This is a genomic window from Virgibacillus sp. LDC1, assembly GCF_025792345.1.
In the GTDB taxonomy this organism is placed as follows: Bacteria; Bacillota; Bacilli; order Paenibacillales; family Paenibacillaceae; genus Paenibacillus_AQ; species Paenibacillus_AQ lautus.
This window is the reverse complement of the sequence record NZ_JAOXLZ010000001.1, coordinates 807,402-922,744: the sequence shown is the minus strand read 5'-3', so window position 1 is coordinate 922,744 and position 115,343 is coordinate 807,402. Positions and strand designations below refer to the sequence as shown.

109 protein-coding genes and 1 pseudogene (2 of these 110 cut by a window edge) are annotated in these 115,343 nt (G+C 49.1%); 28 read left to right on the top strand and 82 right to left on the bottom strand.

What is annotated here, in order from left to right:
- Nucleotides 1–3,339 carry the 3' portion of a discoidin domain-containing protein gene (locus OHJ21_RS04370; protein WP_486019361.1) on the top strand. 12 nt of this gene lie to the left of the window's left edge, so the window shows 3,339 of its 3,351 coding nt (coding positions 13–3,351); its start codon lies beyond the left edge, outside the window; the stop codon is at nt 3,337–3,339.
- A gap of 90 nt (nt 3,340–3,429) precedes the next feature.
- On the opposite strand, the gene OHJ21_RS04365 is transcribed toward OHJ21_RS04370, so the two are convergent.
- The 22 genes and pseudogenes from OHJ21_RS04365 to metH form a co-directional block, all read right to left on the bottom strand.
- Entirely contained in the window at nt 3,430–4,503 is a 1,074-nt protein-coding gene (locus OHJ21_RS04365) for a ThiF family adenylyltransferase (protein ID WP_279300463.1), read from the bottom strand.
- 181 nt (nt 4,504–4,684) lie between these two features.
- Nucleotides 4,685–5,494, bottom strand: a complete 810-nt coding sequence (locus OHJ21_RS04360; protein ID WP_486019360.1) for an aminoglycoside phosphotransferase family protein — start codon at nt 5,492–5,494, stop codon at nt 4,685–4,687.
- Nucleotides 5,495–5,800: 306 nt separating this feature from the next.
- A complete protein-coding gene (locus OHJ21_RS04355; protein ID WP_100536479.1) occupies nt 5,801–7,354 on the bottom strand; it encodes an ABC-F family ATP-binding cassette domain-containing protein in 1,554 nt (517 codons plus the stop codon).
- A gap of 122 nt (nt 7,355–7,476) precedes the next feature.
- Nucleotides 7,477–8,472 carry a hypothetical protein gene (locus OHJ21_RS04350; protein WP_486019359.1) on the bottom strand — a complete coding sequence of 332 codons (996 nt, stop codon included), beginning with the start codon at nt 8,470–8,472 and terminating at the stop codon, nt 7,477–7,479.
- A pseudogene (locus OHJ21_RS04345) lies at nt 8,459–9,012 on the bottom strand (hypothetical protein). The gene OHJ21_RS04350 and the pseudogene OHJ21_RS04345 overlap by 14 nt, the downstream one beginning before the upstream one ends.
- Before the next feature lie 5 nt (nt 9,013–9,017).
- Nucleotides 9,018–9,413 carry a hypothetical protein gene (locus tag OHJ21_RS04340; protein ID WP_486019358.1) on the bottom strand — a complete coding sequence of 132 codons (396 nt, stop codon included), beginning with the start codon at nt 9,411–9,413 and terminating at the stop codon, nt 9,018–9,020.
- A gap of 24 nt (nt 9,414–9,437) precedes the next feature.
- Nucleotides 9,438–9,896, bottom strand: coding sequence for an ABC transporter permease (locus tag OHJ21_RS04335; protein ID WP_100536476.1), 459 nt, complete (start codon nt 9,894–9,896; stop codon nt 9,438–9,440).
- A gap of 73 nt (nt 9,897–9,969) precedes the next feature.
- Complete coding sequence (locus OHJ21_RS04330) at nt 9,970–12,042, bottom strand: hypothetical protein (RefSeq protein WP_486019357.1); 2,073 nt, start codon at nt 12,040–12,042, stop codon at nt 9,970–9,972.
- Nucleotides 12,032–13,942, bottom strand: a complete 1,911-nt coding sequence (locus tag OHJ21_RS04325) for a pilus assembly protein CpaF (protein ID WP_486020993.1) — start codon at nt 13,940–13,942, stop codon at nt 12,032–12,034. The genes OHJ21_RS04330 and OHJ21_RS04325 overlap by 11 nt, the downstream gene beginning before the upstream one ends.
- A complete protein-coding gene (locus tag OHJ21_RS04320; RefSeq protein WP_100536473.1) occupies nt 13,929–14,798 on the bottom strand; it encodes a CpaE/TadZ family protein in 870 nt (289 codons plus the stop codon). The genes OHJ21_RS04325 and OHJ21_RS04320 overlap by 14 nt, the downstream gene beginning before the upstream one ends.
- Nucleotides 14,795–15,502, bottom strand: coding sequence for a hypothetical protein (locus tag OHJ21_RS04315; protein WP_100536472.1), 708 nt, complete (start codon nt 15,500–15,502; stop codon nt 14,795–14,797). Before OHJ21_RS04315 ends, OHJ21_RS04320 begins: the two co-directional genes overlap by 4 nt.
- A gap of 54 nt (nt 15,503–15,556) precedes the next feature.
- On the bottom strand, nt 15,557–16,681 hold the full coding sequence (locus OHJ21_RS04310) for an SAF domain-containing protein (protein ID WP_486019356.1): 1,125 nt from the start codon (nt 16,679–16,681) through the stop codon (nt 15,557–15,559).
- A gap of 28 nt (nt 16,682–16,709) precedes the next feature.
- Nucleotides 16,710–18,176 (bottom strand): serine/threonine protein kinase, encoded by a 1,467-nt coding sequence (locus OHJ21_RS04305; RefSeq protein ID WP_100536470.1) that lies wholly within the window; start codon nt 18,174–18,176, stop codon nt 16,710–16,712.
- A gap of 159 nt (nt 18,177–18,335) precedes the next feature.
- Nucleotides 18,336–19,412, bottom strand: coding sequence for an SAM-dependent methyltransferase (locus OHJ21_RS04300; RefSeq protein ID WP_486019355.1), 1,077 nt, complete (start codon nt 19,410–19,412; stop codon nt 18,336–18,338).
- 5 nt (nt 19,413–19,417) lie between these two features.
- Nucleotides 19,418–20,191, bottom strand: coding sequence for an ABC transporter ATP-binding protein (locus tag OHJ21_RS04295; protein ID WP_486019354.1), 774 nt, complete (start codon nt 20,189–20,191; stop codon nt 19,418–19,420).
- On the bottom strand, nt 20,188–20,535 hold the full coding sequence (locus OHJ21_RS04290; RefSeq protein ID WP_486019353.1) for a thioredoxin family protein: 348 nt from the start codon (nt 20,533–20,535) through the stop codon (nt 20,188–20,190). Before OHJ21_RS04290 ends, OHJ21_RS04295 begins: the two co-directional genes overlap by 4 nt.
- Nucleotides 20,532–20,870, bottom strand: a complete 339-nt coding sequence (locus OHJ21_RS04285; protein ID WP_100536466.1) for a cyclic-phosphate processing receiver domain-containing protein — start codon at nt 20,868–20,870, stop codon at nt 20,532–20,534. The genes OHJ21_RS04290 and OHJ21_RS04285 overlap by 4 nt, the downstream gene beginning before the upstream one ends.
- Nucleotides 20,871–20,887: 17 nt before the next feature.
- Nucleotides 20,888–21,736: a deoxyribonuclease IV gene (locus OHJ21_RS04280; protein WP_100536465.1), complete on the bottom strand. Its 849-nt coding sequence runs from the start codon at nt 21,734–21,736 to the stop codon at nt 20,888–20,890.
- On the bottom strand, nt 21,726–22,544 hold the full coding sequence (gene mutM, locus OHJ21_RS04275) for a DNA-formamidopyrimidine glycosylase (protein WP_486019352.1): 819 nt from the start codon (nt 22,542–22,544) through the stop codon (nt 21,726–21,728). The genes OHJ21_RS04280 and mutM overlap by 11 nt, the downstream gene beginning before the upstream one ends.
- 51 nt (nt 22,545–22,595) lie before the next feature.
- Entirely contained in the window at nt 22,596–23,390 is a 795-nt protein-coding gene (locus OHJ21_RS04270; RefSeq protein ID WP_394056696.1) for a TIGR01457 family HAD-type hydrolase, read from the bottom strand.
- 369 nt (nt 23,391–23,759) lie between these two features.
- Nucleotides 23,760–24,689: a ribonuclease Z gene (rnz, locus tag OHJ21_RS04265; protein ID WP_326112820.1), complete on the bottom strand. Its 930-nt coding sequence runs from the start codon at nt 24,687–24,689 to the stop codon at nt 23,760–23,762.
- 86 nt (nt 24,690–24,775) lie between these two features.
- Complete coding sequence (gene metH / locus OHJ21_RS04260; RefSeq protein WP_486019351.1) at nt 24,776–28,216, bottom strand: methionine synthase; 3,441 nt, start codon at nt 28,214–28,216, stop codon at nt 24,776–24,778.
- A 169-nt stretch (nt 28,217–28,385) separates the two neighbouring features.
- Between metH and OHJ21_RS04255 the strand changes: the two genes are divergently transcribed.
- Entirely contained in the window at nt 28,386–28,922 is a 537-nt protein-coding gene (locus OHJ21_RS04255) for a cupin domain-containing protein (RefSeq protein ID WP_071218227.1), read from the top strand.
- Between the two features lie 89 nt (nt 28,923–29,011).
- Here the strand turns inward: OHJ21_RS04255 and OHJ21_RS04250 are convergent, their stop codons facing one another.
- The 5 genes from OHJ21_RS04250 to OHJ21_RS04230 all read right to left on the bottom strand — a co-directional run bounded on the left by OHJ21_RS04250 (nt 29,012) and on the right by OHJ21_RS04230 (nt 32,060).
- Nucleotides 29,012–29,416: a FixH family protein gene (locus OHJ21_RS04250; RefSeq protein ID WP_127590891.1), complete on the bottom strand. Its 405-nt coding sequence runs from the start codon at nt 29,414–29,416 to the stop codon at nt 29,012–29,014.
- Between the two features lie 281 nt (nt 29,417–29,697).
- Nucleotides 29,698–30,489, bottom strand: coding sequence for an HAD family hydrolase (locus tag OHJ21_RS04245; RefSeq protein WP_326112823.1), 792 nt, complete (start codon nt 30,487–30,489; stop codon nt 29,698–29,700).
- 42 nt (nt 30,490–30,531) lie between these two features.
- On the bottom strand, nt 30,532–31,056 hold the full coding sequence (locus OHJ21_RS04240) for a hypothetical protein (RefSeq protein ID WP_071218230.1): 525 nt from the start codon (nt 31,054–31,056) through the stop codon (nt 30,532–30,534).
- Between the two features lie 161 nt (nt 31,057–31,217).
- Nucleotides 31,218–31,424, bottom strand: coding sequence for a DUF896 domain-containing protein (locus tag OHJ21_RS04235; protein WP_100536458.1), 207 nt, complete (start codon nt 31,422–31,424; stop codon nt 31,218–31,220).
- 264 nt (nt 31,425–31,688) lie between these two features.
- Nucleotides 31,689–32,060, bottom strand: coding sequence for a LysM peptidoglycan-binding domain-containing protein (locus OHJ21_RS04230; protein WP_100539319.1), 372 nt, complete (start codon nt 32,058–32,060; stop codon nt 31,689–31,691).
- Between the two features lie 175 nt (nt 32,061–32,235).
- Here OHJ21_RS04230 and lexA point away from each other — a divergent pair, with 175 nt between their 5' ends.
- On the top strand, nt 32,236–32,862 hold the full coding sequence (gene lexA / locus OHJ21_RS04225) for a transcriptional repressor LexA (RefSeq protein ID WP_006209658.1): 627 nt from the start codon (nt 32,236–32,238) through the stop codon (nt 32,860–32,862).
- Nucleotides 32,863–32,930: 68 nt separating this feature from the next.
- On the opposite strand, the gene OHJ21_RS04220 is transcribed toward lexA, so the two are convergent.
- From OHJ21_RS04220 to OHJ21_RS04110, 23 genes are all read right to left on the bottom strand, one after another.
- Nucleotides 32,931–33,746 carry a hypothetical protein gene (locus tag OHJ21_RS04220; RefSeq protein WP_486019350.1) on the bottom strand — a complete coding sequence of 272 codons (816 nt, stop codon included), beginning with the start codon at nt 33,744–33,746 and terminating at the stop codon, nt 32,931–32,933.
- A complete protein-coding gene (locus OHJ21_RS04215; protein ID WP_486019349.1) occupies nt 33,739–34,284 on the bottom strand; it encodes an RNA polymerase sigma factor in 546 nt (181 codons plus the stop codon). The genes OHJ21_RS04220 and OHJ21_RS04215 overlap by 8 nt, the downstream gene beginning before the upstream one ends.
- 149 nt (nt 34,285–34,433) lie before the next feature.
- A complete protein-coding gene (locus OHJ21_RS04210) occupies nt 34,434–34,847 on the bottom strand; it encodes a hypothetical protein (protein ID WP_486019348.1) in 414 nt (137 codons plus the stop codon).
- Between the two features lie 151 nt (nt 34,848–34,998).
- Nucleotides 34,999–36,327: a type I glutamate--ammonia ligase gene (gene glnA / locus OHJ21_RS04205; protein WP_100536454.1), complete on the bottom strand. Its 1,329-nt coding sequence runs from the start codon at nt 36,325–36,327 to the stop codon at nt 34,999–35,001.
- 60 nt (nt 36,328–36,387) lie between these two features.
- Nucleotides 36,388–36,798 (bottom strand): MerR family transcriptional regulator, encoded by a 411-nt coding sequence (locus OHJ21_RS04200; protein WP_006209652.1) that lies wholly within the window; start codon nt 36,796–36,798, stop codon nt 36,388–36,390.
- Between the two features lie 82 nt (nt 36,799–36,880).
- Nucleotides 36,881–38,134, bottom strand: a complete 1,254-nt coding sequence (locus OHJ21_RS04195) for a methionine gamma-lyase family protein (protein ID WP_486019347.1) — start codon at nt 38,132–38,134, stop codon at nt 36,881–36,883.
- A gap of 144 nt (nt 38,135–38,278) precedes the next feature.
- Nucleotides 38,279–39,571 (bottom strand): GTPase HflX, encoded by a 1,293-nt coding sequence (hflX, locus tag OHJ21_RS04190; protein ID WP_100536452.1) that lies wholly within the window; start codon nt 39,569–39,571, stop codon nt 38,279–38,281.
- A gap of 121 nt (nt 39,572–39,692) precedes the next feature.
- Entirely contained in the window at nt 39,693–40,676 is a 984-nt protein-coding gene (locus tag OHJ21_RS04185; RefSeq protein ID WP_100536451.1) for an AAA family ATPase, read from the bottom strand.
- A gap of 82 nt (nt 40,677–40,758) precedes the next feature.
- On the bottom strand, nt 40,759–41,412 hold the full coding sequence (locus OHJ21_RS04180) for a YdcF family protein (RefSeq protein ID WP_100536450.1): 654 nt from the start codon (nt 41,410–41,412) through the stop codon (nt 40,759–40,761).
- Nucleotides 41,412–41,969, bottom strand: coding sequence for a ribonuclease FAU-1 family protein (locus tag OHJ21_RS04175; RefSeq protein WP_071218240.1), 558 nt, complete (start codon nt 41,967–41,969; stop codon nt 41,412–41,414). The genes OHJ21_RS04180 and OHJ21_RS04175 overlap by 1 nt, the downstream gene beginning before the upstream one ends.
- 99 nt (nt 41,970–42,068) lie before the next feature.
- Nucleotides 42,069–44,747, bottom strand: a complete 2,679-nt coding sequence (locus tag OHJ21_RS04170) for a transglycosylase domain-containing protein (protein WP_486019346.1) — start codon at nt 44,745–44,747, stop codon at nt 42,069–42,071.
- Nucleotides 44,748–44,932: 185 nt separating this feature from the next.
- Nucleotides 44,933–45,172, bottom strand: coding sequence for an RNA chaperone Hfq (gene hfq / locus OHJ21_RS04165; RefSeq protein ID WP_100536448.1), 240 nt, complete (start codon nt 45,170–45,172; stop codon nt 44,933–44,935).
- 52 nt (nt 45,173–45,224) lie between these two features.
- The gene (gene miaA, locus OHJ21_RS04160; protein ID WP_127590910.1) at nt 45,225–46,172 is read right to left on the bottom strand and encodes a tRNA (adenosine(37)-N6)-dimethylallyltransferase MiaA; all 948 of its coding nucleotides are present in this window, start codon (nt 46,170–46,172) and stop codon (nt 45,225–45,227) included.
- Nucleotides 46,162–46,941 carry a class I SAM-dependent methyltransferase gene (locus tag OHJ21_RS04155; protein ID WP_326112834.1) on the bottom strand — a complete coding sequence of 260 codons (780 nt, stop codon included), beginning with the start codon at nt 46,939–46,941 and terminating at the stop codon, nt 46,162–46,164. Before OHJ21_RS04155 ends, miaA begins: the two co-directional genes overlap by 11 nt.
- A 17-nt stretch (nt 46,942–46,958) precedes the next feature.
- On the bottom strand, nt 46,959–48,947 hold the full coding sequence (gene mutL / locus OHJ21_RS04150) for a DNA mismatch repair endonuclease MutL (protein ID WP_486019345.1): 1,989 nt from the start codon (nt 48,945–48,947) through the stop codon (nt 46,959–46,961).
- A 38-nt stretch (nt 48,948–48,985) separates the two neighbouring features.
- Nucleotides 48,986–51,754: a DNA mismatch repair protein MutS gene (gene mutS / locus OHJ21_RS04145; protein WP_486019344.1), complete on the bottom strand. Its 2,769-nt coding sequence runs from the start codon at nt 51,752–51,754 to the stop codon at nt 48,986–48,988.
- A 60-nt stretch (nt 51,755–51,814) separates the two neighbouring features.
- On the bottom strand, nt 51,815–53,071 hold the full coding sequence (locus tag OHJ21_RS04140) for a putative amidoligase domain-containing protein (RefSeq protein WP_486019343.1): 1,257 nt from the start codon (nt 53,069–53,071) through the stop codon (nt 51,815–51,817).
- A gap of 106 nt (nt 53,072–53,177) precedes the next feature.
- Nucleotides 53,178–53,744, bottom strand: a complete 567-nt coding sequence (locus OHJ21_RS04135; protein ID WP_486019342.1) for an outer spore coat protein CotE — start codon at nt 53,742–53,744, stop codon at nt 53,178–53,180.
- A 128-nt stretch (nt 53,745–53,872) separates the two neighbouring features.
- Complete coding sequence (locus OHJ21_RS04130; RefSeq protein ID WP_100536442.1) at nt 53,873–54,853, bottom strand: aromatic acid exporter family protein; 981 nt, start codon at nt 54,851–54,853, stop codon at nt 53,873–53,875.
- A 136-nt stretch (nt 54,854–54,989) separates the two neighbouring features.
- Entirely contained in the window at nt 54,990–55,754 is a 765-nt protein-coding gene (locus tag OHJ21_RS04125) for an ABC transporter permease (protein ID WP_411830399.1), read from the bottom strand.
- 74 nt (nt 55,755–55,828) lie between these two features.
- On the bottom strand, nt 55,829–56,602 hold the full coding sequence (locus OHJ21_RS04120) for an ABC transporter ATP-binding protein (protein ID WP_100536440.1): 774 nt from the start codon (nt 56,600–56,602) through the stop codon (nt 55,829–55,831).
- 41 nt (nt 56,603–56,643) lie between these two features.
- Nucleotides 56,644–57,648 (bottom strand): ABC transporter substrate-binding protein, encoded by a 1,005-nt coding sequence (locus OHJ21_RS04115; protein WP_100536439.1) that lies wholly within the window; start codon nt 57,646–57,648, stop codon nt 56,644–56,646.
- Between the two features lie 211 nt (nt 57,649–57,859).
- Nucleotides 57,860–59,377: a carboxypeptidase M32 gene (locus OHJ21_RS04110; protein WP_100536438.1), complete on the bottom strand. Its 1,518-nt coding sequence runs from the start codon at nt 59,375–59,377 to the stop codon at nt 57,860–57,862.
- Between the two features lie 129 nt (nt 59,378–59,506).
- Here OHJ21_RS04110 and OHJ21_RS04105 point away from each other — a divergent pair, with 129 nt between their 5' ends.
- The 5 genes from OHJ21_RS04105 to OHJ21_RS04085 all read left to right on the top strand — a co-directional run bounded on the left by OHJ21_RS04105 (nt 59,507) and on the right by OHJ21_RS04085 (nt 62,011).
- Complete coding sequence (locus OHJ21_RS04105; protein ID WP_100536437.1) at nt 59,507–59,836, top strand: iron-sulfur cluster biosynthesis family protein; 330 nt, start codon at nt 59,507–59,509, stop codon at nt 59,834–59,836.
- Between the two features lie 40 nt (nt 59,837–59,876).
- Complete coding sequence (locus tag OHJ21_RS04100; protein WP_090911712.1) at nt 59,877–60,446, top strand: beta-class carbonic anhydrase; 570 nt, start codon at nt 59,877–59,879, stop codon at nt 60,444–60,446.
- A gap of 204 nt (nt 60,447–60,650) precedes the next feature.
- Nucleotides 60,651–61,229, top strand: coding sequence for a PadR family transcriptional regulator (locus tag OHJ21_RS04095; protein ID WP_100536436.1), 579 nt, complete (start codon nt 60,651–60,653; stop codon nt 61,227–61,229).
- 56 nt (nt 61,230–61,285) lie between these two features.
- The gene (locus tag OHJ21_RS04090) at nt 61,286–61,729 is read left to right on the top strand and encodes a hypothetical protein (protein ID WP_100536435.1); all 444 of its coding nucleotides are present in this window, start codon (nt 61,286–61,288) and stop codon (nt 61,727–61,729) included.
- Nucleotides 61,730–61,732: 3 nt separating this feature from the next.
- Nucleotides 61,733–62,011 (top strand): YxcD family protein, encoded by a 279-nt coding sequence (locus OHJ21_RS04085; protein WP_036637522.1) that lies wholly within the window; start codon nt 61,733–61,735, stop codon nt 62,009–62,011.
- 247 nt (nt 62,012–62,258) lie between these two features.
- Here the strand turns inward: OHJ21_RS04085 and OHJ21_RS04080 are convergent, their stop codons facing one another.
- Nucleotides 62,259–62,861 (bottom strand): TetR/AcrR family transcriptional regulator, encoded by a 603-nt coding sequence (locus OHJ21_RS04080; RefSeq protein WP_100536434.1) that lies wholly within the window; start codon nt 62,859–62,861, stop codon nt 62,259–62,261.
- A gap of 169 nt (nt 62,862–63,030) precedes the next feature.
- Between OHJ21_RS04080 and OHJ21_RS04075 the strand changes: the two genes are divergently transcribed.
- The 4 genes from OHJ21_RS04075 to OHJ21_RS04060 all read left to right on the top strand — a co-directional run bounded on the left by OHJ21_RS04075 (nt 63,031) and on the right by OHJ21_RS04060 (nt 66,347).
- Complete coding sequence (locus OHJ21_RS04075; RefSeq protein ID WP_100536433.1) at nt 63,031–63,588, top strand: hypothetical protein; 558 nt, start codon at nt 63,031–63,033, stop codon at nt 63,586–63,588.
- Between the two features lie 59 nt (nt 63,589–63,647).
- Complete coding sequence (locus OHJ21_RS04070; protein ID WP_486019341.1) at nt 63,648–64,217, top strand: GNAT family N-acetyltransferase; 570 nt, start codon at nt 63,648–63,650, stop codon at nt 64,215–64,217.
- Between the two features lie 41 nt (nt 64,218–64,258).
- Nucleotides 64,259–64,441, top strand: a complete 183-nt coding sequence (locus tag OHJ21_RS04065) for a hypothetical protein (RefSeq protein ID WP_165789589.1) — start codon at nt 64,259–64,261, stop codon at nt 64,439–64,441.
- Nucleotides 64,442–64,508: 67 nt separating this feature from the next.
- Nucleotides 64,509–66,347: a UbiD family decarboxylase gene (locus tag OHJ21_RS04060; protein WP_486019340.1), complete on the top strand. Its 1,839-nt coding sequence runs from the start codon at nt 64,509–64,511 to the stop codon at nt 66,345–66,347.
- 172 nt (nt 66,348–66,519) lie between these two features.
- Here the strand turns inward: OHJ21_RS04060 and OHJ21_RS04055 are convergent, their stop codons facing one another.
- Together OHJ21_RS04055 and OHJ21_RS04050 are read right to left on the bottom strand one after the other, a co-directional pair.
- On the bottom strand, nt 66,520–68,139 hold the full coding sequence (locus OHJ21_RS04055) for a helix-turn-helix domain-containing protein (protein WP_486019339.1): 1,620 nt from the start codon (nt 68,137–68,139) through the stop codon (nt 66,520–66,522).
- A 106-nt stretch (nt 68,140–68,245) separates the two neighbouring features.
- On the bottom strand, nt 68,246–69,220 hold the full coding sequence (locus tag OHJ21_RS04050) for an ABC transporter substrate-binding protein (RefSeq protein ID WP_394056744.1): 975 nt from the start codon (nt 69,218–69,220) through the stop codon (nt 68,246–68,248).
- Between the two features lie 276 nt (nt 69,221–69,496).
- On the opposite strand from OHJ21_RS04050, the gene OHJ21_RS04045 reads away from it, so the two are divergent.
- Nucleotides 69,497–70,036, top strand: coding sequence for a GNAT family N-acetyltransferase (locus tag OHJ21_RS04045; protein WP_394056746.1), 540 nt, complete (start codon nt 69,497–69,499; stop codon nt 70,034–70,036).
- A 26-nt stretch (nt 70,037–70,062) separates the two neighbouring features.
- Here the strand turns inward: OHJ21_RS04045 and OHJ21_RS04040 are convergent, their stop codons facing one another.
- The gene (locus tag OHJ21_RS04040) at nt 70,063–70,860 is read right to left on the bottom strand and encodes a formate/nitrite transporter family protein (protein WP_100536427.1); all 798 of its coding nucleotides are present in this window, start codon (nt 70,858–70,860) and stop codon (nt 70,063–70,065) included.
- A 270-nt stretch (nt 70,861–71,130) separates the two neighbouring features.
- On the opposite strand from OHJ21_RS04040, the gene OHJ21_RS04035 reads away from it, so the two are divergent.
- Nucleotides 71,131–71,727, top strand: coding sequence for a YjgB family protein (locus tag OHJ21_RS04035; RefSeq protein WP_486019338.1), 597 nt, complete (start codon nt 71,131–71,133; stop codon nt 71,725–71,727).
- A gap of 111 nt (nt 71,728–71,838) precedes the next feature.
- Here the strand turns inward: OHJ21_RS04035 and OHJ21_RS04030 are convergent, their stop codons facing one another.
- The 4 genes from OHJ21_RS04030 to OHJ21_RS04015 form a co-directional block, all read right to left on the bottom strand.
- Nucleotides 71,839–72,840, bottom strand: coding sequence for a phosphotransferase enzyme family protein (locus OHJ21_RS04030; RefSeq protein WP_486019337.1), 1,002 nt, complete (start codon nt 72,838–72,840; stop codon nt 71,839–71,841).
- 50 nt (nt 72,841–72,890) lie between these two features.
- Complete coding sequence (locus OHJ21_RS04025; RefSeq protein ID WP_326118163.1) at nt 72,891–73,673, bottom strand: DeoR/GlpR family DNA-binding transcription regulator; 783 nt, start codon at nt 73,671–73,673, stop codon at nt 72,891–72,893.
- Between the two features lie 162 nt (nt 73,674–73,835).
- Complete coding sequence (locus tag OHJ21_RS04020; RefSeq protein WP_486019336.1) at nt 73,836–74,840, bottom strand: formylglycine-generating enzyme family protein; 1,005 nt, start codon at nt 74,838–74,840, stop codon at nt 73,836–73,838.
- An 84-nt stretch (nt 74,841–74,924) separates the two neighbouring features.
- Complete coding sequence (locus OHJ21_RS04015) at nt 74,925–76,385, bottom strand: sulfatase family protein (protein ID WP_486019335.1); 1,461 nt, start codon at nt 76,383–76,385, stop codon at nt 74,925–74,927.
- Between the two features lie 248 nt (nt 76,386–76,633).
- On the opposite strand from OHJ21_RS04015, the gene OHJ21_RS04010 reads away from it, so the two are divergent.
- Nucleotides 76,634–77,437: a helix-turn-helix domain-containing protein gene (locus OHJ21_RS04010; protein WP_486019334.1), complete on the top strand. Its 804-nt coding sequence runs from the start codon at nt 76,634–76,636 to the stop codon at nt 77,435–77,437.
- A gap of 13 nt (nt 77,438–77,450) precedes the next feature.
- On the opposite strand, the gene OHJ21_RS04005 is transcribed toward OHJ21_RS04010, so the two are convergent.
- From OHJ21_RS04005 to OHJ21_RS03965, 9 genes are all read right to left on the bottom strand, one after another.
- On the bottom strand, nt 77,451–78,059 hold the full coding sequence (locus OHJ21_RS04005; RefSeq protein ID WP_326118063.1) for a class I SAM-dependent methyltransferase: 609 nt from the start codon (nt 78,057–78,059) through the stop codon (nt 77,451–77,453).
- Between the two features lie 141 nt (nt 78,060–78,200).
- Nucleotides 78,201–78,983 (bottom strand): sulfite exporter TauE/SafE family protein, encoded by a 783-nt coding sequence (locus tag OHJ21_RS04000; protein WP_486019333.1) that lies wholly within the window; start codon nt 78,981–78,983, stop codon nt 78,201–78,203.
- Nucleotides 78,984–79,153: 170 nt separating this feature from the next.
- A complete protein-coding gene (locus tag OHJ21_RS03995; protein WP_486019332.1) occupies nt 79,154–80,281 on the bottom strand; it encodes an MBL fold metallo-hydrolase in 1,128 nt (375 codons plus the stop codon).
- A gap of 121 nt (nt 80,282–80,402) precedes the next feature.
- Nucleotides 80,403–80,978 carry a sulfurtransferase TusA family protein gene (locus OHJ21_RS03990; protein ID WP_486019331.1) on the bottom strand — a complete coding sequence of 192 codons (576 nt, stop codon included), beginning with the start codon at nt 80,976–80,978 and terminating at the stop codon, nt 80,403–80,405.
- Nucleotides 80,979–81,090: 112 nt separating this feature from the next.
- A complete protein-coding gene (locus tag OHJ21_RS03985) occupies nt 81,091–81,387 on the bottom strand; it encodes a rhodanese-like domain-containing protein (RefSeq protein ID WP_486019330.1) in 297 nt (98 codons plus the stop codon).
- Nucleotides 81,388–81,417: 30 nt separating this feature from the next.
- A complete protein-coding gene (locus tag OHJ21_RS03980) occupies nt 81,418–81,783 on the bottom strand; it encodes a rhodanese-like domain-containing protein (protein WP_486019329.1) in 366 nt (121 codons plus the stop codon).
- A 45-nt stretch (nt 81,784–81,828) separates the two neighbouring features.
- Nucleotides 81,829–82,314, bottom strand: coding sequence for a DsrE/DsrF/DrsH-like family protein (locus tag OHJ21_RS03975; protein ID WP_486019328.1), 486 nt, complete (start codon nt 82,312–82,314; stop codon nt 81,829–81,831).
- A 93-nt stretch (nt 82,315–82,407) separates the two neighbouring features.
- Nucleotides 82,408–82,635 (bottom strand): sulfurtransferase TusA family protein, encoded by a 228-nt coding sequence (locus OHJ21_RS03970; RefSeq protein WP_100536413.1) that lies wholly within the window; start codon nt 82,633–82,635, stop codon nt 82,408–82,410.
- Nucleotides 82,636–82,768: 133 nt separating this feature from the next.
- On the bottom strand, nt 82,769–83,029 hold the full coding sequence (locus OHJ21_RS03965; RefSeq protein ID WP_486019327.1) for a metal-sensitive transcriptional regulator: 261 nt from the start codon (nt 83,027–83,029) through the stop codon (nt 82,769–82,771).
- A 136-nt stretch (nt 83,030–83,165) separates the two neighbouring features.
- On the opposite strand from OHJ21_RS03965, the gene OHJ21_RS03960 reads away from it, so the two are divergent.
- Complete coding sequence (locus OHJ21_RS03960; protein WP_486019326.1) at nt 83,166–84,818, top strand: CoA-disulfide reductase; 1,653 nt, start codon at nt 83,166–83,168, stop codon at nt 84,816–84,818.
- 118 nt (nt 84,819–84,936) lie between these two features.
- Here OHJ21_RS03960 and OHJ21_RS03955 read toward each other — a convergent pair whose 3' ends face one another.
- The gene (locus OHJ21_RS03955) at nt 84,937–86,322 is read right to left on the bottom strand and encodes an MATE family efflux transporter (RefSeq protein ID WP_100536410.1); all 1,386 of its coding nucleotides are present in this window, start codon (nt 86,320–86,322) and stop codon (nt 84,937–84,939) included.
- Between the two features lie 79 nt (nt 86,323–86,401).
- Here OHJ21_RS03955 and OHJ21_RS03950 point away from each other — a divergent pair, with 79 nt between their 5' ends.
- On the top strand, nt 86,402–86,554 hold the full coding sequence (locus tag OHJ21_RS03950; protein WP_165789606.1) for a hypothetical protein: 153 nt from the start codon (nt 86,402–86,404) through the stop codon (nt 86,552–86,554).
- 195 nt (nt 86,555–86,749) lie between these two features.
- On the opposite strand, the gene OHJ21_RS03945 is transcribed toward OHJ21_RS03950, so the two are convergent.
- Nucleotides 86,750–87,142: a DUF302 domain-containing protein gene (locus tag OHJ21_RS03945; RefSeq protein ID WP_486019325.1), complete on the bottom strand. Its 393-nt coding sequence runs from the start codon at nt 87,140–87,142 to the stop codon at nt 86,750–86,752.
- A gap of 234 nt (nt 87,143–87,376) precedes the next feature.
- Here OHJ21_RS03945 and OHJ21_RS03940 point away from each other — a divergent pair, with 234 nt between their 5' ends.
- Nucleotides 87,377–87,586: a hypothetical protein gene (locus OHJ21_RS03940; RefSeq protein WP_486019324.1), complete on the top strand. Its 210-nt coding sequence runs from the start codon at nt 87,377–87,379 to the stop codon at nt 87,584–87,586.
- On the opposite strand, the gene OHJ21_RS03935 is transcribed toward OHJ21_RS03940, so the two are convergent.
- The 6 genes from OHJ21_RS03935 to OHJ21_RS03910 form a co-directional block, all read right to left on the bottom strand.
- Nucleotides 87,559–89,157, bottom strand: a complete 1,599-nt coding sequence (locus OHJ21_RS03935; RefSeq protein WP_100536408.1) for an extracellular solute-binding protein — start codon at nt 89,155–89,157, stop codon at nt 87,559–87,561. The two genes, OHJ21_RS03940 and OHJ21_RS03935, sit on opposite strands and share 28 nt — an antisense overlap.
- 62 nt (nt 89,158–89,219) lie before the next feature.
- The gene (locus OHJ21_RS03930) at nt 89,220–90,113 is read right to left on the bottom strand and encodes a carbohydrate ABC transporter permease (protein ID WP_100536407.1); all 894 of its coding nucleotides are present in this window, start codon (nt 90,111–90,113) and stop codon (nt 89,220–89,222) included.
- 19 nt (nt 90,114–90,132) lie between these two features.
- Nucleotides 90,133–91,086: an ABC transporter permease gene (locus tag OHJ21_RS03925; protein WP_100536406.1), complete on the bottom strand. Its 954-nt coding sequence runs from the start codon at nt 91,084–91,086 to the stop codon at nt 90,133–90,135.
- 335 nt (nt 91,087–91,421) lie between these two features.
- Nucleotides 91,422–93,680 carry a helix-turn-helix domain-containing protein gene (locus OHJ21_RS03920; protein WP_486019323.1) on the bottom strand — a complete coding sequence of 753 codons (2,259 nt, stop codon included), beginning with the start codon at nt 93,678–93,680 and terminating at the stop codon, nt 91,422–91,424.
- A 233-nt stretch (nt 93,681–93,913) separates the two neighbouring features.
- Nucleotides 93,914–95,269, bottom strand: coding sequence for an MFS transporter (locus OHJ21_RS03915; protein ID WP_486020992.1), 1,356 nt, complete (start codon nt 95,267–95,269; stop codon nt 93,914–93,916).
- Between the two features lie 213 nt (nt 95,270–95,482).
- A complete protein-coding gene (locus tag OHJ21_RS03910; protein WP_486019322.1) occupies nt 95,483–96,571 on the bottom strand; it encodes a saccharopine dehydrogenase family protein in 1,089 nt (362 codons plus the stop codon).
- 234 nt (nt 96,572–96,805) lie between these two features.
- Here OHJ21_RS03910 and OHJ21_RS03905 point away from each other — a divergent pair, with 234 nt between their 5' ends.
- From OHJ21_RS03905 to OHJ21_RS03895, 3 genes are all read left to right on the top strand, one after another.
- On the top strand, nt 96,806–97,894 hold the full coding sequence (locus OHJ21_RS03905) for a LuxR C-terminal-related transcriptional regulator (protein ID WP_326112884.1): 1,089 nt from the start codon (nt 96,806–96,808) through the stop codon (nt 97,892–97,894).
- 253 nt (nt 97,895–98,147) lie between these two features.
- Complete coding sequence (locus OHJ21_RS03900) at nt 98,148–98,768, top strand: DUF1796 family putative cysteine peptidase (protein ID WP_326112885.1); 621 nt, start codon at nt 98,148–98,150, stop codon at nt 98,766–98,768.
- Between the two features lie 188 nt (nt 98,769–98,956).
- Nucleotides 98,957–99,769, top strand: a complete 813-nt coding sequence (locus OHJ21_RS03895; protein WP_100536401.1) for a hypothetical protein — start codon at nt 98,957–98,959, stop codon at nt 99,767–99,769.
- A 77-nt stretch (nt 99,770–99,846) separates the two neighbouring features.
- Here the strand turns inward: OHJ21_RS03895 and OHJ21_RS03890 are convergent, their stop codons facing one another.
- Together OHJ21_RS03890 and OHJ21_RS03885 are read right to left on the bottom strand one after the other, a co-directional pair.
- Nucleotides 99,847–100,437 (bottom strand): hypothetical protein, encoded by a 591-nt coding sequence (locus OHJ21_RS03890; RefSeq protein ID WP_100536400.1) that lies wholly within the window; start codon nt 100,435–100,437, stop codon nt 99,847–99,849.
- A gap of 173 nt (nt 100,438–100,610) precedes the next feature.
- Nucleotides 100,611–101,447, bottom strand: a complete 837-nt coding sequence (locus OHJ21_RS03885; protein WP_100536399.1) for a helix-turn-helix transcriptional regulator — start codon at nt 101,445–101,447, stop codon at nt 100,611–100,613.
- A 122-nt stretch (nt 101,448–101,569) separates the two neighbouring features.
- On the opposite strand from OHJ21_RS03885, the gene OHJ21_RS03880 reads away from it, so the two are divergent.
- On the top strand, nt 101,570–102,565 hold the full coding sequence (locus tag OHJ21_RS03880) for a Gfo/Idh/MocA family protein (protein WP_486019321.1): 996 nt from the start codon (nt 101,570–101,572) through the stop codon (nt 102,563–102,565).
- A 23-nt stretch (nt 102,566–102,588) separates the two neighbouring features.
- Complete coding sequence (locus tag OHJ21_RS03875; RefSeq protein WP_100536397.1) at nt 102,589–103,536, top strand: aldo/keto reductase; 948 nt, start codon at nt 102,589–102,591, stop codon at nt 103,534–103,536.
- 136 nt (nt 103,537–103,672) lie between these two features.
- Here OHJ21_RS03875 and OHJ21_RS03870 read toward each other — a convergent pair whose 3' ends face one another.
- From OHJ21_RS03870 to OHJ21_RS03855, 4 genes are all read right to left on the bottom strand, one after another.
- Nucleotides 103,673–104,242 carry a DUF6022 family protein gene (locus tag OHJ21_RS03870; protein ID WP_486019320.1) on the bottom strand — a complete coding sequence of 190 codons (570 nt, stop codon included), beginning with the start codon at nt 104,240–104,242 and terminating at the stop codon, nt 103,673–103,675.
- Nucleotides 104,243–104,362: 120 nt separating this feature from the next.
- Nucleotides 104,363–104,953: a TetR/AcrR family transcriptional regulator gene (locus tag OHJ21_RS03865; RefSeq protein ID WP_326118018.1), complete on the bottom strand. Its 591-nt coding sequence runs from the start codon at nt 104,951–104,953 to the stop codon at nt 104,363–104,365.
- Between the two features lie 25 nt (nt 104,954–104,978).
- A complete protein-coding gene (locus OHJ21_RS03860; protein ID WP_100536394.1) occupies nt 104,979–105,434 on the bottom strand; it encodes a VOC family protein in 456 nt (151 codons plus the stop codon).
- Nucleotides 105,435–105,563: 129 nt separating this feature from the next.
- On the bottom strand, nt 105,564–105,884 hold the full coding sequence (locus OHJ21_RS03855; RefSeq protein ID WP_100536393.1) for a hypothetical protein: 321 nt from the start codon (nt 105,882–105,884) through the stop codon (nt 105,564–105,566).
- A gap of 133 nt (nt 105,885–106,017) precedes the next feature.
- On the opposite strand from OHJ21_RS03855, the gene OHJ21_RS03850 reads away from it, so the two are divergent.
- Complete coding sequence (locus OHJ21_RS03850) at nt 106,018–106,299, top strand: GNAT family N-acetyltransferase (RefSeq protein ID WP_100536392.1); 282 nt, start codon at nt 106,018–106,020, stop codon at nt 106,297–106,299.
- 212 nt (nt 106,300–106,511) lie between these two features.
- Nucleotides 106,512–109,526: a PAS domain S-box protein gene (locus tag OHJ21_RS03845; RefSeq protein WP_486019319.1), complete on the top strand. Its 3,015-nt coding sequence runs from the start codon at nt 106,512–106,514 to the stop codon at nt 109,524–109,526.
- A gap of 92 nt (nt 109,527–109,618) precedes the next feature.
- Here OHJ21_RS03845 and pepF read toward each other — a convergent pair whose 3' ends face one another.
- Nucleotides 109,619–111,421: an oligoendopeptidase F gene (gene pepF / locus OHJ21_RS03840; RefSeq protein ID WP_486019318.1), complete on the bottom strand. Its 1,803-nt coding sequence runs from the start codon at nt 111,419–111,421 to the stop codon at nt 109,619–109,621.
- Between the two features lie 558 nt (nt 111,422–111,979).
- Here pepF and OHJ21_RS03835 point away from each other — a divergent pair.
- The 3 genes from OHJ21_RS03835 to OHJ21_RS03825 form a co-directional block, all read left to right on the top strand.
- Nucleotides 111,980–113,947, top strand: a complete 1,968-nt coding sequence (locus OHJ21_RS03835; RefSeq protein ID WP_486019317.1) for an endonuclease MutS2 — start codon at nt 111,980–111,982, stop codon at nt 113,945–113,947.
- A gap of 71 nt (nt 113,948–114,018) precedes the next feature.
- Nucleotides 114,019–114,537: a GNAT family N-acetyltransferase gene (locus OHJ21_RS03830; protein ID WP_326118013.1), complete on the top strand. Its 519-nt coding sequence runs from the start codon at nt 114,019–114,021 to the stop codon at nt 114,535–114,537.
- A gap of 127 nt (nt 114,538–114,664) precedes the next feature.
- Nucleotides 114,665–115,343: the 5' portion of a class I SAM-dependent methyltransferase gene (locus tag OHJ21_RS03825; RefSeq protein ID WP_100536387.1), read on the top strand. Its footprint extends 185 nt past the window's final position; only the first 679 of its 864 coding nucleotides appear in the window; it begins with the start codon at nt 114,665–114,667; its stop codon lies off the right edge, out of view.

Below are 115,343 nucleotides of genomic sequence, written 5' to 3'. Positions count from 1 at the left end.
CTCGTGGTATGGCCTCTTGTCATGGCTATGCTGATTTCTATCGTATGCACGGCTGCAGGGCCGCCCGAACCGGTTTCAGCCGCAGGCGAAACCAACCTCTCGCTTGGCAAAGCTGTAACAGCAAGTGGTCAATCCCAAACCTATGGGCCGGCTAACGTTAACGATGGCAATCAGGGCTCATACTGGGAAAGCACGAATCATGCATTCCCGCAGTGGATTCAAGTCGATCTCGGTGCTGACACCAGCATCAACCGGATCGTCCTTAAACTTCCTGCCACCTGGGAGTCACGGACACAAACGCTAACCGTGCAGGGCAGCTCGAACGGTTCCACATTCTCAAATATGGTGGACTCGGCCGACTATGAATTCAACCCGTCTACAGCAGGAAACTCGGTGACTATCCATTTTGACGAAGCAAGCACGCGATATGTTCGCCTGACCGTAACCAACAATACGACTTGGCCGGCAGCACAGCTGTCGGAGTTTGAAATTTATGGACCATCGGTCTCCCCGCCAACACCTCCGACGGGTAACAACATCGCGAGCGGCAAACCGATTACAGCCTCCTCAAGCACCTTCACGTATGCAGCAACCCATGCTAACGACAACGACATCCAAACCTACTGGGAAGGCGGAAGCAATCCAAGCACCCTGACGCTCGACTTGGGAACCGATCACGATATCACCACCATCGTACTGAAGCTCAATCCGTCTCAGGCGTGGAGTTCGCGCACCCAAACCATACAAGTGCTCGGGCATGACCAGAGCACAACGAATTTCAGTAATTTGGTATCGCCACAGTCATATGCGTTCAATCCCGCGTCCGGCAACTTTGTGACGATTCCCGTAACGGCAACCGTTAAACGCCTACAATTGAACATAACGTCCAATTCCGGCGCACCGGCCGGGCAGATTGCGGAATTCGAAGTGTACGGCACAGCCGGCGAGAATCCGGACCTGACCATTACGGATATGTCCTGGACTCCTTCTTCTCCGATTGAAAACGATGACATTACACTGAGTACTACAGTTAAAAACATTGGGAACGTGGAAGCTGGGGCTACGACGGTCAATTTTTACCTGAATGGCGCTAAAGCAGGCTCCTCCCCGGTAGGTCCGCTTGCGGCAGGAGCATCCACCACGGTAACATTACAAGCCGGAACCAAAGCGGCTGGATCCTATTCCGTCAGTGCGAAGGTCGATGAGGATAATGAAATCATGGAACAGAATAACGAAAACAACAGCTATTCGCATACAACCCCTCTGGTTATTGGTAGCGTTGAAAGCTCTGATTTGATAGGAACCGTGCAATGGTCACCCGCCACTCCTGTCGCAGGGAATGCAGTAGCCTTTACCGTTAATCTTAAGAACCAGGGCAACAAAGCCACGGCAAGCGGATCCCACGCGATTTCCGTCGCTCTGAAAAATCCCGCCGGTTCAACGATTCAAACCTTCACCGGTGGTTATGATGGCGCGCTTGCTGCAGGTTCCTCCGCCGCTGTCCATATTCCGGGCACATGGACAGCGGAAAATGGCAGCTACACGTTAACAACCACCGTGGCACCCGATGCAAACGAAGTACCCGTCAAACGGGAGAACAACGTCAGCCAGGCCAATCTCACGGTATATTCCTCCCGTGGCGCCAGCATGCCATATACCCGATACGATACGGATGATGCATTACGCAGCGGCGGGGCTCTGCTGAAGACGGCACCGACTTTCGATCAAGCGCTCACAGCATCGGAAGCATCCGGCCAACGTTATGTAGCACTTCCTTCCAACGGGTCCAATCTGGAATGGACGGTTCGGCCAGGTGAAGGCGGGGCCGGCGTAACCATGCGTTATACGATGCCGGACTCACCCGACGGCATGGGATTGACTGGCTCACTCGACGTGTATGTAAATGGCACAAAGAAAAAAACCGTTCCATTGACTTCCTACTACAGCTGGCAGTATTTCTCCAGCGATCATCCTGCAGATGAGCCTGGGGGAGGACGCCCTCTCTTCCGGTTCGATGAAGTACACTGGAAGATGGATACGCCGCTCCAGCCGGGAGACAAAATTCGGATTCAAAAGTCCAATGCCGATAACCTGGAATATGGCGTTGATTTTATCGAAATCGAGCCGGTACCGACGGCTATCGCCCGCCCGGCCAACTCGGTATCCGTAACGGATTTCGGTGCAGCGCCAAACGATGGCCAAGATGACCTACCGGCGTTTGAAGCTGCTGTGCAGGCTGCCGCTTCAACCGGCAAAACCTTATACATTCCTGAAGGGACATTCCATCTGGGCAACATGTGGAAGATCGGTTCGGTTGGGAATATGATGGATGACATCAAGATTATGGGCGCAGGCATCTGGCATACAAACATTCAATTTACCAACCCGAACGCCGCTTCTGGCGGGATTTCACTTCGGATCACGGGCCAGCTTGACTTCAGCCATATCTACCTCAACTCAAATCTGCGGTCACGTTATAATCAAAATGCAATCTACAAGGGATTTATGGATAATTTCGGCACCAACTCCAAAATACACAATGTGTGGGTCGAGCATTTTGAGTGCGGCTTCTGGGTAGGCGATTATGCGCATACCCCAGCCATTATCGCGGAGGGTCTAATCATTGAAAACAGCCGGATCCGCAATAATCTGGCGGATGGGGTCAATTTTGCCCAAGGAACCAGCCATTCAACTGTTCGTAACAGCAGCATTCGAAATAACGGAGACGATGGTCTCGCCGTATGGACGAGTAACGTCAATGGCGCACCTGCGGGCGTTAACAACACCTTCTCGTATAATACCATCGAAAATAATTGGCGTGCGGCAGCCATTGCATTCTTTGGGGGAAGTGGTCATAAGGCTACTCACAACCTGATTGTTGACACCGTAGGCGGATCTGGTATTCGAATGAATACCGTGTTCCCGGGGTATCATTTCCAAAACAATACCGGCATTCTGTTCTCCGATACAACGATCATGGGGAGTGGAACCAGTAAAGACCTGTACGATGGCGAGCGCGGCGCGATCGATCTGGAAGCATCGAATGATGCGATTCGCAATGTCACGTTTACCAACATCGATATCTTGAACACCCAGCGCAGTGCCGTTCAGCTTGGTTATGGTGGCGGCTTTCAGAACATCGTATTTAACAACATCCATATTGACGGTACAGGGCTTGACGGGATTACATCCTCAAGATTCTCGAATCCTCATCCTGGTGCGGCGATTTACACCTATACGGGCAATGGGTCGGCAACATTTAACAATCTGACAACGCAAAATATCGCTCATCCGGATCGGTTTTTCATTCAGAACGGTTTTCAATTGATCGTGCAATAATCCGGCTTATACATCAAAAGGAGGAGTCTTTTGCGACTCCTCCTTTTGTAACTGACGGATATATAGATTAGTAACGCAAGTTGTCGCAGATTAACCACCAACGTATTGATTATACAGCGACCTGGCCTTAGCGATATCCGATGTGCCATGTACCAGGGTTCTCCCGTCCCGGAATATAACCAAACGATGCGGAGTCACCTGATAGATGATCATATACGGCGTTACGGTTGCTTTTCCTTGATGAAGCCTGTTCAATCGATCGGCCATTTCATCCAGCTGAAGCTGCATGGGGCTGGCAGGCCTGATCTGTACCGTATCCCTACCGCACAACACTTCGCTTTTATCAGCAAGTTCAGCCGTCAAATAAGGATATTTCGGATGCTCACCGCATGTGGGGCAGTCTGATTGCTTCGCTCGGTCTACGCCAAACTCCACCCGTTCATTACGCCATAAGTCGAATGACAGCATCTTTTTTCTAAGAACATGTCGGTGTCCCGATAAAAGCTTCATCGCTTCCATCGTTTGATGAGCAGCGACCATCTGTACCGCTTGAGGAAGAATTCCGTTAATGTCGCAGGTGTCACCGCCCAAGGGAATCGTTCCTAGCAAACAGTTCAAGCATGGCGTCTCTCCCGGCAAGAATGTGTAACTCATTCCTGAGCTTCCGACGCAGCCTCCGTATATCCACGGGATTCCATGCTTATATCCGATATCGTTCAGGATCAGCCGGGTTCCGAAATTATCGGTAGCGTCCATCATTAAATCAACGCCTTGACAGAGTACCGCCAGTTCCTGCGCACGTACATCCATAACGATACCATCCACGATACCGTCTGAATTAATTTCGGATAACCGCTTGGCCGCTGCTACGGCCTTCGGCAATCGATCGATCGCGTCCTGTTCGGTAAACAGCTGCTGACGCTGCAGATTGCTCCATTCCACGTAATCCCGATCCACGATAGTTACATGCCCGACACCTGCGCGAACCAAAGTTTCCGCTACGGCGCTTCCCAGCGCACCAGCTCCAAGAACAAGCACGTGACTGTCCCGGAGGCGAAGCTGGCCTTCTTTTCCAAATGGCGTAAACCGCTCTTGCCTAGAATACCGATCCTCTCGTTCCATATGAACTGTTACACCACGGTCCGTGGACTCCGAGGCGGCCATGAAGAGAGGCAACGTACGATTTACTTCCTCCCTGTTATCGCTTAAACCAGACATGAATTTTCCTCCGATCAATATCTGCAAATCTTCTAAATAAAAGAAGACTTCATGAAGTTTTTAGACGATGACCCATGATTAAAAAAAACCATCCCACGAAGAGGATGGGCTGTTTAACTATTTCAACCTAATACAACCTAGTATTCAACGCCTTCTCCAGTATAGCGCGATGACGCAGAATCCAGGCCGCACTCCGCGCCCTCCAGGCCAATCCCCACAGAACGCCTTCCGTTTCCGGCGTGACCTGCAGCTCAATCGCTTCCTCTGCCGTTTCCCGAACGACCACCTCCACGATCAAATCAAAGAGGGCAGCCCTACTAGCTGGATCGACGCCATATGCGTCAACCAATAGACGGAGCTGCCTTGCACGAACCTCTGCGTTTGGCAAACCAACCCGTTCAGCTACATCATCATCATGCAGCTGAGGAAAGAGCCAACATACGCGGGCTAGTTCAACAAGTGGATGTACAGGTCCGGCGTATTCCCAGTCAATTAGTGCAATCGGCATCCCATCACGGGTAACCATGTTCCAAGGAGCCATATCACCATGGCTGTATACCACCCGGGTATCACCCAGTTCTCGCAGGAACCACGGTTTCCAGACCATCCCGGGTTGCGGATTAAATGTAGCCGAAGCGTCATGAAGCCGACGCAACAATTGTCCTACCTCGATGATACCTTCGTCGCTCCATGGTCCGGGATGAACAAATTCGCCTTCGATATAACTTAACATCTCTTGGTCTTTCTCATTACATCCTGAGCCTATAATTTCCGGTATCGAGGTAAACCCTGATTGCCTCAGGTGTCTCAACAAAGAGTGTACAGCCGGAGTCCAGGCTCCGGATGGTCGGTACACAATCTGGCCCCGCCGTACAACCGACTTCTCGCGAGAGAGTATGACGTCTTCTCCCTGATTTGAGTTGTTTTCCGAATTCATTTAATACGACTCCCTTCAGAAGGGAATTACACAGGTCATGGGGCTAAGGATGCGAATCCCCTTCATATAATAATGCCCCGATGGATAAGTCCATGTCTTCCATCCGCATCTCCTCCGTTCGTTTCAGGTTATTTCTAGCATATCACAAATGCGCTTCCTCCATAAACCATTTCCGTACGCCCCATTTGCCGGATATACCAAAGGAGGACAGGCAGCAATTTGCCCATCCCCCTTATGAAACTAATAAACTCATTCTTATTAAGATTTGATATATCCTGGCAGAGAGCAGGATTATGATTCTGATAATCAGGAATTCTGATTGGACCAATCTTCGACGTTCCAGATCTTGGTCACCCAATCCTCGTAAAACTCAGGTTCGTGGGAAACCAGCAGGATCGTGCCTTTATATTCTTTCAAAGCACGTCTTAGTTCCTCCTTAGCCACAACATCAAGGTGATTGGTCGGTTCGTCAAACAGAATCCAGTTGCTTTCGCGCATCAGAAGTTTACACAGACGGACCTTGGCTTGCTCCCCGCCACTCAGTGCCTTCATTGGACGGGTAATATGCTCGTTTTTGAGTCCGCAGCGTGCAAGCGCTGCACGAACCTCGTGCTGGTTCAAATGTGAAAATTCGTTCCACACATCATCAATCGGCGTAATATTCCCTGGACGTACTTCCTGCTCAAAATAAGCAGGCACTAGGAAATCCCCTTGATACGTCTTCCCGGAGAGCGCCGGGATTTTGCCTAATATGGTCTTCAGCAGCGTTGATTTACCTACGCCATTACAGCCTACAATGGCAATTTTCTCTCCTCGCTCGATGAGGATATTCATTTTGGGGAGCAATGGTCGATCGTATCCGATCTCAAAGTCTATTCCCTCGAATACCGTTTTACCGCTGGCACGGGATTCCTTGAAGTTAAACACAGGTTTAGCCGCTTCCTCCGGGCGGTCAATCCGCTCCATACGATCGAGCTGCTTCTCCCGGCTCTTCGCTCGGCCAGAGGTGGAATAACGGGCCTTGTTCCGCTGAATGAAGTCTTCCTGTTTCTTGATGAACTCCTGCTGCTTCTCGTAAGCATCGATATGCTGGTTCTTATTGATATCGGCCATTTCCAGGAACTTCTCGTAGTTTGCTGTATAGCGAGTTAACTTCGCAAATTCCAAATGATAGATCACATCCACCACCTGGTTCATAAATTCCGTATCATGGGATATCAAAATGAAAGCATATGGGTATTGCTTCAAATATTGAGTGAGCCATTCAATATGCTCAACATCCAGATAGTTGGTGGGCTCGTCCAATAACAGTACGTTCGGCTTCTCCAGAAGAAGCTTCGCAAGCAATACTTTGGTACGCTGTCCCCCGCTTAACGTCGCAACATCGCGATCCAGGCCAATGACGGATAACCCAAGACCATTCGCCATCTCTTCAACCTTTACGTCCAACATGTAGAAATCCCCAATATCCAGCTGCTCCTGAATTTCACCCATTTGCTCGAGCAGCAGCTCCAACTCTTCAGGAGAAGCATCACTCATCTTATTGGTGATCTCCAACATTTCCTTTTCCAGCTCCAGCAGGGGCAGGAAGGCATCCTTCAGTACATCGCGAACCGTTTTGCCGGGTGTCAGCTTGGTATGCTGATCCAGGTATCCGTACCGGATTTTCGGTGTCCACTCCACCTTGCCGCTGTCTTTCAACAGCTGCCCGGTCAAAATATTCATTAGTGTTGATTTGCCTACGCCGTTTGCTCCAACCAAACCAACGTGTTCGCCTGCCAACAAACGAAAGGATACATTCTTAAATAGAGTACGTTCCCCGAAATTATGCGATACGTTCTCTACAGTCAATAAACTCATGGCTATAGTAACTCCTGTCTGTATAAAATGAACTTATTTCATGTTAATTTAGCGAAATATACACAGTCAAGAGTTTATTGTATCACATCATGGAGTCCGGCAGAAACCATAACTTTCAGGGATTAGGGGACACCGGGATTGGAACAGCTTTTCTCCTGATAACCGGCGGCCGCTGCCTCCTTGGCCCTCGGAAACACTTCTTCCACGCGATAGTTGTATTGGCAGACATCACGATAATAATATTTGAGTCCCCTGCTATCCACCCCTCCGAAATAGACCGGGGCTTTAACGAGTCTGCCGCCTCCAAGTGCATAATTATTATGATACTGATCGCCCATGGGAATGCCTTGAATAAACGCCATCATACCGATATCATCAATCGTATTCACCCACTCTTCCTGGGATATCAACGGAAGCGCGAACGTATAGGATATTCCGTTCCGGAGCGCCATTTGGTTGTGCCGCTGTATGTAATATGCAAGATGATCTTGAACGGCATTCACAATCGTGATTCGCCTGACTTGTTCGAACATATCCTTATCTTCCAGCAAAGCTACACCCGTCCTGCCGGCCAGATCCTCTCGAAAGCCAGAGTGCCAGAGGGAGGAACCTCCACCTGATTCATGTACCTGTACGAAGGAATCCAATGTAAACTGGAGGCTGTTGCCCCTGCCATCATTCCAGGCATAAGGAATTTTGGGTGTCCATCTGTGTTCTATGAGCTCCTCCCCATACGCGTTGGTGAAGGTTTGCGAAACATACATATAATACCCGTCATAATCCAGAACCACGATGGCAGGTATGTACCACCACAGGGCATTCTGCGCAGCCGGATCATCCGCGATCCCCATATTGATGTACAACGTCCGGGAAAAGGACTCCAGCGCCCGCTCTTTGTCCGCACGCATAAACTTTAAAGAATCATATGCCGACTCTTTGTCCTGGGTCTCATTCTCGTTCAGCATCATCCCGCCGTCTTGGACGGCAGTGCGCAGAGCAGCCGAGTATTTCATCTCTACGTACCGAACATCCTCCAGACTCTCAGCACGCATGCCCAGGATGAGAAACATGGGGAAAAACACGGCGGTAAATACGATGGCAAGATCAGTAATCTTCATTCAGAACCAAGCCTCCGTAAGGGAATGCGATTGCTGCTTTTCCACCTGAATTTGATCCCGTCAGCGCATCGAACATGATCAGTCCGGGCGTTCGATTCAACGTACTGACATTTACCTGGAAGTGATCACCGGCCGTTAGACGGTATCGGCGACTGTCATCGTTTTTATCAACATTCGACTCCGGGAATAGATAGTCCATAACATCTTCCTGATAATAAGCATCATATACGACGGAGTAGCGATTCAGGAATGTTCCAGGATCTGAAGGATCGGCATATTCGGGGTGGTACTTCTTGTGATGATGCTCCATCTCCACATTGTAAATGTTCCCGGTAGCTGCCAGCTCTTGCAGGAAGTCATGTACATGATCGGGGTAATATACCCCTTCGTACGAACACTGTCCACGAATTTGGTGACGGATTGATAAACAACGAGCCGTGACAGATCATCCTGTCTTCTGGCCATCTCCCCTGCGGGAACCAAATACAGCAAAAGAAGCGCCAGAAAGGCAGCAAACCATTTCGAAACCGAGTTTGACATTGTTGTTACCTCACTTTAACAAACTGGATGCTCTCCACGAATCCATCGATTCTCCGAACGTACTCCGCATCATAACGGGCGTTCGTATCAATGACCGAAAGATCCAGCTCCTCCGGATTACTTCCGGATCGGAATCTTACACCATCCACATACATATCGAAGCCGCCAGCTTGAACCTCTCGCAGCGTGAATAATACTTCGCTTCCCTTATAAGTCAGCTTCCTGATCTCGTTTGTCATCTCTACGGTGATCACACCAGCATGCTGCTCCTGAGTCATTCTGCCAGCGGCTGATATACCGCCATCCACCATCGTCTGAATATGGAATGCATACAGGACAGCGCCAAGAAATAATGCCACCCCTGCTGCCAATTCAAGTGCGCTTATGGTTTGTTCACGCAAGGCAAGTCACCTTTCTGTTCAGAACTATTGATCGAATTTGATGCCTCTGATCACGTTGGAATCATCCTTAACGATGGTGGCCTTAAATTTTCCGCTTGGATTGACGTATTCTGGGCTTTTCTCATCCATAACGAAATCGATATTCCCTTGTCTTGAATCCGGATTGAGAATCGAACCGTCCTTCTCCAATACATTGCCGTACCATTGCCCTGCTTTATTTTTCCCTGTTGCTATGAAAACGCCGAATTGATCCTTGTCCTTGTATTTGCGCAGTGCGTTCGTCACCTGAGAACCGCTGATTGTTGTTCCGTCATACACGGTAAATGCTGCCTGGGACAGCTCTGTCTGAATATCCGAAAAATTGTTCTGAGCAGTTTTGGTTGCCTCCTGCGCCGAAATGAACAAAATAACCACAATGGTAATCAAAGCAATGGTCAGAAATATACCTGCCGCAACCTTTAAAGCGGATGATGCATTATTCATTGAAATCCCCCTCATTCTCTCATTTATTATTTGAACCTATGGATATAATTCCGCGTTGACAATCCTTGTATCGTTATAACCGTTGAATGTGCTCATAGTACGTTTCCATTTGGGAGAAACTCATGCCGATTAGCGGGATGACAAGATACATAAAGATCAGCGCATACATCGGAGTAAAACCGATCATTCGCCCCCATGCGGCCTTCGTGTCGATCATCGCTTCATACTCCTGCTTGCGCTGCTCGAAACTGAATACCATTTCTCCATCGAGGTCATCAAAAACATCCTTGATCGGTACTTTATCTACCGCAAGCAGCAGCTTGTCCACCAGCCGCTGAAATTCAGGAAACCAGACGTCTTCCTTCAGCTCCAGCAATGCCAACTGTGCGCCATGTTCGTAATGAAGCAAGCTTTTTTGAATGGGAATCTTAAAAATAACTGCAAACCGATTTAACCATTCTAAGATGGCCTCAACCGAGATACGCTCCATTCCGCGCAGTATGGATATGACTGTCTGAAACTGATAAATTTCATGCCGCATTTCCATATTGCGTACTTTCCGGTGAAAATGCAGCAGCCATAATGGCGCCGCATATGCAGTCACACCTGCCAGAAAGGATAGGAGCAACTCCCACCATTTCAAATACTCGCTATCATAGCGCTGCAGTTTGGTCATAATTCGATCAGTTGTGATCTCAACTTGTTCCTTGGTCAATGGAGTAGGTTCTGTCTCATTAATCATCTGCTTGACCTGATCATCGGTTACATCCGGCGACATATGCAATTGTTCCATAAGCAGCCGATCGCGCTCAACCGTTTCCTCTGCCTGCTGACGCTCGATCTTATTCATCTGGCCGAACAGAGAAGGGTTCAAGGAAACGGGGGCATACAGCAGATGATGTTTAACCTGCACATGCAGGCCTATTGCCAGCGATAACGACAGGAACAAAGCCAGGAAAAAGAACGTCATTCTTCTGATATAGAGCCATTCGAACTTGATTCGCGCGTTGCTTTCCTTTAGTAACCGCACCTGCCTGTCATATTTCACCGTACCAGGTGTTGGAGCCATCACCTTCACAAGCCAGCGTATCATAGGAATCCGGTACATCCTTTCTTCCAAGTTCATCTTCTGAACCTCTGCGCGGTAGTCCGTTTCCCGATTTTGCTGAAGCTTCTGAAGCAGGATGTAAGAAATGAGAATAATAACATAAATCGATATCTTGGTCATAAAACCGAGCTTGCTCATATAAAACTCGTCCATCGACGGAAAACTGCTTCTGGCCCAGCGTTCAATCGGTTTGGTGAAAAAGACCGGAGCCAACGCAATCACATTCAAGCCCTTCATTAAATAATCCAGCTTGTCTCTGCGCAATATTTCCAATTGGATCTCCTTGGTCAATCCGCTTAGTCCATGCAGATAGATGGAGCCCTGTTTTCTCGCATGATCGCCAAACTCCATGACAAGATGTGAAATGCCCGCAAACGCTTTAAGATATCGGTTCGGCGCTACCTCATAATACCTCTCCAGCTCGTCATCAGGATCGTTTGATACCAAGGCATTGTAGATCCGATGAGCATGCATAGAGATTTCATGTCCTGAAGTCTCAGCCCCTTCGTACAAAGCTTCCTCTACCATTCCATGCTGCTGATAGTGATGGCGGACCGAGGAGAACAATTCTACCGATTGGATAAGGATTCTTCGTTCCAGTCGGTTAATGAACATCTCAACGAGCATATTGTTAATAACCACTGCTGCGAGAATAACAATGACAATAAACCCCGGGTCCGGATGACTCCATATAAGGAGCATGGCGGTAAAACCGATCGTGCCGGTAATCGCGAAGGCTAATCTCACTGTTTCAAACCGGAGTGATATTTCGTCGTAGGGATGCAAGATCGTGATTCGCTGTCTGATCCGTTTAAGATAGGCTTGGATTATCGGGAGCTTCATCCCATACATATAGGCCAATTGAAACCATTGCCGGTACATCCCGCGCAGTGATCTTACCTCGCCCGCGCCCACCTTTACGGCCGTTTCCTCACGATACCCTCGTCTTCTGCTCATGCACGACACGATACCGAACGTGATGGAAAACAGCGCCAGGGATATGATTAAAATCAGTATCAACACATCTTTAGAGGTCACTTTGATTCCCCCACCCTGAAGCCAGAAACATTCTGAATTCTTCGGCATCTTCCGGATGCATCTGCTCCGTCATTTCGCGAACACTGCATTCGGATAACTTGGCGGCAGCGATATAGGTCCCGTCCCGATATTCAATCACATTACGGGATTCGAAATAACTTACCTCGTTCAATCTCCGCATATGTTCTGCACTTAACTGAAAATACTGCTCCACGCTGCTCTTCCAGCTGTTTTCTGAAGTTCCCTCGAATGGTGGCAGGGATCCCTTCTCAACCGGGATGCACTCCGTAATACGCTCTATGTAACGGTTACCGTAAGCGTCTCTTCTTAGATGTATATCAAAGTTGATCACGCTGACCACCTGCTGCTCAGCAATATGCTCTTGCCTGAAAACGCCGCTCTTGAGCAGGGAGTTGCGCAAGGATTGTACAAGGTCTTTGAATGTCTTGGCATGATGGGTAAACACGGTAAACAAACTTGCCACTTGAGACATCTGTATCATCCATGACGCTACCTCGTCGCTGGCAACCTCACCAAGAATATTAACTGTACCGTCCGTCTTCTTCTGCAGATCCAGACCGGCCTGCCCACTAATATGCTCGGTTTCCCTGAAGCTGAGAATGTTCCTGCGGCTATAGATTTTCCTTAAATGCAGCTCAAAGGCCATCTCCTGAACCCGAAGGGTATAAGACGCATAAATATGACCAACCATCGCCATGAGCAGGGTTGTTTTTCCGGAACCCTGAGCACCGGTGATTGCCGTAATCCGGCTGCCTTTCATTAAATACCTCAACAAACCGATTACCAATTCCGAGCCGTTTCCCGTAATTAACTGATCAAGCGAAGCCTTGGGCAGATCAAACTTGCGAACAAAGAACGCCCAGGACTCGGCAAATGGTGGCCGGACCACAACGACCCTGGAGCCATCCTTCATCTCATTCACTTTATAACCGCTAGCTTCTGAAAGCTGCCCGGGATGATTGTACTTGTATATGTTTTGACATACCCTCTTCAATTCCAGCATCGAACCAAACGATAAAAAAGCTAGATGCAGCGACACCCCTCGATAAAAAATCCATACACTCTCACAGCCTGTTGCTGGCGATTCGGGATGCGAAAAACTTAGCCCCAAGAACTCATCCTGGGTGTGAAAGATATCCTGTCTGCTGTCACTGTTGACAGGAATGCCACTAACCCCGCCACTGATCCCGTCGATCCGTTGATCCCTGATTTCATCCACAACGGAAAAGCCTTTGTACTGCTGATAAATGCGCTGGACGACGATGTCAAGCTTCTCCTGAAACAAGAGCGGTCGCTGCTCTGACTCATAGATATATGCGATGTCCTCCGCGGTAACCGCATACACGCTGCCCTCTCCGTAACCAGGTATCACGCGCGGACCTGCAAGATCGTAGGTTTCAAGAAGTACGGATAAAGCATCCTCCCCATGCCTCTGCTTATACAGGTATAATATGATCTCGAATTGATCCTGGGCTGTTAACTCGGTCAGGTTTTCGAACGGAATGGCTGCATGAATGTTGGACTCGTTCAAACCCAGATCTCGGACCAGCAGCTGTTTTAAAAAGTCCTTTACATAGGCTTTATCCAGCACATCTCCGGATACGCAGCCCTTGAGAGCACTTCGCAATTCACTTCGCTTGTTCAGCCTCCGGCGATACTCCTCCTCGTGTAGCCCTAAATCAGATAACTGGCTGTGCGTCAGCTGATGAAGACTATCTTTAACAAACGCAGTCATTGCTTCTAGCGAATATGGGTCGGATCTCCGTGAAATCGTAGCCGCCGGCTTTCGGGTATCCAAATAACGCAGATATACAAACAGCAATCCAAACAAAATCATGACGATGATCCATATCGTATTCAAGGAATTACCCAAGAGCATGCAGGCCTCCCGCTTTCGAACCGCCGGAAGGAAGACCAAGGTGTTCAGCCGCGGCATCCGCCAGATTACGAACAGCATCATATAGTGGGCTCATGCGTTTGAGGTCAGCGCCTCCTCGACTTCGCTGCATGTAGGGCATAACTGAGCGCATATTCCATGCATCCGTCATACCGGAACAATACGGGACACCAAGTACCATCGCTTTGATGCCAAATCGGCGCTTGATATTTTGCAGTGTACAATGGCTCTCCCGGTCATATTTGCCGACGATGTACAAGCATTCCTTGTCCTTCACTTCAGGGGGCAGCTTCACCTGGTTAAGCTCACTCTCCAGGACATGCATATTCTGATTCAATCCAACCACGATTAAGTCTGCCGCTCGAAGTATCGCACAATCTGCCGCTCCAGGGGCTCCATTGCCTGCATCGGCTATCGTGACGTCGTAACTTCGCTTGGAGGACTCCATAACTCTGGTCATAAGTTCAGCCTGTTTCCCGTCCCCCCCACTTCTTGCGGCATGTATATCATCGGCGGACATGGGTTTCGGTCCACATAAAAGATCGAGCCGATCAGACAGGAGCGGCAAGGTATAATTACGTACATTCTCCGGGTTCAGTCTCCCGCTTGTACTAAGCCGTTCCAAGGCATCCATTCCGGTATCTTGAAAAGCCGTCATATAATCTAATGATTCCTGCTTATAGGTAAAGGCTTGTTCTACTCGTTCCCCAGCATGTCCACCATGGGCGAGCAGCACTTTGACCTGATATTCGAACGCCAATACGATAGGTAAACTCGAGGCTAACATCGTACTGCCGCTGCCGCTCATCAAGGGACTCCATACAGCAATCAGACTCATGCATGCCTCCTTCCTGCTTGCCGAAGTGCCCGGCGAATATGCCGGTGCTCCATTTCCGTTAACCTGCGGAGAAGTTCGGTAAGCGATCGTTTATACTGTCTGGACAATGGCTTGATGCCCAGTCTCCCTGCATGTTCATTTTTTATTTTCAAAGCGAAAAACAATTCATCCCATGGCATTTTTACGGGCGGACCCAGCCACTGAATCCGGCTGTCTTCCAGATAGCCTTCAATGTAGGTTTCATCCATCAAATCTTCAATGACCTGAACATATACCCGATGGAAAGGCGGCATCGGATCATCAGTTCTTGCGGCTCTCAGTTCATCAAGCAAGACCGTACTCTTACGCAGTCCTGTTACCTCGAATCCGCTAACCCAAACATGGGCATCTGCTGTATCCCACTGCATCTTGTCCAGAAATTCCGACTTCTCCACGTCCATGATGATATAGTCATACTTCTTCTCCTCTGTTTCTTCCAGATAGTCCATCAGCGACGTATAGTTCTCAAATCCGGTTGCCACGTCGAATCCGGCAAACTCCATAACCGGCAGCTGCGGATGTATCACGCCTATGCAATGTTTGTACTTCGCATCCATCGCACCATCCACAAGCAGTACCCGGTTGTCTCCATTAGCTAATATTTTGCACATGTAGAGGAGCATGTCGCTCTTATCACAGATGCCTGTAAATATCCACGTCTTCATTTTGATTTCACTCCTTCACTTACCATCTGTTCTTCGGGCTTTGCCTTGTATTTACTAAGGACTTGAGAATATCAAATCCGCTTCTTGTGATTCCTTATCACTGCTCGCCTCGGAATCTGCCGGATCGGCTGACCCCAAAATCTGCTCCACTTCTGAATCCCGCTCTTCGCGGAGCGGAGGAGTCTCTGAACTTGCCTCATCCTCTTGACGGATGTCAGCGGTATTCCAATTCGTATCATTTGAAGATTTCGCTTGGGAGCTTATATGGGATGCCGGGCTCCATGAATCCGGACTCCTTGCACCGCCAGCAAAGATAGAGTTATGATGCATGTCGGATACCTGGGCCTGCTGATTCGGCTGCTGATTCGGCTGAAGCTTGCTTAAATCCTCTTCCAGCGTGCTTCGCAGAGTGACCTCCAAAAACTTCTCGGCTTTCTTCACAATATTCGGGTTGCTTGCAATCAGCTTCGTTACTTCAGCGTTCGGAGGATAGTTAGGAATCGCTCTCTCTTGCAGCTCCGGCTCTACATAGGTAAGTGCATAGAGCGTTGCATCATGCAGATAAGCATCCACCAAAGCGCTGGAAAGCAATAAAATCTCCTGTTCGCTTAACGTTGTCCAGAACGCTGGATGCTGAAGCCTGTCGATCTTCTTCTTGGATAAAATGATGTAATCCTGTCCGGTAGGAAACTGGACCCTCACATCGATAACGTCCCCTTGGCGTAAATTGCTTGGCAGATATACGGACTTCATCTCCCGATGACGAAGATCGGACGGCGTCGGCTCTTCTTCAAAGAGCATGGAGCGAGTTATCGGTGTTCCCTGCAGCAGTTCGATCTTGGCTCCCTTCCCTGCAATCTCTTCCTTGACCGAGAACAGATTCCCGGCAGAACCGTCATCAGGCAAACGCACTTCCTTGATATCCTTTGCATCTATGAAATGACCGGGCGGAATATCTTTTAACGGAACCCATGCAACCTTCATTGAATTGAGCTGCTGAAGCTGCGTCTCTTCAAGCTCCGTGATTCGCTGCTCGTATTTAGTACGCTCCATACTCTGCTGCTCTTTATAGCCGTGCACATAATACATCATTGCGCCGGCACATACGGCACCTGTCACAGCTGCGCCGGCAAGTCCGGCAAATATCAGTTTGCGGCTACGCCTCCTGATAATCGGCATTGCTTCATCTCCTTCAGTTCATATGCAGTTAATTCTTTAGAAACCTGAATCTTCGCTTCCTTTCTGCCGGCGGCAAGTAGTCCTGAAATAACTGTGCAAAAGCCTCACGGCTGCTGTCCGGCACTTCAAAAGGGTCCAATTGCAGGGGCAATGAATGAACTTTATTCGTCCCTAGCGTTCTTCTCATCTCTTGAACCGTTTCTTCGCCTGCAAGAGGCAGTGCATAGATCCTGGCCGGCTGTGGATGTCTTGACAGCATCCGGGCCAGCGTCACCACATCATGCTGTCGCCACTCCGCTCCTGATCCGATAACGATAGGAAGATCGGCCCGAAGGAACTCCTCAAGCCGTTCGCTGTCCCGGTATGCTCCCAAATCCAACACAACCGCATCGTAACTCCCCCCGAGCAGCGAGATCACTTCCGTTCTGGCTGTTTGCCGCCAAAAGTGAATCCCGTTAATTTCGAACTTTCGGATAGACCCCAGCTTCCCGCCCTCGGCAATCTCCTGAATCCGGGTAAAAGCGGTGGATTTTGCGCTCATCTCTACGATCGCTACCTTCCCGTACCTTGAAGCCAAGTAATGCCCAAATGCGATGCAGCTGTGCGTTGTTCCTACACCGGACGATGCCCCCAATACGGCCGCCACAAGCGTCCCGGCCAGCGTATTGGACTGAACACCCGATAAATTTGCCGTTATCGGCTGCTGCCTGCTAAGCGCTGAACGAACGTCCAAGGCGGATTGATATCGGTGCTCCGGAGCATACTGCAGCAGCTTTCGGATAACGGGCACAAGCTCTCTAGGTAAATCGCCACGAATATGCCGCTCCACGCCCGTTATCCATTCACTGAATTTGCCGCCGGTTGAGAGATAAAGCAGAAGCGCTCCAAGCCCATACAGGTCCGATCTTGCATCACTTTGCCTACCTCCATACTGCTCCGGCGCTGCAAATCCAACCGTGCCTAGCTTGACCGTATCCTCGCCGCTCTCCTGTTTATAACTTCTCGCGATTCCAAAATCGATGAGTCTAACCTCCAGCTGATCGGTCAGCATAATATTCGATGGCTTTAAATCTCGGAATATAACCTGGGGTTCGTGGTTATGGAGATACTCCAGAACATCCAGCAATTGCTCGGTCAGTTCCATAATGAAGTCCGGATTTACATTTCCCCGATATCCCCGGAAGTACTTCTCCAATGTCATGCCCTGAATATAATCCATAACTAAATAGGTGTATCCAGTAGCCTGAGCATGAAAAAAATCGACAATGCGCGGCAGCCGCGGGTGACTGAGTTTAATCAGAAGCTGTGCCTCGTCCTGAACAGCGCGCTGCATCCCGGGTTCAGACAAACTCTCTTTCACTGCCCATTTCTTCCCGGGCAGCTTCAGATCCTCGGCTAGATAGACACAGCTCATCCCCCCTTCACCAATCACGCGGTCAATCACGTAACGCTCACCCAACACTTCCCCATGTACCAATCTGCAAGGCTGATTCATGTCAACGCCCTCTCCTCTGACTTACAAGCACAACAAAAAAGGAAAGCACTCCGCCACATCACTGAATCGTGATGAAGAGCGGGATGCTTTCCCTGTTGTTGTCGTTGGTTAATTTTGGAATCATTATAGAACATGATACATTCACTTGTAAAGACTTTTTTAATACTTAATCATATATAGCGTAATCTCGTCCCGATTATGGAACAGCTGCTTCGCTCCCTGAATCTGCATTCTGGACGCTTCAAACACCGACATGATTTCTTTCACCAGCGCCATCGGTTTCTTAGTCAGCAGCTTTACCGTGATGACAGCCGTGCCGCCCGTCTGAAGACTGTACAGAAGCCCGGTCACCATTCTGGCCATCAGTTTGGGGCTCCAGCTCATGTCGCATACCAGCAGATCGAATTCATGCTCTCTAAACGAAACGTCCGCCGCATTCTTATGGACGACACGAAGGTTCTTATGCCCATCCAGTGATGGATGCATTTTAGCCGGATCAACTGCCGTAACTTGCAGGCCGCGCTCCAATAGAAAGGATGTCCATCCGCCAGGCGCTGCTCCGATATCGACAGCCTTGCGGAAGGAATCAAACGGAATCCCGAACTGCTTCTCCGCCTCAAGGAGCTTGAATTTGGCTCTTGAGATTTGTCCCTCTTCCCGTTGAAAGCGGACGGCGCCTCCGTTCCAATCCGACAGGTTGTCCTCCGGCCGCGACACGCCAACGTACCAGACGCCGTCAGCAGCGAATAGTGAAATAATCCATTCCGGTGCCTGGACCGTGTATTCAAGTTCCATTGCAGCCAAGCGATGCTGTAATTCATCCCGAAGCTCAGCCGGGTTATCCTTCCACGAGCTGTTCTCGGTCTTGCGGATTTGGATGGACACGCGGCTCCGACCGATCTCCTCCCGCTTCATGACATGCTGAACGACCCCATGCAATGCTTCGACAGCGGTATCAGCTGTTATTTCCAGATGTACTGGAAACAGATGCCGCAGAAATATAGGCGGGGAAGACGCGATTAGCCGCCTAGCCTCATCTTCGGAACTGCCGAGTGTCGCCAAAAACACCTCGCCCGGCATCAACATCGTGCTCTTTACACTGCCAAACATCCGCTGCAGCTCTTCTTGGGCGTAAGGAGCAAAACCATGGTTAGCCGTACATACCCACTTGCTGTGGAAATCTCCGCGATTTTCATTCTGTTCCTCATGCTCTTGCATAACTTTTAATTCGTCCAAACGGATTAACCTCCAGAAATAACTTTGATCCAGGGACGTCCGCCATCCCATTCCAGCTGAGCGTCGATATCATAAGTTTGTTTGATAAGTTCATGGTTCAAAACTTCTTCTTTGCGTCCCGCGGCCGTCAACCGTCCGTCTTTAATAAGCGCCACATGAGTAAATAAAGGGACAATCTCCTCGATATGATGCGTGACGTACACGACCGTAATATTACGCTGCCTCAGCCGGTCAATCTCATGCAGCATCTTCTCCCTTTCATACAAATCCAGACCAGCGCACGGTTCATCCATAATCAGAATCTTTGGATCGGCCATGAGGGATCGTGCCAGCATCACCTTTTTCCGTTCACCCTGGGACAATATCCCGAGAGGCTGCTCCGCCAAATGGTCGAAATCCATTTCGTTCAGTAGGGTATACGCTAGGTTTCTGGCCTCTTCCGGTATGTCCTGGTAGAAGCGCAGAAAGGCGTAAGCCCCTGTTGCCACAACCTCCCAGACCGGGTCGCTCAGCGTCAATTTCTCCAATAACGACTGGCTAATATAACCGATCGATTTGCGGACCTCCCGAACGTCACATTGACCGTATACATGGCCAAGAACCTCAACGCGCCCGCTGGAAGGAAACATATAGCCTGTCATCATTTCCAGCAGCGTCGTTTTGCCTGATCCGTTCCTGCCCAAGATAGCCCAGTTCTGTCCCGGCTTCATCTCAATACTAACATCATGCAGAATATGACGATTCCCTCTGACGAGCGACACATGCTGTAGCGAAATCACGGCTTCACGCTCCTAACAAAACTTACGATATCCTGCACGGAACCCATCCGGTACAGCACCTCCGGCTCAGCGAGGGGGCTGGACTGGATGGCCAACAATGCAGGTACGCTGCGGATTTGATACCGTTCCACAATGCCCGGAAGAAAGTTCACATCGGCTTCAAGCAGCTGTACATCCGGCACCACATGTTCCACGATGTTGATCATCTTACGCGCTGCGGCACATGTGCCGCATAATGGCGTATGTAAAAATATGATGACAGGATCCGCATTCGCATCCCGTTTCGTCAGACGCTCGTGCCATTCAAGCCTCTCCGTCAATTCACGCTGCGTAACCTCAATCATCTTGCACCCTGGGCAACTTCCCGCAGCACGGATTCGGGCATCGGTCCATTGTGGACCTTGACGCTTTTCGGCATGTGCTCATAGAGCAGCTCATACATTTTTCTTCGGCCTGACGGACTTGAGGTATGCAAATATATTTCCTTGGCCTGCAGGTTTTCGGCGATCATGGCTGTAACCACGTCTCCGCCGTTCATTTGGCCATGCCCGAGTTCAAAGTCAAGCGACAGAACGTCCACTTCGCATTCACGGAGCATCAGCAAACACTCTTCCCCGTTTCGAGCCAGCGCAAATCCCTTCGGATTGGGACGCCAGTCGTCTAAATACAGATGAATCATATTACTCTCTCCCTTAATCAGGACCAGGACAGCACCTTGGCGATGTCTTCCCGATGCGTGCCGTCAGCCCCTTTTTCACTTTCCAGGACAAATGCCTTGCCCGCAAGTTCCGGTGCCAGAACCAGACGTTTCAGAGCTTCTGTGCCTATCATACCTTGTCCGATGCGGGCGTGGCGATCTTTTCTTGAGCCGGCCCCATATTTCGAATCGTTCAAATGAACGGCAACGGTAGATTCCCAATAAGCTAGCGACTTGCCCCTGGCAAGGAGCTCATCCGTATTCGAAATGTCCCATCCTCCGGCGGCAAACAAGTGGCAGGTATCCAGGCAAAAGCCTATTTTTTCCGGATAATCGGCAAGCTGTCTAACCTTCACGCTCTCTTCTAGCGTCATCCCCATGGACCCATGGTCGCCCGCCTGATTCTCGATCAGCAGCTTGGCCCTGCCCGTCCAGGAAGACAACACATCATTCATGCACCGAATAATATTCTGATACCCTTCAAGAACATTCTGACTCTTGAGATGCCCAAAATGAACCACGATACCCAGCGATCCGCAAGCCTCGGCAATCATGAGATCGTTCTTTAGGGAATCTACGGTCAACTGGTAAAACGCTTCTCCCCGGGTTAAGCCAACCGCCATATTCGTCGGATACGGTGTGTGCGCGATCGAAACGAGTCCTTGTTCCTGACAAAACGTTGAGCATGCGGCGGCATTGCGGACGTCCGGCGTCTTCAAGTGAAGACTGCGCGGATTTTTCGGGAAATACTGATACGCGAGTGAACCGATGCCGGCTGCGTGCTGAGCTGCTGCGAGAAATCCGCCGCGTGTGCTGACATGGCTTCCAATCCGGACTTTAGACTTCATGCTGACAGTTCGGACAAAAGAACACTTTGCGCGAGGTATGCTCCGCCTTCACGATCGGCGTGCCGCAGCGAACACAGGGCTCTCCTTCGCGATCGTAAACTTTGCACTCGTCGTTATAAGCCCCCGTCAGGGTGTCCCCTTCCTGAAACGGCATTTCCATATATCCGCCGCCATCCGTTGCCTCGTGCATCACTTTAACGGTACTCTCGTATAACTGCTCTAAAGACTGCTCCGATAGATCCTGAATTTTGGACAGCGGGTGGATTTGGGCATCGAAGGCAATCTCATCCGCGTAACAGTTGCCGATTCCGGCGACAACCTGCTGATTGACCAGCGTTGTTTTTAAAGCGCCCCGCCGTTTTCCGATCAGTTCGACAAAGCGCGCTTTGGTCATTCGCCGATCCAGAAGTTCAGGTCCAAGCTCTTTAAGCGCATTTTCCGTTTCTCGGGCCGTTAGGAAGTGCAAGTAACCCAGACGCAGACCGATAAAATACAGCACCTGATCACCAAATGTGATCTCGACCTGAGTCGACCTTGAGGGACGCTTCTCATCCCTATGCCCTAAATACAAAATGCCGCCCAGCATGAGGTGAAGCAGCAATCTGCCTCCGTTATGCAGATGGAATATGAGATGCTTGCCTCGACGTTCCACAAAAATGACCTTGCTTCCCTTTAGCACGGAAGTAAAGTCTTCAACCGTCACATTTAGTGATTTTTCACGGTTCACGACGACATTCGTGATTGGCACATTCAAAATGCTCTGTGATAACAATCTTCGGTAATTTTCCATTTCCGGCAGTTCCGGCATGATTCATCTTCCCTTTCGTCAATCACAAAAGTTTATGTACACTCTCGATCATTATGAACACAGCAGATTTTTCACTTCGCTCAAATCCCGGCAGATAAAATCCGGTGTGACCCCCGTGGCTTCCATATGAGCCTCCATATTGTGATCGGTCGTGATTCCGGTCATAACGAGCACCGTCTTACAACCTGCATGCGCGCCAGCCGCGATGTCCGTACGTATATTATCTCCGATTACATAAGTTTCCTCCGGGGCCAAACCGAGGCGATCCGAAGCAAATTTCATTAAAATCGAGGACGGCTTTCCGATGACCGTCGGTTTCACTCCGGAAGCGGCTTCGATCGCAGCACCCAGCGAACCTGCACCGGGCATCAAGCCGGTATCCGATGGAAGCTGCAAATCCGGATTGGTCAATATCGACACGGCTCCCTCCTGAATCCAGCGAACGGCACGTGTTAACTTCTCGTAATGGAACGAGCGGTCGATTCCTTGAATCACATAGTCAGGGGACTGCTCCACGATGTTCAGACCTGCAGACAAAAGCGCTTCACGGAGCCCCTCTTCTCCGAGCATCGCCACTTTGGCACCCGGCGACTTCTCAGCGATATATTTAGCTGCAGCCAGGGAGGAGGTGCATACTTCATCCGGTAAGGCAGGGATCCCCATCTCCATCAGATGCGCCGCAACCTGTTCGGGTGTCCTTGATGAATTATTCGTTACATACAGAAACGGAATCTGCAATTCCTTCAGCCGCTCGATGAGAAGGTCTGCCCCCTCAATTCGATGCCGGCCATGATACAGCGTTCCATCCAGATCAATTAGTAATCCTTTTGGTTTTGGTTTTTCCATGAGTTGATAGCACCTTCTTTATTTCTTTCCTTCACGCCATAAATGATTCATCGGCTAAAGTATGAACTTTCTCGGCATCGCCGTGATGTCAATCATCGCATATATCGGTATAAATATGTATAACCATGGTTCATAGACTGCGCTGAAGTTTGCTTACGCTGAAACCCCAGTTAGTATTATTGTAAAGAAGGCTACTTCCGGTTGCAAGGTTCATGGCGAGTATCGCAGCCCGGCGGCAAATCAGTCGAAAGAGATCGAAGACTGTCCAAGCGTTAGTGATTATAAACCGGTTTGTCATTTCCTGCGCTTTCCCGGAAAATAATTCACTCCATCACTCGATATTTCCCTGTAAATAGCAGCTTTGTCTACTTATGATTTGCGCTGGATTGGGTACAATCCGAAATCCTCTGCCAGGCGTGTATTTTCAAAAATCTCCTGCGCTTCCTTGAGCAGCGGCTGCAAGTGCTCAATATCCTTATACCGGGAGCTGAAGTGGGTCAGGAACAGCGATCGTACATCAGCCCGTTTAGCTGCTTCCGCTGCCTGTTTAGCCGTACTGTGATAGTATTCGTGCGCTAGTTCCGACAGATCCTCCATAAAAGTGGCTTCATGAACCAGAAGATCGGCACCTTTGGCCAGAGTCTCCACTCCAGGGCATGGCCTTGTATCCCCGAGAATCGTGACCACTCTCCCTTTTTTCGGTGTCAGGAGCACATCAGAGGCATGAATCCATCGCCCGTCGCCGAGTTCCACGCTCTCCCCTCTTTTTAGCTTGCCATAAAGCGGCCCTGGCTTGAGTCCATAATCCGCCAACCGTTTCAGGTCCAGACTGCCGGGGAGATCCTTCTCCACGATCCGGTAGCCATAACTCTCGGCCCTGTGATCCAGCTTTGCCGATTCCACGAGGAAGTTATCATCCTCAAACAATATGCCACCGGTGTGCTCAATAACCTCCATCGTATAAGGGACACGCGATTGGCTGATGCTCAGCGTAGTTTCAATGAAAACCTTAATACCTGGGGGACCATATATCGTCAGGGGTGAAGTTACCCCTTGGGCACCTCGGCTGGATAGCAAACCTGGCAAACCGAATACATGATCACCGTGCATATGGGTAATGAATACCTTTTCAAGCTTGGACAGCTTGAGCGGGGACTTCAATATTTGATGCTGCGTGCCTTCTCCGCAATCAAACAGCCACAGACTTCTTCGTTCTTCCAGCATACGCAGTGCAATCGAGGTCACGTTACGCTGCAGCGTAGGAACCCCCGCGTTTGTTCCTAAAAAATAGAGTTCCATCCCTCTTCTCCCCTTTCGGTTGTAAACCGGAGAAATCCCCCGAAACATTCGGAGGATTTCAAACCGGCTGTACCGGTATTCAAATGTTAAGCTTTATCCACGTTAAAATAATGAGCCTCCGGATGGCTGAACACCATGGCGGATACCGATGCCTCCGGTTCCATCATGAAACCTTCGGTAAGATGAACGCCGATATCTTCTGGCTGCATCAATTTAAATAACGGTTCCTGATCCTCCAGATCCGGACAGGCCGGATACCCGAAGGATACGCGAATGCCTTGGTACCTCGCACCCAAGCGCTGCTTCATCGTCATGTCAGCCGGATCGGGGTATCCCCACGTATCCCGCATCATATGATGAATCCGCTCCGCCAGCCCTTCTGCCGTTTCCAGTGCGACGGATTGAAGCGCATGGGAGCGCAAATAGTCACCCTTGTCCTTCCATTCCCCGGACAATTTTCCGACGCCGTGTCCGGCTGTAACGACAAGGAATCCAACGTAATCCATTACCCCGCTGTCTACGGATTTCAGGAAATCCGCCAAACACAGGTACGGCTCAACCTGCTGTCTTGGAAACGTAAAGGTATGCAATACTTTTGTTGTATCTTTCGGATCGTATATGAGAATATCATTTCCTCTCGACTGTGCCGGGAAGAAACGGTACATCGCGTGCGCCTGTATGATCCCCGATTGAACGGCCTCTTCCAGAATACCATCAACGGTTTCCTTAAGCGATACCGCCTTCGGGTCATTGGCTTTCAGCAGCTGTTCCACTGAACCTTTCAGGCCTAAATGATGTCCCAACAGCATCTGCATGTTGATATAAGGCAGGATATGCGAAATCGGGTAATTCCGGAGCACATGCCGCTCCATATCCGGCGGTATATAGACGGGAGCATCGGTCGAGATTTTGGAACGCAGTCCTTCAGACAGCTTCGGCATTACTTTTACTACCTGAGGTGCCGCGGCATCCGCTTCTTGCTCCGCCTTAATCTCTTCCGCCATTTGGGTCCGCAGCACCGGATCGCTCAGCTGGTTGGCCAATGCGAGCCCATCCATCGCGTCCTTCGCGTAGAGCACCATCCCGTCATACTCGGGGCGAATGCGCGTCTTCGTGAATTTCCGCGTCAGAGCGGCCCCGCCTACCATAATGGGAACGCTAATGCCCGCGTTTTTCAAATCCTGTGCGGTGGATACCATCTGCTGCGCTGATTTGACCAACAAACCGGACAACCCGATCGCATCAGGCTGCTCACGACGGTATGCCTCGATAATTTGCTCCGGTGGTACTTTTATACCCAAATTAATGATTTGATAACCATTGTTGGACAGGATGATCTCCACCAGGTTTTTACCGATATCATGCACGTCCCCTTTCACAGTGGCCAGCATGATTTTCCCTTTGACCGACGATTCGTTTTTCTCCATAAAGGATTCCAGATACGCCACGGAGGCTTTCATCACTTCGGCACTTTGCAGCACCTCAGCCACAATGAGTTCGTTGTTGTTAAACAAGCGTCCAACCTCGGTCATCCCGGCCATCAGCGGGCCATTAATGATCTCCAGCGCGCCGTATTTGGTTAATGCTTCATCTAAGTCCGGAATGAGGCCTTCCTTGGAACCTTCCACTACATAGGATGCAAGTCGCTCCTCGAGTGTCAGATTGGATACCTTCTCCTTCTTCTCTACCTTTTTATCCCGGAATGCCGCCACAAAAGCAGCCAACGTCTCATCGTTGGTGCGGTAAATCAAATCCTCTGCCAGTCGGCGCTCTTCTTCCGGGATTGAGGCATAACGCTCCAGCTTCTCGGTATTCACGATTGCGTAATCCAATCCCGCTTTGGTGCACTCGTACAGATACACGGAGTTCAAGACTTCGCGGCCCGCTTCCGGCAATCCAAAGGAAACGTTACTGATGCCGAGGATCGTATGCACTTTTGGCATGGCTTCTTTTATGATGCGGATGCCTTCAATCGTTTCCTTCGCTGATCCGATATATTGTTCGTCCCCCGTACCTACCGGGAATACAAGTGTGTCGAAAATAATGTCCTCAGGCGAAACGCCATATTTGTTCACCAACAGATCATAAGAACGCTGGGCTACCTTCAGCTTGTCGTCACGATGGATCGCCTGACCGGTCTCATCAATGGTTCCTACAACAACCGCGGCACCGTATTTATGCACCAACGGGATCACATGCTCAAACTTCTCTTCACCGTCTTCAAGGTTAATGGAGTTAATAATCGCCTTCCCTTGCGAATATTGCAGCGCCAGGTCAATAACGGCCGGATCGGTGGTATCAATCATGAGCGGCACTTTAACCTTTTTAACTACTAGCTCCAGAAACTTAATCATATCTTCCGATTCTTCACGATCCGGGTCCTGTACGCAAACATCAATGACATGTGCCCCATTCTTGACCTGTGCACGTGCGATCTCGGAGGCTTCCTCATATTTACCTTCTACAATTAATCGTTTAAACTTCCTGGAACCCAGAACATTCGTTCTCTCCCCCACCATATACGGTCGGTTTTCCTGCTCGATATAAACTGGCTCGATACCGGATAATGCCGGCAAATGTCCACCATCCAGCGGTCGTGGGGAGAAGCCATCCATCGTTTGTTTTAAAGCGCGAATATGGTCGGGTGTGGTCCCACAGCATCCGCCGGCGATGTTAAGCCAGCCTTTTTCAGCAAAAGCCCCCATCTTTTGAGCCAACGATTCAGGGGATTCGTGGTACTGCCCGTTCTCGTCTGGGAGACCTGCGTTAGGATAACAGCTAATGGCACTTCTCGACATTTCGGATAAGGAGCGAATATGGTCACGCATGAATTCCGGGCCCGTTGCACAGTTAAGGCCAATGGATACGGGATTCAGATGTTCCAAAGAAATGTAGAATGCCTCTATATTTTGTCCGGCCAGCGTCGTTCCCATCGGTTCAATCGTACCGGATATCATGATTGGAAGCGTGACGCCCGTTTTATCAAACGCTTGGCGAATCCCAATGCTCCCGGCTTTCACGTTTAATGTATCCTGCGATGTTTCGAGCAAAAGCGCATCAACCCCGCCTTCAATCAAGGCAACGGCTTGCTCCTCGTAGCTCTCGATCAATTCGGCAAAGGTCACACCGCCGGTAACCGATAGCGTCTTGGTTGTCGGACCCATCGCTCCTACCACATAGCGCGGGCTGTCCGGCGTGGAATATTTTTCAACCGCTGCACGGGCCAAATGAGCCGCTTTCAAGTTGATTTCCCGGGCAAGTTCAGGTATATCGTATTCAGCAAGCACAACCGAGGTTGCGCCAAACGTATTGGTTTCAATCAGGTCGGCACCTGCTTCAAGATATTGTTCATGTATTTTCTGAATGACATCCGGCCGATGAATGACCAGCATTTCATTACAGCCATCAAGGTCCGGACCGCCAAAATCTTCAGCTGAGAGGTCCTCCTGCTGGATCATCGTACCCATGGCACCATCAAGAATTAATATTCGTTCTTTAAGTACTTCTTGTAAGCTAGGCTTGTTCAACTCGTAAACCTCCCCCGAAAACGTTAAATCTTAGTGTATCAGAATATTTTTCAATAGAAAAGCTGAAATATTGCGCAGCAATGGGTACAAATCCACATTTTCAGATGACAAATGCTGTGAGGGGGGCTATAATACATATTAATCCAACGGGAGAAAGAGGGTTAAAGCTATGGCAGAGATTGTGATTCGCAACACGAACGAACGCATTACTGGAGAAGAAAATGTTCGGGAATTCCTGAATAACCAAGAGGTTGTTTACGAGCACTGGAATATGGAAAAACTCCCGGCAGCGCTTCAAGAAAATTTCAAGCTTAGTGATGACGATAAGAAGCGCATTTTGGACATCTTTGATGAAGAAATTCGCGACTTGGCTGCAAGACGCGGCTACAAAATTTGGGATGTCATCACACTTTCCGAGTCCACGCCCAATATAGAGGACCTGCTGAAAAAATTCGAAGAGGTTCACACCCACTCGGAAGACGAAATCCGTGCGATTGTCGGCGGTAAAGGAATCTTCATTATTAAGGGCTCCGACGATGTCGGTTACTTTAATGTAGAGCTTGAGCCAGGCGATGTCATTTCCGTACCGGAAAATACGCCTCACTTCTTCACATTGATGGAGAACAAGCAGATCATCGCAGTTCGTCTTTTCATTGAAGAGAACGGCTGGGTTGCTACACCGGTAGAAGATCCTCAGTTCCAATAAGCCTGAGGGCAGATTGAATAGGAAAATGGAATAAGGCAGCGCATCCATCCACTTGCGGATCATGCGCTGCCTTATGTATTAGCGAAACGTTACTCCGTTACCTTCAGTTCCTTTAGCGGCATAGAATGCTGTCCTCTCGCCGTGACATGTGAAACGATACGATAGGTTCCAGCCTCATCGAAGGTTTTCTCCATTTTGTAAACCCCGCCTTGATCATGCTTGACCGGGACCTTCGCCTGAACGCCTCCGCCTTCCAGCGTGACTTCAAATTCCACATCGTTCGCATCTTCCACCGGGCTGCCGGCTTGCGTCACCTTCGCTTCGATCAACACCTTCTCGCCAGCCTTAATGCTCTCCGGCGTCAGAGACAGCTCAACGATGATCGGTTCCGCCATCACATCATCTCCGGATTCCGCCTTGCTGTCATTACATGCAGCAAGCGCAACCGCCATCAGCACCATGGCTGCAATTAGGGCCATCTTTTTTCTGGTCATGCTCTACACCTCTTTTACAAAATAGGGCTATGTATGGTTCATTCACGTAATGGTCATTTCCAAACGACGTAAGTTTCCTAATCCATTATATCGCATAATTCTTTTACTTCTATCTCATGCAGCTTACAATTGTGTGACGTTTATCATAGCCAAGGGGCAAGGTTGAATTCAGATCGTATAACCAACAAAAAAACAGCCCATAACCGCTGAATCTGCTGTTAGGGCTGTTTCTATGTACGTTTAGCGTATCAATTATTCGGCCTAGCTCTTAATTGTATGGTCTATAAAGATGCCACGATGGCATGAAGCTCCGATAAATGTTTAATCTCAAACTTCGGTTGAATGGACGGATCATGAGGTCGGTTTACCCGATTGATCCAAACCGTATGCAGTCCAGCCGCATTTCCGCCTTTAATGTCTGTGGTCAGCTTATCTCCCACCATCACGGCCTGATCCGCCTCGACACCTAACAAGTCAAGTGCATGCTGGAAGATGGAAACATCCGGCTTCCCTTTGCCAAAATCACCGGAGATGATGATATGATCAAAGTAAGGAACCAGTTCCGGAACACCATCCAGCTTCTCCTGCTGCAGATCCGGACTTCCGTTCGTAAGAAGCAGCAGCTTCACATTCCCCTGCAATTCCTTCAAAACTTCAAACGTTTCTTCATATACGTATGGTCTTGTTCTGCGTTCAGCAGCGAATTGTGCAGCCAGCGTCTCGGCCAATCGTTCATTATCAACGCCCAGGCGCTGAAGTCCGCGTCGCCATGATTCCTTGCGGTATACGGGTGCCAGCTCCTGCAGCTTTCTGAATTCAGGCTGCGAACCAGCCGTAAAATTAGCCCACAAGCCTTCAAAAGGGTTAATTCCGATCATTTTGGTAAAAGCAAAGGTATCATATGATTCATATAATGCTCTCGCTTCTTCCCGTACTGCGGCCAAAAGTGATTGGGCATCTACGCCGGTCTCGTCCGCTCCGGCCTGGCATGTCACTTCAAACGCTTCCTCCACACTACGTTCATCCCACAATAACGTATCGTCCAAATCAAACAAAACCGCAGCTATCGGCATGTCTCTCCCACTCCTCATATACACTGTGATCTATTCTATATGTTAATTATGCTCCACTGGAATTTGATGAGTCTTTGCGAACTCTTCCAATCTTTCGCCCATCGCTTTTGTATCATAAAGATTCATCATACGCGAGAATACCCAGTTGCCTGCTTTCCCCTTGCCTTGGATCACGACGGAACCCGAAGCCAATTTGATCTTCTCGATATCCGATACAGCCAAACGACGTTCCCGATTGAACTTCATCGTGGAAACGGAAGCACGCTCAATCTTCAAATAAGGTTTGCGCAGGAAAATCATGAGCGCTAACAGGATATACAAGCTGACACCAACCCAATTCAACACGTCATTGCTTCCGCCGGCTGCCTGGGATGTCGCCGTTCCGAGAAGCGCATACAAACCAGCCAGTGCAACGAGTACTAACGGAAGAACATACTTACGCCCCTTAAACACGTCATGCTTATCATTGACGGCAGAGCCTTGGTATGAGGTCAGTCCCTGCTTTTTACGCTGCTTGTTCAGCTGTGACATATTTTTGTTTACTTTTCTTTCCCATGATCGTGACATATAGTTCCCCCTGAACTCAATTTCAAAATATTACCAACCCATATATAAACTTGGGGTAACCGTATTCGATTCCACGAATAATCGGCACCCCAAGTATTATAATTCTATCCATCTATCTGGTCATGAATCCACTGTTGTAGATCCATGCGACAATTGATCGACTAATGCTTTAATCGCGGGCCGCCTTTTTGTTCATTTTCATCAACCCATTCGATCGTTTCCAGCTGTTGTCTAAAGTTACTGCGAATATTATTAAGGTATATTTCCCGAAGCTCAGCCCGTTCTTTGAGCTCTTCCGCGGTCAATCCCTCACTCTTCTGTTTTCTTGCTAGTACATTGATGCGTTCAACCAAAGTATCGATGTCCATGACTCCTCCTCCAATTCCGATATCATGTATAACTTAAACATGTGAAAAAGAGCTTGTCAAGGCAACAGCACCCTTGCAAACTCTTATTAAGAACAAATATGAACATATGATGCCATAAATGGGTTCCTCTATGTTAAGAAATCAATAGTCGTCTATTATAAACACGCTTATACTGCGTGAAATCACTTCGTTAGGCAAGCTTAGAAATATAAAGCGAGAAGTAGGGACATATATAAGGAAAGGTTTGCTCTTAGCGTCGTCCAATTACCAGACCGGTAAAGACAACACCTCTCCGGCCTGAATATCCGGACCTTTCAATCCGTTAATTCTTCGGATGCTATCCAGATAGACTCTCGTATCCATATCTGCCGGTTTATGAAGGGAAGCAATTCGCCACAAACTATCACCATATTGAACAATAACCTGCTTCTCCCCAGTGGGCTTGTCCATCCCCCCGGCAAAAACGGAATATGCTCCTGTCCAAAATGAAGCTACGATCAAGAGGATGAATAAAAGCTTTATAAATGGAATGGATGCCATTCTGGACTTCAATTGATTGCTCCAAGTCTCCGAGGAATTCTTCGTTTGCACTGGAACGTTCTCATAAATGCTGCGGTATGTACTGTATTTCAACATGGAATCATCATCTCCCAAACAAGTGTTCTCTTATGGATTTATATTAACACGAACACTTGTTTGATTCAATACCCAAAAGAACATTTGTTCTATTTTTATTTAGAACTTATGTTTGTACGAACGGAAGTTCTATGTTATAATTTTCCCAAACGTTACTAAATGGGGTTGATACGGCATGTCGAAAATATCCAGCCGCCAGCTGGCGATCTTAGAGTTTATCCGCAACGAAGTTCGTAGCAAGGGTTACCCGCCTTCTGTCCGGGAAATCGGCGAGGCTGTCGGACTAGCCTCCAGTTCAACGGTCCATGGACATCTAGACCGTCTGGAGAAGAAAGGCCTCATTCGCCGTGACCCTACGAAACCAAGAGCCATCGAGCTTCTTGGCCAAGAAGAGTCCGATAGCGCAAACCTGTTTACCCACACCATTGCCAGAGTGCCTGTTGTCGGTAAAGTCACTGCAGGTGTTCCTATTACAGCCATGGAGAACATTGAGGATTATTTTCCGCTCCCGCAGCATTATGTAGGCGACGATAAGGTGTTCATGTTGTCGGTAGTCGGTGACAGTATGATCGAAGCTGGCATTCACAGCGGCGACTATGTCATTGTTCGCCAGCAGCAAACTGCAGACAATGGCGACATTGTTGTAGCGATGACCGAAGAAGACGAAGCAACGGTAAAGACCTTCTACAAGGAGAAGGATCATGTACGATTGCAACCGGAGAATCCTACCTACGAGCCACTGCGCCTGAACCATGTTACGATTCTCGGTAAAGTAATCGGACTCTTCAGGGACGTCCACTAATTTCATATATCTATGAATATAAGAGGTTACCTCCCTTAATTGGATGGTAACCTCTTTACTTGTTTTATTTAACTCACAGGGGATATCATTGTATTGTCTTGGACTAGTACCATAGCATTTTGCCTAAGATCCAGCCGATACGTTCGCGTGAGTTTAGAGTCTGATGAACCTTCTCCGCCAGGCCCCTCCGTGGACTCTAGAACAAGCTTATTATCTTTCACCATAGGAATCGTGCCTGGTCTGTAATAGGAAGTGTCGGATACCAAGGATTCATCCTGAAATCGGAGCTGGACGGCTTTACCCGTTTCATGCTCTACCGCGAACGCATAGATTTGTATACCATGACAGTCCCTATATTGCGGTGCAAGTATAAATACATCAGCATCCTGAAACGGCAAACGAATCATATCGACTGCTGCAGAGGTGGGTTGAATAAAAGTAATGTCCTCCAGCGTGGAGACTTCACCCGTAACGCCATGAGAACGATATCGTACGCTGTAGTTTCCGGTAAACGACAGGTCGGTTTCGAGGCCGAAGCAGCTCGGTGCTCCCAATGTCGTTATTTTTTCCTTTTCTACAGCAACCACACTCAACCTTCCCCTATCTGTTAAGCCTTGTGCTCGGATCGTCTCTTCCGTACCAGGAGGTAAAGTCCCTGCTCTCTGTTGTTCCTCTCTGCCAAAAGGCAATTGAAAGGCAATTAAAATAGTCAGAAGCATTAACCCTCCAGCAAATCCAACTTGTAAGTGCTTCCGACGTTTAGGCTTGCTGTCGGTGAAAATCACGGACCTATGCACGTTTTTTTTCATTTCGGATGTGAACTTTTCATCTGAAAAGGGAGCGTTTTTAGCCCGGGAATACCATTCTGGTTTATCCTCATTCATCGCCATTCTCCTTCAACAGGTTCTGTACTTTTTTCCTTGCCCGATACAGTCTTGATTTTACGGTACCCGCCGCTAGGTTAAGGAACTCCGCAATCTGATTTATTGACATCTCATAGTAAAGATCCAGGATTAACACCTCCCTGAACTTCCTGGGTAAGGTCATAATCATGGCCCATATTTCATTGGTATACTGCCCATCCAAATACTCTACTTCCGCCGACCGGCTTGAGGCATCTGTGAGCAGCTTGTCCTTGAGGGTCACTTTCCGAAAGAAAAAAGTTTGTTGATATCGAAACGCGGTATGTCTTGTAATTGTAAGCAGCCACGTTTTTAGCGTCGCCCGACCGCGAAAGGTATGTATGCCAAAATAAGCTTTAATAAACACCTCTTGAGCAATATCGTCAGCCAGTGCTTGCTGTTTGGTCAGAAAATAAGCGTAATTCCAGATATCATTTCCGTATAAGTTCATGATTTTATCCAGTGTCTGTGTGTCCATCACCGTCATCTGCTTCAAGTATTCCAGCTCCAACCGATTCACCTCGTCTAATTAGAGTCATGGAAGTGAGCAAAGGTTCCCTTTTTTCGAAAAATAAAAAAAGAATCTCCCCTTTTATGGAGGGCGATTCTGTATTAGCTGCATTCCATGAACGGTTCTACAAAACCATAAACCAAAATCTATTGCCATTGCTATGAAACTAACGGAGCCTCTTCCCAGGCCTGTTTAAATTGAGAACCGAATCTTCGAATGGATTCTTTGTCGGACGTTAACTGAAAATCCTGTTCAGACCCGTAAAAACGCAACTGATATATTCCTTTTCGATCCATCTGTTCCCAGCTCAGATGGTATAAATGTTTTTCAAAAGATATAAATAAGCCGTCTAATTTAAAACCATTTAAATACTCAAGCGGAAATTCAGCAGTTACCGAAATAAAGTTCCTTATTGTCACATTGGTCCACCCAAAATTCAAATCATAAATGATTCGGTTAGCTTGAAAGAACTTAAAATTGATCTGGCATCCTTCATCCTCACCAGCAATACGAGATATAAACGCGAACGCTGCCCGAGTTCCTTTCTCTTCGTGGTCGCTTAGAGTTGCCATTCACGAGCCTCCTTCGTTGTTCCACTTACCAGTTTTTCACCTACTCACTAATTTTATTTGAAAGCCGGCTAATATGCCATAAGCCCTGTTGGATCAATTTCATTGGAATAACAAAAAACCCTCACGCCTTACGGCGCAAGGGATTCCTCTATTAATACATCGTAATGTACTGATCGCGTTCCCATTGGTGAACTTGCGTTCTATACATATCCCACTCGATTTCTTTCAGTTCATAGAAGTGAGCCAGCGCATGATCTCCGAGTGCATCGGAAATGACTTCGCTGCGGATCAATTCGTTAAGAGCTTCTTTCAGGTTTGCCGGCAAGCTAGGGATGCCTTCCTCAATGCGCTCTTCTTCCGTCATCACATAGATGTTACGGTCAATTGGAGCCGGGAGCGACAGCTCGCGCTTAACGCCGTCCAAACCTGCTTTCAGCATGACAGCCAGAGCCAGATACGGGTTCGCCGCTGGATCCGGGTTACGCACTTCGATACGCGTGCTGAGGCCACGGGATGCAGGGATACGAATCATCGGGCTGCGGTTACTTGCAGACCATGCTACGTAGCAAGGTGCTTCGTAACCAGGCACGAGACGCTTGTACGAGTTCACCGTTGGGTTCGTAATCGCAGCAAACGCGCGTGCATGCTTAAGAATACCCGCCATATAGTTACGAGCCGTTACGCTCAAGCCAAGCTCATCACTCTCGTCAACAAACGCGTTCTCGCCGCCTTTGAAGAGCGATTGGTTACAGTGCATGCCGGAGCCGTTTACGCCAAAGAGTGGTTTTGGCATAAAGGTAGCAATCAATCCATGCTGACGAGCGATCGTCTTAACAACCAATTTAAACGTTTGAATCTGGTCAGCCGCTTTGATCGCATCTGCATATTTGAAGTCGATTTCGTGCTGGCCGGGAGCAACCTCATGGTGAGAAGCTTCGATTTCAAAGCCCATCTCTTCCAGCGTCAATACGATATCACGGCGGCAGTTCTCGCCAAGATCCGTAGGCGCGAGGTCAAAGTATCCGCCTTGGTCATTGAGCTCCATGGTCGGGTTGCCTTTTTCATCGGTTTTGAACAGGAAGAATTCCGGTTCCGGACCGACATTCATGGAAGTGAAGCCCATCTCTTCAGCTTCCTTCAATGCTCTCTTCAAAATGCCGCGCGGATCTCCCGCAAATGGGGTGCCGTCAGGCATGTAGATATCACAGATCAGACGAGCAACGCGATCCTCGGATACCCAAGGGAAGATCATGAAGGTATCCAGGTCCGGGTACAGGTACATATCGGATTCTTCGATACGTACATAGCCTTCGATGGACGAACCGTCGAACATCATTTTATTATCAAGCGCTTTAGGCAGCTGGCTTAACGGAATTTCAACGTTTTTAATTGTTCCAAGCAAATCTGTAAATTGCAAGCGGATAAATCGAACATTTTCTTCTTTGGCAATGCGTAGAATGTCCTCTCTGGTATAACTCACTTTATCCTCTCCTTTTTAAATAAAAAACTAGTTTAATGAAGAATTACAGCATGGCAATCCTTATTTATTAAAAAACCGGGATAATTCCCCTTGAATCAATGAAACCTGACCCGGTCTTTTAGCGGTAATCAATTCCTGCTTCAGCAAACGTCGCAACTGGGACTCCGACATCTCACGGCGTCTGTTCTCGGTATCAGGAGTAATGACGGTAGCCTCTTCAGACTCTTTTGTGACTGGGTTCATTACTTGCTTAATACCGGCGATATTAACACCTTTTTCAATCAAAGCCTTAATCTCTAGCAGTCGCTCCACATCATTGAAGGAAAACAGGCGTTGGTTGCCCGACGTTCGGGCTGGGACAATTAAGTTATGCTGCTCATAATAGCGAATTTGTCTGGCAGATAGATCCGTAAGCTTCATAACAATGCCTATCGGAAATAACGCCATATTCCTCCGAATCTCATCACCCATATCTCATCAACCTTCCAAGTGGTCTATTCTGATCCTATTGTACATTTCCTGATCAACCACGTCAACCGCATGTAAGGATAACTCACAACAATTTACGATCTTTCATGCTTTGGAGGGCCATAAGCACACCATATTTAACATGAGAATAGGTCAAGCCGCCTTGCATATAACCGATATATGGAGATCGGATCGGCGCGTCCGCTGATAATTCAAGGCTTCCTCCCTGGATGAACGTACCTGCCGCCATGATGACGGGATGTTCGTATCCAGGCATATCCCAAGGCTCAGGCACCACATGACTGTCGACTGCCGCAGCCCGCTGAATCCCTTGAACAAAAGCGATTAGATGATCCGCTCCGGTAAACGATACGGCCTGGATCAAATCGGTCCGTTCATCCTGCCAGCCCGGCTTGGTTGTGAACCCTACCGCCTCAAACATCGCGGCAGCATAAACGCTGCCCTTGACCGCTTGTCCAACCGTGGATGGTGCCAGGAATAATCCCTGATAGATGCCTCGGGTCGTTCCCAGCATCGCCCCCACTTCTCGTCCGATTCCGGGAGCGGTCAGCCGATAGGCTGCCTTATCCACATAGGCGGCTTTACCGCATATGTAGCCGCCGGTTTCGGCAATGCCGCCGCCAGGGTTTTTGATAAGAGAACCCGCCATCAAATCAACGCCAACCTCCGTCGGTTCCAGTCGCTCCGTAAACTCGCCGTAACAGTTATCAACAAAAATAATCAAATCCTGACGGATGGACCGGATCCGGCTGACCATGTCACCAATCTGGGAAACCGTGAACGAAGAACGCCAATCATATCCTCGAGAACGCTGGATACCGATAACCTTGGTTGAAGGCGTGATTGCCCTCTCTACCCGCTCCCAATCAATATCCCCTTGTTCTGTTAGCGCAACCTCCTGATAACCGATTCCGAAATCTCGAAGGGACCCGGTGCCGTCGCCGGGTTCGCCAATCACTTTATGGAGGGTGTCATAGGGACGCCCCGAAATATACAACAGCTCATCTCCTGGCCTTAACACACCAAACAGTGCGGTCGAGATCGTATGGGTACCCGAAGCAAAATGCGGCCTCACCAGGGCAGATTCGGCTCCAAATACGTCTGCGTAGACTTCATCCAGCACTTCGCGGCCGCGATCATTGTATGCATACCCGGTGGAAGCCGCAAAATGAAAATCACTCACCTGAAACTTCTGGAAAGCATCGATCACCTTCCACTGATTAAAATCAACGATAGCGTCGATCTCCCGTAAACGCTGCCCGATTTTGGATTCAATCTCACTGCTCAATTCAAGTATATCTTGCGAAAATCTTGCCATGACCAACTGCTCTCTCCTCTTTTACACATGATGTCTCACATCTTAACACATATTTTTATTTCATAGAACTCTGCAATGGAAGGACACCCTGAACACGCAATATAAGCCCCATAGAGGGGCTTATACGACGATTCCTATTGATGCCTAAGATCCATTCTGAACGTAATCATGAAGCAAATAACCCATTTTCTCATAATCGGCTTTATTGATTCGAACTTCATAGAGGATATCATTCTCATCAAAAGACTGCTCCAGCACATCTCCGACTCGGTATACAACCGAGTTCAGATCGCCGCGGTCAGCCGGAATCCGGAACGTCACGTTCCCTCCGGACAGCTGGTCCTGAATCGCTTCACGAACTATTTCCAAATCCTGATCATGATACGCACTAATCTTTAATTGACCATCCCCGGTAGGCAGCATCTCCAGCTGATCCGGTTCACATGCGTCCTTCTTGTTAAACAGAACGATCTGCGGTTTATCTGCCGCCCCCAAATCCTGAAGTATGGATTGAACGACTGCCATCTGTTCGTCCCGCATAGGGGAAGAAGCATCTACGACATGAAGAATCAGATCGGCTTCGTTGGCTTCTTCCAGCGTCGCACGGAACGCCGCTACCAGATCATGAGGAAGGTTCTGTATAAATCCTACGGTATCCGTAAGGACAACTTCTTTGCCGCTCGGCAGCTCTAACACACGCGACGTGGGATCCAGCGTAGCAAACAATTGATTTTCGATATAAACGTCTGCGGCCGTTAACCGGTTCAGCAATGTTGACTTGCCGGCATTGGTATACCCGACCAGGGCAACCTGTACGGCACCGCTCTTCTTCCGGCGCTCCCGATGAAGCGTCCGATGCCGGGTGACTTCATCCAACTGCCGCTTCAGGTCGCTGATTCTGTCCCGGATATGCCTGCGGTCGGTTTCGAGCTTGCTTTCCCCTGGTCCGCGGGTCCCGATCCCCGCTCCGAGCCTGGACAGATTCTTACCATGACCCGACAACCGCGGGAGCAAATAAGTAAGCTGAGCTAACTCCACCTGGATAATCCCCTCACGGGTCTTCGCTCGCTGAGCGAAAATATCCAGTATCAATTGAGTGCGGTCGATTATTTTCACATCGAGTGATTCTTCCAGATTTCGAACTTGCGCGCCGGATAATTCCTGATCAAAAATGGCCGTTGTTGCACCCAAGCCATCAATCGCCATACGCAGCTCTTCAACCTTCCCTTTGCCGATGAACCACTTGGAATCCGGAACTTCGCGATTCTGTGTAATGACATCCAGCACCTCCACTCCAGCGGTTTCAGCTAGCTGAACCAACTCCTGCAGCGAGTGTTCCGGATTCATTCCTGAGCGTTTAACCGCATCCGTCACCAAACTGACCAAAACGGCTTTATCTTCGATCTCTGTCCGGGTATCATGCGTTATATTTGTCATATAGCCAACTCCTTCTAACATTACGTCTCCTAATTTAACTAACCGCTGCTGCCTGCAATAAACATTATGATCCAAAGAAAGCAGCGTTACCCCTTCATTATGTTCGAAGACAAGCTTAAAATCATTGTATTTTTCCGTTTAACTTAAAGTCCTCCGGCCGCAGGGTCATAAGCTCCAGCTTACCGGGATTTCCGGTTACGTACTGATTCAGCAGTCGAACCGATTGATTCCTTATCGATTTCTCGATAACATTCCGTACGTAACGCGCATTACTGAAGGCGTGTAGTCCGTGATCCTTCTCCAACTGCAGGTGTTCCTTCAGCTTGCTCAGCGACTGCGGCATCAGGATATAATCCCTCTCCTTCGCCATCAGCTCCGAGATCTGGATCAATTGATCCAAATTGTAATCCGGGAAGTCCATCTGGATCGGAAAACGGGAATACAGGCCGGGATTCGAATCCATAAAAAAATCAATCTCATCGCTGTAGCCTGCCAAAATAAGAATGAACTGATTTTTATGATCCTCCATCGCCTTGACCAGTGTATCGATCGCTTCCTTGCCAAAATCCTTCTCACCGCCGCGCGCCAAACTGTAAGCCTCGTCGATGAACAGAATTCCTCCAAGCGCTTTTTTGACCAATTCCCTGGTCTTCTGTGCCGTGTGACCGATATATTCACCTACGAGATCTGCCCGTTCCACTTCGACCAGGTGACCCTTATTAAGCACGCCCATCTTCTGAAACAGCTTTGCCACGATACGGGCGACGGTGGTTTTCCCAGTTCCGGGGTTTCCTTTAAAAATCATATGGTACACATGACCGCCACTTAATAAGCCTGCTTCCGTACGCATCTGGGCCACTTGAAGCAAAGCATAGATTTCAAATACCAGGTCCTTGATTTGTTCGAGACCTACCAGTTGATCCAGCTCTTTCTGTATTTCCTGGAATAGACTGTGCTGGGAAACAGGGTTTGGCGAAGGGGCCGGTTCGCGTTCCGGAACCGCACTGCTGATGAGTGGAGGTTCCGCGCTGCGGAGCACGACATTAATCTGCCTGGATGGCCGTCCTTCAGATCGGCCGTTAGCGGCCGTTACACGCCCGTTCATTGCTCCTCACCTCTTTATCCAAAGGGCTGACTATCTATTCCAATGTATTCTATTTACAGCCTGCTTATTAGAAGTTTCGTCCTCATAGGACACCCATGGCGATCAACAGCCGATCGGCCGTCCATTTCGTATAAGCCAGCACTTCTCTAGACTTGTGTTTGGCCATCGGCAAAACGGTAGATTCCGTTAGCGACATAGAAGGATGATCATAACCAAGGGTTCTTGCAACCTCCATCGCCCTCGTCCCGTGATAGTCATGGGTTATTATAATGGCAGTGTTCCACCCATGCTCCTCCATCATCGCTTGGCTGAAGAGCAAATTCTCATACGTGCTCGTAGCTTCGTTCTCCAGGAATATCCGTTCCCCGGGTACGCCCGCTTCGACCAAGAAATTTCTCATCCCTTCGGCTTCGGTATATGGATATCCGGGCTTATCGAGGCCGCCTGAAACGATAAAGGTATCAAAACGGCCTGCATGGTATTCAACCAGTGCATGCTCAAGCCGTTCCCGAAGCCCCGGACTTGGCTGATCTCCCCACATGGAAGCGCCCAAGATGATGCCGACATCCGCCTTCTCCGACGGACTGCTGACGGCGCTTTCGATCTTCCAATATGCATAACCTGACCATAGCAATCCAAGAACAACGAGAGAGAGCAAGGTAATCATCCCTCGCCGATACCATGCTCTCTTCTTAGTGCCTGCTTGTGGCAAACGCTTATGTATTTCCTGACGCATTATTTCTTCCTCCTGAACTCTCCGTTATGAAATAATTGGTCGCGGTGCTTCAGAGACATCATAAAGTAAGGGAATTCATGCGCGTCGATGGCCCGAAGCAGATTCCGTGCAGTCACCTTGGCAAGCCTGTAATCATCCCGGGTAATGTCATTCCGCCCTAGGGCATCCTCAAGCTCATCTTCATCCAGCAAGAACACTTCACCATTCTTGACAACCACAACGTCCAAATACAGATCGTCAAACCAAGGGACACCCTGATCCGTTACCCCTTGTTTCTTGCAAATATCGATATACCATTGAACAATATTTCGTTTGTCATCAAACATGGCTGTCACGATGAAATGGCTGTCCTTCGGATAATACTGCAGCCATGAATAGCCTTTGTCCGCGATTCGGTAGGTATGACGGCCATACGTCTTCCACAACGGTTCTTTCAGGCCATATATGGTATATAACGTGAGATACCCTGTAAATTGCTCACATTCCACATACCGGGAAGTGAAGTGCCGGCGGGTGATACGGCGCCAATTCGCCCGATCTCCGAATTTACGTTTCATGGAACTTTTCCTCCCCATTCGTATTCCCAGCTTACCACATTTGGGTTTCACACTCAAAACAAAGAAGCCTCCGCAATCATGCGGAGGCTCTCAAGTTCATCATGGGCTGTCTTGGAACTCGTCAGATCCGTCAACCGGATCCGACGGATCCACAATGGTGCCCGGTACCGTAGGAATATTGCCCGAATCGGTGTCGGTTCCTCCAGTGCCTGTGTCACCATTGCTAGATCCATCTCCTGAGCCATCAGATCCATTGCCAGGATCTTGACCATCTTGGCCATTCCCGGCTCCGTTTCCATCCTCAGGAGGGTTCGTTCCATTACCATTACCATTACCATTACCGTTACCGTTGCCTGGGCCTTCACCATTCCCATTGCCTGGCCCGCCATTACCGTTGCCATTTCCGTTCCCGTTGCCATTCCCAGGAGGAAACTCGTTTCCTGCTCCGTTGTCACCTTCATCAACCGGAGGCGGTTCCTGGGTGTCCCCCGGATCGGGTTCAAGATCCTCAGGCGGCAATTCCTCGGAAGCGGCCACGATTTGCAAAATGTTCGAAGGTTCCGACTCTTCGCCGGTTGATGGATCGAAGGCCGTCACGTAATAATCGTAAGTCAATCCTTCCATCGCACTCATATCCTCTATAGCGGTTCCTCCCAAGGAATCGAGAATGCGGGAGTATTCCGATTCCGACGTTTCCTTACGGTACACGCGGTATTGAACGTTGCCCTGAACCGGATTCCAGCTCAGTGATACGGTCTGAGTCTCCCCATTATAGGAACCTGTCAAACCGCTGACTGCGGCTAATGTCGTTTCTTCTACAGGCGGCTGAACCGGCTCGGTATTCGGGAAGCTCTTCGCTTCATAGCCCTGAACCGCCTTCTCCATCACTTTGCCCCATAAGGAAGCGGAGATCGAACTGCTTCGTTTCAGCAGATGCTGCCGGTCAGGGGTATCATAACCCATCCATACCGCTGCCGTTAACTCCGGCGTATATCCGACAAACCATACGTCGCGGTTTGAGCTGACGCCCTTATAGCCGCTCTGCGTGGTTCCGGTCTTACCGGCTACCGGGCGGCTGATCCGAGCATTTCTACCCGTTCCGTCCTCTACGACACGCTTCATCATGTCTGTCATTTGCGAAGCCGTCGAAGCGCTCATCACGCGCTTCCCTTTGCTGCCTTTATTCTCATGCACAACCTTGCCTTTGCTATCTTTAATCTGTTTGATCGCAAAAGCCTCTTTGAATTCTCCGCCATTGGCAAAGGCGCTGAAGGCTTGTGCCATCTCGAATGTGTTCGTACCGGTATCCATGCCGCCGAGGGCCAGGGATAAGTTCGCATCGCCTTCGGTCATCTTGATGCCGAGACTCTGAGCGAACTCAAATCCGGTTTTTACGCCGATTTGGTTCAACAGCCATACGGCCGGAATGTTCTCGGAACGCTGAATCGCTTCCGGCATACCAATCGTTTCCGAATATCCGTGCAGGTTATTTGGGCAATAATTGGTGCCAAAACATTGCTTTTTATTACTCAATCTGGAGTCCTTCGTAAACTTTCCGGATTCCAGCGCCGGTGCATACGATACAATCGGCTTCAAGGCGGATCCCGGCTGACGACGGCTGTCGGTAGCCCGGCTGAACCCGCCTCGCGTATATTCCCGTCCACCGGACATGGCTACGATACCGCCGGTTTCCTGGTTAATGATGACCATAGAACCTTCCACCGGCACGTCGTCTGGACTTTCTTCAAAGTTTTCCGGATTCTTGAACTCTTCTTCCATTGCCGTCTGGGCATTCACGTCCATCGTTGTGTAAATCTGATATCCGCCAATGTTGACATCGTCCTCGGTGAGGCCCCATTTTTCTTCGGCTTCTTCCATTACATAATCGATAAACGCTGTATACTTCTGCTGTCTTTCTGGCGGTGTATAAGCATAGTCCACTTTCTTGGCTTCCGCTGCCTCTTCGGCCGTGATATACCCCTGCTGTTCCATCAAGGTCAAGACAACCGCACGACGCTCTTTGGAAAGGTCGGGATTCTTCAGCGGATTATAGCGGGATGGCCCTTTCGGCATTGCCGCTAGTGTCGCCATTTCCCATAACTTCAAATCATTCAAATCCGACTTGCCGAAATAACGCTCGGATGCGGCTTTGATGCCGTAATAAGGTCCCCCGAAGTTAATCCGGTTCAAATACATCTCAATAATTTCCTGTTTGCTGTGCTGACGCTCAAGCGCCAGCGCGATCGACATTTCAGTAGCCTTCCGGAAGAATGTTTTATCCCTTGTCAGGAATATATTCTTCGCCAGCTGCTGCGTGATCGTACTTCCGCCTTCGACCATGGAACGGGCCATGATATCCTTTACCGCTGCGCGGCCGATCGACCACATGTCCACGCCGTTGTGCTCCATGAACCGTTTATCTTCTGTTGCAATGAATGCTTGTATCAATTTCTCCGGAATATCCTCATACTTCACAGGATCACTCTTCTGGAGGGACAGTTCGCCCATCAGCGTGCCATTACGGTCATATACCTTGGAAGTACCGTAAGCGGTCAGCTTATCCTGATTCTGCTCCAGCAGCTTTTCGCCGCTGATCAAGATGAACAAATAACCTGCAAGCGCACAGAAGATCGCAATGACGGCCGTGAAAAACAACGCCCATGCAATTCGCTTTCCTTTGCCTTTTTTCTTCTTCGCATTCGGTTTCGTGGTTTTCGATGTCTTCGAGTTGTCTTTGTTTTTGTTCAACCGTGACATCTGATTATCTTTTCCAGCCATTTGTCCCCCTCCTTACTCCCTTGCGGGATCAAGCCTTCTGACTCATGTCATGCCTCGGAAAGAAAAGAACAACCTTCTCAGGTTGCTCTCTGCACTCCTTATAAGCTAAACGAAATATAAACCAAAAAGTTTCAAATTAATCAGTTGACGGTATGATTCTGCTCTTTATAAATCCATTCTAAAATCTATTGATCGCTGCTGTTTTCCTGCATCAGGGACACATTACGCTGCGGCATGAACGTGGAGATAGCATGCTTGTACACCATTTGCTGACGGCCGTCGCTGTCAATCACGATGGTAAAATTGTCAAAAGCTTTGATCGTTCCACGGATCTGAAAGCCGTTTGTAAGGTATACCGTGGCCGGAATGTTCTCTTTGCGCAGTTGGTTCAAGAACGTGTCTTGGATGTTAATGGACTTGTTCATTAGCCGTACCCCCAATGGTTCATTTAGATTGTTTTGAAATATATTCAAGATTTCAGTGAAACTTTCCTGCTATTATAGCACGGATTTTTTGATAGTTTGCAGAAAAATTTCCCGAGTCGGTGACGTCTACCCACTCGATGTCCTTCATATGGCGAAACCAAGATAGCTGCCGCTTAGCGAACCGGCGTGTATCGCGCTTGAGCAGCACGACGGCCTCCTCGTAGCTGAACTCCCCGCTAAGGTATGATACGATTTCTTTGTAACCCAGCCCTTGCATGGATACAAGCCCCGGAGCGAACCCTTTGTCCATGAGCGCCGCTACCTCATCAACAAGTCCCTGGCTCAGCATAAGATCAATTCGCTCTTCAATACGGTTATATAGCATTTGCCTGTCCATTGTCAAACCGACCAAGCATAAGTCATAGGGAGATTGCTTGGTTTGAGGCGCCAGCTGGGCCGAAAGTGGGACACCGGTCATATGAAATACTTCCAAAGCACGAACGACCCGACGTAGGTCATTAGGGTGAAGCCGCTCGGCCGTTTCAGGATCAACCTCTGCCAATTTTTGATGAAGAGCCTCGGCTCCATGTTCATTGGCATAGCGGAATTGCTCTTCCCGAAAAACTTCATCCGCACCGGTCTCGCTGAACTGATAGCCGTAGCACACCGACTCCACGTAAAGCCCGGTTCCGCCAACAATGAACGGAAGTTTGCCCCGCTCCGTGATCTCCGTAATAAGCCTTTGGCTCTGCTCCTGAAATTCGGCTACCGAATAGGGGTGATCGGGCTCGTGAATGTCAATGAGATGGTGGGGAACGCCTTCCATTTCCTCAGCGGAAATTTTGGCCGTTCCGATATCCATGCCCCGGTATACTTGCATCGAATCGCCGGAAATAATCTCACATCCGAATTCCTTCGCAATTTCAATGCTCATTTTGGTTTTACCTACTGCTGTAGGCCCGATGAGAACGAGCAGTTTCGGTTTGGTTTCATCTGTCAATGGAAATCACTCCGTACGTTATTTTCGATTTTCCCCGTTCAGGCAAAGTAAAGCCAAGCCGCTCAAACTCTCCGCTGGATCGCGCTTCCTTCATCACGACGGTTTTGCGCGCGACCCTGACCGCTTCTCTCACACTTTCCATTTCCAGCGGCTCCCCATTTGCATAATGTCTCAGAGGATGGATGGAAGCCGATTCGGCGATCGGTTCACGGAACATCGGATCAAAATAAACAATGTCTACGCTCCGGTCCGCCAGCGACTTCAAATAATCCAGGTGATGGCTGTGCCTGACTTCGATTCGCCTCATCGCCTGATCACTGGCCTCCAGATGGCTTTCATAGGTCCGGAGCCCTTCTTTTAGCAGCGCATACAAGGGCAGCGAGCTTTCCAGGGCAGTGACTCGGCTGTTGGCCCCGCCCTTGCCCGAGAATACCAGGGAGTCGGCTCCAAGCCCCGCCGTACAATCCAGTACGGAATCTCCTTCCTCCATTCCGGAAGCCTCCAGCATGGGATCGGGTTTTCCGCTCAGCACGCGTTTCAATCGGACAAACCCCATACTGGGATGAAATTCCATGACTGAGCCGCCCGGTCCGCTTAGACGTACATGTCCGTTCAGTACGACCAGCACGTCGTCGTCTCCGAACCTGCGGGCTAATTTTCGCAATGAATGACCGCCGCGCTGAACATAACGGCAGCCGGTTTCCTGGGCTAAACGTTTCGCGCGCTCCACAATGTCCGGCGCTTCCGCTTCTCCAGTTGTAATAATCATGAAGGTCCTCCTTGCTGTTACATCACGCGCTTAAACATTTTTTCCAAATCATAAGCTGAAAACGAAACCACAATCGGTCGTCCATGCGGACATGTGTATGGCTGCCGGCAGGCGCCTAAACGCCGAATCAGCGTCATCGCCTCCTGCTCCGTCAGCTTCTGATTGGCTTTAATGGAAGCCTTGCAAGAACACATGATCGACGAGGTTTCTCTCAGCTTGGCGATATCAATATTTCGTTCGCTCAGCACCCATTCCGCCATCTCCTCGATAATGGCCTTCTCGTCGCCCTTAGGGAACCAGAACGGATGTGAACGAACCAGGAAGGTATGGCCGCCAAAAAACTCCATATAAACGCCAACCTTCTCAAACCAGTGCAGCCGTTCCTTCACCTTCTCCGATTCTGATGGCGTGAATTCCAGCGTAATCGGCAGCAGCAGCTCCTGGGATGCATCTGCCGGGTTGCCAAACTGTTCGTAGTAATACTCGTAGTTAATCCGCTCATGCGCGGCATGCTGATCAATCAGGTACAGCCCGGTATCATTCTGCGCTATGAGATAGGTACCGTGATGCTGGCCGATGAGGGTAAGCTCCGGAAATGGCGGAATCTCGGGAGCCGGTCCTGAGGCCGCCTGCAGCCACTCCTTCGTTACGGCAGGAATTCCGGCATTCCCCCTGGTCTCATTGCGGTAATCACTGCGGTAAGAAGAAGCTGCTGCCGTTTCACGCATTTGCGAGGTGGCAGCTGTACCTGCTGCTCCGTCCCCATAAGTGCGCTTGATATCCGACTCTGCCTGGGTGAAGACCTGCCCCACAGGCCATGTCGACGCAGACGGCACCTTGAGAGGCATGTTTCCACCAGTTGAAGGCTCGTCGCCGCTTCCTGGGATCACGATATCCCGTTCATTGCCGCTGCCGGGCGCCGAGGCATGGCCTTGCGCAGGAGAAAATTGCAGCTGTTCCTGGATATAGGCGTTGTCGCTTTTGCCAATATTTTGTTTGGCCGGACGTGGAATAAGGATTTCCTGCTGCAGCACCTTTCGAATCTCTTCCTCCACAAAAGCAAACAGCTCCTGCTCTTTACTAAACCGCACCTCCAGCTTGGATGGATGCACATTCACATCGATCAACGAGGGGTGCATGGACAACTGAATAACAACAAGCGGAAACCGGTTGATCGGCAGCAGCGTATGATAACCTCTCAATATCGCCTGCATTAAGCCGTAGTTCCGGATGTACCTCCCATTAATGATGAGCGACATGCCGTTACGGTTTGCCCGGGTATAATCCGGGCGGCTGATATATCCGCTTAACGTATAATCCATATTCTCCGCTTCAAACGGCAGCATGGCTTTGGCCGATTGGGTACCGTATATGGCCGCAATGACCTGAAGGGCATCGCCGTTGCCCAGCGTCTGCAGCAGCGAGTTTCCATTGTGCCTGAGCGTAAAGGCAATATCCGGCCGGGAAAGGGCCAGACGATACATATAGTCAGATATGTGCCCCAGCTCCGTTTGGATCGTTTTCATATATTTCAGCCTTGCCGGCGTATTGAAGAACAATTCCTTTACGAGGAAATCCGTTCCTCTGGGTGCGGCCGTCTCTTCGTTCACCCGCAGATGACCGCCTTCGATTTCGATCACCCGTCCGCGGCCATCCTGAGCATTGGATGTAACCAGACGTACCTTGGATACGGCCGCAATGGATGGCAGGGCTTCGCCCCTGAATCCAAGGCTGGTGATTTGGAACAGATCGCGGCCTTCGACGATTTTGCTCGTTGCGTGGCGGTAAAAAGCCGTTTCGCAATCCTCCGGATCAATACCGGCGCCGTTATCCGTTACGCGAATGCTGTCCAGTCCGCCTTCTTCGACCGTTACGTCAATCTTGGTGCTCCCGGCATCAATGGCGTTCTCAACCAGCTCCTTCACAACGGAGGCAGGCCGCTCCACCACCTCACCGGCAGCAATCTGGTTTGCAATATGCTCGTCCAAAATCCGAATAATCCCCATCGTTCCTACCTCCGTTTCATTTCATTCCCATGCCAACATCACATATCCTTCGCTTGAAGCTTCAGGTCATTCAGGAACTGCATGGCCTGAAGCGGTGTCATATTCATCACGTCCGCGCCCTTAACGGCATCAATGAGGCTCTTGACGGCAGGATCTTGAGACGCTTCCGGCGGCATGGAGTGCTGATCCTTACCAGGCTTAGCACTCGGTTCAGGCACTTCCTCCTCGCCAAAAATGGAAAGCTGCACCACGCCGCCCTTCTGGTCGGCGCCGCTCAAGCTTTCGGTATACGGCACCCTATCTTCACGAAACTCATGCACCGTTTCCGGTCCAATTCGTCTCTCATCGGAATGAGCTGCGGCAGCCGGCTGCTCGCGCTGCATCACAATCCCTTGCTCCGATGCCACCGCGGCCAGCGAAGCCATCTCCAGGCCCTGCAGCAGACCATAAGCACGGTCAATGATACTGCCGGGCAAGCCTGCCAATCTCGCACAGTAAATGCCGTAGCTGCTGTCGGCCGCGCCAGGGATCAGCTTGCGGAGGAAATGCACTTTGTCTCCGCTTTCCTGAACCGCCATGGAATAATTTTTGAGACCGCCAAGGCTTTCCTGAAGATGGGCAAGCTCATGGAAATGCGTCGATACCAATGCCTTGCAGCCGATGTGGTCATGCACATACTCAATCACGGCTTGCGCGATTGCCATGCCTTCACTCGTCGACGTACCGCGTCCCAGCTCATCAATGATGATCAGGCTGCGGGGCGTTGCTTTTTCCGTCATGACCTGAATATCCGCCATTTCCACCATGAAGGTGCTCTGGCCGCCGATCAGATCGTCTGCCGCTCCGATGCGGGTAAAGATACGGTCCACCAGCGGGATAACCGCGCGCTCTGCCGGAACAAAGCAGCCCATCTGGGCCAAAATCGATAACAAGGCCACCTGGCGCATGTACGTGCTTTTTCCAGCCATATTCGGACCGGTAATAAGCAGGATCGAGGAGCCTTCCTTGCGTAAATCCGTTCCGTTCGCGATAAACGATGAATCCTTCATGACGGCTTCCACGACAGGATGACGGCCGCCTTCAACGATATAATCATAACCTTCGCTCAGCTCCGGTTTCACGAACCGGTATTCCGCGCTGACCGCAGCCAACGATTGATAGACGTCAATCTCGGCAATCCGCTCAGCGAGCTTTTGCAGCCGGCTCACTTGGGTATTCAGCTTGTCCCTGAGCTCGGTAAAGAGGGCGTACTCCAAATCCACCATCTTCTCCTGCGCCTCCAGGATCAGACCTTCCTTCTCCTTCAGCTCGGGCGTGACATATCGCTCTGCATTCGCCAGTGTCTGTTTGCGTTCGTACCGGCCTTCCGGCAGGGATGACAGATTGGACTTGGTCACCTCGATATAATAACCAAACACCTTGTTGTAACCGATCTTCAGCGACTTGATCCCCGTAGCCGCGCGTTCCTTGGCTTCCAGCTCCGCGATCCAGCGTTTGCCGCTGGTGCTCGCTTCGCGAAACTCATCCAGCCGCTCGTGATAGCCCGGTTTGATGATGCCTCCGTCACGCACGGACACCGGCGGTTCATCGACAATCGCATGCTCAATCAGTTCACACAGATCGTCGCAAATATCCGTATCCGCAGCCACCCGGCGCAGCGTCTCGGAAGCCGACTGGGCACACAGCTCTTTCAGGGAAGGTATTTGTCTTAATGACAGCTTGAGCGCGTTCAAATCCCGTCCGTTCGCGCTGCCGAACGCAATCCGGCCGACCAACCGTTCCAGATCGTAAATCTCTTTCAGCGCCATCCGCAAATCTTCACGCAGTATGTACTGGTTATACAAATGCTCAACAGCCTCCAGCCGCTCTTCGATCCGGCTGCGGGACAGCAGCGGTTTATCGATTCTCCGCCGCAGGAGTCTGGCTCCCATCGAGGTTTCCGTGCGATCCAGAAGCCACAGGAGCGAACCTTTCTTCGAGCGCTCCCGAACCGTCTCAACCAGCTCCAGGTTGCGTCTGGTGAACGGATCCAGCACCATGTATTGTCCCGGTTCATAGGAAGCAATCTGTGTCAGCTGTCCCAGCGACCGCTTCTGCGTCTCGCTTAAATACGAGATCAGCAGGGATATGCAGGCTCTTCGCTCCTCTTCCAGGCGGGCCCATGCCGGTTCTCCGAATTGGGTGCGAACCAATGCGTCCTCCCTGCGATCCCATGCCGTATAGACGATGTTCCGGCTGCCTGGAAGCGCCTGAGATGAAATGATATCAAGAAGGGATGCGTCCCCAATGATCTCGGAGGGCTCATACAGGCCGATCTCATCCCGCAGCCATTCCTCCGAAGATGGGACCGACGTCACATAAAGCTCGCCGGTTGACAGATCGCATGCCGATAAAGACATTAAGCCGCCCGCTTCCGTGACACAAACCATGTAATTGTTCGATTTGTCGTGCACGACCTTGCCGTCCATGATGGTCCCCGGCGTGACGACCCGGACGATTTCCCGCCGAACCATGCCTTTGGTGACCGAAGCATCCTCCATCTGTTCGCAGATGGCAACTTTGTACCCTTTCTCAATCAACCGCTGAATATAACCCTCAGCGGAATGATAAGGCACTCCGCACATCGGTATTTTCTCTGCACCGCCGCCCTCGCGGCCGGTCAGCGTAATCTCCAATTCCTTCGACGCGAGGATCGCATCATCAAAAAACATTTCGTAAAAATCGCCTAAGCGGAAAAAAAGAAACGCATCGCGCGCTTGTTCTTTGACCTTCAAATATTGTTCAATCATCGGCGTATATTTAGCCATGACGTACCTCCATTACCTTCTAGCTTGACCTCCATTATAACAGAAATTGATCGCAAGGCATCACGCCTTAACGGGAATATTCCACAGCGGCCTGATATCTCTGCTTTCATCCCAGGCGCGCCCCGCCTCCATGTGTGCAAGAGCCAGTTCGATTTCACGAGCAAAGTCCGAATATTCCGGCAGTGCCGACAGATCCCTGTGCCAGCCTGCGATGCATTCTTTAAGCACGGACTTGTCGCCTTCGTAATAGGCGCGATGGTAACGTTCCGTATTGAAAGGTCTCGCCAGCAAACGGTCGCTGTATCGAGCTGCCAGATAGGCAACATACATCGATACCTTCGCCACAAGCGGCGAAACGAGAAAGCTGGGAAGCGTACGGTATTCAAATCCGCCATACGGCTGCCTCCGAAAATCGCCCAGGAAACCATAACGGGGTCGGCGAAGACGCCCCTTGGGGTCTTCGAGCAGCGCCAGCGGCAGAGCCAGATAATTGTCAAGGGTCTGAAGAAGGGACAGGGAGAGCGGTACGCCGCTGAAATGTATATGGCCACCTAGCGGGAAATCATCATAAGGCAGAGCTCCTGCCCTCCAGGTTAGTGAACGATCCGTAATCAGGCTCTGGGCTTGGCGCAGAGCTTTTTGCATTTCAATCATTAACGCCTTCGGATTCGCTCTCGGTAACGGCCTGAGCTCGGCAATGGGGTAAATGACCTCACCCCGAAAACGAACGGCGTCACTGCCGACCGATCCGCCACGCTCCATAAATTCGGATGCAAAAACAATGTCTCCGTTATCCTTCATCAGCACAAACTCGGGATCCATCCCCATAAGCAGCGGCGGAGTCAAATGGGATTCACCGTCTTCGTTAAACGCGTGAAAACCTGCCGCCTGCTGGCCTTTGGCACTCATAACGGTTTTATTCCGGCCCGCTTTCATGCGGACATTCTCGACTACATATCTGCGCCCGGGCCGGGCCGTGATGATGATCTCCCCTTCATCCGCACCCAGCGTATACAGCGACCTTAGGGCCGCTTTCTCCAATCTCCGATGCAGGCCATCCTCGTACCTCCCGTTCTCGGGGTCGGGCTCATACATCACTTCACTACCGCCGAGCTGGTAGGATCGGATCGAGGCTGCGGACAGCTGCTCGACATGAACCGCGTACCTGGCCGTGTAATGCTTTTCCTCAACTGAGCTCAAACCCAGAAGGCACGGTATCCCGGATCTGACCAGACGTGCTTGCGCGAGGAGCGCGGCCGCTCCCTTCAATGGTACATATTCTTTTACAGCAGCTGGTTTTACTTTATCATGAGCCATCTCCTAGTCCCCCTGTAAAAAAAATAAAAAAGAGGGCATCCGCCCTCCGCAAAGCTGCCCTCACTGCATATGCTAAGATTAGAATCACTCCTACAGGAGGGTTATCTTACAGTTCATCCTCCAGACCTTCGTAATCAAGGTCTTCATAATCATCGACTTCGTCTCCCCAGACGTAATCAAATTCTTTGTCTTCGTAGTCGCCGTGATGATGGCTGCATACTTTGACAACGACCTTGGTTTCCGCAATCAGCTCCACCGCGTACTCTCTCTCTACCCGCAGAATGACACTCGTGCCATTCGAGGATACGCTGGCCTCAACGCAGCTCGGCTCCTGTGTCGCTTCAGCCGACACTTCCACCGTCGATGCACGATGCTTCGGATCCAGATAAGAAAGAGGCACGCGTTCTACATACGATACCGTTTCTTTCGCCACATCGGTCTGTGAATTTTTGTCATAGGAATACCAGATGTTAACATCGTAAGTACCAATAACTTCAATTCCGTCTCCGGCGGCAACCGCCTCGTATTGATGGTTTATAATCCAAGCCCCCAAAATACTGGTCGGATTATTAGGCGGAGTCACGGTATGTGTTACGGTAGAGAATTTACGACCCTTGCCGCAGATCGCCTTCGTGATGATTTCTCTACATTGGTGTTTATGACTCAATGACATCTTCGAACCTCCTCCATACAATCATTCCATACATGTGTATGCAAGACATGGGCGAATGTTGAATGAAGTGGTCCAAATAAATTCATATGATGCTAAAAATATCAGATTTTTTTTTGCAAATCCCTGAGCTATACGGCCGAATCCGCGTGCTTCTGCGGTTTTTTCGCCGTGGGCGCCTTATACTTCTTCGAAATATTCAGATAGTATTCCAGTTCATGGCATAGCTGGAGAATGGCGGACCGGACCTCGAATTCTTCGCGGGTTGTCGGCAGCTCCATCTCCTTGAACCTGTCCTCCAGCTCAATCAGCAGTCCTTCGGACTTGCCCGTATATCCTTCGGCAACGACATCCTTGCTTAACTGATCGAATATTTCCGCCGTCAGCACGCCGTGCGGAAGCCGCTCGTACACCTGGGAGATCTGATGCATCATGCTCTGGATATTCTCCATCTGTTCCTTCCGCATATAAAAATATATGTTCCAGGAGCCGTCCGGATGAATCATCTGATTCTCGGAGGCCCGCTTCGCTTCCTCAATTCCTTTTTCAATCTGCCGGTTGGCCTCGATCAGCTCTTTACCGTCCCATATATGTTCGGGATCTCGAAGTGTAAGCGAGAAATGATGGAAAATGACAGAGAAGAGCCCGTCCACCTTCCGGCGGATCTCCATCATCGCTCCCTCGCTGTTTGGCATATAAACCAGATTCACAAGCATGGCCGATCCGAGACCGATAATCAACAGTTCAATTTGGGTGAGCAAAATGTCCACCCCGATCTCTTCGCCCTGAAACACCCGAAACACCACAACCGAGCTGGTTACAATGCCTTCCTTGAAGTTCGCCTTCGAAATCGCGGGGAATGCAAGCAATATGTATAAAGCCAGTACCCAATAATGAAAACCGAGAAAATAAAATAGCATACACGCCAGCACCAGGCCCAGCAATGAAGCGAACAATCTGGACGATATGGAGCGCACACTCCGTTTTCGTGTGACGTCAACGCCGAGTATAGCAAGAAGACCGGCGGACGTAGCCCCCGGTATGTTCAAGGCATCTGTAATTAAGATGGCAAGCAGGCTTGCCGCAGCCGTTTTGATGACACGAAATCCCATGTGATGAAGAGCCTCCAGGCGAGTTGATGATGATTATATATGTTTCCTTTGATGTGACCACATATATAAGGTATCTTCATCCTAGCTTATTTTTATGCCATAAACAACCATGCCTGGGGGCTGCAGACCAAGCCCATTAACGATGAGTCAGCAATTTCCTTTCTATATATACCACCATTTGATACATAGCTGTAGCCACTACAGCGATAATGAGCAGGCTCGACAGCACAAGCGTGAAATTGAATACCTGAAAGCCGTACATAATCAAGTAACCAAGACCCGATTTGGCGACCAGGAATTCGCCGACAATGACGCCGACCCACGCCATGCCCACGTTGACCTTGAGCGTTGACACGATCGCCGGATAGGACGCCGGCAAAATAACTCGCTGAAACACCTGGCGCTTGCTTCCGCCGAAGGTGCGGACGACCTTGATCAGATTGGAATCCACCTCATGAAAACTGTTGTAAACGACAAGCGTGGTCACAATGACCGTGATGGATAACGTAGTGACGACAATAGCGGTAAAACCCGCGCCAAACATCACGATAAATATGGGACCCAGCGCCACTTTCGGCATACTGTTGAACACAACCATATAAGGATCCAGAACTTTGTTGAGAAACGGTGACCACCAGATCAAAACGGCCAGCAGCGTGCCTACCAGCGTGCCGAGCAGAAATCCGACAACCGTCTCCCCTACCGTGATCCCCAAATGCCCCCATAACTCGCCGCTGATCATGTTCCCCCATATGTTGGCAAAGATTTTGGTGGGATAGCTGAAGAGCAGCACGTCAATCCATTTGAATCTGCCCGCCGCTTCCCACCAGATAAAGAATAACAGCAGCAAGCTAAGCTGAACGGTCAGCACGCGTGTGCGTATGCTTTTCTTTTGCTTCATATGTTTAACATAAATATCCTGGAGCCAGCCCTTCGAAGAAGAAGCAGAAGGCTCATCCCTTGATGTCATAGGCTTCACTCCTTCCCGATCGTTTGCATTTCGCCCCAGATCTCATGAAACAATTCGTTGAACCCTGGCTCCTTACGAGCAAAAAAAGGCTGTACCCGGCGTATGTTCTCGGGAATATTGAACATGCGATGAATCCTTCCCGGGTTGCGGTTCAATAGAATAACCCGGTCGCTCATCGCAATCGCTTCGGACAAATCATGGGTGACCAGGATGGCGGTCTTCCCCCGCTCCTTCAAGGTCTCCACAATCAGATCCTCAAGCTGCAGCTTCGTCTGATAATCCAGTGCGGAGAAAGGTTCATCCAGCAGCAGCAGCCCCGGGTCCGTCGCCAGGGTCCTTACGAGTGCAACCCGCTGTCTCATTCCGCCTGACAGCTGGGCCGGATAGAGATTGCCGCTCTCTCCGAGACCCATCTCCTTAAGCAAACTCTGGACGATACCTCGGCTTTCCGGATTCAATCTCTCCGTCAGTTCCAAGCCGATCAAGGCGTTATCCATAATGGTGCGCCAAGGAAACAAATAGTCCTGCTGCAGCATGTACCCGACCTCCGGCGACGGTCCGTTTACCGGTTTGCCGTTCACGTAGGCGGTTCCTTTGGATGGCTGCAGCAAGCCGGCAATGACAGACAAGATCGTTGTCTTGCCGCAGCCGCTGGGTCCAACCAGGCTGATGAACTCCCCTGGTTCCACTTTCAATTGAATTCCTTCCACAGCCAGAGAGGCTTCCCGATCCGTGACATATACGTGAGCGATATCGTTCAATTCAACTACCGGTACCATTGGTGCTCTCTCCTTTCGTTCTATGGATTAGGAGCACTTCATTATTTAGCTTGTTTTGCTTTCTCGGCAAAGCTGTTGTTGACGATCGTGTCAGGCGCTACCCGTTCTTTCAGCTCCCCGGCTTGCTCCATCACGTCAAGCAGATTGTTCCATTCCGCCTCGTCCACGATCGGATCGGTTGCATAGCTGCCTTGCTCTTTGTAGCGTTTAACGGAAGACACCACGATGTCGCGGTCGCTATCCTTAAAATAAGGCATAATCGCATCCGCGATATCTTCCGGGCTGTTCGCATCCACCCACTGCTGTGCCTTGTAAAGGGCATTCGTAAACTTCTGCACCGTTGCATCGTTTTTGTTGATGTAGCTCTGCTTCGTCATGAATACGGTATATGGCAGACGTCCGCTTTCTACGCCAAAGGAAGCGACCACCTTGCCTCGGCCTTCTTTTTCAAATATGGAGGCCTGCGGCTCAAAAAGCTGAACAAATTCACCGGTACCGGAAGCATAGGCAGAGGCGATATTCGCAAAATCGATATTCTGAATCAGCTCCAGGTCCGCGTGCGGATCGATCCCTTTTTTATTCAAGGTAAACTCGCCTGCCATCTGCGGCATTCCGCCTTTACGCTGTCCGAGGAATACTTTACCCTTCAGGTTGTTCCAGTCAAAAGCACCCGATCCGTCTCTGGCCATTAGAAATGTCCCGTCCGTCTGCGTCACCTGTCCGAAGTTAATGACCGGATCTTCAGAGCCCTGTTGATACACATAAATCGAAGTTTCCGAGCCGACGAGTGCCACATCGATGGCCCCCGACAGCAGGGCCGTCATCGTTTTGTCTCCGCCAGGAGTCGTCTGCAGCTCGACATCTAGACCTTCTTCCTTGAAAAATCCCTTTTCCAATGCGACATACTGCGGCGCATAGAAGATCGAGCGAGTCACTTCGCCAATCTTGACCTTCGTAGCCGATCCGCCGCCACCGCACCCGGCAAGCGCCACTCCGCAAACAAGCAGCATGGTTAGCGCCAGCCCCCACCATTTTTGACGCTTCATCGTAACCCTCCATTCCCATTGACCCTTTGTTTCTTTTCAGCATATGCATGTGCCTGCCCAAAGGTTAAACGTCTGATAGAGTATGCCGGCGGATGGTGATGGGCACTATGGATATTTGGAAGGAAATAACATCTGCCTGTGGAAGCCTTCGAAGGTGATACTGTGTTAATGCAAAAAAACGCAGCCCCTTGGGCTGCGTTTATCGTGATGCTTAAAGTTTGTAAATCTCTTTATACTTCTCTTCGAGATAGTCGGCCAGATAGTCCGGATTCAGTTCTTCTCCGGTGACACGGACGATGATCTCGGACGGCTTCTCGCTTTTTCCGTACTTGTAAACCTTGTCCGTCAGCCATTCCTTAATCGGAGCCAGGTTCCCTTCTTCGATGAGCTGGTCGAGGTTCGGCAGTTCTTTGCGCATCGTATGAAGGAACTGAGCCGCATACATGTTGCCAAGGGAATACGAAGCGAAATATCCGAAATCGCCCCCGGACCAGTGAACATCCTGCAGAACCCCCATTCCGTCGTTCGGCGGCATAATGCCAAGGTATTCTTTATACTTCGCGTTCCAGGTCTCCGGAAGATCCTTCACCGCCAACCCTTCGTTAAAGAGCATTTTCTCGATCTCATAACGAATGATGATGTGCAGATTATAAGTTAGTTCATCCGCCTCAATTCGAATCAGAGAGTTCTCTACCTTGTTCGCGGCCAAATAGAAATCCTCGATGTCCACGTCCTTCAATTGTTCGGGGAAGTGCTGCTGCAGATCCGCGAAATAACGGCGCCAGAACGGACGGCTGCGGCCAATCATATTTTCCCACAGACGGGATTGAGATTCATGGATGCCCATTGAGGTACCGCCGGAGAGCGGCGTACCTGCAAGCTCCTTATCGATATTTTGCTCGTAAAGGGCATGCCCCCCCTCATGCAAAGAGCTGAATACCGCACTTAGCACATCATCGGGAAGATACATGGTCGTGATGCGCACGTCACCCGGGTTCAAGCCCGTCGCAAATGGATGCACGCTCTCGTCCAAACGTCCCGCTTCAAAGTCGTAGCCCATTTGCTCCAGCAGGAACAAGCTGAATTTCTCCTGCTGCTCTTTCGGGAACAGCTGTTTCAAAAAGTCCGTTTTCGGCTTGAAGGGCGAATTCTGGATCGCATGAACTAGCGGTACCAGACGCGCTTTCAGGCGTTCGAAGATGGCATCCACCTTTTCCACCGTTAAATCCGGCTCATACATATCAAGGAGTGTGTCGTATCTGGTGTTTTTCACGCCCCAATATTCAATAAACTCTTGCTTGAACGCAACAATCTTCGTTAAGTAAGGTTCGAAACCTTCAAAATCGCTGTTCTGCTTCGCTTCCTCCCACTTCGTCTCCGATTGGGCGGCAAGAATGGAATACTCCTGGAAGCGTTCAGGCGGGATGGATTTGCTCTGATCGTACACCTTGCGTGCTTCGGCAATCATGCGGCGTTTGCGGTCATCGAGCTGTTCTGCCTGTTTCGGCTCCGTAAAAAACGATAACAGCTGTCCCATTTCTTCCGATATTTGCAGTTTAAATGCTTCTGTGGATAGAACCCCGATCGTTTCCGAACGAATTTCGGTTCCCTTGCGTGGAGCACCGGTCCGTAAATCCCAATGAAGTAGGCCAATAGCTTCGTAATAACTCATGATTTTGCGAACCAATCGATCAAATTGTTCCCATTGTGGTAAATGTTGTACTGCCATTCCGGCACACCTTCTTTTTTTTATAATAGGATTCTTCTATACTCTATTGATGATACTTTTTACAAGGTATATAATCAACTTCCAGAAAGAATAAATAATAATATACATATAAAGGAGTGTCAGGATGCCGTGAAAATTCAACTCACCCCGCAAGCAGAGCTGAAGCTGAAGGACAAGCTCGGGGACAAACCGGGCGCAATCAGGCTGATCTATGACACGGAGGGATGCGGATGTGCCGTCAACGGCTTCCCAGGCCTGCGTATTGTAGATGAGCCGACGACGGAAGATATCGCTGTCGAGACAGGCAGCCCGGTGCCGTTTATCATGAACCGCAAGCAGGCCGTTTTTTTCGAAGAGAAGATGAGGCTCGACGCCGATCCAGCCACTTACTCCTTTCGCCTGGACAGCAGCGGACAGAACTACGGTACCAACATTCAAGTATTAGATGCCAGAGCATAAGAACAACAAATAAACAATAGATACAAAGGAGAGAAAATCGATGGAAAAACACCTTAACAGCATTCTGGAACACAATCGCAGCTTTGTAGAGAATAAAGAGTACGAATCCTACCTGACAGGGCGTTTTCCTGAGAAGAAACTCGTCATTATCACTTGTATGGATACACGTTTGGTCGAGCTGCTCCCTAAAGCGATGAATTTCAAAAATGGCGATGTTAAAATCATTAAAAACGCCGGCGCGATCATTTCACAGCCCTTCGGAAGTGTTATGCGAAGCGTCATGGTCGCACTGTACGAACTGCACGCCGAAGAAGTCATCGTTGTGGGACACTACGAATGCGGCATGGCTTCCCTGAACGCCGAGGACATGATCCAGCATATGAGAGACCGCGGCATATCCGATGAAGTGTTATCCACGCTGGAAAACTCCGGCATCCGGTTATCCAAATGGCTTCGCGGATTCGATAACATTACGGACGGTGTAAAAAATACCGTAAACCTGATCAAAAACCACCCACTTCTTCCTCCAAACGTACCCGTTCATGGCATGGTCATCGACCCCAACACCGGCGCGCTTGATCTGGTCGTTGAAGGTTACGAGAACGAATAATTCAACCAAAGTCAAATGGAAGCACAAACGCTTAAGCGTTTGTGCTTTTTTAGTCACAATTTTGCCAAATGCGGAGAGAAAGCCCCCTCCCCCGGTTGTCAAACCATACAGTTTCAGTGTACACTTTTTATCAACCGGACCGATAGGCGGATTATCATCCCTGCCTTAGCGTCCACGATATGCGTTTCAAAGGGAGTTATGTCCATGAATACGTTGTCATACGGCTTGTTAGGATTACTAGCAAGAAGAGAATCATCGGGATACGATTTGATGCTTCGAATACAGCCTTTTTGGCAAGCCAAACACAGTCAGATCTATCCACTGCTGTCCAGCATGGAGGAGAAACAGCTATTGTCCTCGCACTGGGTCCAGCAAAGTGATAAACCGGACAAGAAAATCTATGCGATTACAGAAAAAGGCATGCAGAAGCTGCGTGAATGGATGTATCAACCCATCGCGCCTGCAGTCACCAAGGATGAACTTTCTCTTCGAACCTTTTGCCTGTGGCTAACGGAGATCGGCATCGCCGTCGATATTTTCGAGGACCGCAGAATCGGGTATCTGGAGAAAAAACGTTATTATGAGCAGATATTAGAGGGAATTCCGGAGGATACCCGCGAGATTGGAAGCAAGGCTTTCAGCAATTATGTACTCGCTACAAAAGGGTTGATGATGGCTGAAACCGAGCTGAAGTGGTGTGATTGGGTACTGGAATTACTGAGACGGCAGCAGCATACAACAGCCTCAAAACATGGTCGCACAAATTTTGAAACCTTATCGTGACTCGTCCGTATTACTCTTTATTACTCTAAATTTACTGGGAGGTTCGACAGAACACGATGAAAAAAGTATTGACTATTCTTGTAGCGATTACACTGTTCTTTGTAGCGCTGACGCCTGATTCCGCAGATGCCCGCAGAGGTGGCGGAGGTTTCAAATCCGGCACCAAGTCATACAACAGCACTCCGAAAAAGGATACTAATAATGTTCAACAAACGAACAACCGTTCCAATACGACAGGAGCAGCCGGCAGCACAAAAAAACCAGGATTTTTTAGCGGCGGCAGCTTGATGAAAGGACTTATGATCGGTGGTCTGGCTGGTTTGCTCTTCGGCAGCATGTTCGCCGGCATGGGCTTCATGGGCGAAATCATGGGATTGCTCATTAACCTGATCGCAATCTGGGCTTTGATTATGATCGTTATGGCTGTTGTACGTGCCGTGAAGAATCGTCGTAAACAAAACGAACCTCGCGACAACAACAATAACAATAATCGGTACTAATCCATGGTTCTGAGCATGGATGAAATCGTCAATGCGGTCTGCCTTCATCAGGCGGAACGTAGAGGCGTTAAACCAACCGATGTATCGCTTGAGCTTAGCTGGGACGAAGATACCGGATATACAGCCGAAGTATGGGTCAGCGGAAGAACGCAATATTTGATTGAGGCTAACCTCATCGAAGCTATTCTCCGTTACCTGCACTCCGAGTACAATATCCGCGCTTACAGCGAACAAGTACGACTTGAGCTGGAAGACGAAATTATCGCAATCGTTCAGCAATAATGTTATGAATTGATAAAGCAGCCGCTTCGCTACTATGCGAAGCGGCTGCTTTTTGATTACAAACAATAGGATCAGTTCGTACACCGCACCAGCTTCAGAAGAACCTAAATAAAAGAAATAAGCCTTCCATAATGAAGGCTTATTTCTCACTAGGTACGCTTATATCATTTCTCTACCAATACTTCATTCAAGAAATTCCCCGTTTAGAAGCACTTCCCGAAACAGCTCATCATGATATAAAACCATATCAACGGCCTTCATGTTTTTGACCGGCTAAGCCGTAAAAGAAAAGCTCCAACAAGGTTTCCATGCTGCCATTGCCATATTCCTGGTTCCCCGAATCCCAGCGTCGCCCCAGCTCATTCATGAACATCGAGAAGTACAGCATCGCGACCTCTTCGGTTTGGTTCTTATGTATATAACCTTCTTGTTTCCCAAGCGCGACAAATCTCATGAAAAAACCTTTTACCTTCTCCTCGCTATACTGTTGGATCGTCTGACTAATGCCACGCTCCTCGGAGGTTTGGAATTTCCCGAACTCTTCCGACAAAAAGGTCAGATTCTTAGCCTCCAGCTGCATGATTTCTCGGGTCTTCTCGGCAAAAGAGCGCGTGGAATCTAAAATGCGCTCATACACCTCCAACTGCTTGTCCATCCAATCCTTGATCATTTCCATATAGAGCTGGTCTTTGGTTCCAAAATAGTTATATATCGTCGCAGGTGACACGCCTGCCTGTTGGGCGATTTCGTTAACGCTAACCTTTTGGTAACCGTGCCTTGAAAATAGCTGGAAAGCGGCGTCGAAGACTTGTTCGATTTTTTTGTGCTTTCTTCGTTCGTACCCGTTCATGTATTCTTCACCTCAAGTGAAGTATATATCAAGTTTTAGAGCAACTCAATACTTTCACTATAAAACAATTGACAACCACCTACTCGAAGTTATATTGTTTTTGTAGTAATTCAATTTAATTACTACATAATATCAATTTAAATTAGAAAAGAAATGAGTGTGTTATGTAATGAAAATCGTAAAGATTCCTTCGATTCTGCATGATGTTTTTGGTGAAAAGCAGTCCGTTGGCTCTATTCTGGTCATACTGCTCTTCGGTGGACTTCTAACCATCGCGATGGGCCTCATTTATCCTGAAATCACAAGCTCTTTGCCTTTATGGCGCAGTACCCTTGCCTTATTGCTCATCTTCGATATATTTGCCGGCTGCATTGCCAATTTCACAATCTCAACCAGTAATTTCTACGCGTCCCGAAAAACGAATCGCACAGTGTTCATTGCGATACACGTTCATATCATCATGATTGCGCTTCTCTTGAATACCGATATTGAGTATGCCGTAGGTATATGGGCATATACAATCGCTGGAGCTGTGATCGTAAATGCGCTGATCGGGAAATCATCGCAGCGTTTTATAGGAGGCTTGCTCCTGTCGATCGGCATAGGAGGTACGTTCTTGCTGTCCAACATCCAGCCCTACATGTTATTGGCCGGCACCCTGTTTATGCTGAAAGTATTGTTCAGCTTTGCTGTCGATCATTATGGCGAAGCTGTAGAGAAAGCATGAACACTTCATGCAGAGTATCCAAGCTGACCAAATCGGATAAACTCTTATTTTCATCCATTATGAGCCTGGCATTTGCCCGGGATCCCTTGTTTCTGCATGCATTTGGCGATCCAGAACTCGATCGTAAATCAAGAAGCAGAGCGGCCGCATTTGTCTCCTTCATGTTTGATAAAAGCTTTCTGCTGAATGAAGATATATGGGGCTATTTTGAAAACGAAATCTTGCTCGGTACCTTTATTGTAGAGAAACCAGGCATAAGCAAGCTTAAGCGTTTTAAGGGCGCTTTTTTGCTGATTGGAAGGCTCTTGCCTTTGTTATTCCAACTACCAGTCAAAACATTGGGGTTCCTCAATTCCTATATGGAAATTACGAGATCGGCTGCACCTTCTTCTCCACACCATTATCTCATTATGATCGGAGTGAATCCGGAGGTCCAAGGCAGGGGAATTGGAACAGCAATGCTGCTGCACCTGCTCCAAGTGGTTCATGCGGATAACAAGTCACATGGAATCGCGCTCGATACGGAAAATAAGGGGAATGTAAATTTGTATCAAAGGTGGGGATTTGCTTTAAGGCATGAAGAGAATATCAACGACCTGACCGTGTATTGCATGTTCTATCAGAAATAGCTCTCCGATATGCTATGATCTGCGATTGTGGTGGTAGTAAGATGATGCATCGTAACGGCACGAGGTTGCAGGATCATATCCCGGCAGCGCTGAAAAGGCTCGGGCTGCCGGCGAATACGTTCGATGGCGCAAACCCGATCGCCTTGTCCTTTGCTTCATGCTTTGGACAGGGCGATTTTTTTTATGCTGGAGCCATTCTTCCCGTCTATATTAGGTGTCATTGACCTGTGCTGTGAGATTGTCGATAATAGTAGAATAAGTTCACTATCTTCAAGGGATTGGAGCTATGTAATGAAATATCATAATCTGGAAGAATGCATTATGGATCTGGAGAAACACGGGCATTTGGTTCGTATACATGAAGAGGTTGATCCTCATTTGGAAATGGCAGCCATACATATGAAGGTATATGCCGCAGGCGGCCCGGCGCTGCTATTTGAAAACGTTAAAGGTTCAAGATTCCGCGCGGTATCCAACCTGTTCGGTACGATCGAGCGCAGCAAATTCATTTTTCGGGAAACCTTCGAATCCACGCAAGACGTGATCGCGCTGCGCAACGATCCGATGAAGGCACTCAAAAATCCGTTCAAGTATATCGGGACGGGATTGGCAGCTAAAACCGCATTACCTATCAAAAAAACGGGGACTGTCCCACCTGGCTTTCAGGAAATCCAAATTTCCGATATGCCGCTAATTAAGCACTGGAAGGAAGATGGGGGTGCTTTTGTCACCCTGCCTCAGGTCTATTCGGAAGATCCGGAGAAGCCAGGTGTCATGAATTCCAATCTGGGCATGTACCGGGTGCAGCTCACAGGCAACGAATATGAAATGAACAAGGAAGTCGGCATCCATTACCAAATCCACCGGGGCATCGGCATCCATCAAGCGAAGGCCAATAAATTGGGGCAGCCGCTTAAAGTAAGCTGTTTCATCGGGGGTCCCCCTGCGCATACGATTTCAGCGGTTATGCCGCTGCCGGAAGGCATGAGCGAGCTAACCTTTGCCGGCTTGCTGTCCGGACGCCATTTCCGGTACAGCTATGTTGACGGCTACTGCATTAGCCACGATGCGGATTTCGTCATTACTGGGGAAATCCATCCGGGTGAAACCAAGCCGGAAGGTCCCTTTGGCGATCATCTGGGCTATTACAGCCTTGTCCATCCGTTTCCTGTCATGCGAGTGCACAAGGTCTACGCCAAACAACAGGCCATCTATCCATTTACGGTCGTGGGAAGACCTCCGCAGGAGGATACGTCCTTCGGCGAACTGATTCATGAGCTCACCGGCGGGGCCATCCGGCAAGAAATCCCGGGTGTCAAAGAGGTTCATGCGGTGGACGCTGCTGGGGTTCACCCCTTGCTCTTTGCCATCGGCAGCGAACGATATACCCCTTATCAACAAGTGAAACAGCCGGCTGAGCTTCTCACGATTGCCAATCGGATATTGGGCACGGGCCAATTGAGTTTAGCCAAGTATCTGTTCATAGCGGCTGAGGAGAACCAAACCTTAGACACGCATCAGATCGAGGATTTTATGTCCTATATATTGGAACGTATCGACCTGCACCGGGATATCCATTTTCAGACCAATACCACGATCGATACACTCGATTATTCAGGCACCGGACTCAACACCGGCAGCAAGGTCGTATTTGCGGCGGTCGGGGATAAAAAAAGGGATTTGTGCCAAGAGGTGCCTGAAGCCTTGAAGGATCTGCCCGGGTACTCGCCAGCGAAATGGATCATGCCCGGCATTGTCGCGATCCAGGGAGCCCCTTTTACGAGTTATGCCGAAGTGCGGCAGGAAATGGAGCATCTAAACGAGGAGATCCGTGCGAGAGGTGCCCTCTCTTCCTGTCCAATGATCATTCTGTGTGATGACAGTGAATTCATGAGTGCGACGGTGAATAATTTTCTGTGGGCAACCTTTACGCGCAGCAATCCTTCCCATGACATTCACGGTGTGAACAGCCGCTATGAGCACAAGCACTGGGGTTGTGATACGGTCATTATCGATGCCCGTACGAAACCTCATCAAGCCCCTCCATTAATACCGGATGAAGAGGTTGAACGCAGCATCAAGCGTTTGTTTACGGATGGAGGCAGTTTAAGTCGTATTCCGATACGATAAAGTAAAGGATGACCCGCGGGCGTTATTCCAGAAATGAATGAAATTTATAAGGGCTGGTCTCTAGTCAATGCGACTTTGGGATCAGCCCTTATATATCTTCCTAGGAACCACGATGATGCAAAAAGAGCGGTAGTTGGGATTCAACTTCAAGTGCCATTCGGTTGTCCGCTTCCTATACCAGCACGCTCAGCACATCCTCAATCTTTCTCCCGTGCGATATGATCCCATAATTCATCCAGGTGAGAAAATCAACCTCGTACACACAGCCTCTCTTAACTGCCGGCAGTGACTTCCATTCCGGCGTATCCATCACGCTTCTCTCCTCGCCTTCCCATGAAGAATGGCGTTTATCGAGGGTAATAAACAAATGATCGGCATCCAATAGTTTCATGTATTCCCGGGTTAGAATCGCATTTCTGGCATTCCCTGACAACCGCTGGACGAGCGGATGCGGGGTCAGCCCAAGATCCCTGTACAGGATCGGCCCGGTATACCCGTGATCTGGGCCCGAATACAGACTCATTCCCAATGCCGATATACGAAGACAAGCCACGGTTTGTGTTCGGACGGCTCGTTTCAGAAGCGCCTTGGCTCTACTAGCTTTATATTCATACTGTGCAATGACATCCGATACCCGATCCATCCGGCCCAGCAGGTCTGCCGATGTGCGAAGCGTCTGGCGCCAATCCTCGCCTGCGTGCGGAAACTCGTATGTTGGCGCTAACCGTCCCAAGCCGTCGTCGGACATCCAACGTGTGAAGCCCTGATCCGTCATGATCATATCCAGCTTATGACGGGAAAGTTCATCAATATCCTCACGCTCGATATCGATGACAGGAACATCGTGCAAGCCAAGGTAATCCTGCTTTCCCCACCGCGGGTGGGTGCATTGTACGACGGGCTTAATGCCGAGAGCTACCAGAAAATCTTCAAGGAATGGCGCAAACACCCGCATAGTATCGTGGTCATGGTGACGACGTCGATATTGACCAGGAGAAACGCCGACCGTCTGTTTGAATCGACGATTAAAATAATATTCGTTGCTAAACCCAACGAATGATGCAATATCCAGCAGCCGATCTTCCGTTGCCAGCAGCAATTCTTTTGCACGCTCAATCCGGATACGGTTCAGATAATCAAGCGGATACTGGGTCGTTAACTCTTTAAAAATCCGCGTATAATGCCAACGCGCAACGTCCGCACGTTCAGCCAGTTGTTCCACTGTCCACGGCTTCCGGTAATCTTCTGTCAGATGCTCGATCGATCGCTCCACTGCCTGACGTATATCGATGGTCTGTGAATCGTTCCGGTTCTGGCTGCATAGAAACAGCATAAGCTGCTGAAATCGAACGTGAATCTCGAAGTCTTCCAACTCGCACCTGATTCCCCGTTGCTTCCAGAGAGCTTCCAAATAGTCAAGGCACTGGGAGAACGGACGACAGGACAGCACTCCCTGGCGCAGGCAGGATTGGAAGCTTCGCACTGGCTCAGAGTCGGTCTTCGTGCCATCAATCCTCCAATATTCGTAAGTTAATCGATAGTAAGCCAAACCGTCGGATTCCGAATGAATAACGGCAGTTGTGCCGGGGACAATGTAATAACATTGCCCTCGCCGTATGGCATGCTCCGAATCCCCCAGTACTAATCGTCCGGTCCCGGCAGTCGCAATAAGCAGCGTGAAGTCGTTCCCGCACACGGGAGCCTCCAGCCCATTTATGGAACGAGAACGAAACCGAATATCCTTAAGCCTATAAAAAGCAGTATCGCGCAGCAACTTGATCTCATCGTTCATGTCATCTTCCCCTACCGAAAATCATATGTATAGCGCATAGAACAAAAAAGCATATCAACTTGGTTGACAGCTTCCTGTTCATTCTCATCATGCACGGTTCATCTGATTATTGGACAAACCAGTTCAAGAGGTCATCGGCTTTCATCATATTCGCTTTAATTGCGCCCGATTGCCAGTGGGTTCGATCCGCTCTGTACACATGACCGTTTTTGACGGCGGGTACAGATTTCCACAACGGACTGTCAAATACCTGCATTGCTTCTTGATTCTCTTCCGAGTCCCAGCTGCCGTTCGAAGGCAAAATAATGATATGGTCCGCATCTAACTCCGGGATTTTCTCTTCGGATAGAATAGCTTGAAAATCGGTCATGTCACGCGCAAACGGGTGTGGAGTCAATCCCATTTCTTTGTAGATATTGCCGATAAACCGGTTCTCGATACCAAACAGGGCGAGCGTTTTATCTCCGACATTTAACCGGAGCACCGCCACGGTCTCTTCCCCGACAGCTTGTTGCAGTTTCATCCTCGTTTCCTCGATTTTCTTATGATAGTCGCTCAACACGCCTTCGGCTTCCTCAGGTATGCCGAGCACATCCCCTATCGTCTTCATAATGTCCGGCGGACTTTGTAAAATCGATTCGGGCAGCCGATAAGTAGGCGCTATTTTGGAGTATAGTTCATACTTGGCCGCATCCACCGCGCCGTCAACAATAATCAAATCCGGATCAGCTTCCAGCAGCGATTCTATACTTCCCGTTATATCAAAGGTCGGAACTTCGAGTCCCAAATAATCCTGTTTCCCCCAGCTTGGATGATACCACTGCACAACAGGTGTAATGCCAAGGGCCAGCAGATAGTCCTCCAGGTAAATTCCTGCTACCCTCTTCGGATTTACTGGTATTTCGACCTCGCCGAACTCATCTTTCATTACTTTGGTTTCACCAGCCTCTTGTTTTGTCTCGTCCTGGGCGACCTGCTCCCCCACCTTTTCCGTGAATTGCTCGGAAGGTGCTGCAACCTCCTTGTCCTGAGGTGTTCCGCATCCAGCCAGAGCAATCATCAGTACAAGTAATGCTATCATCCATCGGGTACTCTTATGATATGACCTTGCCATAAATCGTTTCTCCCCTTGCCTGTTGTTAAAAGGTACGAAAGAGTTTCTTCCAATTACACTGATTATGATAATCATTCTCATTTCGTTCAGGAACATTGTATCTCACTCCATGTGATCAAACAATACATTTTCTCAAATCATTTCTTATACAAACGCGAAATAAGAGCCCCCTGTCAGGAGCCCTCTTCTCTTCCTAGATCAATCTCAATATAATGAATACTATATCTTTTTGGGAGGAAGAACATGTTTCCAATACTAGAGACCAAACGATTAAAGCTGAGGGAAATCCAGCATCAGGATGCCGGGGCCATCTATAGCTGCTTCTCGAATGATGAGGTGACTCGCTATTACGGACAAGACACACTGACCACCCCCGAGCAGGCTATCCACATGGTTGAGCTCTTCGCTACCAACTACGCGGAGAAACGCGGGATTCGTTGGGGCATCGAAAGGAAAGATACACAGGGTCTCATCGGCACCATCGGGTATAACGTATGGTCCCCGCGGCATAAGAGGGCCGAGATCGGATATGAAATACATCCAGAATCCTGGGGGCAAGGTTATGCAATCGAAGCTGCCTCCGCCGTGATCCCATATGGTTTTCAAGTGCTTGGCTTGACCCGCATCGGTGCCGTTGTTTTTCTTGAGAACCAGGCTTCCCACGCCCTGCTGACCAAACTCGGTTTTGAAGCGGAAGGTATCCTTCGCCAATATATATATCAAAACGGCGTGGCACACGATACGCGGGTGTACTCAATATTAAAAACTAACCACTTGCGTTAGGGGTTCTGCTTAAACCTCTCTAAGTTTCATTCTTCCGGGGATTCCTTCGCATCCAGAAAAGGTTTGTTCACAAAATAATACATAAAACCCATCAGCAGCACGCCGCCAATCAAATTGCCAATCGTTACCGGGATCAGGTTATGCAGTACGCCTTCCAATGAAATCGTGCCGGGATGATTCAGCACGAGCGCAATAGCAAAGGTGCACATATTTGCAACGCTGTGTTCATATCCGGAAATGAAGAAACAGAATACAAACAGCATCATGGCAAACATTTTGGCGCCGTCGCCCTTCAGTGACATCGGGATGAAAAAGGCTAGGCATACAAGCCAGTTGCACAGAATTGCCCTGAAAAACAGCTGCACCGTCGGAGTGGTCATTTTGTGCTCAACCACATCGAGCAAAAAACCGTTCACGGATGAATCCATGAAAAGTCCGGTCAAGAAAATCAGCAGCGCAAACGTGCACGCCCCCAAGATATTCCCCGCGTAGCTGAAGACCCACAGCTTGACGACCTCCAGCCATCTTAGTTTCTTGCGCAGAGCGGCATACGTGTAGTAGAACGTGTTCCCCGTAAACAAGTCCCCTCCCCCATACGCGATCAGAATGATCGCCGCGCCAAACGTAAGGGCGGCCATCGGGTAAGTCAGGGGGGAATGCTCCAGATAAAAGAAGTTGCCTGTCTTAAAAGCAACAATGACGCCAAAGCCGATAAACATGCTGGCGAGCATGGAGCGGGCGATGTAACGAAGATGGCTTTGCTTGAAGATTTTGTGTTTTTTGAGAGCAAGCTGCTCCACCTTGAGTAATGATTCGGTTTCCATAATTCCTCCTGAAAAAGTCGATTCTATATAGATTACACGATTTTTCCAATAATTCATATCACCTTATGTATCATTACCCCATTTCACCTGACGAAACATTCATGGGGGACAGAACTCGATCCGGTCGGGGTATCAAATCTGATATTTCATCTTCATAGAATCGTAACCCAATGTCGTTAAGCTTCCACTATCATAAGAAGATAAGGATGACACACTTGTTTGATGCACAGCGCAGGTGGTAATTAGTTGTTACAAAGGAGAGGATGCAACATGAACTTGAAACAACCAGCAAAAAAAGCAATCGTCGCCTTGACCATGGCAGGAGTTTTCGGCGTAAGTGCAATCGGTGTAAATCATGCTGTTTTTCCGCTGCAGCAAGCAGAAGCGGCTGCGGCGGCCAATGCCGGCGATTATGCTGCGGAGCACGCGCTCAAGACGCTCAACAGCTTCTATAAACCCGCATTAAAGGGACAATTTCCTGGTGCCGTCAGCGGTTTAACGATCGGTAAAAGCACAAAGCAGGATGTTTATAAAGCCATTGGCGAGCCTTCCGTGGCAGGCAAGCATGCCGACGCCTTCGATGTATACGGGGCCAACATGGGGAATCCAGGCTACGCCTTTTCCTATAAACTGAACAAAATCCGCGAGATGCGTTATTTTGGCACGAACGTGGAGCGGCAGACGAACATCGGCGGCATCACCATGAAAATGCTGAAGCAGAACTGGTTTGCACCGGACGCCACAACCACTTTCAAAACCGGAAAAGTCAAGCAAACCAAGCTCACTTACAACCGTGGAGATTACAAATTGGAGTTCATCTTTAACAGCAGCACAGAGCTGGACCATATTAATCTGCTGAAAAAATAACCGTGATTAGAAACTCTCACTCCCCAATTTATGGTTAACCTGTCCACCATAAAACATCAGAAAAGCCCGGTCTCTTAGAGAGCCGGGCTTTTCTGATACAGCACCCATTTCTTACATCAAATACTGAAACAACATATCATCCAGCCACTTCTGGCTGGATTCCATCCGCTTAAATCCGGCAGCTAGCATATTGACCTGTTCCCTTAACACTTGAGACTCATCGGTCCCTTCCCGATAGCGGCTCAAAAAATGCAGAAATACATCAACCATACGCAAGCGCATGAGAACCGGAATTGCGGCAATCTCCTCTACGTTCAGTCGAACGCGGCTGGCAAATCCTTCGCAAAACTGCTGTATGGCCTTCCTCTCGTCCGCGACTCCCAAAAATCCCGAGATGACGACCGCAGGCTCCATCGCTCTTACATCCCGTGTGCAAAATTCAAAATCAAGCAAAGCGGTGACCGTATGCGGGTGCTCTGCGTCTACCAGCAGGTTCGATAGGTTCAGATCACCATGCACCAGCTGCTGCGGCAGATTTTTTAGAGATTCAAGCCTGCTGCATATATCGGCGTATGCTTCTTTTAGTATATGAAGTGCCTCGATTTGATCCTTAAACTCCATTGGCGGCTGCTTGCAAAAATCTAGAATGAACGCTTCGCTGCATGCAGGATAAGACTGGAGCAGCTCGAAATAAGGTGGGTACACCGGTTCCATTCCGATTGAACAAACCGCAAGGGCATTTACCAGTTCCCCCGTATTCTCCCCGAAGGAATACGCTGCTTGAGTGCTGCCTTCTTCCGGACGCACTCCTTCAATATATGCAAATAGGCAGGCGTAACGATCACTCCCATCCTGAAGCCGAACCATCTTATCGCCAGACGCGGAAGGAAGAGGAGCCGGAATCTTAAAACTCAGCGGCACCTGCTGCAGCGAGTCCAGAACCGCAAACTCGAATTCGATTCTTGCCTTATCTCGATGTGTATTGTAAATACGCATGACCGAGCGGCGTTGTTCGTTATGAATAAAGTGGGTCGTATTGTTCCAGCCCGTCGGACCTTTAACCCGTTCACCGTTCCACTCTGGCCAGTAGACTTGCAGAAGATGCTGAATCATGATTTTACCTCTCTTACCCCTTTAAATCTTCAGTTATATCAAATAGAGCGTCATTTCTGTGCAACTTCTTCCGTTTTTGCCACAATAACCTTTACGCCAAGCTCCTGAATCCGGTCCATAACCTCCTGATCCGCCTTTTGATCGGTAATTAACACATCCAGATCTTCGACGGAGCCGGCTCTGGCAAAGCCATCCTGTCCGAGGATCCGATGCGTTGCCATGCCAATTCTGCGGCGGGATACGGCAGAGACCGCGCGACCAAAAGCGGCAACTTCAGGAGTAGCCACGAATATTCCCTCATCGGAAATACCGCCTCCGCTAACGAAACTGATATCAAATTTAAATTGACGAATAAATTCGTTAGCCAGCACGTCCGTAATATTTCCGGAAGGCTTCACCCGCCCGCCAATCAAATAGGTGTCAATCCATTCGCGCTCGCGCAGAGCTTCTGCTACACGCATGCAGTTGGTCACGATCGTTAAGGGCATCTGCTCCGGAAGATGCTTCAGCAGCAAGTAGGTAAGCGAACTGCTGCCAATGAATAACGTATCTTTTTCTCGGACGTATGAAACAGCTAATTGAGCAATGGCGTTCCCTTCCGGAGAGCCTTCACCATACCGCTGTTCCGGGACCGGGGGCGGTTGTCTGACTTTCATGGATGGAATGGCGCCTCCGTGCGTTTTCTGAAGTAAGCCTTGTTCCTCCATGATCGTCAGATCCCGGCGAATCGAATCAATCGATATTTCAAACCGTTCGGCCAAGTCCTTGGCAATCACCCGTTTATCTTGATGCAGCAAAGCAAGAATTTTCTGACGACGTTCCTCGGCGAACATTCCTGATTGATCTTGCACCATACATCTCCCCTCCTGGATATTCATTAATCTTCCACTTTTCACCTCGATTATATTCATTTTCATCCCGTTTTTCAAGCGTTTATTATCATAATCATTCGTTTATATTCGTTTTTAATCGTGTTTTTTCGGGTTTTGTAATGATTACAGAACAACTGAAGGCATTTCCTTCGTGTCCCTCACAACACGGAAACCGCAATTGCCCGTCGAGCTGTCGGGCGTATTCCCGCTGCGTGCCGCGACTCGGTACCGGTTGCAGTAGGATCTGTGGCACAGGTACGAACCGCCGCGCATCGACCTTCTGCCGCTTGGCTCCATGTAGAATGGATTTACATCCGAGGTTTGTTGATGATAAGACGGGCTGAACCAATCGCCGCACCATTCCCATACGTTACCGGACATGTTATACAGTCCGTAACCATTCGGTTTATAGGCATCCACCGGCGCGGTTCCGATATACCCGTCGCTGGCGTTATTTTTGACCGGAAATTTGCCCTGCCATATGTTGCATCGATGTTCTCCGTCCTGCTTCAGCAGATCGCCCCATGGATAGGTCCTGCCCTCCAAACCGCCGCGAGCCGCATACTCCCATTCCGCTTCCGTAGGAAGCCTCACGCCTGCCCAATGGCCGTATGCCATGGCATCGTTCCAGGATATATGTACGACCGGATGGTCCATCCGGTCTTCGATGCTCGAATCCGCTCCCTCGGGTGCTGCCCAATATGCACCTTCGACCACCAGCCACCAGGGCACTTCTTGCGGAACTTGTGCGACTCTTGCCTTTGTCTCCTCCGAAGCCAGCAGTTCAAATACAAACGACCATCCGAAATGCTCCGCTTCCGTAACATAACCGGTTGCTTCCACAAAGCGTCGAAACTGTTCATTCGTAACGGCATACGGTGAGATTTCAAATCCGGAAACGGTTACGCTGCGAGCCGGCCCCTCGCCGTCACGCGGAAAGCCTTCTTGCGAATTCGTGCCCATCGTAAACGTCCCTCCAGGCAGCATGACCATGTCGGTATGGAGATCAGGAAGAGACTGTTCATGATCCTCATCTTCTCTAATATTGCCAAGCTGTTCCTTCTGACCGGTTTCCGCTAACTGCACGTTCGCTCGGGAGCCGGCGCAGCAAGAATGTTGTTCTCCCATGCTAAGTTCCTCCTATGCTTGATACGGAGAACAGGACAACCACTATCGGAGCGGTTATCCTGCTTCACCTTGCTATAATTATTATTACACGAACTCCCGAGGATGGCGACGCATCAATTCCGGAATCGCTTCACCTCGGCCCGTGTTCTTCAAACGCTCGATATACCGGGGCAGATGACCTTTGGCATGGTAAGGTCCCCCCTCCTTCATGACCGTCCATAATGGATCCACGTCAAACGGCATCGTTAACATCATATGATCATGCCACTCATTCAGCAGGTAGACGGCTTCCCTGCAAAGATCCGGCCTTTGAGAGGCCTGATTGTGCTGTTCATGAACGTCCTCGGTGATGTGGAACAGCATTTCTTTGTCGAACAGATGATAGCCGTCGTGGTACGTTCGAATGTAGAGCCATTCTCCAAATCGAACGCTTCGCTGACAGACATGGGCGCATTGAGAGACCACCAGATACTCCCTGCCTCTGCCTTTCCCGCTTCGCAAGCTCTCCGCATAACTGATGCCATCCCAGCTTCGTGCCGGTGCAAGGTTCAAATATTCCGCCATCGTAGGCAGAAGATCCAGATGATAGTGGAGCTCGCGATCCGTTACTCCCTTCATGATGCCAGGCCCCCGAATAATCATCGGAATGCGGCAGGTTCCTTGATCCGCTGTGCCATGTTCCCCATAAATCCCAAGCTCGCCCATGTTCTCACCATGATCCGCGGTAATGATGACGATCAGATCATCCATCACTCCCTTGTTCTCCAGCAATTTAAAGATGGCGCCGATGTGCTCGTCCATATGCCGAATGCCGCAATCATAGCCGTCCACCATCGTCCGCAAATCCTCCATCGTCCGAATCTCTCCGGGATGACGCGGAAAATCGGGAGATACTTCACTATTATACATGTTAATTTCATTCACTCCATGCGGGCCAACCTTCTTCTGATGCTCCTGAAGCACCTCTTCGGTAATCCAATCCGGGAGAGGATCATGCTCGAACGGGTTTCCCAGCGACTGCGGTGCCCGATAAGGTGTATGCGGATCCCAGAAGTTCACATAGAGCATCCAGTTATCTTCATCGGCGTTACGATCCAGCCAATCCAGCACGACCGGAGATACTTCTTCTGCCGACTCCAAGCCGCCCTTACCTGTATTATACATTTCATTGAAGCCCGCATAGAAGGTCCAGGCGGAATGCCGTTCTCCGAACGGACTGATCAACGCGGTTTTCATGCCGGCACGGCGGAATATAGCGGGAAAACTCTCCGAAGCGAGTTTATCGCGGAAATCCCGCGTAATGCCTTCATGCCGCACATCGGCTGCCGAGCCCCCATGGCCTACGACGCCGTTATGAATGCCGAATTTGCCGGTCATCAGCGCGGTTCTTGAAGGAAAACATGGAGCGTCCGAGGTATAATAATTGTCAAAACGCACGCCTTCCGCCGCTATTCGGTCAATGTTCGGCGACGTATTCCGGTGATATCCGTAGCATCCTAAGTGATCCGGTCTGGTCGAATCCAAATCCAGCAATAATACTCTCATATCCTCATCGCTTCCTTCCTCGTCTGAATTCACTTACCCTGGATATATGTCAGCGTTTACAAAACGACTGCAGTTGACTGAAATTATAGGCCAATGCTCTGTCCGGAGTCGATGTACATTTCGTTAATTTGTTGTACGATTCTACTACGATTTTAATAAGTAGGAGCATAAAAACTAACAACCCCCTACTCATTGAAAGCATGAATATGCTAGGCTATAGGTATAAAATCACTGCGAGGTGTTTTCATGTGATCCAGCTGATGAGCGTAAATTTTGATGATGATATTCCGAACTGGCGAACTCAGCTTGAGACGATTGATTACAACGTCCTTGTTGTGGTAAGAGAAGGTAAAGTGAGGTATGAAATCAACGGGGAGGAGATCATTGCCGAAAAAGAAGACGTGCTCTTCATCCCGCGATCTACAAGGCGGAGCGGCGGCAATTGGAATGGCATCCCTCATCAGAAATACACCATTCTCTTTACGATGGATCCTCATGAATCCACAGGCATCCCGTTTCTGGATGAGGGACGATGCCTTAAATTCAATCTCGCGCATATTCAATATGCCTACCGTCGCTGTGAGCGCTTATTCGAGGAAATGCGGGGCGGCAAAAGCTACCGCGCCATGATCTGTCAAGGCATCATGCAGGAGCTGATAGGCATGCTGGCCCGTGAACTCGAGAAGACCGAGCTGCCACCAAGCAAAAGAAACTATGCGGATACCATCAAATCGTATCTGTTGGAGCACTACCGCGAACCGATCGAAATCGATAAACTCGCAAAGTTAATTCATCGTTCCCCGAATTATGCCACCGCCCTCTTCAAGGAGGTGTACGGTCATTCACCGATTCGGTATATGCACCAGCTGCGCGTGCTGGAAGCGTGCAGCCTGCTGCTTCATTCGGACATGACGATCGCTCATATCGCCCACTATCTGGGTTATTATGACACGTCCTATTTTTATCGCATGTTTAAAAAATACACCGGTCTGTCACCCTCCGACTATGTGCAGCAGGGGGATCGGTCCGATGTATCCAAGCTCTTCACCTAATCCTCTCTGATTGTCATACCGTTGTTGGCGGCTTCTGGCCTGCAAACTGAATGACATGAGACAAGCCTTGATGCCCCTGCCCTTCCTGCCTGACGACCTCACCCATGAAAAAATGGACAATCCGCCAATCCGCAAAAGTTTCGAGGAAATCCCCAGGGGCGTACAAAAACTGCTGATCTTGCGGCCCCCCGCTGCGATAAGGAATCTGGTACGGGGAGTACACTTCAGTGAGGAAATGTCCTCCAGGCTTCACCGCTGCCTTCACGCCCGCTAAAGTCCTCGTTCTTAATTCCTTGGGAAAATGTCCAAACACGCATATAACCTCATCCCATTGATCCTGCTTCCACTGCGCATCGTGCAGATCCACAAGCTCGGTACGAATCTTAACACCGCTGGCTTCAGCCAGTCGATGGGCTTTGCTAAGACCGGATTCCGCGTAATCCCATACGGTTACGTTCATCCCTTCCCGGGCCAGGAACACCGCATTCCGTCCTTCTCCCTCCGCGATCGCCAGTGCGTCGCCCGTTAAGCTTAATTTCTTATGCATGTCGGCTATAAATACATTCGGGTCCGTTCCAAATACGTATTCATCTCCCTGAAACCGTTCATTCCATGGATTCATCGTTTGAGCACCTCTCTCTTTTGAAATCAATGTAACCCTGTAGACACGAAAGCTAACCCCATCTTACCATTCCTGCCGCATCGATGATATTGTACGAACTTCAGGAATAACCATACTGCTTTGGCGGAGCCCGCCATCATATCATAGAATGTCCAGCCAAATTTTGACGGCCGTTGCCAGGATCAAGACAGCCAATATGATCTGCAAGACCTTTGTGTTCATCTTCTTGCCTGCCGCCGCACCTAGAGGGGAAGCGATCAGACTGGCGGCAACCATGATAAGAGCGGGGATATAGTCCACCTGGCCAGTGGTCAGCTTGCCCACCGTCGAACCGATGGATGAGATGAAGGTGATCGCAAGCGAGGTTGCAATGGTCATCCGGGTCGGAATTTTCAACACAACCAGCATGATCGGAACGAGCAGAAAAGCCCCTGCCGCTCCGACGATACCCGCTCCGATTCCGACCATAAGCGCCAGCCCGGCAGCCAGCCATTTGTTGAATTTGACCTGATCCAGCGGGATATCGTCCACCCCTTTGTTTGGGATGAACATCATAACGGCGGCGATAAGCGCCAATATTCCGTAGATGAGATTTATGCCGCTTTCGCTCATCATTTTTGAGCCGAAGCCGCCGATGAAGCTGCCAAGCAGAATAGCTGAACCCATATAGATGATGAGCGTTTTATTCAGATATCCGCCTTTGCGGTACGCCCACACGCCGCCGATCGTAGCAAAGAATACCTGTACGGCACTGATGCCCGACACTTCATGTGCAGTGAAAGCCGCAAGACCGAAGAGCGGCGGAATGTACAGCAGCATCGGGTATTTGATAATCGATCCGCCAATGCCAACCATGCCTGAAATATATGAGCCAATGAATCCGATTAAAAATATCGTGATGATAAAGGTTATATTGAGTTCCATTCGTGCTGCCCCCTTACTTCTTTAGAAAAGGGAACCTGTTCGGGTTCCCTTGGTTCACTTTTTATCTATCTCAATCCGTTCATATCCATCACCAAGCTTGTTTTCGACCTCTGCAAATTGAGCACTTTATAATGATTAGCTCCACCGCTTAGCATCGGATGGTCATATCATTAACGCACTGCGCAGCGGTTCGGCCCAATCTCCATCTCACGCTGACGCTCCGTGTCAGGATTCAATTTCCCCATATTCGTTTGACGGATTTCCTGATAGCTGTTTGGCTGTGGAGGTAAATTTTTCGTAACCATCGTTCGAAATTCCACTTCGTCCGCTATGTTCAGGCCATGGTTCTCCCGGTACAGTTCTCCCAGTTTCTTCGCGACCGTTCCGTCCTCATTCAGTTCGTCCATGATCATGAAATGAGCCGGCAGCACGACCAGATCCTCTGAGAGATGGGTATAGCGGGCATATAGCGTCTCTCGCAAATCGCCAACCCAATCGTCTGCAAGCCCTGCCAGGTCCGGACGGCCGATGGAATCGATAAACAGAATATCGCCTGTCAGCAGGTATTGATCGTCAATGACAAACGATGTAGACCCGATGGTATGGCCCGGGGAATGGAGCGCTTCAATGCGGATTGTGCTGCCCCCAATCGCCACTTCGCCGCCGTTCTTCAGCGGTTCGTACTTAAACACAACCTCGCTGGCATCCTTTGGCGGAAGCCAGTATGTGGCTCCTGTCTGCTCGGCAATCGTTCGACCGCCGGATATATGGTCCGCATGCAGATGGGTATCCAACACATGTTTGATTTCCGCATCCAAGCGGTTAGCAAATTCAAGATAAACCTCCGTCATGCGGGTTGCATCAAACAATGCCGCTTCTCCATTGGATACGGCCATGTAAGACAAGCAGCCTTTTCCTAAACGAACGAATTGATAAAGCGCGCCGCCGTCTGCCAAGTTGCCGACTTTCAGTGGTACAAGGTGTTCACTCCAGGCTTTCATTCCGCCTTTCAAGTACGCGACATTACGGCCGTGCTCGGCCAACATCTCAGCCACCATCACCGACGAGCCTTCCTTGGCGCACACGACGAGCACTTCTTGCCCCTTGGGGAGCCGATCCAAAATATCTTCCACTCCGTCAATTAAATCAAAGTAAGGGATATTCAAATGCTGGATTCGTTCGCCTTCAATCTTCCAATCCTCGAAATCCGTAGCATTCCGCACGTCCAGTATGAACAGACTCTCTTTGCGAATCGCCTTCATGGCCACCTCTTGTGCTTTCATTTCTCTTACTGTCATGTTGTTATTCCTCCTCGTAAGTTCAGTCATGATTTCCAGATCTTCAACCTTCATTTTTTATTGTCTTGGAATCCATCGTCCAGCATGCTTCTTTACAGACAGGCTTTCTATTTATTCAGGTTCATGAATCAAGCCCTTCCCTCGGACCGCGCCAATCGCTCATGCCAGGCACAACGTTCACAATACCGGTAAAGCCGTTAGCTGTAAGCTTTTGCGCAGCCATGTCACTACGGGTTCCGGTACGGCAAATAACGTAAATTTCGTCTTCCCGGCTCAGCTCACCCATACGCTTATCCAGTTCGCCAAGCGGAATGGATACCGCATTCGGAATATGCGTAAAGGCAAACTCCGCCGCTTCCCTCACATCCAGAACAACGATGGAGACACCGGACCGCAGCTTTTCCTCCAGCTGTACGTTAGACGCTACATGCGGATAGGTCCGTTCCGCCGTTTCTTCGCCGGAAGATTTGCGCAGATAATGCTTCAGCACCTCCCCCTCTTCAACCGTTCCGAGATATTGGTGTCCTGTGCTTTCCGCCCACGCCTTCATGTCGGCCTTCGACCCTTTGTCGGTCGCCTCAACCTCCAGCACTTGACCGGCTTCAAGATCCTTCATTGCTTTTTTCGTACGGACGATGGGCATCGGGCATGCCAGCCCTTTCGCGTCCAGCTTTACATTCGAATCCATTGTCGTCATATCACATCGAACCTCCATTGTTTTGTTTGTCGGGTCATTATATACCCCAACGGGTATATTTCATTTCAAAAAAAGGGGCCAAACACACCCATTTTTTTTCTAGGAAACCTGATTACTCTGTTGTACCTTCCCATTCGAGCATACCCCCCGTCATGTTGACGACTCGATAGCCTTGGCTCTCCAAATATTGCGCTGCCCGGCCGCTGCGGCCACCGGAACGGCATACCATTACATATTCTTTCGACCGATCAAGCTCCTGCTTGCGAAATTCAATCAAACCGAGCGGAATGTTGACGGCGCCTGGAATTTTCCCTTCTGTGACTTCTTCCGTTTCTCGCACATCGATAATATTCATGACAATCCTATCATTCAGCTTCTGCTCTACTTCTTTGGGAGAAATCTCTCTCATGTTAATAATCACTCCTTCTTACTTTAAGTTTTAAGACCAGGCACTCATGCCGCCCTTGACATTGGTCACCTTCTGAAAGCCTGACTTCCTTAATATTTTGCTGGCTTTGTTGCTCCGCATGCCACTTTGGCAGATCAATACCACTTCCTTCTCTCTTGAGAGTGACTCGCTGCTCAATAAGAGCTGGTCCAACGGAATATTGCGAAAACCCCGAATGTGATTTCCCTTGAATTCTCCCGTCGTCCGGACATCGATGAACTGTTTGTTTGCGTTGACGTCCTTCAGCTCATGCTTCAGCTGTGCCGCGGTAATCTGTCTGACTCCTTTTGCCGGGAGAATTCTCCATACGATAAACAGAATCATAAGTGCAATGAACATGATATTGAGTAGCTCCATCTTTATTCCCTCTCTTTATGCACGCATTCGTCGCCACTGTTTTCGTTATATAAACAAGTTGACATTGCCATCCTGGGCATCGCCCAAATAACCTGCCACCCCCGCATATTCAATATCTTCAAACAGCTCTTCTTTTTGCAGACCGAGAAGGTCCATCGTCATGGTGCAAGCAACCAGTTTCACGTCCTGCTCCTTCGCCAGCTCGATCAGCTGCGGAAGCGGTACGGCATTGTGTTTCTTGATCACATCCTTAATCATTTTGGGACCCATTCCGGCAAAATTCATTTTGGAAAGTCCCATCTTATTGGACCCACGCGGCATCATTTTCCCGAACATTTTTTCCATGAAATTCTTCTTCTTAGGCAGCAGCACGTCTTCGTCCTTGCGCAGGGCATTCAATCCCCAAAAGGTATGGAATATCGTCACCTCATGGTCGTATGCCGCAGCACCGTTCGCGATGATATAAGCAGCCATAGCTTTGTCATAATCGCCGCTGAATAATACGATCGTTGTCTTTTTTGTTTCCGTCACGTTAAGATCTCCCCCTGTAAAAAATAATGAAATTCCCTTCTTGGATCAGCTCATCACACATACCCATACGGGTATATTGTAATTCAAAAAAAATTATCCCTTCCTAATCCAAAATTTCTGTACGTCGCCTTCCTCCTGATAGTCCAGCAATTCATGGCCTGTCGATTTGGCCCATGCCGTCAGATCGCTCTTTGCGCCTTGATCCGTCGTATGAATCTCAAGGACCTCACCCGGTTCCATCTCTTTTATTTCTTTTTTTGTTTTCACGATCGGCATGGGACATGCCAAGCCTTTCGCATCCAATACTTTATCCGCGTTCATAATAATATTCCTCCTTCTATTTAATGGATGATTGTTTGTATACCCATAGGGGTATGTTAAACGATGTCGAATATCATGTCAATCTTGTTCATTTTCCCATTCTGGAGCAGGGTGTAGGAAACCATCCCTTCAATTATCTGCTTCTAACGAGCAGATTTACCGCTTCGATCACCAGCTTCTCTGTATCCTGCCCGCTCTCTTCGGCTTTCTGTACACAATCGACAAGATTGGAACTGACTACAACGCCAATCGTCCGATCTATAGCCGACCGAGTGGCCGACAGCTGGGTTATGACCTCCTTGCAATCTTTGTTCTCCTCCATCATTTTCAGAATGCCGCGCAGCTGACCTTCAATCCGTTTTACCCGATTCTTCATTTGATCATCGTACTCCATCTCGAACCCCTCCTATCTGTACACATGTCGTGTCTGATATTTGTCACACCATTCGGTGCTGATACATGTTATAATACCCCACAGGGTATAAAATAATCAATTCATAATACGCTCCAAATTCAGGGAGGAATATACGATGGGCAAAAAAATCATCATTGTCGGCGGTGTGGCCGGTGGGGCCTCCGCAGCTGCCAGGCTGCGGAGATTGGATGAGAGCTCTACCATTATTGTAGTGGAACGCGGGGAATATATTTCGTTTGCAAATTGCGGTCTCCCCTACTATATAGGAGAAACTATAAAGGACCGCAATAAGCTTATGGTGCAGACCGTGCCCGGCCTTAGCAGCCGCTACGGGCTGGTTATTCGGAATCTTAGCGAAGTTACGTCCATATTGCGTGATGAGAACATGGTTACGATTAAAAACCTTAATTCTGGCGAAACCTACACCGAGAGTTATGATTATCTGATCCTGTCACCCGGCGCGAAGCCAGTGGTGCCGGATATTCCGGGCTTGTCCGAAGCCCGTAACGTATTCACATTGCGGAATATCCCTGATACGGACCGGATCAAGCAGCACGTGGATGAAGCCCAGCCGAAGGAAGCCGTTATTGTCGGGGGCGGGTTTATCGGGCTGGAAATGGCCGAGAATCTGGCGGATCGCGGCGTTCAGGTGACAGTCATCGAAAGGGCGAACCAGGTAATGGCTCCGCTCGACTACGAAATGGCCGCGATCGTCCAGTCGCATCTTCAGGAAAAAGGAGTCCGCTTGATTCTTGAGGACGGTGTACAAGAGTTTCATGACGGCGGCCAACAAATTGAGCTTTCCAGCGGCAAACGTATATCAACCGAGATGACCTTGCTTTCGATAGGCGTTCGGCCCGAGAGTGTGCTGGCGTCAGATGCTGGACTTCCCGTCAATGATCGCGGCGGGATTCAAGTTAACGAATTTATGCAGACCTCTGACCCGAACATTTATGCGATCGGCGATGCAATCGAAGTGAAGGATTTCGTCCTTCAGAGCCAGGCCTTTATTCCGCTCGCAGGGCCTGCCAACCGGCAGGGCCGACTTGTTGCAGATCATATCTATGGTAAAAACAACAGCTACAAGGGTACGCTCGGTTCGTCGATTGCCAAGGTCTTTGAGCTGACGGTCGCGGCTACGGGTATCAATGAAAAACGTCTCAAGCAGGTAAGTGCACCTTATCAAGCTATCCATATTCACCCCTCGTCGCATGCAGGGTACTACCCCGGGGCGTATCCCATCTCCTTGAAGCTGTTATTCCACCCGGAAACAGGTCAAATCTATGGGGCGCAAGCGATTGGAGCAGATGGCGTGGATAAACGGATCGATGTGATTGCTACAGCGATCAAGGGGAATCTGAGCGTTTGGGACTTGACGGAACTGGAGCTCTCTTACGCGCCCCCTTATTCCTCCGCCAAAGACCCGGTAAACTATGCCGGATATGTTGCTACCAACATCCTGGATGGCTTGATTGAAACGGTACAATGGCATGAAATCGACGACCTCGTTGAAAACGGCGCCACCTTGATCGACGTCCGTGAACCTAAAGAAAGGGACGCAGGTTATATCCACGGTTCCATTAACATTCCGCTTAACGATCTTCGCAGCCGGCTGAAGGAATTGCCGGAGAATGAAACGCTGTACGTGACTTGCCAGGTTGGGCTGCGCGGATATTTGGCGGCGCGTATTTTGGCCGAGCATGGATTCCGGGTGAAGAACCTGGACGGCGGCTGGAAAACATATGCATCGGTTTACAAGCCATCATAATCGCTCCTAACTAAATCGTTCTGAAAGCGATGGATATGCTGCCTGCAACAAAAATACAACATGCAAAAAAGCCCCGGAATTCCGGGGCTTTTCTTCTTTATATGAAATAGATAATAGCTTAAATCAGCTTGTGCGCATACCATTTCTTGCCGCGGAAGCGCCATAGGAAGACCGCTCCCCGGACGCCCCATTCACAGTTCATGGCTAGCCATACGCCAAGAATGCTCCAGCCCAGAACGATCCCCATAATATAACCGAGAATTACCCGGAACAGCCACATGGTCAGCATCGAAGTGATCGAGGTAAAACGCGAGTCGCCCGCCGCACGCAGCGCCGAAGGCAGAATAAAGCTTATCGACCATAGCGGAACCTGTACAAGGGTGTTAATCAACAGCACTACAAACAGATCGTTCACGATTTCCGGAGGCGGGTTAAACAGCCCGACCAGCGGCCGGTAGAGCGGCATCAAAATCAAACCCATGAAGGCGAGCGAGATTGCGCCAAGCCACAAAAAAGATTTGATGAACTTCCGGGCATCCGCTATATTTCCGCGGCCAATGCATTGACCGACGACGGTCACAATCGTTAAGGACAACGCGCTGGCTGGAATTTGGAAGACGGCCGCAAGTGAAGACCCGATCGCGTTCGTTGCAATGGCGTAAGTGCCTAGGCTGACGATAAACACTTGGGTCAAGAGCTTTCCCCCGTTAAAAAACATCTGCTCGGCTGCGAACGGAAGCCCGATAAACATAATTTTGCGCAGCATCGATATCGGAAAATGAAACAGATCCCGCAGGCGGATATGCAGTGTGGCATCCACTCTGAACAGATAGTAGAGCGCACAGGCCGCACCGGCAAAACGGGCGATGTTAATCGCCAGCGTCATGCCCATAACGCCCATATTCAGCAGGGTGATGAAAACGATGTTCAGCAGAACGTAGAGCAGGTTCATAATCAGGGACAACGCCAGTGATGCGCGGGTCTTGCCGATCCCTCTCAGCGCCCCGCAAACGGCCTGCACGATGGCAATTCCGATGAAGGAAGTACTGCTTCCGATCAGATACACTCGCGCACTCTCCAGCACCTCGGGTGACGCTGAGCCGAATAGCAGATTCAGCACCGGCTGGTGAAGCCCAATGATCAGCAGCGCGATCGCTAATGCGATCATGGCCACCGATGTAACGGTGGCCGCAGAAGCCCGGGATACCATCATCGCGTTGCCGCTTCCCTTATACTGCGCCACGACGACGGTGCCCCCGGTTGCCACCGCCACGAACACATTGATGAGGAAAATGTTCAGAGAGTCCACCATGTTCACGGCGCTGACCGCCGATACGCCCGACGAACTGATCATGGCCGTATTGACCAGGTTCAAACCGATGATAAATGCCTGGTCGATCAATATCGGGAAAAATAAAGCAAAAATCTGCCGGTAGTCCATCGACTCCCCGGTTAAATGATGTTGAAGCAAACCGTTCATTTGGGTTCGTAATCGAACCAACATCTGTCATCACATTCTTTTCGTTGTAATATAAAAGAAAAAACTCTTCATGCGAAGAGCTTCAGGCTTACGGTATTTAGAAATGGCAGCCGTAACCGTTCCGCTTGGGAGAGCTTACTCCCTCGCCAAGGGGACAATACGGATTGATTCATTTGATCCCGGATTAACCCCGTCTTTGATTGGAGGATATCACCAGACCCGTGATCTGTCAACGAATGCAAGCCGCAGGAAATGACCGTATACTGCTGATAAACGGAGCAACATGTGAGCCTGCAGGTTGTAACCCTTTATATAGGAGCACAAGAGGCTTCACCTTCTGTCAGAGCCTTTAGAAGGTGGCCTCTTCTGTAAAATGTTATGAATGTAATCAACTTGATCGTTCAGAGCACAAACGTGTCGGCGTCCTTTTTCACTCACGCCATGTGAGAATTTATTTGCTGTTATCGATACTAGCGATAAGCCGTTTCTCCACATCCTGGGCAATGCCCCGCAGGGATTCAAAGAATTCATTCTCCACCATGCCAATAAGCGCCGTGGGCCTCGGGAGTCCGATCTTCGTTCCCTCTTCAAACTCATAAACGGCGATTTTACAAGGCAGGAAATACCCGGCCAAGTCATTCTCGCTCAACACTTTTTTCGCCTCAACCTGATTGCATACCTCCAGTATTTCGTACTTCTGTTCAAACTCGATGCCCTTCTCATTCAATTTGTCCTGAATGCTGAATCGCCACAGCACACCGAACTTCTCTTCGGCCAACGCTTGTTCCAATGCAGCAATGGCATCGTCTACTGACTTATCCGTTTCTACCGTATAGTGAAACATGTTTATCCCTCCAGAATGGTAGTCATTTTATAATACGGGTGCCGATCGCACTCGACTAGCCTTATGGTAGCCAATCCGGTATGGAAATACTTCCGAGACACTAAATAAATTAACCTGAAATAAAATCATGAATCATGGTTCTGGATATACCGAAGGGGTCCACCTAGGAGGATGATTTGGACGCATGGAAGTCTATTCTCGGAGGATTTCCGCTCATTTCAGGGAAATAATCGTTTGACAAAACCAAAATCCTCCTGTATTTTCCACAAAAAAGTGAATCGGATTCTCTTCATCCTGGTCATGCTGAATGACACGTCTTGCCGCCTCGTATTGCTGCCGGGTGACCTCGAGACGAAGCAGCGCACAGCGCGTGTCAAAAGCACCCTCCCAATTGTCTGCTGGAGCAAGCTTCTTGATTATTCCGACTTGTTCCAGCGATCATAAGCATCCTGATAAATCTTCAGCATTTCATCCAGACCCATCTTGTTAATCATCTTCACATAATCGTCCCACATCGTGAGCGGCTCCTGACCAACGATAAACTTCGCTTCCATTTGATCGACATAGGTTTTAATGTCCGTCTTAATGATATTCAGCCTTTTTTGCTCTTCATTGCTGAAATATACGTCCGGGTATGCTGGCACCGCATAAGGGTTCAACTTCTCGTCCACCATTTTGTTGTAATCCGGCCCTTTGCCGTTGTCACGCATAGCGTCAAATTTTCTTTCCTTGATCAATGGCAGTTGTCCACCACAGTCCGGGGTTAACTTTGCCCGATATTCCTCACTGTTCATTCCTTCAGGAAAATCGAACTCCCACTTCGTTTTGGCGTCATCCAGCCATTTGATGCTGTTTCCGTAAATCCCGAGCTTGCTGCCTTCGGAGGAGTACAAATAATCGACCCACCGCATCGTTGCCTCAGGATACTTATTCTGACTCGTAATCGCGAATGTGCCACGGCGGATTTTAGATGATTTCAGCGCCAGCTTCTCGCTGTTAACCGGACTGGTCAGCGTCCCAAGCATCGGGTGCTTTAAATTGTCTTCCGGTTTGTCGACCTTCAGGACGAGATCTGGAGAGGAATGGATGAATGCGCCGATTTGGTTCGAATTGCCTTTGGCCGTCATTTGCTGGGACGTCTGTACAAAGGTTTCCCCATCCATCAGCTTCTCTGTGAACAGTTTGTTCAAGTAAGCGAGATATTCCTTGTACTGATCTTGCACCGGATTGAAGCGGACCTTCCCGTCCTTTACCTCCACTTCACGGCCAAGCAGGCCGAATGCTGGCAGCAGCACACTTTGGAAGCCTCCCAGTTTCTCGCTGGATAACGGGATTTCGTCATTTTTGCCGTTCTTGTTGGGGTCTTCGTTTTTGAACCGCTTCAGCAGCTCATACAATTCATCCGTAGTCGTTGGCTCCGTCGTAATCCCCAAACTCTCCATCCAGTCCCCGTTCAGCCACAGTCTGCTCGGAACAAACGCGCGCGGCTCGTCGATAATGAGCGGGAGGGCGTAGATATGTCCGTCCACGGTGGTGATCGACTTTTTGATATCCGGATTATCATTCATCAGCTTTTTGAAATTCGGCGCGTACTTCTCGATCAATTCTTCCAGCGGAACCAGATAACCTTGGCCGCCGTATGTAACTTCATCGTCAGGTGTAAGACCAGCATTGAAAAATACATCAGGCAATTGCTGGCTTGCGAAAGCAAGATTCTTAGCCTCTTGATAATTAGCTGCTGGAGGCGTATTGAAATTAAAATGGATATTTGTCATTTCTTCCATTTCCTTAAAAAGTACCATGTCCTCCCAAGGCCCGTGAATGGCCGCTTTCGCTCCCATCATCGTCAACGTGATTTTGTCACCTACAATCGGGTAGCCGCTGGCATTGAAATTTTTCGGTTCTCCCCCACTCTCATTCCCAGCATGATTCGCTTTATTGCCCGAGCTGCACCCGGCTAACAGGATTGCGCCGCTTAAAATGATACAGATACTCCCTTTTAACCATGTTTTCATAATTTTGTTTCCCCTCTCTATGAGTTTATATGGTTCATCATTGTGAAATTCCGGGCTTCCCGTTAACCCTTAACGGAGCCTATGAGCACACCTTTCATGAAAAAGCGCTGCATAAACGGATAGATGACGATAATCGGCAAGCTGGATACGATCATGACGGCATACTTGATGATGTCGGCAATTCGGGCTTGTTTGGCCATCGCTTCCATGTCATCTCCGGTCATCAGCATCGTATCGTTCATCTGATTCTGTACGAGTATTTCACGCAAAATTAATTGAAGCGGATACAAGCTGCGGTCCTTCAAGTAAATGATGGCACTAAAGTAACTGTTCCAGTGGGTCACCCCATAATAAAGGGCCATGACCGCGATGATTGGAGCAGAGAGCGGAAGCACGATTTTCAGAAACAGAACGGTATTGGAGCAGCCATCGATTTCGGCAGATTCCTGGAGCTCTTTCGGAATATTGGATTGAAAAAATGTGCGGCAAATAATCAGGTTATAAACTGCAACTGCATTAGGAATCAGCAGCGCCCACACGGTGTTCAGCATTCCAAGCCAGCTGACGAGCAGGAAAGATGGAATCAGCCCGCCTCCGAAAAACATCGTGAATACGATCAAACCCATCATGATCCCGCGGCCTTTCAAATCTTTGCGGGAGAGCGCATAGGCCCCTGGAATCGTAAACAACAGGTTGATGGCTGTTCCTGCAACCGTATACAAAATCGTGTTCAAGTAACCGGACCAAATCTCCGGATTTTGAAACACGCGCTGATACCCTTCAAACGTAATGCCTCTGGGATAAAGCCACATCGTCCCCTGATTCACATAGACAGGATCACTGATCGAGGCGCTGATTACGTATACGAGCGGGTATAAAACGATGATCAGGATGAAGAACAAAAATATGAAATTGATGATTTCGAACACTCTGTCCGATCTGAGTTTCCTATTCATGGTTGTCTTCCACCCTCCTCTACCATAGACTTGTCTCGTTTACCCTCTTGGCGATCCGGTTAACGGTAAGCAGCAGTATGAAATTAATGACCGAGTTAAACAAGCCAATCGCAGCCGAGAAGCTGAACTGGCCTTGCACAAGCCCGCTTCGGTATACGTATGTGGAGATAACGTCTGACGACTCCAGATTCAGTGGATTTTGCAGCAGGAATACTTTTTCAAACCCGACGGACATAAAACTCCCTACGTTCAGAATGAGCAAGATCACCATCGTAGGCAGGATGCTCGGAAGATTGATATGCCATATGCGCTTCATCCGGGTGGCTCCGTCGATCATCGCCGCCTCATGCTGCTGGGGATCGACTCCAGCCAGCGCCGCCAGGTAAATAATCGTCCCCCAGCCCATACTTTGCCATACACCGGAGAGTACGAACACAGATTTGAACCAGCCCGGTTCGCCCAGAAATTGTACAGGTTCTCCACCCAAAGCCTTGATGGCTAAATTGACTAAACCGGTTCCCGGAGACAGAAAGGCGATAATCATGCCACTCATGACAACTACGGATATAAAGTGAGGTGCATACGTTACGGTCTGCACCCACTTCTTGAATGCCCCGTTCTTCAGCTCATTGAGCGCTAACGCGATCAGGATCGGGATCGGAAACCCGACGATCATTTCATACAAGCTGATGCCAACCGTGTTCCGGATCAGATCCCAAAAATAATAAGAATCGAAAAAGCGCCTTAAATGCTCCAGACCCACCCAAGGGCTGTTCCATATCCCCGAACTGGGGGCATAATCCCTGAAAGCAATCTGCAGGCCATACAGCGGGAAATAATGAAATACAATGAAATAGGCCATCGTGGGCAGAACGAATAAATACAATTCCCAATTTTTGAGAACCGACTTCCATCCGTTTTTCCTGAGCCCGCGCCCCACCCTTTTGGTAGCATGCAGTGTCTTGGCTGTCATAACCCAACCAACCCCTTTCTCAAAATTGAACTGGCGAACCGCAGTTAATAAATCCCATGCTACCTGTTCGAATATGTAATCGTAAATCTGTAGAAATTGTTCTGTGGTTGTTACTCTTTACATTCCCTGCCGCGACAAGGCGGATCCATGTAAATTTGTCGTTCTTGCTCTGGATTGTCGATTCTTTACAATTCTGTACATCCTTCTTGATCAAGGCTTATCTTCTGCCCGACCCAAGCCTAATGGACAAAAAAAGCGCGTTCTCTCGAATCGAAGATTTCGAGTAGAAGCACGCGTTTTATCGAAAGGCTATACGAAGATTTATAGCTTTGTACTCACGAATACAGTTTCCGGTACTGTCCAAGCGTAATACCTTCTGTATTTTTAAATTTGCGCATGAAATTGGAGACGTCCGAATAGCCAACACTGGCAACAATATCTTTAATCGTCAGGTCGCTGTTCTTTAACAGCCGTTTGACCTCCTCCATGCGAAGAGGGGTAACATATTCGGTAAACGTATATCCCGTCTGGTCCTTCATGTAACGGCTGAAATAGGATATGGACATCTGGAAGTGATCGGCGATTTTCTCCAAACTCAGGTCATATTCCTGGTAGTGCTGCTCAATATATTGGAAAATCTCTGTTCCCATAGCGGTGTTCTTGCTTTCTTTATTGGCCTGCACATAATCGCATATGAGGTCGATGAGTCCGGTCATCCCCGCATCCAGTTGTTTCAAGGTCGTGAATTCCGCCAAATGGCTGCGATACTCTTGCGGAATACCCAGTTTCATTTCATTCATCGTTCTGAGAAACGTGTTGATCAGATCAAAACTCATGCAGCGGAAGTAAAACAAGGATACTTCTTTTCCTTCTAAATCATGCATGATGTTAGCCAGAGCGGTTTTGGCCGCTGTATCATTGCCCTGCTTCATGCTTTGCACAAGGCGGATTTGCTCTTCGATCGGGTACCATTCACTGCCTTCCTGCCACTCTGACATATCAGCGAAATATACGATCTCCCCTTTGCGAATTCGACCGCTTTGCTCCATAGCTGCAGTAGCTTCAATGTAAGACCGATTCACATGAATCAGCCCGGATACTGGGCTGCCCATACCGACCGTTGGCCGAAATCCGCAGCAATGCTCGAACAGCCGAGCAATTTCGTCTGCAATTTCCTCTTGGACTTGGCGCAGACATGATTCGTTGCAGCCCGTGCTAATCAGGATGGCGATGGACTGATCTGGTATGAGTTCTACTCCATACCCAACCGCATCTGTCATGGATATCTCGGACAGCAGCCGCAGCAGCTCTTCCCGGTTCTGCGTGGATATGTACTCACTCCCGTCCATGGGGATAACGGTCACAAAGCAGTTCTCTCCGGGAAGCGCCAAATTTTCCCTGGACAAAAAAGCTGTTGTCTCCTCCTCATCCTTGATCGAACCTAATATCAGTCGGACGAAAAACTGCTCCCGCACAATCGGACGCTGTTCATCGATTCTCTTCATCAGATCGCGCGTCGCCTGAACGGAATCGCGTATCAAGTCGAGTTCATTATGGAGGCTGTCATCGTTTCCATGCGTCCATACCTGTAAAGTCCGTACATAGTCTGCGATGTTCCGGATCGGACGGTATTGCCTAGTCGAAAGCAGTACAGCGATCAGAATCCCGAAGGCCACAACTGCAGCACAAATGAGTAATACAAAGGTCCGCATTTCCAGTACCCTTCCCAAAAACTGATCGGTTGGCATAACGATGACATAAGACCAACCCGTCAAATTTGATTTAGCCTGCATTAGAGAATAATGTTCGTCGCCTAGCTTGGCATCGTGAATGCCATCCTGGGTCTTGGAGACAAGTAACTGTTTGGCAGCCTGTTCCGTCAGGTCATTCTCGCGGCTCCTTGAAGCCAGAATGTTGTCCTTGGAATCCAAAATGTAAACGCTACCATAAAAGTCTCCTAAAATAGGACCCACCAGTTCGGTCAGCATCGATTCACGAATGAAGAAGCTAACCGTGCCGTAAGGCGATTGGCTATTGCGTGGAATCGGGAACATATACATCAGCACGTTTTGCTTCTGGCTGCTGCCCGAAACAGTAGTTTGGGTACGACGGATTTCAGGGATCTGAAGACGGCTCATTTCCTCGTCCAGCCGGATCCCGTCCAGGTCACTAAATCCGTACACCCGTTTCGCGAATGTATCGAACGAGTTGATTCCGGACGAAGTATACAGCCGCTCATCCCCATGGAAATAAAGCGCGACTTCATCGACAATCGTGTTATTTGCCTTATATTTGCCCAGCTCATCCACAACTTCAATTTCTTTGTATTTCCCGCTCTTCACTACGAATGGGGTTAGTTCGGAATCAATCGAAATCCTTGAAGCGGTGTTGTCCAGACCGCGTGCCAATAAGTCGAATGTATTCTTGACCTGGTTCAGCTTGTATACATTGGATGCCTCAATTTCACTTTTGAACCGTACGACCGCATTATAATACACGACACCGCTAAGTATAATGAACGGTATGGCAAAAATCAGTACATGCGACAGTAGAAATTGATAGAACAAGCGAGAATTGGTTCGTTTGCGCCTCATTGTTCTCCCCCAGTATTTAGTTATGGCAGCAAATTAGACTGGAATGCAGTTTTTCTTTAAATAATACAACTCCTTCCATTTATTATTCGTACAATATAGGCGTTATTGGTGAGTTAGTCAATACAGAAGTGGCAGCTAACCGTGACGTATAAATGGCTTATTACCCAAAAATCCCGATCTCTCCGCTGTTACAAGTGAGATCGGATTTTGGATCGCCAGTGTGCTTCTATGCTTTACATTCGTCTGCTTTTTTTCCCGATATAAACCAATGTGTAGATCACACTTCCAGCTACGATAACCAACGAAAACAGAAGCAGCAAGTTGCTGTATAAGTCTGCCTCAGCATTCCATACCATCGGAAGAAGCGGGAAATCCAGGAATCGTCTGGAAAGCAAACCTCCTACGATCGCAACTCCGATCCCCTCCGATAAGAAGCATGCAAAATTAAGCATTCCCATCCCTGCTCCCGCTTCTTTCTCTTTCAGAGCAGCGGAAACGACGGTTGAAATCACCGTCTTCACAAAAGAAAGGCCTCCAAATACAAAAATCAGCATGGCGGCAACAATCCAAGGTGATTGATCCGCCAGCATAGCTATGGTTAAAAAACCACCGATAATCATCAAGGATCCTATATAGAACACAAAATGATGACCTTTTTTATCGACGAGTATGCCCCCTAACATGCCAAACAGCATGACGCTCATGGCACCAGGGAATATAATACCCGCGCCAATCATGCCTGTTGACAGATGATGAACGCTTCTCATCAGATAAGGCACCATGGACAGAAATCCGGCAACCATGCCCAAAATGATGCAGCCCGTGATCGTTCCGGCGATGAACTTCTTCCTTACGAATAAATACGGTTCGATAAATGGATTTGAGGCACGCTTGATACGTGCGGCGAATAGTACGAGCGCTGCTAAACAGCCAGCCAGATACATCCACTGCTCATTGGTCGTAAATAAGGTAAATAGCACTACGCCAACGGAGAGCATAGCTGCTCCCGTAACATCCATGTTCCCTTTCCGTTTGGTTTCATCCGGCAGCACTTTTAAAAAGAACGGAATCGTTGCAAGCGTCATAAGAGGAAAAACAAACAACACGGACCAGTGCACATAATGGGCAACGACGCCTCCGATGACAGGCCCGATTCCTTCGCCCGTTGCAACCAGCGATCCTATAAGACCAAAAGCTCTGCCGCGAGATTTTGCATCGAAATAACGCACAATCATAACCATGACCAGTGCAGGGATGGCAGAGGCTCCCGCCCCCTGAATAAATCTTGCCGTAATCACAGCTGGCAAATAGGCATGCGCCGCTAATCCCAGCATAGACCCGCTGCCGTACGTTACGATGCCTATCATGAGCATTTTTTTGATCCCGTACAGATCCGATATTTTTCCGTACACAAACGAACCTATGGCGAACGACAGTATAAAGCCTGTATTGACCCAATTGGCAGTCGATGGCTCCACATGAAATTGCCTGGCGATATCCGGTAGTGCCACATTAAACACCGTTTCATTCAAAACGCTGAAAAATACCAAAAGTCCCAGCCAGGCAAACGCGCCTTTCACATTTGTAATCCGTAATTTTTGACTTGGTTGAGTAATCTCTTCCACTTGGTAGTTGCCCCCATAAAATTAGGGGAATACGCAGTTTATAGGGTCAATGATGCGATTTCCCTCAAATTTTGTACCCAAATCAACGCTTTTTGCCGCATGTAATAATCCTCCTTAGAAATTTCTAATCTTTAATATAACATACGGTTTAGGAAAATTTGTAATCCGTGAATTTCCCTAAATAATCCCCCTCTCCCCATCCCGCCATACCTCCACGCTAACCTCTTTCTCCAGCCGGTCCTTCATACTCGCTAATTCAAACACTTGTTCAATATGGAACACCCCGCACGCCATTTTCCCACTGTACACAGCATCCGCAACCATCGCCGCTACCCTAGCCGTTAATTTGGACTGGTCCCGCCCGACCAGCAAGCATTCAACCGTACTGCTGTTGCCCTGGCGCTTACCCTGGGCTTCAACTTTTAAAGCAACATCATCGGATCCCATTTGTATATTCATAAAAGCTTGGACGGCAGCTTTCCGTATCCATTTCACTTTAAGCAGATGGTACAGACCGGATGAACGGAATCCTGCCAGTATGGAAGTTAGAGGGGAAGAATCAAAACCCAACCGGGTCGACACGTTTGGGACTTCCAAGGTGTGAGGCAATGTCGATTGATCCGAGAACGGGAATCGATATACGGGTTTACGTCTTATTTTTCCGCCAAAATGAACCGCCCTTCCCTCCGAGAAACTCGCAACCGTCCTTAGGCGATGGTCCTCCATCACCTGAAAGTTGGACAGGAGATTGTCCACAGTCCACTCTACGGCAGCCTTGCCGTGCCGATCCCCTAAACCCAGCATAATCGAGATATCAATCGACTCTGTTACATCCAGACCTTTGCTCGCCCAACTCGCCATTAGATTGGTTAACCCTGGGGCCAGTCCTACACTCAGAATGGCTGTCGATCGGGATTCCTCTGCTGCCCCCCTCCACTTCGACACTTGATTCAAAAATTCGGCTTTGGCCGATATATCCACGTAGTTGGTCCCGCTCCGGATGCAAGCCCCGACCCAGGCATCGTCCGCCTGATCCAGGCACATGACCACGAGTCTGATCCGTTCCCACTCACTCTCCATGACCGGCTGCTCCATATCCAATCGCATAGGGAGCACCTTTCCGCCTGTTTCCCGACTGAAACGTTCGGCTCGCTCCAAATTTCTTCCTGCAGCGTATACAAGTCCGGGATACTTCTCCCCTAACTCCTCGCATAGGATCCTTCCTACATGCCCATATCCGCCTACAACCACAATTCGTTCCTTCATGATGCTTCCTCTCCATCTCTAAAAAATTCTATATAAGTAACAGTCCAGTTCAAACTCGATAATCCTCAGTATAAGTCCTCCTTTATTTCAACATGGTGCAAAGGTGCAGATCTCTTTCATTCCTTCTCCATTCATGACATAATAAGAATCATTCTCAATTATAAGGATAGAGAACGATAACCCTATCCCATAAATGTGGGGTTTTTCTTAGACTGATGGTGCAGGTGACTCCATATGGACACGCAACTTAACAGCTTATTAAATAAAATAACAGCGCTTGGCGGGGCTTTATCAACTTCCCAGACCTACCGGAGCAGACTCATCAAGCAATTGCGCAGCTGGATTCCTTTCAAATCGGCTTGCTTTACGACGGTAGATCCACGCACATTGCTCTCGACCGGTGCGATAACGGATGAAGACATTGAGGCAATCCATGATGGCCTGTTCAAGTACGAATATCTGCACAGCGATTACAATCACTTTCATGAACTGGTAAACTCCACGGAGAAGGTGGCAACGCTAAGCGGGGCTACGAACGGGACTATGAGCAAAAGTCCTCGCTATCTGAACGTGCTGAAGCCGGCAGGCCTTCATGACGAGATGCGTGCCGCCTTGGTAGCGAACGGCATGTGCTGGGGATTTCTAACCATTTTCCGTCAGGAGGGCCAGCCCTTTTTTAGCGAGGAGGAACGGCAGCTTCTCTCTTCCCTGGCGCCATTCATGGCGGTCATGCTACGTGATCGAAGTCTTCCGCGATCCACTGTCACTGTAGATGGAATGGATCCTATGCCTGAGCCTGGTTTATTGCTGCTGTCCGAAACGCTTGATATTCTTTCTTATAACGCTGCTGCACGGCAGTGGATGTCATTGCTCCAGGATGCAGAGGGATTGGATGCCGCTTCACTCCCCCGCCCGCTGCGGGCAGTCTGCTTCCGGGCTTTGTCCGAGAACGACCGAGGAACGGTCTATTCAACGAGTGCCCATACTCGCGTCAGGCTGAGAGACGGATCCTTTGCCAGCATACGGGCAAGTTTTCTGCATGGCCCTGATGCTCTTACCAAGCTTGCCGTAACGCTTGAGCCTGCCAATACTACGGATATGCTGCCGCTAATCTCGGATTCGTTAGGATTAACGGAACGCGAGAACGAAGTGATCAGCGGTATTCTGCGAGGATTGTCCACCAAGGAGCTTGCTCAATCGCTGTTTATCTCCCCCTACACGATTCAGGATCATCTGAAGTCCATTTTTATCAAAACCGGCGTCAACAGCCGAAGGGAATTAATATGGCAGCTTCATTCAAAATATAGCCTGAGTCCTTCATAATGGGGTCGTTTTTCTTTCTTCGGGCAGACATCCATTCCCGAAAATATAAATATATGAAAAACGAAGCGCGCTTTCCTTATTCGTGCTTCGTTTTTTTTGTGCGGCACCCTCTGCTCAAAGTATCAGCCCCTTCTGCCGTAAGCTTAAACGGTGGCTGGCCTCTGCTCTCCACACCTACCATGGTCACTACTCCATACCAACTCTATCTATTTGCATAGGATATCTAATGATAGATTCAAGGAGGTCTGGAAGCATGACAACCCCTATGGAGTTTGATGCCATTTTCAGTCTGGGTCACAACTGTCAGGTTGCCGCCCAGCTAAGAAGAAACAAGCTGCGTCATGCAGCGGGTCCGTTGGACTGGTTCAACTTCGCTTCGACACACGAGTTTTGTAAAGTCATTAAACATCAATTCAGCGATTTCATGCTCCGGGATAACCTGGTCATATATGGTAAATCGGTAAACTGTTACTATGTACGAGACAAACGATCTTCCTGTTTATCCTTCCATGATTTCAAGAACAACCCGGAGGAGCGGCCGTTATATGACTACCCCGTTTTTCGCGAACGGCTGAATCGAAGAATCGAGCGCTTTAACCGCAACTTGAATTCTGAACAAAAGACTCTGCTCGTGCGGATCATCCCGCATAAAAAGGATGCTGAGACGATTGATCAGGTTATTCGTGAAACCTACTCCAATCCGAACGTAACCCTGTTATTTGTCATGCTTAGCAGCAGTCCGAGTGTTGTAACCCTTCCCTCATTCTCGGATCTGGTGCTCATCAAGCAAATACCGAAAGGACCCACATGGGAAGGAGATTTGGAGGCTTGGAAGACTATTCTTGGAGAATTTTCGCTCATTTCAGGGGAATAAACGTTTGACAAAACCAAAATTTTCCTGTATATTTACAAAAAAGTGAATCGGAGCTCTTACGAAGGAAGCACCCGTAAGTCTGGCGTTTAACAGCGCCTTTCTACGGGTGCTTTTTGTCGTGAGTCCGGTCATCCTGTCATGATGCGCTTACCGCTAATGATGATTATTATTTTTAAGGAGAGATGTTTATGTTTAGAAGATTACTGACTTCATCCCTTGTCATGGCACTATTTCTCACTTTAATTCCCATGCCTTTCGCAAATGCGGCCGCGATTGAGTTCACCGATACGGTTCAAGCCCAATTGAATGCCACGGCGGACCGGGCCGGCGGAACTGTTCGTGGGAAGCTAATCAAACAGTACGATGATTTTAAATCCGAACGAAAGGAGGCGATGGATTGGGACGATCGAATCTCATCCCTTCGTTATGCCAATGAAGCCAAAGCTTCGGAAACCCGCAAAAGAATCAGCGAAATCGATAAGGACAAAATCCGCAAGCTGGAAGATCAGCTCCAAGCAGCCAAAACCAAGTACCAGCCGCTGTTTAACACCTATACCGCTCTCAATAAGCAAATCGCCGCTGCTAAAAAACTCAAAGACAAAACACTCTCCAAGATGCTGCAGTCACAGGCCGGTGGCATGAAACTCCTGGTTACCCTGGGACGTGAGGATATTAGAAATAAGCAGGCCGCCCTTACGGCAGCCAAGAAAGAGAAAACTTCCAAAGCGGCAAAGGTCCGCACTATCCTCTCCGAGATTGAATCCTACAAAAGCAAGATCAAGGGCGATAAAAGCGCAATCTCTACACCGAATAAACTGATGACAACCGAGTGGAAAAATTTCAAAACCGCAGTAAAGGCCAATGAATCGGCCAGAATCAGCGATACCCTTTCCAGGCTGTTGACGCTCTCCGGTCAGATCCTGACGAAAAAGAAAAGCATTTACAGTCACGAACAAAAAATCGAGTCTATCATTGCACGTGCAAATGCACAATTAAAATAACGATTCAAGAATCTCTCGATACAAAAAATAACTTCTGCCGAGGGCAGAAGTTATTTTTCGATATGCAACAAGTCAACTCAACTTGAAGCCGTTTGTAACGGGTATTGGAATCCAGCCAACCTGGATTGATCCAGCAATGGATAGTCATATAACATGCCTTCGTAAACAACCTCGAACGCCGGATGCTGAAAGAAATCATTCGGAGTTACTGCGGAGGAAGGGCGATCCCATAGATGGATTCTGCTTTGCTTCATCGCTTCCGCTACGAATTGTGAGCAGAAGTAGGATCTTTCTCTCGTAATATCAAGTCTCATCAGAACGCCGAACATACCGATGAGATTGTACCCGTAAGCATCCTCTTCATCCTTATAATTTTGAATCACGCGTCTTGCCGCCTCAAATTGCTCCCTTGTGATCTGGAGACGGAGCAGAGCGCAGCGCGTGCCAGGAAAGTGACGGAAGGTCCCTTCGTATACATCTTCCTCCACAAATCCTCCAACCCAAGGATTGTTGGCGCATTTGCGGCCGAAACTGAACACTTCGTTCAAATTCTCGTCCAGCGCCAGCGAAGCATGATTATAGGGCGCTGCCGTAATTCGTTTGATCAGTTTCGTAAACATCGTACCCGTATCAGTCAGTAGAACATATATATTTTGGTTATTGGACATTTGGCTTTCCCCCACATACATTGATTACATATTTCATTGAATCCGGATTTCGTCAAATCCTTCGTTAATTCCATTGTAGTAGAGGCAAGCCGTTTCCATAACCGACTATAGGTGTGAATAGAACCTGGACCTAAGTCGAGTTCTCACCTGACCTTGCGACATGAACCCCCTAACTATACCCCATATAAGCGACGATAGGAAGATGGCGTCATGCCTTCATGCTCCATAAATCGCTTGTTAAAGTAACTGACACTTGGATAGCCCGCTTCTACTGCAATTTGTCCGATGGTTTTTTCTTTATGGTCGAGCAGCCACTGCTTTGCCATCTGGAGACGGCAGCGCGTTACAAAATCCATCGGAGTCATCTCCATGACATTGCGGAATAATTTGCAGAAATAGTAAGTGGTTACGCCGAGTCTGTCCGCCCACTCTTCCAAAATAAACGGCTGTGCCGCTTCCTGCTGCATAATCGGCAGCAGTTCAAGAATCCGGTTGGCGGAGTTGTTCGATTTATTGTCCGATAATGCGGACGCCTGCTCCACGAATACCGCTAACAAGGAATACGTAAGCGTGGATAATTGCGCAGGCTTAAGCATCCGGTGGGTCTCCGCCTCACTTAACAGCGCTTCATGCGCTTCCTCAAAAGCAGACGGCTGCCGAATGCTCCAAAGCTGGCTTTTATGAAATCCGCGTTCGATGAAATAGTTCTGCAGACCGCTGCCATAAAAGTGAAACCACCGTACATCCCACGGATCGTCCTCGCTTGTGTAATAACGCTGTGCCTGCATAGGAAAATACAGCACGGCTTCACCTGGGCCAAGCGTATGGACTACATTTTCGATTTCAACATACCCTTTACCGGAAGCCACATAGTGAATATTGAAATTGTTTAAAGACCCGGCTGCCCGCGTAACCGTATGGTCCGGTTCATCCCGGTAAATTCCCACCGATTCGGGCAGGCAGAAGAACGGCATTTGCGGAAGGGTCAGCAGATGACTTTGTCGTTTCATCATAATACTCCTCGAATGACAATATTGTTGTATTAGACTACAAAATAATATTATATCAATTTTATTTCTTGTCTTTTATAATCGCAATATAATCTTAATAAGTTGTATAGGAGCTGATGAACATGACTCAAAAACTTCGTTGGGGAATCCTTGGCTGCGCCAGCATTGCCAAACGCTCGGTCATACCTGGTTTACAGCAATCCCGTCTCAATGAAGTCGTTGCCATTGCCAGCCGCGATCAGGAAAAAGCAGCGCAAACGGCAGAGGAACTGAATATACCGAATGCATACGGCAGTTACGAGTCCTTGCTCGAGGATTCTTCCATAGATGCTATCTATATTCCGCTCCCTAACCATCTACATAAAGAATGGAGCATCCGTGCGGCGGAAGCCGGTAAACACATTCTATGCGAAAAACCGCTTGCGCTGACGGAAGCAGAAGCAGCTGAAATGGCAGAAGCAGCAGCTAAGGCCGGGGTAGTACTGGCCGAAGCCTTTATGTATCGCTATCACCCGCGGTATGACTTGATGAAGGAAATGATCAACGCCGGTGCCATCGGGGATATTCGGGGCATTCGCAGCGCGTTTACCTTCAACAGCTCAGCCAATCACGGCAATGTCCGTTTCCGCAAGGATTGGGGCGGCGGCTCGATTTATGATGTCGGCTGTTATCCGATCAATGCCGCGCGGATCCTGCTGAATAAAGAGCCGGAAGCTGTTACCGTTCAAGCTTTCTTCTCACCTGAGCATGACCATGTCGACATGATGGCATCCGGATTAATCGAATTTGAAGGCAATGTCGCTCTGACATTTGATTGCGGAATGTGGGCGGCGTATCGCAACCCTCTTGAAATTGTAGGCACGGATGGCCTGATTGAAGTCCCTTACGCATATAGCCTGCCTGAGGACGGAGCGAACTTCATCTTAACGACAGGCGAAGGACGTAAAGAAATCGAGGTTCCTCGTGCAAACGCATACAGTGAACAAGGTGATCATATGGCCGAAGCTATTTTGAACAACAAACCCCTCCGCTACTCCGCAGAGGACGCCATTCACAACATGAAAGTCATTGACGCTTGCCTGCAATCTGCCCATGAACGGAAGCGAATTGTATTGTAATTACACCCAAGGAGGATATGAATATGAAATATATATCAATCAAGGGATTAAACAAACCCGTCTCAGCACTAATGAAAGGAACGGACTACTTCTATCATGATTCGTACGAGAAAGCTGCCGCCAATATGGATGCTTACCTTGCGATCGGCGGCAATTCCGTTGATACCGCCCACATCTACTGTGGAGGTCAAAGCGAAGAAGTCATCGGCAGATACATGCAGGAAAGAGGTAACCGGGATCAGATCGTCATCCTGACCAAGGGTGCCCATCATGATCAGAACGGCCCGCGCGTGAATAAAAAAGATATCAAGAGTGACATCACAACGAGCTTCGAAAGACTGCAAACGAATTTCATCGATCTGTACGCTCTTCACCGTGACGATCCTGAGGTTCCGGCAGGTGAAGTTATTGAGGCCCTGAACGAATACATTGCCGATGGCAGTGTGGGTGCCATTGGGGTATCCAATTGGACATGGGAGCGCATCCGGGATGCCAATGCCTACGCTGAAGCGAATGGACTGGTCGGTTTCTCCTTCAGCAGCCCGAATCTCAGTCTGGCCAAGCCAAACGAGCCGTTCTGGAAAGGCTGCGTCTCAGCCGATGCAGAGACGATTGCGTGGCATGAGGCCGAGCAGTTCCCGCTGTTCTCCTGGTCTTCTCAAGCGAGAGGATTCTTCACCGGACGATTTACGCCGGAAATTCGAGATAATGCGGATCTTGTGCGGGTATTCTACAGCGATGCGAACTGGGAGCGATTAGAGCGCGCCAAACAACTGGCCGCAACGAAGAATGTGACAGCCATACAGATCGCGCTCGCTTACGTGCTGAACCAGCCATTCCCGACCTGTGCGCTGATCGGTGCGCAATCAGCCGAAGAATTAAAATCCTGTGATGAAGGTTCAACCATCCAGTTGACAAGGGAAGAAATAGACTGGTTAGACCTAACGATCGATCAGTTGTCTACAATCTAAATGTTAAAAGCGCCTTGTGCCAGGATAATTCCATCCTGCTCAAGGCGCTTTTTATAGGCTAATGTACCGTCTGAAACCCATCGCTAGGACGAAGCCATCTCCTTGATCGGTAGAATCCGCGCTGATGAGTAACTTCCTACTCCTGCAAACTCCGAAGATATGCTTCATATTCAACCGTAAACTCGAGCGCTTCCTTAAAATCCGGGGACTTGAGCGAAAGGGCTGCGACGACTTCCTCTTTTCCTGTCTCATGCAAGGCTAGGATACGAGGCTGCCTTGGGACGCGAAACTGGGTATGATCGTGATATACGATGGTGACGATGGTGCCAAGCGGCTCCTTCTCGGTTGAATAAACCGTGCTCCACATCCAGCGCTGCTGGTCCGTCCCTTCCGGGCTTCCCCATTCTCTTGAAATGTCAAAGTTCCCCGGGAAATTAGGTTCAGGACGTATTCCCAGCTCCTTGAATTGTCTATGAATCGGCAAGAATAATAGGTTCAAAAACGTCCCATACGCTGCATCTCCACCCTCGTTGTATGCCCGCATCAGTTTTTCATGATTTACGGTAAGTACGGTTTGCCAGTTTCGTTCAATGTATTTGGAAACATAGCTTCCGATGGCTTCGATGGGATGATCTTGATGATCTTGGTGCTCTTGATGATCTTGGTGCTCTTCCAAAAATTCCTGCAGCGGTTTCATTGGTTTCATGGTTTACCCCTTCCCATTTCATGGATTTTTTGATGTACCTCTCCAGCTTACAACATGGGTGCAAATTGTAAGGTTTGTAGGATAACCAGCCCATATTAGGGGTAAACCTTATCATGTACTTTAGTCTCTTACCCTGAACCCTTGTAACATACCGGCAATCACATCCATCGTTTCCTCGAGGCCTATATCGGTTTCCGGCATTTGAGCGACCCAGAGCGAGCATTCGTTTAATGCGCCGGACAAGGCATGGGTCATAGCATCAACAGGAATTCTTTTCATAATCCCCTGTTCCTGCATCAAGGTTAACTGCTCCCGCAGATGACTCATCGAATGCAGCTCGTCCATTTCTCGCCAAGATTCCCAGCCTACGACACTTGGACCGTCAATGAGCATAATCCGCTTATTCTGCGGTTCGACCACGGCTGCAACAAAAGCCCGGCAGCCAAACAGGAGCTGCTCCCAAGGATCCTCGGAGCTATCTGCTTCCGTCTCGACGCGCTGCGCTATTTCCGATTGTACTAATTCAAGCACAGCCAGGAACAAACCTAGTTTATTCTTAAAGTGATGATACAGTGCGCCGCGGGTAACTTTAGCTTCGTCGGCAATCTCTTCCAGTGCCGCATTGGCGTAGCCTTTTTCCGTAAATTGGGTTCTGGCTACCTTCAGCAGCAGCTGTATTGTCTCGTTGGTTTCGCTTTTGCTTCTTCTCATATTTCGCTTTGTTCCCCCCTATGCATCATTCTCCGGGGTCAACCCCGTTTGGTGACCACACTTCTTCATTATACTGCTCGAGAAAGGCCTGGGAAGGCGGAATAATCTTGATCATGTCAATCAGTACCCCATTCGGGTCACTAGTAATAAAATGCCGCTGACCAAATTCTTCGTCCCGCATATCCTGATGAAGCTGCAGCTTTTCGTGGATGACCAGCCTTTGGTACTCGGCATCCACATCCTCCACCTCGAAATTCAGAATCAATCCCTGTACAGGTTTCTGAAAAGCGGACGGTACCGTGGGATGGTCTTTGGACAAGATGGCCATTTCATAAGCGCCTTGTCCTTCGTCACCCTTCTTCAGGCTTACATACCAATCCGCTTCAAAAACAATCTCAAAACCAAACAACCGTGTGTAAAAGTCTGCGCTTTCGGCAATCTTCTCAGTCATGATCACGGGATAAAATCCTTGCAGCTTCATATGGAAAACATCTCCTTCTATAATGGGATGCATCCAATTTAACATACATACAGTTTGTATGTAAACATGTTTTTAAAACTTACCATAAAAAAAAAGAACCTGCTGATCGGACCGCAGGTTCTTCGTTTGCTACCACAACAAGCTAACGGCCAATAGATTGAACAATGCTAACGGCAATATGACATTAGGATTGGGCCCGTATGGCACAAATGGAGGGTATCCCGGGAAGAAACCTCTGTTCCCTTGTTCTACAAGAATGTACACATTCTTTGCATCCACATTAATGACGATACCTTCAATGGCTTCATCATCCATCGTATGCACTCTTACCTTGCGATTGACTACGTTTTTCATGGCCGAATGGGCGCTTTCTCTATGTTTCTTCATGGAATGTACCAACTGGTGGTCGCATTGAAACAGCATTTGGGGTTGGGTTGAATAATGGCTCATAATGCTCCTCCTTCATTCTCTTCTATTCGCATTGTATGCAAATGTCCCGTCAAGGGTGTTTGCCTATCTGAAATCCGTTTAATGCATAGCGGATACGGGTATAGTACAACCAGATGAAGGAGGGTTAAACACCATGGACAAACGAAATATACAGACAAAGCCCGGAAGCTTTTTTATTGAAGATAACGGAAAAAAGGTAGCCGAAATCTCCTACTCACCTCAAGGAAACGGAGTGATTAGTATCGATCATACCTATATTTCACCCGGCCTGCGAGGCCAAGGAATCGCCGACGAACTCGTTCGAAAAGTAATAGGACACGCTCGGGAAGAAGATTTGAAAATCATCCCCGTTTGCTCCTACGCCGGACATTATTTTGACAAAAACGTCGAAGATCGTGTACTGCTGCACAAATAACAAACGATGATTAAAACAACATATGGCATTAGGAATCGGATGTACCCGTAAGGTTTAACTCGCCAGCCATAAGAAAGCTCCTCTTATCGGTTGGCTTTTACGCGCCATTATTTCCAAGTTCAAATGTAACGTTGGTATTTTCTATTGCGATAGAGTGATCCTATCCTCTATGATCAAATGGTATAGCTTAAGTTAGGGAGGCAACTATAATCATGAGGCAAACAGCGGAACATTGGGTCTGGGAACAGATGTTTGATAACTTGCCTATTGGGGCAATCCTGATTTCTGCGGTTGACGAGCCTGTGGCCAAGGTTAATGATCGTTTTTGCGAACTTATCGAATCCAAACGTTCAGATCTGCTTCAGCTCAAACCTTCCGAAATCCAAGTTCTATCCAACTTATCGATTCAACAAACATTACAATCATTGACATATGACCTAACGTCCACGATCAAAAAAAACTCTTACTTTATCCGCCGTGACGGAAATCAAGTTCAAGTCTCTGTGACGATTTCCCTGTTGAACCATCCCGCCCCTGGAGAGGCTCCATGGATTTTATGCTGTATTGAACCAGGGACCGTACAGGAGGAGTCGTCTTTGCCGCCGACCATTAAGAATGATGAGCTGCTTGCACTCATCTCCAAAAGCGGACAAGATCTTATATCCATTAGCAACGCCGACGGCATCATCGAATACATCTCACCTTCTGTAACGGAAATCCTCGGATACACCCAAGAGGAAATGACGGGCCAATGCCGGATCGATTACTATCATCAGGTTGATTCCGAGCAAATGAAAGAACCGGGCAAACTATTCTCAGAGGAAGATAGTTTCGTTCGACGCATACGCCATAAGGACGGGCATTATTTATGGTTTGAAACGTCTTTCCAGCTGGTACGGGGAGCGCAAGGCGAGGTTACCAAGGTCCTGGCCATTGGACGAAATATTACCAAACGCAAAACGGATGAGGATACGCTGGCGCATGCGCAGCGGATTGCCAAGATTGGTTCCTGGCGTTGGGACTTGATTACGCATACGCTAACCTACAGCGATGAAATGAGGCGAATTTACGGGTATCAGATCAGTACTACCGAGCCAAACCATAACACGCTGCTGTCATTGGTCGTTCCGGAGGACCGCGAGCGGCTGGAGGCGGAATTGAGCAGAGCCATTCTAGGGAAAGCGAATGAAATCATTTACCGGATCCAGCTTCAGGACGGGCAAATCCGAACGATTCGAGCTCAATGGGAAGTCTCCGTTACGAACCAAGGCAGACCGATGGAGATGGTCGGCATGGCCCAGGATATCACCGAGCAGGTGCTGATTGAACAGCAGTCGCTGGAGAATGAAAATAAGTACAAGCTCATAACCGAAAATTCCCTTGATTTCATATCGAGCAGCACCATAGGCTGTTCCACGTTTCTTTATTGTTCACCTTCCTGTTATTCTCTGCTTGGATATCGTCCGGAGGAGATGGTTGGCACCAGTATATTCGATTACGTATACGCTGAGGATATCATCCCGCTCCAGGACTATTTCAAGAATTGCCTGGACGGCAAATCGCTCACACCCATTACCTTCCGTTATATACATAAGGATGGCAGGCACATCTGGTTTGAAGTCAATTGCAAGTACATTGGCACGCAGGACGGCCAAAAGAACGAAATCATTTCGATTGCCCGCGACATTTCCGAGCGAAAGATGATGGAATTTAAACTTAAAGAAAGCGAGCAGCGATATCGTTCTCTATTTGAATATAATCCGTCGGCGGTATACTCCCTGAGTTTGGATGGCGACTACTTAACGGCCAATCAGAATTTGCAGGAGCTGACGGGATATTCCCTGGACGAGCTGATCGGAATGTATTTCGGACCGATTGTAGCGGAAAATGACATGGCTCGAACGTTGTATCATTTTAATCAGGCGACAGAAGGCATACCGCAGAGCTATGATCTGACGATAATTCATAAGGATGGACATCCCATCAACATCAATACCATCAACATCCCGATTTTCGTGGATGACGAAGTGGTCGGCGTCTATGGCATTACCCGGGACATTACCGAGCGCATGCGAACCATGGAAGAGATTAAGAAACTTAGCCGCGAGCTCACTCTTTTGCTGAATACGGTATCCGAAGGCATTATCGGGCTGGACATTCACGGACATGTCGCTTTTATCAATCCGGCAGGCGCAGCGATGCTGGATTATGAACCGGCCACCACCATCGGAAGACCTTGCGACCAGATTATCAAAGAAATTCGCCATGACGGCACTTTTTATCGGGGGGATGATTCACCGCTTGTTCGGGCCGTCAAACAAGGCGTACCGCTGTCCAGAGCCGAAATTGTGCTTTGGCGAGGCGACGGAACCAGCTTTCTGGCAGATTATCAGGTCAACCCAATCTGGGATCAAGGAGAGCGTAAAGGCGCCGTTATGGTGTTCCGTGATATCACCGATGAGAAAGAGATCATCCGGGCGAAGGAGAATGCCGAACGGGCAGATCAAGCGAAAACGGAGTTTCTGACCATGATGAGCCACGAACTCCGTACACCCATGAACGGCATCATCGGTATGATTGAGCTGTTAAGAACGACCGAGCTTGACGAGGACCAACAGAATTATACCGATATTTTGATGGAGAGCAGCAGTTCGCTGCTGCACATCCTGAACGAGATCCTCGATTTCAGCAAAATCGAGACCGGCAATATGACCCTCATTCACGAACCGATCGACTTACGTTCCTTGCTTGAAATCGTCGTTGATTTATTTTCGGCCAAAGCCAAAGAAAAAGGATTAACGTTATCCTGCAGCATCAACAGCTCCACGGTTCCCGATGTGATCATCGGCGATGCCCTGCGGCTGCGGCAAGTGCTTGTTAATCTTATCAGCAATGCTATCAAATTCACCCATGAGGGCAGCATCGTGATGAGTGTCGAGGGACTGCGCAGGACGGGCACCCATGAATTCACGCTTGCTTTTCAAGTAAGGGATACGGGAATTGGCATCCCTGCTGAACAGCAGCATCAGCTGTTCACCTCCTTCTCGCAGCTTCATCCATCCTTGAATCGCAAATACGGCGGTACGGGATTGGGGCTGGCAATCAGTAAAAAACTGGTTGAGCTGATGGGAGGGGTCATCGGCGTCGAGAGTCGTGAAAACATCGGTTCCTCCTTCTACTTTACGATCCCGACCCATACGCTGCATGATGATATCACGGACAAATAAGCTTCGGTTTCACTCCAATATCCTCCACAAAAAAAAGGGTGATCTACAGCAATGAGCTGTGGACCACCCTTTTCTCATATATGCAAATGTCACTATTCCTCGTACAGAGACTCTAGTTCGTCGACGAGTGATCCAACATAAGCTACCGCTTTGGAGATCGGCTCGGAAGTGGACATATCGACGCCCGCCATCGCCATTAATTCCAGTGGGCTCTTGCTGCCTCCGGTTTTGAGGACTTGGAGCCAGCGGTCTACAGCCGGTTGTCCCTCCTCGCGAATCAATTGTGCTGCAGCTGTTGATGCAGTCAGTCCTGCGGCATAAGTATATGGATAAAGACCCATATAATAATGCGGTTGTCTCATCCAGGTCAGCTTCGCTCCTTCATCGAGCTCGACCGCGTCACTCCAGAAATCGGATAGCACGGCACCCTTTAGCTCAGATAGCTTATCTGCGGTAATCGGCTCATCAGCCATCGCATGGCGGTATACCCGTCGCTGCATTTCCGCTTCCAGAAGATGAGTCACGTAATTATGGTAATACGTGCTCAGAAGCTGAAGAATAACAGAGCGTCGCATCCGCTTATCCTCGGATTGGCTGAGCAAGTGATCCGCCAGCAGCAGTTCGTTCATCGTTGAAGGCGCTTCGATAAAATACAAGGAAGGACGCGCATTGGTAATACGCTGATTCTTCGCTGCCAGCATCAAATGACCGGCATGCCCGACTTCATGCGCTAATGTGAAGGCATTGCGCATATTATCCGCCCAGGCCATCAGGATATAGGAATGTACCCCGTATACGGAGGAACAGAACGCGCCTGTAGATTTACCAATATTATCGGCATAATCCACCCAGCGCTTGGAGAACGTGGATTTAACGATCTCGCCGTATTCAGGACCCAGAATCGACAAGGCGCTCGAAATCGTGGAGCACGCTTCTTCATAAGTAACGCTTGGATTGAAATCCGGATCCATCGGCGCTTTCAAATCGCAGAACAGCATTTGATCCAGCCCAAGCACACGCTTCTTGAGCTTCATAAGCCTCCGCATATGCGGAGCTAACTCCGTCAGAATGGTATCATGAATATGGTTGTACATCTCCATCGTCACTAGCTGCGGCTTCAGCAGCATGTCCGTTACGGAATCATACCCGCGAAGCCGGGACATCACCACTTGCTTCTTCACTTCGGTGGCGTAAGCCTCGGCAAATGTATGACGCGATCCCTGCAGCGACTTCGTGAACGAGGCATAAGCCTCCCGTCGAAGCTGCGTATCCTCAGACATTTCGTAAGAATTCTCGTACAGACGGAACGAGACCGGTTTGTTTACGTCATTCACTTGAATATCGTCAAAGGTCATATCCGACAGCTTGCTGCGCAAATAGATGCGGTAAGGCGAACCCAGGACCTCTCCCAGCGATGCTAGCACGCTTTCCGTCTCAGGACTCAAGCGGTGAGGCTTGGATTCCAGCAACAATTTTAAGCTGCGGGCATAAGGTTCAAGCCCGTTTTCCTTCGTTATGTAATGTTCGATGGCTCCATCTTCGAGATCCAGCAGCTCCGATTCAATGAACGTCAGAGAGGATTGGATGCGTGAGAGAACATCGCCCGTTTTGGCCGAATTCGCCAGGTTAGCCGGGTTGGTTCCGTCCTCCGATTGTCGTAATCTGGCATACGCCCCGACTCTGCTAATGCTCTCCATCAAAACTTCCTGTTCATTCAAGCATTCCAGAAGAACAGATGCCCCTTCTCCCAGCCGGCCTTTGAATCGCGTCAATTGAGCAGCTTGTGATTCAAGCGCTTTTAAACCCGCTTCGAATTCTTCTTGCGAGACAAACAAATCATCCAGATTCCAGGTTGCCTCAATTGGAACCTCACTTCGTGTCAGCAATTTCCCCATGGATACAGCTCCTCTCGTGTCTTATCCTCTCATGATTGACTACCGCAACTACTAATGATTAGCAACAGCATAACAATTCCATCATATCACAGTTTTTTAAGGGATCGTATCCGCTTTTCCACCTTGACTTCTGACCATATTTATGGATATAGTTATTGCATACTCTTATCTAAAGGAGAGATTTTGATGTCGGTGGTCGTTCTTAACTAACCAAATTTCATATGGATTGAAATGTAAAATTTTGGGCATTTCCTGTAATAGGATATGTTTATTTTTTGATGGATTTTCATTTCGTCCGTTGAATTAGTTAAGAACTGCGGATATCAATTGAAGCCCCTTTAGGGTTTATTCAGATATGATATGGTCATCCGTGCTGAGTTCAGCACGGATTTTTTGGGTCTCCCCCTCTTTTAGCAAAAGGGTTATTTGGAGCTGTCCCATAACGCCATGCCATCGGAATAACGGTCTATGGGCGGAAAGCGAACCTTAGTAGTTCGCTTTCCGCCCTTTTTGTGTTGTATAACCATCCATTTTATAGTCAAAAGGAGAATATCACCCATGAAACCATTCGCATTAAACAAATTGGAGTACGAGAAAATTCGCACCGAGCTTGAACGCTTTGCCGTATCCTATCTGGGAGTCGAGCATATCCGGAAGATGGCCCCCCTCACCCAGATGAAAGCCATTCGCAATAAGCTAAATGAAACGGAGGAAGCCAAAACCCTGCTGCAAACCGGGGCTAGCGTCCCGATTCCTTCCCTGGAGGGAATCGAGCTGATCATGGATCTGCTCGGCACCGGTTATGTGCTGTCTGAGCGCGATTTCGGGAATATGGTCCAATATCTGAGAAGCTGCCGCCAGCTCATTCAATATATGAATGCCAAGGACGGCATTGCTCCATTGATCAGTTCCTACGCCTCTTCTATGCATGAACTGCGTCCACTTCTGTCCGAAATCGAACGCAGCATTCACGGCGGTCGTGTTGTGGATAGCGCCAGCAAAGATCTGGCCAAAATCCGCAAAAAAATCATCGTAACCGAGGAACGGATCAAGCGTAAGCTCGACAGCCTGATGAGCCGTTACAAAGGGATCCTGCAAGAGAATGTCATCAGCAAGCGCGGAGGACGTTACGTGCTGCCCATCAAGAAGGAGCACCGTAAATCCGTAAATGGCTCGATTCTGGATGAATCGGCCAGCGGGCAGACGGTATTTATCGAGCCTTCCGACATGCAGGCGCTTCAGATGGAATTAACTCTTCTGCACGCCGAAGAAGTCCGGGAAGAAACAAAGGTGCTGAGTGATTTGACCGCACTGGCCGAGTTATATCAATTCGAACTGAGAACCAATGCCGACATTGTTGGAATCTACGATTACATCATAGCCAGAGGCAAGTACGCCATTTCCATCGGCGGGCGCAATGTGAGCCTAAATCAGGATGGGTTCATCCATCTAAAATCTGCGGTGCATCCTTTAATCGGCTCCTCTATGATACCGCTGGACTTCACCATCGGGAAGCAGTACAAAACCTTGATCATTACAGGACCTAACACCGGCGGCAAAACTTCAGCGCTCAAGACGGTTGGACTCATCACCGTTATGGTTCAATCCGGTCTGCTGGTTCCTGTAGCGGAAGGCAGCCATTGCGCCATCTTTGATGAGGTTTCCGTCGATATCGGAGATGGGCAGAGTTTGGAGCATGCCCTCAGCACGTTCTCTGCGCATATTCGCAACATCCGCGACATTTTGCAGACGGCCGGCCGGTCCACGCTGGTGCTGCTTGATGAAATGGCGTCCGGAACGGACCCTGGTGAAGGCGTTGGATTGTCGATCGCCATTCTGGAGGAGCTGAGTCAACGTCAAGCAACGGTTGTGGTCACCACGCATTTTACCGAAATCAAAAATTTTGCCGAGCGAACAGCCGGCTTTGAGAATGCCCGGATGGAATTTGATGCCGACACACTCGAGCCGCTCTATCGTCTGCGGATCGGTGAAGCCGGTCACAGTTATGCCTTTGTCATTGCAGCAAAGCTGGGCATTCCGGAGTCGATCATTGCCAGATCGCGTGAAATCACGGAAGCGGGAACGGCAAGAGGTGACACGCCCCTTAGATATGATGCTGGATCAGAGTCCGAAGAATGGACAGAAGCAGCGAGTCCGGTAGACCAAGTTACCTTACCGTCAGACGAACAGGATAAGCTTAAGAATGTTAAGGATCATGAAGATGAACATGAAGCCTCTCCCTCTTCCTTCTACCAACTTGGCGATCGTGTCTATGTGCCTTATTTGAAACGAAGCGGAACCGTGTATGAAACCATGGACGGTAGAGGAAATATCGGTGTTATGATTCAGAAGGACCGACTGAAGATTAACCATAAACGGCTGAAGCCTTATATTGCGGCCACGGATCTATACCCGGAGGATTATGATCTTGATATCGTTTTTGAGAGCAAAGAGAATCGGAAGAAGCGTAAACTGATGAACCGCAAACACATCGAGGGGCTGCAGATAGAAACGAAGCCGGAGTAACGAAACTCTTGATGATGGGTCGACCAGGATATCAAAAAAGAATCCTAAGGATTTGCGAAGGAGAGATCACGATGAAATTACGCACAGAAACCAAGAACGATTATGAGAAGGTCCAGGACCTTCTCATACGTGCTTTTCCCGGACAGGAAGAAGCGATTCTGGTACAGCGGCTGCGGGAAGACAAAGCCTTTCAACGGGAATTGTCAATCATAGCGGAAGAAGATGGGATCATCAAGGGCCATATTATGTTCAGCCGAGCCAGCCTTTTTGACGGGATTCATAGCCATCACGTGGCTGCACTGGGGCCGCTGGCCGTGCTTCCGGATTATCAACGACAAGGGATCGGCGGAAAATTGATTGAAGAAGGCAAACGGCGGTGTCTCACGCACGGCTATCCCCTTGTTTTTCTATTCGGCCATCCGGCGTATTATCCCCGTTACGGTTTTGTGCAGGCCAGAACCTTTGGGATCGATATAACCCAATTTACTGTTTCCGATGAAGTGTTCATGGTTGCCGAGCTTCAGCAGGGCGCACTCGATCACCTGCATGGCGAATTCCGTTTCCACTCCGCATTCGAAGATTTGGGGTAAGTCGCCGAGCTTCAAAGTCTATATCATCCGAATAGCTTTGATCAAGCCGGGCAATCCTTGGTGGCATTCAGCTTCTGATATGTTGTACAATAAAATCTAAATGACTATTTGAAGGATGGTTTTCAACATGTATGTAGCTCAGGATTGGCAAGATTACGAGGTCATCGATACCGGAGGCGGAGAAAAGCTGGAACGCTGGGGCGACGTGATTCTCAGACGTCCGGATCCGCAGATCATATGGCCGATTGAACGTGAAGATGGACAGTGGCGCAGTGTTCACGGACACTATCACCGCAGCTCGTCCGGCGGCGGGCAATGGGACATGAAAAAGCAGCTTCCGGACCGGTGGACCATCTCATACGACCAATTGAAATTTCATATTCGACCAACCAATTTTAAACATACCGGCTTGTTTCCGGAGCAGGCAGCCAACTGGCGCTGGATGATGGATAAGATCGCTTCAGCCGGACGTCCGGTCAGCGTGCTGAACCTATTCGCCTATACCGGTGGAGCAACCGTCGCGGCCGCCTCGGCCGGAGCTCAGGTTGTCCATGTGGATGCTGCGAAGGGGATGGTTCAATGGGCCAAGGAAAACGCGGCATTGTCCGGCCTCGCCGACCGTCCTATCCGTTATATCACGGATGATGTGTTTAAATTCGTGCAACGGGAACAGCGTCGGGGGAACAAATACGATGCGATCATTATGGACCCTCCATCTTATGGCCGCGGACCAAGTGGAGAAACGTGGAAGCTTGAACAGAGCTTGTACCCATTCCTCGAAAGCTGCATGAGCATCGTATCGGATC

Bases quoted from the DNA above. Each gene is read 5' to 3' on its own strand.
- OHJ21_RS04365 (WP_279300463.1), bottom strand. From the start codon at position 4,503: ATGGCCGCCTCGGAGTCCACGGACCGTGGTGTAACAGTTCATATGGAA.
- OHJ21_RS04360 (WP_486019360.1), bottom strand. From the start codon at position 5,494: ATGAATTCGGAAAACAACTCAAATCAGGGAGAAGACGTCATACTCTCT.
- OHJ21_RS04355 (WP_100536479.1), bottom strand. From the start codon at position 7,354: ATGAGTTTATTGACTGTAGAGAACGTATCGCATAATTTCGGGGAACGT.
- OHJ21_RS04350 (WP_486019359.1), bottom strand. From the start codon at position 8,472: ATGAAGATTACTGATCTTGCCATCGTATTTACCGCCGTGTTTTTCCCC.
- OHJ21_RS04335 (WP_100536476.1), bottom strand. From the start codon at position 9,896: ATGAATAATGCATCATCCGCTTTAAAGGTTGCGGCAGGTATATTTCTG.
- OHJ21_RS04325 (WP_486020993.1), bottom strand. From the start codon at position 13,942: ATGCTCTTGGGTAATTCCTTGAATACGATATGGATCATCGTCATGATT.
- OHJ21_RS04320 (WP_100536473.1), bottom strand. From the start codon at position 14,798: ATGAGTCTGATTGCTGTATGGAGTCCCTTGATGAGCGGCAGCGGCAGT.
- OHJ21_RS04315 (WP_100536472.1), bottom strand. From the start codon at position 15,502: ATGAAGACGTGGATATTTACAGGCATCTGTGATAAGAGCGACATGCTC.
- OHJ21_RS04310 (WP_486019356.1), bottom strand. From the start codon at position 16,681: ATGCCGATTATCAGGAGGCGTAGCCGCAAACTGATATTTGCCGGACTT.
- OHJ21_RS04305 (WP_100536470.1), bottom strand. From the start codon at position 18,176: ATGAATCAGCCTTGCAGATTGGTACATGGGGAAGTGTTGGGTGAGCGT.
- OHJ21_RS04290 (WP_486019353.1), bottom strand. From the start codon at position 20,535: ATGATTGAGGTTACGCAGCGTGAATTGACGGAGAGGCTTGAATGGCAC.
- OHJ21_RS04285 (WP_100536466.1), bottom strand. From the start codon at position 20,870: ATGATTCATCTGTATTTAGACGACTGGCGTCCCAATCCGAAGGGATTT.
- OHJ21_RS04280 (WP_100536465.1), bottom strand. From the start codon at position 21,736: ATGAAGTCTAAAGTCCGGATTGGAAGCCATGTCAGCACACGCGGCGGA.
- mutM (WP_486019352.1), bottom strand. From the start codon at position 22,544: ATGCCGGAACTGCCGGAAATGGAAAATTACCGAAGATTGTTATCACAG.
- OHJ21_RS04270 (WP_394056696.1), bottom strand. From the start codon at position 23,390: ATGGAAAAACCAAAACCAAAAGGATTACTAATTGATCTGGATGGAACG.
- rnz (WP_326112820.1), bottom strand. From the start codon at position 24,689: ATGGAACTCTATTTTTTAGGAACAAACGCGGGGGTTCCTACGCTGCAG.
- OHJ21_RS04255 (WP_071218227.1), top strand. From the start codon at position 28,386: ATGGCAGAGATTGTGATTCGCAACACGAACGAACGCATTACTGGAGAA.
- OHJ21_RS04250 (WP_127590891.1), bottom strand. From the start codon at position 29,416: ATGACCAGAAAAAAGATGGCCCTAATTGCAGCCATGGTGCTGATGGCG.
- OHJ21_RS04245 (WP_326112823.1), bottom strand. From the start codon at position 30,489: ATGCCGATAGCTGCGGTTTTGTTTGATTTGGACGATACGTTATTGTGG.
- OHJ21_RS04240 (WP_071218230.1), bottom strand. From the start codon at position 31,056: ATGTCACGATCATGGGAAAGAAAAGTAAACAAAAATATGTCACAGCTG.
- OHJ21_RS04235 (WP_100536458.1), bottom strand. From the start codon at position 31,424: ATGGACATCGATACTTTGGTTGAACGCATCAATGTACTAGCAAGAAAA.
- OHJ21_RS04230 (WP_100539319.1), bottom strand. From the start codon at position 32,060: ATGTTGAAATACAGTACATACCGCAGCATTTATGAGAACGTTCCAGTG.
- lexA (WP_006209658.1), top strand. From the start codon at position 32,236: ATGTCGAAAATATCCAGCCGCCAGCTGGCGATCTTAGAGTTTATCCGC.
- OHJ21_RS04220 (WP_486019350.1), bottom strand. From the start codon at position 33,746: ATGAATGAGGATAAACCAGAATGGTATTCCCGGGCTAAAAACGCTCCC.
- OHJ21_RS04210 (WP_486019348.1), bottom strand. From the start codon at position 34,847: ATGGCAACTCTAAGCGACCACGAAGAGAAAGGAACTCGGGCAGCGTTC.
- OHJ21_RS04200 (WP_006209652.1), bottom strand. From the start codon at position 36,798: ATGGGTGATGAGATTCGGAGGAATATGGCGTTATTTCCGATAGGCATT.
- OHJ21_RS04195 (WP_486019347.1), bottom strand. From the start codon at position 38,134: ATGGCAAGATTTTCGCAAGATATACTTGAATTGAGCAGTGAGATTGAA.
- hflX (WP_100536452.1), bottom strand. From the start codon at position 39,571: ATGACAAATATAACGCATGATACCCGGACAGAGATCGAAGATAAAGCC.
- OHJ21_RS04185 (WP_100536451.1), bottom strand. From the start codon at position 40,676: ATGAACGGGCGTGTAACGGCCGCTAACGGCCGATCTGAAGGACGGCCA.
- OHJ21_RS04180 (WP_100536450.1), bottom strand. From the start codon at position 41,412: ATGCGTCAGGAAATACATAAGCGTTTGCCACAAGCAGGCACTAAGAAG.
- OHJ21_RS04175 (WP_071218240.1), bottom strand. From the start codon at position 41,969: ATGAAACGTAAATTCGGAGATCGGGCGAATTGGCGCCGTATCACCCGC.
- OHJ21_RS04170 (WP_486019346.1), bottom strand. From the start codon at position 44,747: ATGGCTGGAAAAGATAATCAGATGTCACGGTTGAACAAAAACAAAGAC.
- hfq (WP_100536448.1), bottom strand. From the start codon at position 45,172: ATGAACAAGTCCATTAACATCCAAGACACGTTCTTGAACCAACTGCGC.
- OHJ21_RS04155 (WP_326112834.1), bottom strand. From the start codon at position 46,941: ATGATTATTACAACTGGAGAAGCGGAAGCGCCGGACATTGTGGAGCGC.
- mutL (WP_486019345.1), bottom strand. From the start codon at position 48,947: ATGGGGATTATTCGGATTTTGGACGAGCATATTGCAAACCAGATTGCT.
- mutS (WP_486019344.1), bottom strand. From the start codon at position 51,754: ATGGCTAAATATACGCCGATGATTGAACAATATTTGAAGGTCAAAGAA.
- OHJ21_RS04140 (WP_486019343.1), bottom strand. From the start codon at position 53,071: ATGGCTCATGATAAAGTAAAACCAGCTGCTGTAAAAGAATATGTACCA.
- OHJ21_RS04135 (WP_486019342.1), bottom strand. From the start codon at position 53,744: ATGTCATTGAGTCATAAACACCAATGTAGAGAAATCATCACGAAGGCG.
- OHJ21_RS04130 (WP_100536442.1), bottom strand. From the start codon at position 54,853: ATGGGATTTCGTGTCATCAAAACGGCTGCGGCAAGCCTGCTTGCCATC.
- OHJ21_RS04125 (WP_411830399.1), bottom strand. From the start codon at position 55,754: ATGAAGCAAAAGAAAAGCATACGCACACGCGTGCTGACCGTTCAGCTT.
- OHJ21_RS04120 (WP_100536440.1), bottom strand. From the start codon at position 56,602: ATGGTACCGGTAGTTGAATTGAACGATATCGCTCACGTATATGTCACG.
- OHJ21_RS04115 (WP_100536439.1), bottom strand. From the start codon at position 57,648: ATGAAGCGTCAAAAATGGTGGGGGCTGGCGCTAACCATGCTGCTTGTT.
- OHJ21_RS04110 (WP_100536438.1), bottom strand. From the start codon at position 59,377: ATGGCAGTACAACATTTACCACAATGGGAACAATTTGATCGATTGGTT.
- OHJ21_RS04100 (WP_090911712.1), top strand. From the start codon at position 59,877: ATGGAAAAACACCTTAACAGCATTCTGGAACACAATCGCAGCTTTGTA.
- OHJ21_RS04095 (WP_100536436.1), top strand. From the start codon at position 60,651: ATGAATACGTTGTCATACGGCTTGTTAGGATTACTAGCAAGAAGAGAA.
- OHJ21_RS04090 (WP_100536435.1), top strand. From the start codon at position 61,286: ATGAAAAAAGTATTGACTATTCTTGTAGCGATTACACTGTTCTTTGTA.
- OHJ21_RS04085 (WP_036637522.1), top strand. From the start codon at position 61,733: ATGGTTCTGAGCATGGATGAAATCGTCAATGCGGTCTGCCTTCATCAG.
- OHJ21_RS04080 (WP_100536434.1), bottom strand. From the start codon at position 62,861: ATGAACGGGTACGAACGAAGAAAGCACAAAAAAATCGAACAAGTCTTC.
- OHJ21_RS04075 (WP_100536433.1), top strand. From the start codon at position 63,031: ATGAAAATCGTAAAGATTCCTTCGATTCTGCATGATGTTTTTGGTGAA.
- OHJ21_RS04070 (WP_486019341.1), top strand. From the start codon at position 63,648: ATGAGCCTGGCATTTGCCCGGGATCCCTTGTTTCTGCATGCATTTGGC.
- OHJ21_RS04065 (WP_165789589.1), top strand. From the start codon at position 64,259: ATGATGCATCGTAACGGCACGAGGTTGCAGGATCATATCCCGGCAGCG.
- OHJ21_RS04060 (WP_486019340.1), top strand. From the start codon at position 64,509: ATGAAATATCATAATCTGGAAGAATGCATTATGGATCTGGAGAAACAC.
- OHJ21_RS04055 (WP_486019339.1), bottom strand. From the start codon at position 68,139: ATGAACGATGAGATCAAGTTGCTGCGCGATACTGCTTTTTATAGGCTT.
- OHJ21_RS04050 (WP_394056744.1), bottom strand. From the start codon at position 69,220: ATGATAGCATTACTTGTACTGATGATTGCTCTGGCTGGATGCGGAACA.
- OHJ21_RS04045 (WP_394056746.1), top strand. From the start codon at position 69,497: ATGTTTCCAATACTAGAGACCAAACGATTAAAGCTGAGGGAAATCCAG.
- OHJ21_RS04040 (WP_100536427.1), bottom strand. From the start codon at position 70,860: ATGGAAACCGAATCATTACTCAAGGTGGAGCAGCTTGCTCTCAAAAAA.
- OHJ21_RS04035 (WP_486019338.1), top strand. From the start codon at position 71,131: ATGAACTTGAAACAACCAGCAAAAAAAGCAATCGTCGCCTTGACCATG.
- OHJ21_RS04030 (WP_486019337.1), bottom strand. From the start codon at position 72,840: ATGATTCAGCATCTTCTGCAAGTCTACTGGCCAGAGTGGAACGGTGAA.
- OHJ21_RS04025 (WP_326118163.1), bottom strand. From the start codon at position 73,673: ATGTTCGCCGAGGAACGTCGTCAGAAAATTCTTGCTTTGCTGCATCAA.
- OHJ21_RS04020 (WP_486019336.1), bottom strand. From the start codon at position 74,840: ATGGGAGAACAACATTCTTGCTGCGCCGGCTCCCGAGCGAACGTGCAG.
- OHJ21_RS04015 (WP_486019335.1), bottom strand. From the start codon at position 76,385: ATGAGAGTATTATTGCTGGATTTGGATTCGACCAGACCGGATCACTTA.
- OHJ21_RS04005 (WP_326118063.1), bottom strand. From the start codon at position 78,059: ATGAATCCATGGAATGAACGGTTTCAGGGAGATGAATACGTATTTGGA.
- OHJ21_RS04000 (WP_486019333.1), bottom strand. From the start codon at position 78,983: ATGGAACTCAATATAACCTTTATCATCACGATATTTTTAATCGGATTC.
- OHJ21_RS03995 (WP_486019332.1), bottom strand. From the start codon at position 80,281: ATGACAGTAAGAGAAATGAAAGCACAAGAGGTGGCCATGAAGGCGATT.
- OHJ21_RS03990 (WP_486019331.1), bottom strand. From the start codon at position 80,978: ATGACGACAATGGATTCGAATGTAAAGCTGGACGCGAAAGGGCTGGCA.
- OHJ21_RS03985 (WP_486019330.1), bottom strand. From the start codon at position 81,387: ATGAGAGAGATTTCTCCCAAAGAAGTAGAGCAGAAGCTGAATGATAGG.
- OHJ21_RS03980 (WP_486019329.1), bottom strand. From the start codon at position 81,783: ATGGAGCTACTCAATATCATGTTCATTGCACTTATGATTCTGTTTATC.
- OHJ21_RS03970 (WP_100536413.1), bottom strand. From the start codon at position 82,635: ATGAACGCGGATAAAGTATTGGATGCGAAAGGCTTGGCATGTCCCATG.
- OHJ21_RS03965 (WP_486019327.1), bottom strand. From the start codon at position 83,029: ATGGAGTACGATGATCAAATGAAGAATCGGGTAAAACGGATTGAAGGT.
- OHJ21_RS03960 (WP_486019326.1), top strand. From the start codon at position 83,166: ATGGGCAAAAAAATCATCATTGTCGGCGGTGTGGCCGGTGGGGCCTCC.
- OHJ21_RS03955 (WP_100536410.1), bottom strand. From the start codon at position 86,322: ATGTTGGTTCGATTACGAACCCAAATGAACGGTTTGCTTCAACATCAT.
- OHJ21_RS03950 (WP_165789606.1), top strand. From the start codon at position 86,402: ATGGCAGCCGTAACCGTTCCGCTTGGGAGAGCTTACTCCCTCGCCAAG.
- OHJ21_RS03945 (WP_486019325.1), bottom strand. From the start codon at position 87,142: ATGTTTCACTATACGGTAGAAACGGATAAGTCAGTAGACGATGCCATT.
- OHJ21_RS03935 (WP_100536408.1), bottom strand. From the start codon at position 89,157: ATGAAAACATGGTTAAAAGGGAGTATCTGTATCATTTTAAGCGGCGCA.
- OHJ21_RS03930 (WP_100536407.1), bottom strand. From the start codon at position 90,113: ATGAATAGGAAACTCAGATCGGACAGAGTGTTCGAAATCATCAATTTC.
- OHJ21_RS03925 (WP_100536406.1), bottom strand. From the start codon at position 91,086: ATGACAGCCAAGACACTGCATGCTACCAAAAGGGTGGGGCGCGGGCTC.
- OHJ21_RS03920 (WP_486019323.1), bottom strand. From the start codon at position 93,680: ATGAGGCGCAAACGAACCAATTCTCGCTTGTTCTATCAATTTCTACTG.
- OHJ21_RS03910 (WP_486019322.1), bottom strand. From the start codon at position 96,571: ATGAAGGAACGAATTGTGGTTGTAGGCGGATATGGGCATGTAGGAAGG.
- OHJ21_RS03905 (WP_326112884.1), top strand. From the start codon at position 96,806: ATGGACACGCAACTTAACAGCTTATTAAATAAAATAACAGCGCTTGGC.
- OHJ21_RS03900 (WP_326112885.1), top strand. From the start codon at position 98,148: ATGACAACCCCTATGGAGTTTGATGCCATTTTCAGTCTGGGTCACAAC.
- OHJ21_RS03895 (WP_100536401.1), top strand. From the start codon at position 98,957: ATGTTTAGAAGATTACTGACTTCATCCCTTGTCATGGCACTATTTCTC.
- OHJ21_RS03890 (WP_100536400.1), bottom strand. From the start codon at position 100,437: ATGTCCAATAACCAAAATATATATGTTCTACTGACTGATACGGGTACG.
- OHJ21_RS03885 (WP_100536399.1), bottom strand. From the start codon at position 101,447: ATGAAACGACAAAGTCATCTGCTGACCCTTCCGCAAATGCCGTTCTTC.
- OHJ21_RS03880 (WP_486019321.1), top strand. From the start codon at position 101,570: ATGACTCAAAAACTTCGTTGGGGAATCCTTGGCTGCGCCAGCATTGCC.
- OHJ21_RS03875 (WP_100536397.1), top strand. From the start codon at position 102,589: ATGAAATATATATCAATCAAGGGATTAAACAAACCCGTCTCAGCACTA.
- OHJ21_RS03870 (WP_486019320.1), bottom strand. From the start codon at position 104,242: ATGAAACCAATGAAACCGCTGCAGGAATTTTTGGAAGAGCACCAAGAT.
- OHJ21_RS03865 (WP_326118018.1), bottom strand. From the start codon at position 104,953: ATGAGAAGAAGCAAAAGCGAAACCAACGAGACAATACAGCTGCTGCTG.
- OHJ21_RS03860 (WP_100536394.1), bottom strand. From the start codon at position 105,434: ATGAAGCTGCAAGGATTTTATCCCGTGATCATGACTGAGAAGATTGCC.
- OHJ21_RS03855 (WP_100536393.1), bottom strand. From the start codon at position 105,884: ATGAGCCATTATTCAACCCAACCCCAAATGCTGTTTCAATGCGACCAC.
- OHJ21_RS03850 (WP_100536392.1), top strand. From the start codon at position 106,018: ATGGACAAACGAAATATACAGACAAAGCCCGGAAGCTTTTTTATTGAA.
- OHJ21_RS03845 (WP_486019319.1), top strand. From the start codon at position 106,512: ATGAGGCAAACAGCGGAACATTGGGTCTGGGAACAGATGTTTGATAAC.
- pepF (WP_486019318.1), bottom strand. From the start codon at position 111,421: ATGGGGAAATTGCTGACACGAAGTGAGGTTCCAATTGAGGCAACCTGG.
- OHJ21_RS03835 (WP_486019317.1), top strand. From the start codon at position 111,980: ATGAAACCATTCGCATTAAACAAATTGGAGTACGAGAAAATTCGCACC.
- OHJ21_RS03830 (WP_326118013.1), top strand. From the start codon at position 114,019: ATGAAATTACGCACAGAAACCAAGAACGATTATGAGAAGGTCCAGGAC.